This window comes from Mesorhizobium sp. B2-3-7 (assembly GCF_006442695.1).
Classification (GTDB): Bacteria; Pseudomonadota; Alphaproteobacteria; order Rhizobiales; family Rhizobiaceae; genus Mesorhizobium.
Genome location: NZ_VFVV01000010.1, coordinates 113,538 through 221,168, shown reverse-complemented (window position 1 = coordinate 221,168; position 107,631 = coordinate 113,538). Strand labels below are relative to the sequence as shown.

The following is a 107,631-nucleotide window of genomic DNA, read 5'->3' as shown; positions in this document are numbered from 1 at the left end:
GCGATCTCGCGTCCCTTGTGGAACATCTTGCCCGAACTGGCGTCGACCACTCCGGCGATGATCTTGGTCAGCGTCGATTTTCCAGCGCCGTTTTCGCCGAGCAGCGCATGGATCTCGCCCTTGCGCAATTCGAAGCTGACATTCTTGACCGCGGGCACGCCGCGATAATTTTTGGTGATGTTCTCCAGGCGCACGATCGGTTCCATCAAACCCCCCCGGCATCGACAGCCAACACGCAGTCGCCGCCCTTCGAGGCGACGAACAGTTCGCCATCTTTTTCAACCACGCTGCAAATGCCGTGACGTATGCCGTTGGCGCGGCTGTGCAGGCTGAACCGAGGCTGCATGTTCTGGTCGAGCCTGACCACCAGACCGTAGGAGCGGCTCGGCGACCAGGGCTTGTGGATGCCCATCGTGCGGATGCCGCCGCATTGCAGCGGTTCGAGGAAGCTGCGGCTTGAGGCCAGAGCCGGTGCGATCCAATAGGCCGGCGGCACCTGCTCGATCATGTCCTGACGGTAATGCGTCTCCTGCAGCACGAATTCGATCAGCCGGTTGCGCGGCGCAAACAGGGTCAGCCAGGCGCCGCCATCGGCTGCCGGCGACAGCCGCGCGGGATAGCCGGGCAGATGGGTCAACACCGTCGAGCGGCTGCCGCTTGCCGCCTCGAAGCGGATGAACTGATGGCGCCAGCTCTCGCTCACCAGCACATCCCTGCCGATGGGATGGAGCCCATAGGGAAAGGCGATGGCGCCGGCCACCTTGCGGAAGGTCCTGCCTGCCGCATCCTGCTTCCAAAGCGATCCGGACGCGCCTTTCTTCATCAGGTCGGCCGCCCATTGTGATGGTGCGAATTCGGCCGAACCATTGGCCAGCCACAGAGCGCCGCCATCGGCATAGGCGAGCGCGTTGATGCAGCTGACACCGGCCGGTAGCGAAACATCCCTGCCGCCGACCAGCAGCTTGCCGCTTTCCAATCCGACCGTCAGCTCGCCCGATGGCGAGAGCGCCAGCGCGGAAATGGTGGACGAAAAGGTCTCGACCAGCTTGGGCGCGGTTCCGGCGGCAATCGAATAGACTGCGTTGCCGCTGGAAACGAGCAGCTTGTCGCCAGCACTCAGCAGGTTGTCCGGTTCGGCCAGTTCGGCAAAAGCCGGCGCATCGTCGAGCTGCGTGTTGGGTCGGAAAGCGCCATCCAGCGGCGGGATGGTGACGGCCTTGCCGCGAAAGATATCCAGGACCGGATCGAGGATCATGGCTTTGCTCCCCAATAGGAAGCCGGGCTGGTCCAATTCGGGTCGGCGCCAGCAATCTTGTAGCGGCCGATGCGGTTGTTGAGGATGCCGCCGACGAAGAGATATCCCTTGTGCTCACGCATCGAGGTGACCATCGGATGCGCGCCGCCCGAGAGGTCGCCCATCGCTTCGACGATGTCGCCCTCCTCCGTGAATTTCACCACGCCCCCGGTGTTGATGTTGGGGAACAGCCATTCGTCCTGCGGCAGCCGCCGTGTCATGCGCTTGCGCATGTCGGGATGGCGCAGCGACAGGTCGAAGCTCGGGGTGCGCATGCCGAGCCACGCCATCCAGTAATTGCCGTCGGAAGCGCGGTTGATGTTGTCGGGGTAGCCCGGCATGTCCCGGATGACGCATTCGGCGGTGCCGGCCTTCGGCCCTTCCAGCCAGTAGCGATGCACACGGCAGGCCCAGCTCTCGGCGAAGAACAGCGACTTGCCATCATGCGCCATGCACACGCCGTTGGTGTAGCGGTAGCCGTCGAGCAGCGTCCTGGTCGATCCGTCCTTCGGATCATAGACCAGCAGGCGGCCGGTGGCGCGGTTCTCGATCGAATCCAGCGCCCAGTCATGCGCGTCGTAGCGCTTGGTCGAGTCGGTGAAATAGATGCGGCCGTCCGGTGCAATGTCGCAGTCGTTGGGATCGCGCAGCCGTGCGTCGTCGACGACCGATGTCCAGGAGCGCGACGTTTCGGCCGACAGGCGTTTGACCTCACGATCGGGCGAGACGGAATAGAGCCCCATGGCGCCGACACAACTGATCAGATTGCCTGATTTGTCGAAGGCAAGGCCGAGCGGAAAGCCGCCGATATGAGCGAACACTTCCGACTTCACATAGTCCGGTGCGAAGAAGCGTACGATCTCGCCATGGCGCGTGCCGCAATAGAGGTGGTCGTCACGGTCGAGGATGACATCTTCCGGTCCCTCCAGTTCGCCGAGCCCGATATGGTCGGCGCCCGACAGCCTGTCGTCGAGTTCGTATGATGTGCCGGAGCCGGGCGCCGCCGACTGCGTCTCGCCCATCCTGAGATAGACCGGCGCGACATAGACCTCGTTCAGCACCTTGTGGCGGTTCTTCAGCCAGCGGATGTCGATCGTCACCGCCACCGCCAGCATGATGCCCAGCACCATCTGGTTGGTGCCGGTACCGTAGCCCAGCCTGATCAGGCCGTTGGTCATGGTCAAAACGATGATGGCGCCCATCAGCCCCTTGATCACCGAGCCGCGCCCGCCTCCGAGGCTGACGCCGCCGACCACCGCCGCGGTCAGCGCCATGATCTCGAGGTTGAGGCCGGTGCCCGGCCCTGCTCCGCTCAGCCGGCAAGCTATGAGGAAGCCGCCGATCGAGGCGCAGAAGCCTGAGAAGACATAAGTCATGAACACGGTGCTGCGCACACGGATGCCGGCATTGTGGGCAGAGCGCCGGGAGCCGCCAACCGCCAGCACATGCCAGCCGGGCCGCGAGCGCGTCAGCGTGATATGAGTGACGATGGCGAGGATAATGGCCAGCCACACCGAGACCGACAGGCCCCAGAAGGTGCCGTCGCCGATGAAGTCGAGCACATCGGAGGTGGCTTGGGACAGCTGCACATCGGCGGCATAGGTGGTGACCAGGATGTCGAACAGCGCCCGCCCGAAAATGAAGGTCACCAGCGTGGTGAGGAAGGCGCGCAGCCTGAGGTATCCGACGAGATAGCCGTTGACGGCGCCGAAGACGAGGCCGGCGGCAAGCGAAGCGGCCAGCGCCAGCCAGATCGACTGTTCGAGGATGAAGAAGACATAGACGGCCGAAAAGCAGGACAGCGCAAAGATCGAGCCGACCGACAGGTCGATGCCGCCGCCAAGCATCACCACCGTCATGCCGGTGACGACCATCGAGAATTCACCGAGCTGGCGGGTCGATTCCTGCAGCGAGGTCAGTTTGAAGAAGCCCGGAATGATCGAACCGAACACGCCGAGTGTTGCCACCAGTGCCAGGAAGGGAATGGCATTGTCGGTCCAGCGCTTGGTCAGTATCTCGCCGACCAGATGGTCGGGCACGAGATTGTAGCGCCAGGCCTGGAGGCGTTCGCGAAAGGACATCAGGTCACTGCTATTGCGAGAGAAGAGAAAAAGGTGGCCGGGTAATCGCTCCGGAGCAATTCTCAACTTCGCCGCTGCCCCTCATCCGCCTGCCGGCACCTTCTCCCCGTGAAGACGCCCCCTCTCCCCGTTTTCACGAAGAGAGGGTAAGGTGAGGGGCAGCGCTGAGGTTGGCGATTGTCCACGTACAACCCGGCCGCCATGTTGATATCAGGCGTAAACTCGCGACCTACTTCGCCGCGGCTTCCGCTTGCAACGCCTTCAGGTCCCAGCAGCTGTCGGGCTTGAGGTCGGCCTTGGTCGTCGCCTTCTCCAGCGTGTAGATGTAGGTGTGCGACGTGCCGGCCGGCTGGCCGCTCTGCAGCAGGAACTTTATGATGGCATTCATGTCGCCCGACTGCCGGGCAAGGTCGGTCATGACAACCGCGCCATAAGTGCCGTCCTGCAGCTTGTCGCAGTCGGCCGCCTTTTCGCCGCCGCCGGTGGTGACCAGGAAAACCTTGCCGTCGAGCTTGGCGTCACGGATCGCGGCCGACGCGCCGGTAGCATCACCATCCCAGAAGTCGATGATCGAGCAGATGTCGGGGTTCTGCTGCAGCATCGTCGTCGTGACATTGCGCGAGGTGGTCGCATCCCAGTTGGAGTCGGGCTTGGCCACGACCTGAAACTCGGGATGCTTTTCCAGTACCTTCATGATGCCGGCGTACTGATAAAGGCTGGAGGAGTTCGCTTGATCGCCCTGCACAAGGCCGATCTTTTTGGACGAGTTCTCGCCGCAGCCCTTGATCGCGGCTTCCGCCTCGAGTTGGCCGAGCCGGTCCCAATCGCTGCCGACAAAGGCATCGGCCGGGAAATTGGCGGGATTGTCGACCAGGATCACGTAGGTGCCGGCTGCCTGCGCCTTCTTCATCAGCTTGGAGTAGGAATTGAGGTCGGGCGCGTGGATGATCAGCACGTCAGGCCTGGTGTCGGAGGAGATGGCATCGGTGATCGCCTGCGCGCCGGCATCGACGACCCAGTTCGGATCGCGCGTCTCGAACGTGCCGCCCCAGGCCTCGACTTCGGTCTTCAAATAGTGCGCCCAGCCCTGCGCCAGGTCGAAGCCCATCGCCAGCGGCACCAGCATGACGCGTTTGCCCTTGAGTGCCTGCGCATAGGCAGCGGGGCCCGGATCGTCGGCAGCGAAGCTCGGCGCCACGAACGCGGTGACCGCAAGCGCCGTCGCGGCGGCCATCAATGTTTTGATCAGTTTCATGTCACATCCTCTGGTTGGTCGTTGTTATTTACGGCCGGCCCCAACCGTCCGCTTTGGTCTAGTCTTCCTGTTTGAGCATGATCTTTTCCGAAAAGTTCCCACTTTTCGGGATCATGCTCTAGATGTCGCCCTGCTGCGCCGTCTGTTCGTCACGCGGATTGATGATGCCGTCGACGATGATGGCACCGAGCAGGATCGCCGCCTTGATCAGGTTTTGGTAGAGCAGCGGAATGTCGATGATGGTCATCGCATTGAGCAGGATGCCGATCAGCGCCGCTCCGACCAGCACGTTTCGCACCCCGCCTCGTCCGCCCGAAAGCCCGATGCCGCCGATCACCGCCACCAGCACGATGTCGTAGAGCAGCGTCGAGTTGACGACGCGGGTGTTGATCGAATGCAGGCTGGCCGCTGTCAGCAGGCCGGCGATCAGCGCGACGAAGGCGGAAAGCACATAGCGCAGCACCAGCATCGGCCGCACTGGAATACCGATGTTGCGCGCGGCGACCGGATTATCGCCGGCGAAATAGATGTAGCGGCCCCATTTGGTGTAGCGCAGGAACAGGAAGAACAGGAAAGCCAGTGCAGCGAAGACGAACACCTCGATGGGAATGTCGAGGAAGCGCAGGCCGCCAAGCAGTTCCACCCAATGGCCCTGCGGCACCGGAACCGCATCCTGCGTGATCAGTTGCGAGCGCACATAGCCGAAGACGAAGGAGCCGGTGGCAAGCGTCACGAAGATCGCCGGCACGTCGGCGTAAGCGACGAGAAAGCCGTTGAGCAGGCCGATGGCGAGCACGCTGGCCAGCACATAGGCGAAGGCGAGCCCGTCAGGCGTTCCTGAATTCATCAACTGCAGATACCAGGCGACCGACATCGCCATGATCGCCACCGCCGAGAGGTCGATGCCACGGCCAATGATGACGACCGCCATGCCCAATGCCAATATGCCCAGTACCGAAACCGAACGAACGATGGCAACGAGATTGTTCGGAGCGATGAAGCCCGGCAGGCCTATGGCCGCGGCAATGAACAGCATCACCGCTATGGCAAAGACAATACCTTCCTGGTTCAGGCTCTTGAAACTCGGCCGACCGATCGCGTTCATTGTCTGTCTTCACCCCGGCGGCAGCGCTGCCGCCCCTGGGAAGAAAGCTAATCGGCTCAACGTCGGTTCGTCAAATGAATCCGCGTTCAAAACACGGACTGCCGACGAGACTCGCGATGTGGACGCATTGATTGCTGATGCTGGCGCAATGCCTGGAAACTTCAGCACTTTTGGCAATTGTTTGCGCCATCCCTGCGTCTTGCGCAAGCACGACACCAAGGCGCAAGGCGAAGATGGAATTTAACCCTGCGGTGGATGGGAAAATTCGATTTCAGTTCCCGGCCATGTGGCCGGAAACCTCGGCGCCGGCGGTCCTCGGCAACACCAGGAAACGGAACGACGCCACCAGCCCGATAACGCCGATCACCAGAAAGGTGACTCGAAAATCGACGAGGTCCAGCGCCGGCTGGGCCCTGGTGATCTGCGACAGGTTGAGGATCGCCGCAGCTATCGCCACACCGAACAGCATTGCCACCTGCTGCAGCATCGAGGACAGCGTCGCCGCCGAGCTGCGCTGCGCCGCGGCGACATCGGCGAAGGCCAGCGTGTTCAGCGCCGTGAACTGCATGGAACGCGACAGGCCGGCGATCAGCATCAGCCCCACCACGAGCGCCTGCGGCGTCTGCGGCGAGATCGCCGCGCAGGCCATGATCGATGCGGACGCAATGACGCCGTTGACGACCATCACCGAACGAAAGCCGAAGTGGCGCAGCATCGGCGTCGTCACCGTCTTCATCCCGAGATTGCCGAGGAAATAGGCCAGGATCATCATGCCGGCATCGACCGGGCTCATGCCAAAGCCGACCTGGAACAAAAGCGGCAGCAGGAACGGCGTGGCGTTGATCGCGACGCGGAATATGGTGCCGGCCGCAAGCGTCGAGATGGCGAAGGTCAGCACCTTGAACGAGGACAGGTCGAGCAGCGCATGGGGCGCGCGCCGGAGATGCCGCACCGCCAACCAGCCGATGACGATCCCTGCCGCGACCAGCAGCACCGTCGGCAGCACGCCGTCGTCGGGATGCGCGATACGCTCGAGGCCGCAGAGAAGGCAAGCAAGTCCCGCCGATGTCAGGAAGAAACCCGGCCAGTCGAGTGGCTTGGGATCGGCTTCACGGTCACCGGGGATGAAGCGGGCGACCAGCGCCAGCCCGATCAGCCCAAGCGGGATGTTGATGAAGAAATTCCAGTGCCAGGAGAGATAGGTGGTGATGAAACCGCCAAGCACCGGACCAACGACAGGCGCGAACAGCGCCGGCCAGGTGATGAGCGCGGTTGCGTTGAGCAGTTCCGATTTTGACGCGTTGCGCAGCACCAGGATGCGGCCGACCGGCGTCATCAATGCGCTGCCCAGCCCTTGCGCGGCGCGCGCCGCGACGAACTCGGTGAGATTCTCGGAGAAGCCGCAGGCGAGCGAAGCCAGCGTGAACAGTGCGATCGCCATCAGGAAGATGTTGCGCGCGCCGAACCGGTCGGCGAGCCAGCCCGACAGCGGCACGAACACCGCCATGGTCAGCATATAGATGGTGATGCCGATGCTCATCGCCACCGCCGGCACGCCGAAGGAGGCGCCCATCTGCGGCAGCGACGTCGAGATGATCGTCGAATCCAAGAGCTGCATGAAGAAGGCAATGGCGACGATCAGCGCCACACGCCGCGAACTGCTGGCTGGGTCGGCTAAAACGTCAGTCTCGGGGATGGCAGTCATGACGGACCGCTTTGAACAGCATTTGGCCGGCGGCGTCCAGATCCGTGACCATTCGCGCCGGCCGGAAAAGCCGCGACGGCTTTGCCGCCAGGCTCTCCACCGATCTCGGCAAGCCGGTCAAGGCTGTGGCCGACTGGCAAAGTTGCGTCGAGGCGCCGACATCGTCGTCGAGGCCTCGCGGCTGCCGGAACCGCAGCCGCTGCTGAAGACCGAGTGGATCAAGCGTGGCACGCTGGTCGTGCCCTATGGCACGATGAGCGCGGTCCGAAATACCTGTCGCCGGTCGGCGGCGCATCGGCCGGCTTCGTGCCGCTGCAGAAGACGGTAACATCGATCCTGGCCGCCATCCGCCACAAGGCCAATCCGGTGATGCTCGATTTCCTGCCCGTCTCCGAGGGCGTCGAGGACCATGCCACGCAGACGCCGCTGGCCGTTTCGAAATGCGCCGCCATGATCGCACTGTGGCGCCGGTTGATCGCCTTCGAACTGATGGCGGCCGCCCAGGCCGTCGACCTGCGCGACGGGCAGACGCTGGCGCCGCGCATGGCCGCTATCCATAAGGCGATACGCGCGCTGGTGCCGGCGCTGAAGGAGGATCGGCCGCTCGGCATCGAAGCCGAAGCGCTTCATGCCGCGCTTGTCGATGGGAATTGGCAGCCGATCTTAGCCCAGGCCGACCTTGTCGAGGAACAGACGTAGCTCGGCCGGGTCCATGTGCACCACATGCCTGTCCTCGGGATAGACGCCGCTGTTGACGTCGGCGACATATTCGGAGAATGCGGCCACCCGCTCCGCCTGCAACCGATCATATTCAGCGGCGAAGTTGCGATAGACCTTGGAGTGTCGTGGCATGTGGCCCCGATTCTGCCCGAGGATATCTTCGGCGAACAGATATTGCGCGTCGCAACCGGTGCCCGCGCCCATCGACAGCATGATCAGCGAGGTACGCTCGGAGATCGCCTTGGCGACCTCGACCGGCACCACTTCGATTTCGGCGCCGATCGCGCCGGCGGCCTCGAGCTGTTTCACCGCTTCGAACACCTGCATGGCGGTGTCGGCGGTCTTGCCGACCGCCTTGAAGCCGCCGGTCCATGTCGCGCGGGATGGAATGAGGCCGACATGGCCGATGACGGGGATGGCATCGTCCGCCATCCGCTTTATGGTGGCGTAGCCCGCGCTGCAATAGACCGCGTCGGCGCCGGCCTTGTAGAGCCGGAAAGCCCAACGCAGGAAATCATCCGATGTGCCGATTTCGTAGAAATTGTCTCCCGGCATGGTGAACAGGCTCGGTGCCGCATCGCGGTATTGCGGGTTGAGCACGAGTTCCGGCGGCACGGAGACGATATCGACCCCTGCCCGCTCGGCAGCTTCCGCCTCGTCCAGGGTCAGCACGCGCAGCATGGTCAGCTGACGCTTGCCTTTCATGGCGCGCAGGTCGGCAACGGTCGGTCTCTTTCGGCTCATAAACGTCCCTCTTTTGCTTGCCGCGGTGCCGGATCGGTTTGCCGCGCTTTAGATCTCGATCATCACCTTGCCAGCTTCGATCTTCACCGGATAGGTCGCAAGATTGACGCAGACCGGCGCGCCCTTGGCCTGGCCGGTCTTATAGTTGAAGCGGCCATTGTGCTTTGGACATTCGATGATGTCGTCCATCACCAGCCCGTCGGCGAGATGTGCCTTCTCATGCGTGCAGAAACCGTCGGTGGCGAAGAATTCATTGTCCGGGGAGCGATAGATCGCGAAGGTTCGGCCACCGTGGTCGAAGCGGATGACATCCTCTTCCTCGACATCGTCCACCGCACACGCTTCAATCCAATCGACCATCTCTGTCTCCCGCAACCATTCGCGATCCTTATTCAGCCGCCGCCGACATGTCGAACTCATGGAATTCGCCGCGATAGGGCCTGGCCGTCGGCGGCAGCTCGCGCTTGAGGTAGTAGTCCTCGTATTTCAGCTGCCTGAGCAAGACCGGCCAGACCTCGCGATAGGCATGCCACATCGACGGGTTCGGCACGGGCAGGTCGTGCTTGATCAGCTCATGCAGCCTGGGCAGCGCATGATAGGGCACCATCGGGAACATGTGGTGCTCCACATGATAGTTCATGTTCCAGTAGATGAACCGGCTGATCGGGTTCATGTAAACGGTGCGCGTGTTGAGCCGGTGGTCGACGACATTGTCGGCCAGCCCGATATGCTGCAGCAGGCCGGTGGTCACCATGTGCCAGGTGCCGTAGAGGCGCGGCAAACCAATCAGCACCACCGGTATCCATGACCTGAGGACGACCGCGACAGCGATCGTCGCAATGTACACGGCAACATGCCACCGCGCGGCCGTCACGGCCTTTGCCCATTCCATTTCCGGAACATAGCTCTTCTCCTCGTCGGACAGCTTGCCGAACGCCTGACGCACGAGCGTCGGCAGCGAATAGCGGAAATCGAGGATGCCGGTGAAGGCCAGCGCCGCCTTCAACAGGTCCGGCGGCCGCATGACGGCGATCTCGGCGTCGCGGCCGACGATGATGGTGTCGGTGTGGTGGCGGGCATGGCTCCAGCGCCATTGCACTGGATTGCGCATCAGCATGAAGGAGGCGATGTGGTACACGACATCATTCATCCAGCGCGTGCGGAAGGCCGTGCCATGGCCGCATTCGTGCCAGCGCGAGTCACTCGACGAGCCGTATAGCACGCCGTAGACGAACAGGAACGGCACCACCCACCATGAGCCCCAGAACCAGATAATGCCGGCGGCCGAGCCCAGGATCGCAACAATCCAGATGATGGTGTCGCGGATCGCCGGCCCGTCGGAACGCTGCATCAGCTCCTTCATCACCTTGCGGGGGACATCGGTGTGGTACCATTCGGCGGAGGCCAGGCCGGTCTCGATCGCGGCCCTGGTGCTTTCACCGACCAGGCTGTAATCCCGCTTTTTTGCCATCGTCTTCACACGGGCCTCCAAACTTCTCGCACCGCTCGCAATCCGGCCCGCCGGCCGGAGGGCTTGCTTTGAATACATGTCGCGCTCATGCCGGGCCCGCCAGTCTCCGGAAATTGCCGGAGGGCCGAGGATAATCCTGTTCGGGCTGGCGGGCGATTGCCGCAATCCTGTCTTCGGCGCCGGCGATAGCTTCCCTGCCGTCCAGGACCCGGAACACGGCATCGTAGGCGCGGCCTTCGTCATGCTCCAGCCAGATCATCTCGCCGCGTTCGCGCGCGGCGAGATCGCCGAGCACATGATGCGTCGATGGCTCGATACCCAGCGCATACTGTCCGGCCTGGAAATTCTGCCATTGATAGGCGCAAGGCAGCTGGTCTTTCCGCGTCACCATTTCGAAGCCGAGGCCGAGCCGGTCGTTGACCACCGCCACTGGTACCTCGCCCTTTCCATCGGCGTCCATTTCATGCTGCCAGACCTGTTCGCTGAACCCCATTCGCGGTTCCGGCACGGTGCGGTAGCCGACCTTCTGCGCCTCATAGCGCTCGCCGGCATGGCCGGCCCAAACCACGTCGCGGATTGGCGCGAGGTAGCGCGAGCCCTCGTCAAGCAGGGGATGACTGACATTCACATGGTAGAAATACATATGCGGCGTGCGATTGAAGCCATGGTTCACGACGCGGTCGGACAGCCGGATCTCGTTGCCGCCGACATCCGCCTCGATCCGCCGGATCAGATGCAGATCCTCGCCGAACACCGCCGATTGCTGCACGATGCCTTCCGCCCACAGCACGCAGCGGTCGCCGTCCCACGCCTCACCGTAGCCGGTCAGCCGTGCCGGGATGGTGCCGACACGGCCATGCAGCGAATGGATCACGGTCTTCTTGCCGGGATAGTTGTAGTTCTCGGCCGGCACCTCTTCCCGACCCAGTATATGGTCGAGGCCGCAGGTGACCAGCAAACCGGAAAAGGAGCGTGCCCAGGCCAGCCCCCCTTCCCCCTCATAGTCGTGAAGACCGGGGTTACGAAAACCGCCCGGCGAGTGCCAGCCGATCGCCTGGCCCTTGAAGTCGCAATCGGCGATGTCGAGCGCGCGGTCGACGAGTGCGGTGAAGCGCAGGCCGGAGCCGGTGCGGAACTCCAGCATGCGGATACCGCGCTCCACCCCGTCGCCGAGCGTCATCAGCCGCACGCCGGCGAACTGCGACAGCATGCCGGAGCGTTCCGAGACCTGCCGGCGCGAGAGCGTCTTGCCGTAAAGCTCTACCATGCCGTCACTGCGCCCTCTTCATCAGAGCCGACAGGTCGGCGCCGGTGATGATGCTTTCCACGGTCAGCAGATCGGTATCGGCGACCGTCTGCTCGGCAACGATCTCGCCGCGGCGCATGACGATGATGCGGTCGGCAACCTCGAACACGTGATGGATGTTGTGGGTGATGAGCAGCACCGAATGGCCGGCCTGACGCATCTCCTTGACGAAGCGCAGCACGCCATGGGTTTCCTCGACGCCGAGATTGTTGGTCGGCTCGTCGAGGATAATCACCTTGGCGGCGAACTGCATGGCCCGCGAAATGGCGATCGACTGGCGCTCGCCGCCCGACAGCGTTGAGACCAGCGCGTCGGCGTCGAGTTTCTTCGAGATGCCGACGCGCTTCAGCAGGGAGGAGGCAGCATCGCGCAGCTTGGCGAGATCGAGCGGCGCAAACACGCCCAACCATTTGAAATTGACCGGTTCGCGGCCGAGGAAGAGGTTGCGCGCGATACTGAGATCCGGCGCCAGCGACGTATCCTGGTGGATGGTCTCGATGCCGAGATCCATCGCGTCGCGCGTCGAGCGGATCGAAACCTTCTGCCCGCGCACATAGATGTCACCGCGATCGACCGGGAAGACGCCGGAGATCGCCTTGATCAGCGTCGATTTGCCGGCGCCATTGTCGCCGAGCAGAGCCACTATCTCGCCTTCTCTCAGCGTCAGCGAGGCATTCTTCAGCGCGCGCACGCTGCCGAAGGATTTTTGCAGGTTCTGCAGCCGAAGCACTTCTTGCATCATAGTCAGCTCCTTGCCGCGTTTTTCTGCAGCAAAGCATGCAGGATGAGCATGGCGAGGATGATCACGCCGACGAAGATGTTGTAGGCGAGGCCGGGCACGCCGACGAGCACGATGCCGTTACGGATGGCGCGCAGCATCAGCGCGCCGACGATGGTGCCCAGGATGGTGCCGCGTCCGCCGGTCAGCGCCGTGCCGCCAACCACCACCATGGCGATCACTTCGAGCTCATAGCCTGTGCCGGCCACCGGCGAAGCGGCCGAAATACGAAAGGCGCTGATCATGCCGGCAAGCCCGGCCAGCACCGAGGTGGCGATGAACAGCCATATCTTGACGGCGTCCGCCGGCACGCCGCGGGCCACTGCCGCGTTGCGGTTGGAACCGATGGCGCTGATCCAGTTGCCGAGCTTGGCATAGCGCAGGACGTAGATTGCCAGCAGCGACAGGCCGACGAACCACCACAGCGAGGTGTAGAAGCGGAACGAGCCGATATTGAAGCTGCCGGCAAGCAGCGTCACGAAGAAGCCAGGCTGGTCCCACGACTTCAGCGGGAAACCCTGCGTGATGTAGAGGGCCGCGCCACGCACGATCAGCAGCATGGACAGGGTCACCAGGAATGACGAGATGCCGATCTTGGTGACGATCACCCCATTGATCGCCCCGATCGCGATGCACAGTAAAAGTCCAGCCAGAAGGGCGACGCCGATATCCACCCCGCCGTTCTGCACCAGAAGCATCACGACCACTGGCGCCAGGCCGAATACGGCACCGACCGACAGGTCGAACTCGCCGGCCGTCAGAAGCAGCGTCATGCCGAGCGCGATGATGCCGAGCTCGGGCAGGAACGCCATCATGTTGGAGATGTTGAGCGGCGACAGGAAATTGCCGTCCGCGATCGCGAATACCACGAGAAGGACGACGAGGATGATGAACGAGGAAAATTGCGGCGAGCGCATCAGCCTCGACCTGCTCCTGGCGCTTGCTGCGCCCTCTTCCGCGGTGACTGCCATGACGTTCTGAACCATGCTGTTTGCAGGCGCCCGCCGCCGGCGCGGCGGGCGTCCATTTTCACTTCTTGTCGTAGAGTTTGAGGATCGGCTCGACGCTCGACGCGTCGTAGAGACCGAAAGTGTGGATGTCGTAGCCGATTGGCTCGCCCGAGGCGGCAAGCCCGAGCAGTGCTACCGGCATGAAGCCCTGCGCCGATGGGTACTGCCAGGCCGCAGCGTTGACGAAACCGTCCTGGACGGCTTGCGCCGTCTCCTTCGAATTGCCCCAGCCGACGACCGGGATTTTGCCTGCCGGCACGCCGGCGCCGTCGAAGACCCGCTTGACGCTGGCCGCCACGGAATCGCCGAGCGCGATGATCGCCGGCGGATTGTTGGCAACCATATAGTCGGTCATCTTGGCGATGATGCCGGCCGGATCGGTGCCGCAATCGACCACGTCATATTTGATGCCGAGCGGATCGAAGACGCTGGCGATGCCTTCGGTCTCGAGCTGCTGGTAGCTTGCGCCGGGGACTTCGACCGGCAGAAAGACCTTGTCACCCTGCTTCACCATTTTGTGGTCGACAAGATACTTTGCCCAGATCGTGCCGGCCTCCTTCAGGTCGGCGCCGACATAGGCCTGCCGCCCCGTCGCCGGATCGTCGGTGTTGAAGAACACGATCGGGATGCCGGCGGCCTTCGCCGCCTTGACCTCCTCGGTCCACAGGCCAGGCTGCGCCGAGGTGGTGGCGATGCCATCGGGCTTGGCGGCAAGCGCGGAATTGAAGGCTTCCTTCTGCGCCGCCATGTCGCCGCCGCTGAAGGAGATCTTGCAGGTCACCTTGAGCTGGTCGCAGGCCTTTGTGGCGCCGGCGTTCCAGTCGATCCAGAACGCATCCGACGGGCCGCCATGCGACAGTAGATAAAAGGTCTTCTGGCCGTCCTGTGCCTGCGCGGCCGACCCGAACGCGATGCCGGCAAGCACAGTCGCGGCGGCCGCCAATTTCAATGCAAATTTCAACATTGCTTTCCTCCTTGTTTGGAGCCGTGCCGCCATGCACAGGCGGCGCGGCCGGCCGTCACAGGCCGTTGGCGCGGAACTTCCCGTCGAGGAATGTCTTGGCGCGCGGCACGTCGTCTTCCGACAGGTGCTCGATGATGACCGGAATGTTCGGGTGCTTCTCGGCAAGCCGCTGAAGATAAAGGTCGTAGTTGAGCGAGCCGAGGCCGGGCGCCGGCAGTTCGATCTCGCCGACGCCGCGGAAGGTGTGGCTTTCCATGGCATCCTCATCGCCGATGTCGGCGTGCTTTTCCGACTTGTCGCTGCCCGAGCGCTTGACGTCCTTGGCATGCGCTATCCTGATCTTGTCCGTCAACGTGTCGAACACCTGGTTCAGGATCTGGTCCATCCGGTCGATGTTGTGCGTCTCGAAATAGTTGGTCGGGTCCATCAGCAGGCCAAGGCCCGGGTGATCGACCTGCGCGAACATCTTGACCGTCTCCTCGACCGAGCCGACGACGTTGTTGACATAGGTTTCGAGCAGGAAGACCGCGCCATGGTCATAGGCCGTCTGGGCAAGATCTGATATCACCTTGCGGCATTCCTCGAACCCCTCCTCGGTCTTGTTCTTGGGGTGGTGCACCCAGTCGGATTCGGTGTTGTAGGTGCCGGTTTCCGAGATCACGTAGGGCGAGCCGAAATGGCGGGCGTTGCGGATGATCTCCTTGAGGTAGCCGACGCGCTTGTCGCGCTCTGCCTTGTCGGGATGGATGATGTTGGTGTAGCCCGACACGCAGCAGACCGGCAGGTTGTGGTCGCGGAAGACATCGCGCACGGTCTTGGCCTTGTCCTTGGTGATCTGCCCGGCGGACAGGTCGATATCCCTGAAATGCAGGTCGAGCTGCACCGTGTTGAAACCGAGCCCGCGGATCTTCTTCGCCGTCTCTTCGAGGCCGTACGGGAAATAGCCCGTGAAAATACCTGCCTGCATCATGGTGTGAATTCCTCCCTGTAAGCGATTCAGTTACCAGTGATTTCAATTGATCGGGTTTGTCGAGATTTCGGAAAGCTTGACCGTGCGGCCCGAAGCGATCGAGCGATAGCCCGCCTCTACCAGCGCCATGGTCTTGACGTTGTCGGCGACGGAAAGCGCCGGTGGCGTGCCTGTCTTCACGGCGTGCTGGAGTTGTTCCATCACGCCGATGAAAGCATGCGGGAACCACATCGTGTCCCAGCTTGGGCTGACCCACTCGCCATCCGTTGTCTCGGCCGAGGCATAGGTGAGCGTCGAGGCCGCACCGGTCGGCCAGCCGATCGTGCCCTTGGCGACGCCCTTGGTGCCGTCGACGCGCCAGTTGATGTGCTGGTCGTCCTTGTAGCCTTCTTGCCGCGGACCGGACCAGACATCCTCCAGCGACACGGCGAGCACGCCGGACGGGAAGCGCAGCGTCGAGACGGTGATGCCGTCGGTGTGTTCGAAAGTCGTGCGCGGATCCTTGCGCGTCAGCGTGGTGATCTCATCGGGATCGCCGAACAGGAAACGCAGCACGTCGAGATGATGCACGCTCATGTTGGCAAGCGTCAGCCGGTCGTACTCCTCGAGGAAGCCTTGCCAGTGCGGGATCGCATGCATGTCGATCTGCGCGAAGACGACGTCGCCGAGCGCGCCGCTGTCGATGATCTGCTTCAGCACGCGCATCGACTGGTCGTAGCGCATGTTCTGGTTGACCGAGAGGATCTTGCCCGCCTTCGCCGCCTCGTCGCGCAGCTTCACCGCTTCCTCGACCGACAGCGCCAGCGGCTTCTGCGCCAGGATCGCCTTGATGTGCTTCTGCTTCAGCGCGTGGCGGATCAGCGCCGGCTGCTGGTCCGGCGGGAAAGCCAGGTCGATGATCTCGACTTGCGGATCCTCGATCAGTCGTTCCGGCGTGTCGTGGACGGTCGGAATGCCCCAGCGCATGGCGACCTTCTGCGCATTCGCCCTTGTACGCGAAGCGATCGCCACGACAGGAAAGCCTGCTTCCTTATAGGCCGCGAGATGGCATTCAGTCATGATCATGCCGGCGCCGACGCAGCCGATCTTGAATTCGCTGGTGCGAACCTTCACGTCCGGCTCGAAGCCTTTGCCTGCCATGTCTTCCTCCCAGAATTCTGTCTTCGCGGCCGTCGTCATCTCGCCAACGCGCCTCCAGATGCTGGCAACCGGAGCCGCGGCATGCGGATCGGATCAGGCATTGGAATTCCCTCCCTCGGGGCCAATGTTTCCTCCACGAGCCCATGAGGGATATTGACGGCAGTCACGGAAGGCTGTCAACATCATGAATAATCAAAACACCTCACAATCTAGCAGAAAGGCGAAGGAATGCGTCATACCGGAATCCATACACCGCTCCTGATGCCTCGATTTGATGGGAAATCTATTTTCCCACGGCGATGCGATCCTGCCGGGCGATCTGATTTAGCCCGGCGGCTTGCGCATCGGCCAAGGCCGGATACATCATTTCCCATCAGAATCGCGGATGGCGAAGAGCAGTCGCCACCCGGCCGGCGGTCGGCATTGCGTGATCCTGATGCATTGAGGAGATGAAAGACGGTGCGTTCCACCCTGACTGACATAGCCCGGGAAGCCGGCGTTTCCGCCGCCACCGTCGACCGTGTTCTCAACAACCGTCCGGGGGTGCGGGCGCGCACGCGCGAAATCGTGCTCGAAATGGCGCAGCGTCTTGGCTACATCGCCGAAGGCGCGAACGGGGCACCTCTCAAGCCCTTGTCCGGCGATGTCATCCGGCTCGACTTCGCGCTGCCGGCCGGCACCAATTCCTTCATCAAGATGCTGCATCGCCACATCGAAGCCCAAGCCTTGGCGCGGCCGGATCTCGATGTCCATATCGCCACCATAGAGGGTTTCAATCCCGACCGGCTCGCACGCCTTTTGCAGGATCTGCGCGGCCAGACGCAGGGCGTTGGGGTCATCGCGCTCGACCATCCAACGGTGCGCGAGGCGATCCGCTCGCTGTCGGCCAACGACGTCAAGGTGGCGACAATCGCCTCCGACATCCTGCATGTGCCAAGGGTCGCGTATATCGGCATCGACAACCGCGCCGCCGGGCGCCTGGCCGGCTATCTGCTCAACCGTTTCATGGGGTCGGAACGTCCTGGCAAGGTGGCGCTGTTCGCCGGCTCGCTCTCCTATCGCGGCCATGAGGAACGCGAGATGGGATTCCGGCACATATTGGCCGAGGAATCGCCCAATCTGGAGATCGTCGAAATGCGCGAGATGCTTGACGACCGCGAAAAGGCCTATTCGGAGGCATCAGCCCTTCTGGAGCGGCACCCCGACCTGGCCGCGATCTACAATGTCGGCGCGGGCAACACCGGCATTGCCCGCGCGCTCAAGGAGCGCGGCCGTGCGATATCGATGGTTTTCCTCGGCCATGAGGTAACCGAAGGCACCAAGGAGCTTCTGCTCGACGGCACGCTCGACGCGGTCATCGACCAGAACCCGCGCGTCGAAGCGCGCGAAGCGCTCAACACCTTGACCCATGCGGTCCGGAGACTGCCTTACGAATTGCACCAGCCGAGGCTCCAGGTGATCTTCAAGGAGAACATCCCGGAGATCTGACACTCTCTGAAATGGAGCGGCGCCGGAACCCCTGCCCGTTCAGCACGCCCGCTACTGGACGGCCGCGACTTCCGCGCCGGCCGCGTCGACAAAGCTCTTGTCGATCCATTTGCCGTAGTCGATCGAGCCCTTCAAAAGCCCGGCACCGGCCATGAATTTCTCTTCGCCCTTGAGCGCCTCGATCGCATCGTCGGTCAGCCTCGGATCCTGGTGAAAGACGCCGTCCGCATAGGTCTTGCGTACCGATTTCTCCGACGACTTGGTCGCCTCGACGAATGTCTTGATCGTCTCGTCGGGATGGGCATCGGCCCAGCGCGAAATCTCGATGTCGACCTTCAGCAGCCGCTTGACCAGGTCGGGATATTTCGCCGCGAAGGCGCCGTTGACCGAAATGACGTTCGGCACGTTCCATTCCGGATGGGTGCTGGTGTCGAAGAGCACCCGTGCCTCGCCGGTGTCGACCAGCTTGGCCGCGGTCGAATCCGTTTCGACGAGGGCGTCGATGTCGCCGCGCAGCAGTGCCGGGCCGGATGCCTCGAAAGGCAGGTTCAATCCCTCGACATCACCGGTCGTCAGGCCGACGCTGTTCAGCGCTTTGCTGAAATTCGAGTGCCGCACCGTACCGGTGAGATAGGCGACCTTCTTGCCTTTGAGGTCCTGCAGCGTCTTCAGTGGAGAGTCGGATTTGACCACGATATACGAGCCGCCCGACCGCACATAGCTCGACAGGCCAATCAGCTTGACATCGGCGCCGGAGGCGGCGACGCGCAACGCGGGATTGTTGCCGGTATAGGTTAATTCGATGGCACCTGTCGCAAGCGCCGTCGTCGCCTCGGAGCCGCCATTGAAGGTGACAAGTTCGACCTTGATGCCGTCCTTGGCGAACTCCTTTTCCCACCAGCCGTCCTTCTGTGCGAGGACGAATTTGAGGTGCCCCGGCGCGGTGCTGCCGATGCGGATGAATTCGGGCTTGTCCTGCGCGAAGGCGGGCATGCCGCCAAGGCCGATGACGACGGCAATGGCGCCCTTCAGGAACAGCCGGCGAAATCCGTCGAATGCAATGTTGGACATGAGGAAAATCCTTGCTGATTGGAATGAGTGAACGGCTCAGATGAGCGAGGACTCGGACTGGCCTTTCCAGGCGGTCGCCCAGCGCTCGAACCAGACGAGCAAATAGTTGACGGTGAGCCCGATGACGGTCAGCGTCAGGATGCCGGCATACATGTCCGCCGTTTCCATCATCAACTGCGAGTTCTGAATAAGGAAACCGAGGCCGGATTTGGCCGCCAGCATCTCGGCGCCGATCACCGCGAACAGCGACGACTTCACCGCCAGCCTTGCGCCGGCGACAACAGAGGGGATGCTGGCCGGCAGGATAACCTTCCGGAACAGGTCGAAGTCGGACGTACCCATCGAGCGCGCCGCCTTGATCAGCAGCGGATCGACCGACTTGACGCCGCTGATCGTGTTGACCAGCAGAAAGAAGACCGAGGAGTAGAAGGTGATCGCCACCTTCGATTCCTCGCCGATGCCGAGCAAAAGGATGAACACCGGAAGCAGCGCGAATTGCGAGGTGTTGCGCAGCGTCTGCACAAGCAGGTCAGAGACCTTCTCGAACAGCGAGTAGCGCCCCATCAGCAGGCCGAGCGGAATGGCCACCACCACGCCGAGAGCGAAGCCGATCGCAGCGCGCTGCAGGCTGATGCCGATATGTTTGACCAGAACGCCCGAGGCGAGCAGGTTCCACCAAGCGACCAGCACCTCGCTCAGCGGCGGAAAGAAGATGCGGTTCAGCCAGCCGAGCCGTGGCGCGATTTCCCACACGAGAAAGAACAGGCCGAGCAGCGGCAAGCCGTAAAGGAAAGTCCCGTGGCTCGTCCCTTTGCGCCGGACCTTGGCACTGTGGGCGGTGATGGCCGGGACTCTTGCGGCGGCCGCCGTCTCGCCGGCGCCGGCAAACAGATGAAGAGCGCCGTCAGGCCCGAACTTTTCGGTAAGATAAGCCATGGCTCTACCTCCTCAATGACTGAAGGCTGGCGACAGCGTCCAGTCCTTTTGCGCCTTGTTGACCTCATCGCGCAGCGCGTCCCAGACGCGGCCGCGATATCCGTTGAATCCGGCGCTGGCGCGGATGTCCCCGTCGCGCGGCCGTGGCAGGTCGATGTCTATGATCTCCTTCACCGCGCCCGGCCGCGCCGTCATCACCACCACGCGGTCAGCGAGGAAGATTGCCTCGTCGATCGAATGGGTAACGAAGATCACTGTTGTCTTGATCTTGCCCCAGATCCGCAGCAACTCGCCCTGCAGGAGCTCGCGCGTCTGCTGGTCGAGTGCGGCGAAGGGTTCATCCATCAAAAGCACTTCCGGGTTGCTCGCCAAGGCGCGGGCGATCGCCACGCGCTGCTGCATGCCCCCGGAGAGCTGGTTGGGGAAACGGTCCTCGAAACCGGCAAGACCGAACAACGACAACAAATGGCGCGCCGTCACCGTGCGCTCGGCCTTGGCGACGCCACGCACCTCCAGCGCGTATTCGATGTTGGCCAGCGCCGTGCGCCAGGGAAACAGCGCATATTGTTGGAAGACATAGCCGGTCTTGGGATCCGGCCTGGTGATGCGCCGGCCGTCGAGCTGGACATCGCCGCCGCTCGCCTGCGTCAGCCCGCCGATGATGTCGAGCAGCACAGATTTGCCCGAGCCGCTCGGGCCGACCAAAGTGATGAACTCGCCTTTGCGGATCGAAAGATCGACGCCGTCGAGCACGGTGACGCGGTCGGTCTCCTCGCCGTCGACGGTGACGAACTGCCCCGGCTTGAGCAGAAAGGTCTTCTTGATATCGCTGACGACGATGCGGTCCATGTCCTGTCGCTTCCTATTGCGCCACGCGGATGCGGTGCGTCGGGTCGAATTCAGAGCCGCCGGCCTTGCCGCGCTTCCAGCCGAGCGCGCGGGCGTAGCCGCCGAACAGTTGACGTGCCTCGACCTGCGCTTCCGTGATGCCGGTCGGCCCCTCGGCGAACTCGGCCACGTAAAGCGCGTCGGTCGGGCAGTAGATTTCACAGAGAAAGCAGGTCTGGCAGTCGTCCTGACGGGCGATCACAGGCGCGCCGTCCTTGGTAGCGTCGAACACATTGGTCGGGCACACCTTGACGCAGATGTCGCATTCGACGCAGCGCGCGGCCGAGACGATCTCGATCATGACGCCAGCTCCGCCAGGCGCTCCGGCGCCCCGGCAATGCGGAAGTCGTCGACGCCGGTGATGACCAGCCGATGCGCGAGGGCCGGGTTCTTGCCCTGCAGATCGGTGCGCCGATGCATGCCGCGGCTTTCTGTCCGATGCAGCGCGGCCGCCACCGACCAGCGCCCCGCGGCGGCGATCGACGCCGCCTCGCGCGCGCGGACCCGGTCCACCCCTTCGCCCCGCAGATGGTCGCGCACGTCGCGCCAGACACTCTCCAGCCGCCCCCGGCTTTTCTCCAAGCTCTCGCCGTTGCGGAAGAAATTTTTGTCGAGCGGCGTCACCTCGTTGCGCACCGCCTCGATGACCTCGCCTGCAGCGATGTCGGCACGCGGCGAGGCCGCCGGGCGCAGGCCGGCCTGACCGAGTGGTTCGACGGTGTCGCGGAACGCCCTGCCGCCGCGACGCTTCGAATGGGTCGAGGCGCCCTTGCCCGCCCACCAGCCGCTGGCCAGCGCCCAGGAGGAATTGACGGCGCCGCCGCCCGATACCGCTCCGGTCATGATCTCGCGGCTGGCGGCGTCGCCTGCGACATAGAGGCCGGGCACGCCGGTGGCGCAGTCGTCGGAGACGATGTCGATGCCGCCGGTACCGCGTACCGTGCCTTCGGCGCGCAGGGTGATGCGGAACAGCTCGGTGAATGGATCGACACCGGCGCGGTCATAAGGCACGAAGCAGTTCGGCTGCCCTTGGCGCAACCAGCCTTGCAGCGCCGGCTCCGCCTGATCGAGCCGCGCATAGACCGGTCCCCCGATCAATGCGCGCGCCACCTCGTCCTCGCGGTCGCCGATGCCGTTGCGCAGCGGCTCACCGGCAGGGCCCAGGATCGGCGATCCATCCTCGCGATGGAATGAGGCCCAGCGGAACGGCAGCCCCTTGTTCAGCGAAGACCCAAAGGGCGCCAACGTGTATTTGCCGGTAAACTCCATGCCCGACAGGCTGGCACCGGCCTCCGCCGCCATCAGATAGCCGTCGCCGGTCAGTCCAGTCCCGCCGAGGATGCGCTCACGGAAAGCGCAGCCGCCGGTCGCCAGCACCACTGCGTTGGCGTCGACGCGCCAGTCCTGGCCGGCCTGCCGGCCGATACCGGCCGCGCCTACGACGGCATCGCCATCCGACAGGAGTTCCAGCGCCGGATGATGGTCGAGCACGGTAACGCCAGCCAGAAGCACACGGCGGCGCATGAAGCGCATGTAGTCGGGCCCGCGCAGATTGGCGATGTAGAGCCGGCCGTCATCCTCGCTCGGGAACGGATAGCCCCACTCGGAAAGCCTGAGCAGGTTGCGATAGGCCGTGTCGACGCAGCGCAGCATCCAGCGCTGGTCCGCAAGCTCGCCGGTGCGCTGCCAGCGTCGCTCGACCACCGCATGCCTGTTGTCGCCCGGCGGTACGCACCAGGTACCCGTATTGGACGGCGCGGTGGCGCCGCTGGTGCCGAGATAGCCCTTGTCGGCCAGCACCACCTGCGCGCCGCTTTCGGCAGCGGCGACCGCCGCCCAGGCTGCGGACGGGCCTCCGCCCAGCACGAGCACGTCGGTCTGGAGTTGCAGCCTGTCGGACGCGGATCTTTGAGGCATGGACATGGATGCTCTGCGAAGGAGTGCGAGGCGCTAAGCAGCGCGCGCAGCGCCCGAGAACCACGCCGGCTCATTGCCGGCGCTCCATTTGATGTTGCAGCCGATCGACGGCACCTGGTCGGCGGCGGGCCTGCCGCCCTCCAGCACCGCGTCGACCGCCGCGCGCAGGTCGTTACCCGTCACCGCCTTGCCATTGCCCGGCCGCGCATCGTCGAACTGGCCATGATAGGCAAGCCGCCGGCCGGCGCCGAACAGGAAGAAGTCGGGTGTACAGGCCGCGCCATAGGCTTTCGCCGTCTGCTGCGAGGCATCCTTGAGATAGGGGAAGGAATAGCCGAATTTCTCCACTTCCTCGCCGATGCGGGCCAGCGTCTCTTCGGGATGCGCCTCATGGTCGCTGGCATTGATGGCCACCACTTGCAGCCCCTTGCCCGCATATTCCCTGGCGAAAGCGGCAAGCTGCTCGCGGATCAGCACGACGAAAGGGCAGCGGTTGGAGATAAAGGCGACGAGCAAGGCGGGCTTTGCATCGAAATCGCCGAGCCGGTGCAGCACGCCTTGTGCGTCGGGCAGCAGGAAATCGGCCGCTTTGGTGCCAAGCTCGATCGAGTTGGATTCTGTCTTCGGCATCAATGCGCTCCCTTCTTGCTGCCGCTCAGACGGACCATGCCGTGCAGCGCCGGACGAAGTTAGTCTATGAATTTAGTAGAATTATAGGCTAGACAACCCGCCTCCGGTCAACCGCGCCGCTTGGAATATCGTGCCAATGTTTCGGGCCGGGCGAAAAGTTTGTTCGAACGGAAGGCCGTTTTGAAAGAAATGAGATTTGGCGGGGAGCGAAGCCGCAACTGCCTTCGTCGTCCGCGTCGAGCTTGGTCAGGAAACGGTTTCCTTGCGGACAATTGCCCTGTCATCCCCGCCGACATCGATCGCGATCCGCTCGCCGGAAACAATGCCGTTAATGTCGCAGACCACCAGCGGCATGCTGATCCCGTAGAGAAATTCCGCGACGATGGCGCCCACTGCCAGGATCGGGTCAGGCCGTTCCAGGAGGATGCCGGCCGGAGCCGTGCCCCTGCGGATTGCCTCGGCCAGCACCGAGGATGAGGACGAGGAGCCGCGCCCGCTCGGCATGATCAGGATTTTCCCGGCGACGTTCTGGCCGAGGCCAGGATGCGAGTGATCCGTTATGTCGCCTGTCGTGGCATCAACGCCGCCCCAGAAGCTCAGCGGTTGCGAGAATACCAACGCCCGGCCCTCGGCACTCCCGGCCAGTTGGAAGGTGCCGGATCGCTGGACGACGCCCGGTTCCACCGGCGCGGTCATGACGCGCCCCGCATGACATGCCCCACCGCGGCGGAGCGGATGCAATCCGCCATATCCGCGAACGCAACCGTCACGCCGATATTGCCCGGAGCGTAATGCGCCCATTTGCCGGAATTGGTCATCACCACGCCGTCGAGCCGTTCCAGAATCGCAGTGACATAGGTGCAGGTGTCGGCGACGGGGATCAGGCCGAACGCCTGTGTGCCATCAAGCGCGCCCTCCTCCTGCAATCGCGTCAGCGTCGCGCGACCGGTGTTGACATAGATCGGGATGCCCCTGCCCGGCGCGATGGCACGCAGCAAGGGCAGCAGGCGCATCCATTCCGCATGCGAGAAATGCGGAGTGCCCAGCGACACGGCCGCCAGCGGCGCCCCGTCGGGTACGCGCGACAGCTTGGCCAGTGCATGATCGATATCGGCGCGCGTGATGCGGATCGTCTCTTCCGGCGCTTCACCATGGAACGCCTCGTCAAGCGTTACCGCTTCCGGGGTGATGCCGACCGCATGGAACAGCGCCACGGCGCCGGTAGTCGCTGCTGCCGCGCCCAGCGCCTTCAGCTGGTCCTCGTCGCGCGGCTGCGGCAGGCCTGTAATAACCGGAACGCGATCGCCGCTGGCTTGCCCGATGATCAGCCCGACGCCGACGAACAGGGCGTCGCTCGGCTCTGGCTCAGCAAAGTCCAGCTCGAACAGGATGCGGCCGCGCCGGTTTTCGTCGAGATGCAGGCCCCAGGCCGGCGCGCGGCCCGTCATGGCGCAGCACAGGTCGATGAAATCGCCATAGCGGTTGGTGCGCGCGCCGATCACCGAATTTGCAAACACGATGGCGTTGGATTCGCCCCAGGCGATCTGCTGCCCGAAACCTGGCCGGAACCGCGTCTGGTAGGGCGCGCAGGTGAAGGTCGCCTGGCAGCCGAGCTCGATATGCGCCTTCATCAGCCGCCGGGCCGGCGCTTCCTCCGCCGCCGGCATCTTCACCATGCCGGGATGGATGAGATCGAATGAGCCGACATTGAGCGTCGTCGGCACCTGCACGCGGCCGCCGCCCTCGACCAGCCGTTCGACGAAATCGAGCCCTGCCGTGCCATGGTAGAGGCAGCCATCGATATGGGCGCCGGCAATGTCGAGGAGGCTGTCCGCTCCGACGGCTTTGGAAAAGGCGACGAGGATCTTCATGGCCGCGGCCGCCGACGGCCCTTGCTCGCCGTCGAGCATGGATTGGTCCTCGGCAGTCAATTCCAACGTCATTGCCGCTCTGGCCCCTACTCGATCTTATGGCGCGAAGGAACGCCAGCAGTTCAGTGAACTACCCCGCAGGGATCAACACCGTGCTCTGCGGCGACCAGCGTAGTACGACATGCTGACCTTCCGCCAGCCTGTCAGCGCCGGTGTTCTGGACGATGACCTTCAGCGTCTGGCCGGCACGCTCGACAAAGTAGGTGCTGTTGTTGCCGGCGAAGATGCGTTTGCAAACCTGGCCCTTCAGTATGTTGGCATCGCCGTCCGAAGTGCCGGCATCCAGGGCAATCCGAATACGCTCCGGACGCACGGCGCAGCTTGCCTTTGCGCCGGCGGCAAGCCTGGCGCCGGCCCCGGCGGCGATCGTCGTGCCGTCCGCCAAGCGGATGCCGTTGCCGGTGGTATCGCCGCGAAAGATGTTGGCATCCCCGAGGAAGATGGCGGCGAATTCGCTTTTCGGCCTGTCGTAGATCTCCTCCGGCGGCCCTTCCTGCACCAGCCGGCCATCGCGCAAGATACCGATGCGGTCGCTCATCGTCAGCGCCTCTTCCTGGTCGTGGGTGACGAAAATGGTTGTGATGCCGATCTCGCGCTGGATGCGCTTGAGCTCGATCTGCATGTCGACACGCAGCGCCTTGTCGAGCGCGCCGAGCGGCTCGTCCAGCAAAAGCACGCGTGGCTTGGTGACGATGGCGCGCGCCAGCGCGACCCGCTGGCGCTGGCCGCCGGAGAGCTGATGCGGCTTGCGACCGCCGAGCGAGCCGAGCTGAACGAGGTCGAGCGCGCGTTGCACCTCGGTGGCAATCACCGCCTTGGCCTCGCCGCGCACCGACAGGCCGAAGGCGACATTGTCGGCGACGCTCATATTGGGGAACAGCGCGTAGTTCTGGAACACCATGCCGATGCGCCGCTTCTCGACCGGCACCCTCTCGACGCTTTCGCCGCCGATGGCGATGCGGCCGCTGTCGGGAAAATCGAAGCCGGCGATTTGCCTGAGCAGCGTGGTCTTGCCGCTGCCCGATGGCCCAAGCAGCGCGTAGAAGCCGCCATCGACGAAATCGATCGAGACGTCGTCCAGCGCCTTGTGCGCGCCGAAGCTGCGCGAGACGTTTGATACTTGGACGCCCGCCATTATTTCTCTCCGCCGAATTTGAAGAAGCGCGCCGTAAGCAGCATCAGCGCCATCGACACCGCGATGATGATGGTGGAGACCGCGTTGATCTCGGGCGTGAAACCCTTGCGGATCGCGGCGTAGATCTCGACCGGCAGCGTCGTCTGCCCCGGTGTCGCCAGGAAGTAGGACACCACAAACTGGTCGAACGACACGGCGAACGCAAACAAGCCGCCCGCGATCACACCCGGCATGATCCACGGCAGCGTAACCCGGTTCGTCACCTGCCACTGGTTGGCCCCGAGTGACCGTGCCGCCTCTTCCAGCTCCGGCGCGAAGGTTTGCAGCCGGGCCGAGACGACGACGATGACATAGGGCAGCGCCAGCGCGACATGGCCGAGCAGGATGGCGAACAGGCCGCGTCCAATGCCGATGCCGAAGAAGAAGATCAGCATCGCCGTGCCGGTGATCAGCCAGGGAATGGCGATCGGTGGGAACAACAGCGCCTGCAGGAATTTCTTGCCGCGGAATTCATTGCGGTAGAGCGCCAGGGACGCCGCCGAGCCGAGCACGGTCGAGATGACCGTGGTGATGACGGCGATCTCGATGCTGTTCCAGGTGGCGGCGATGAGCTGGTCGTTCTGCCACAGCGAGGCGTACCATTCCGTCGTCCACTCGAATGGCAGCTGGTAGAATGGCGAGACGTTGAACGACATCAGCGCCATGATAATGATGGGCAAATACAGGAAGGCGAGCAGCACCGCGATATAGAGGCGGCCGAGCCACTCCAGGATACGCGTCGTCGCCATCACGCCACCCTCCGCAGCACCGGTGCGGCCAGCGCCAGAATGATCAGCACGACGGCCAGCAGAATGAAGGAGAGTGCGGCCCCCAGCGGCCAGTTGAACACGGCGACGAACTGGTCCTCGATCACCGTGCCGTAAAAGGTGCCGCTGCGGCCGCCGAGGATCCGCGGCTCCATGAAGGAGCCGACGACGGGCACGAATATGAGGGCCGCGCCCGCCACCAGGCCCGGCATCGATAGCGGGACAATGACCCGCTTCAGCACCTGCAGCCGCGAGGCGCCGAGCGAGCGTCCGGCCTCGAGCAATGAATCGTCGATCGCCTGCAAAGTGAGATAGCAGGTCAGCACCATGTAGGGCACATAGGAGTGCACCAGTCCGATGATGATCGCCGGATAGGAATACATGAGGTCGATGTTGATCTTGAACGGCAGCACAGCGTTGAGCGCGGTGTCGAGAATGCCGCCTTCGCGCAAAACCATCGCCCAGGAGAAGATGCGCACCAGCCCGTTCGACCAGAACGGCAGGATGACGAGCAGGAAGATCGCCTCGCGGCTGCGCCCCTTCAGCACCTTGGCCAGTACATAAGCCGCGGGATAGCCGATGACGATGCACCACAAGGTCACCTCGAGGCCGAGGCGCAGCGAGGCAAGCAGCAGTGTCAGGTACAGGCTTTGCGAGAAGAAGGCGGCGTAGTTGCCAAGCGTGAACGCCCACGGCTTTCCCGTCAGCGGCAGGTCGGTCATGAACGAGAAGAACACCATGGCCGACAACGGCAGGAAGATCGCCACCGTCAGCCAGAGATAGGCGGGCGCCAGCAGCGGCAGTGCCGACCTCAGCCCGCCGCGCACTGCGACCGCACCCTCTGCTGCCATGCTATCCTCCTCCCCGGATTGGAAGGACCAACCGGCGCGAACGCCGGCTGGCCCTGGCGCGGGTTTTACTTCACGTCGACCTTGAGCTGCTGCCAGAGCGCCAGATAGGCCTTGCGCTGCGCATCGGTGATCGGAGCCTGGAACTGGATGCGCTTGGCGACTGTGGGATCACCCATCACCTTGCGGTTGAACGAATCCTCGGGCAACGCTTCCACCGCCTTGGTGTTGGCCGACACCGGTGCACCGACCTTGGTGACCCATTCGACATAGAATTTCGGATCGATCATGTAATTGATGAAGGCTTCGGCGCCCGCGACATTCTTGGAGCCAACCGGGATGGAGAAGGCGTCCAGCCAGGCGACGGCGCCTTCCTGCGGGATCACGAGCGAGACCGGCAGCTTGAAATGCGTCTTGGCGCGGTCGGCCGAACCGCTCCAATAGGTGCCGATGTCGATCTGGTTGGAAGCCACCATCTGGTTCCAGTCGTTCTCCGAGCTCCAGAAGGTCTTGATCTGCGGCATCAGCGAGGTGAGCTTCGTCTTGACCGCGTCCATATCCTTGATGTCGTTGATGTTCTGGCCCGTCGCGATGGCGCCGAACTGCACCGCCTCGACGGCGTCGTCGCGGATGACGACGCGGCCCTTGTGGGCGGGGTTCCACATTTCGGCGATCGACGTCGGCGGCTTGTCGAAGGACTTTTCGTTGATGGCAAGGGCGGTCAGGCCCCACACCCACGGCACGCCATAGACCTTGCCGTCATGGTCGAGCATCGGCGAGCTCGCCTTGTCCTTGCTGATGTCGGCATAGTTGGGCAGCTTGGAGGTGTCGATCGGCTGGATCAGCTTTTCAGCCATTGCCTGGTCGTTGAAGGCGGCGTTGATCATGACGACGTCATAGAGACCAGGATTGGTGCGGATCTTGGTCAGCATTTCCTGTTCGGAATTGAAGAAGTCGTTGACCACCTTATGGCCGGTCGCCTTCTCGAAGGCGGCGATCGCCCATGGCTCGTCGGCGCCGTAGCCCTTCCAGTTGAGCACATGCACTTCATCGGCCTTGGCGGCAAAGGTAAGTGCGGAGGTGAAGACGGCCGTCGCCGTCAAAAGAGCAGTCAGGTCAGGCATGCGCATGTTCGTTCCTCTCTTTGTTTGCCCGCTTCCCGGGCTTTGTCAGGCTGTCTGATGGGCCTTCCGGTCCTGGCCTCGCGCGCCGGTCGAGGGACCGTCGGCACGACTCAGGAAAGTCTGGATTTCCGCGTCGGCGGGCGCGGATGAACCGCCATGGCGGGTGACCGAAATGGCCGCCGCCGCATTGGCGTAGCGCGCCGCCTCGAAAGGCGGCATGCCACGCGCGAGCGCACTTACGAAGGCGCCAATATGAGTGTCGCCGGCGCCGTTGGTGTCGACCGCCACCACCTTGAAACCGGGAATGGTTCGGGCGGAGCCGCCCGCCAGTCGGATATGGCAGCCCTTGGCGCCGCAGCGGATGACGACGCCGTCGGCGTTGGGACAATGATCGGCAAGCAATCGCGCCGCAAGGGCGTCGGCATCGCCCGGGCCGGCAATGTCGGTGGCTTCCGTCGCGTTGCAGCTCAGCCATGTCGTGCGGGCGAGCACCCGCGACAGGGTGGCGCGCGAAATGTCCGAAACGACCGGCGTCGGGTCGAGGACAAGTGGAATGTCCGCCGGCAGCGTCTCGATCCAGTCGGTGAGCGCCTCGCGGCTGCCGGGATAGCTCAGCGTGTAGCCTGACGTGAACACCCAATCCTCGGGTGCCACCAGAACCGGCGCCATCAGATCGAGGCTGAGCACGCTCTCCGCCCCCGGCCACGACACGAAAGTGCGTTCGGCATCGCTGGAGATCATGGCGACGCAATTGCCGCTGTCCATCAGTGGCGATGGCTGGATCAGCGTCTCGATGCCTTCGGCACTGAAGGCGGCGCGCAGGAAGTCGCCATTGGGTCCGCTGCCGAGCTGGCCTGCGAATACCACCTTCATGCCGGTGCGGATTGCCGCGACCATCATGTTGAAACCGCCGCCGGCGACCTGGGCGTAGCTCGAAGCCGTCTTCTCCGTGCCCGGCGCCGGCAAGGCATCGATACGGTAGACATAGTCGACCACCGCGCTGCCGATATGGACGAGACGCGCGCTCATGCCGCCGCGTCCTTGGCGGGGCCGGCCTGCTCCAGGCGACTGTTCGAAGTCCGCGCCGCGACGAGATCGGCGGCGAGCGCACGAACGCCCGCCATGTCAAAGCCTTTGAGGCGGGCGATGCGGTCCTGCGGCAATCGTGAAAGGCCGGTGCAGGCGCCGGCCATGCCTGCGGCGATGGCGCCGATCGTGTCGGTGTCGCCGCCGAGATTGGCGCTGATGACCGCCGCTTGCCAAGCATCGCCGCCGGCGACCTCCAGCACAGCAAAAGCGGCCGGAACGGACTCCTGGCTGGCAACGCCGGTGCCGACCAGATCGGTGATCAGCCGGACCGCATCTTGCGGCGCCTTGCCGCGGATCAGATCCTGCGCCCAGGCGACGCGCGCGGCGATGTCGCCGCCGGTCACCCAGTGGCCGTGTGTCGCCCCCCGCCTCGCCGCCGCGACGGCGCTGTCGGACGCGGCGCGCCAGTCGCCGCCGGCGATGCCGCGGCTGACGGCGGCCGCGACCGCCGCGGCGGAGGCAATGGCGATCGAGGTGTTGTGTGTCGCCCGGCAGGTTTCGGCCACCTTGTCGACGAGCGCATCCAGCGGCTCCGGCTGCATCATGATGCCGAGCGGCGCGATGCGCATGGCCGCGCCGTTGGTGTCGCCGCCGCGCCCAGCCTCCTCGGCTGGCACGCCCTTGTTGATGGCGTCGATGGCGCGCTTGGTCGACGGTCCCAAAAGGTCGTAGCTGCCGCGCGCCTTGACCTCGCGCTCCCAGTCGAGCAGCGCGTTGACCCAGCGCGCATGGTCGAAGCGGTCGCCTGAGGCAACCAGGATGCGGCCGAGCAGCAGCGCCTGCTCGGTATCGTCGGTGATAGTCCCGGCCGGCAGCCCTTTCGACACCGGATGATCGGCAAAGGGCGAGACGAAATCCTCGACATGGCCGTAGAGTTCGGCGATGCGCTGAGGCGACAGAAGCTGCGTCGGCATGCCGAGCGCGTCGCCCAGCGCCCCGCCGACGAGCGCACCCATGGCGCGGTCTATCTCAAGCTCGTTCTCCGGCATCGCTCAGAACCTCATATGCAGCGCGAAATGGGCGGGATTGAGCAGGCTGGTGACATATTCGACCGGCCGCTCATCGGCCGCACGCGTCAGGCGACGGCCGCGCAGGAAGGGTGTGCCTTGCGGGCACCCGAGGATAGCGGCGTCATGGGCGTTCAACATCTCGATGTCGACCCACTCCTCGCCATGGTCGGGTACAAGCCCCGCTTCGCGTAGCGTCTGGTGCAGCGAGCCTTCGCGCAAGCCCCGCAGAGGCACGTCCTCCAGCTCTGGCGACAGCGGCAGGCGGCTGCGTTCGATGGAGATGGCATGGCCGTCGCTGGCATTGGTGCGGACCCGGTCGACGGCGATGAAGAGCGGACTTTCGATGCCTAACAGCACGGCAAGGTCGTGGTCTTCGATCACCTCCAGCCGCAGCGTCCGCGTTTCGGCGTTGGCGCCGGCATTGGCCAGCGCGCGCGACCAGCCGATCGCATCATCGACCGGCTTGCCGTCAAAGGTGACGAAGGAGCCGATACCGACCTTTGTGGTGATCAATCCGCGGCTGGAAAGTTCCTCCAAGCCTTTGCGCACCGTGTTGCGGCTGACGGAGAAACGCTGCACGAGTTCGTTTTCGCTTTGCAGACGGTCGCCGAAACCCAGCACGCCGGAGCGGATCTCGTATTCCAGAACGGTGGCGATCTGCTCGGGCTTGCCCGTGCCGGGAGACAGTTTGATCGCGCTCCGCTTCATATTCGTACCTGTATAGTGAACCTGTCTAGTCCTGTTTAATCTCTCCTCGTATAGCGGACTTGTCAATGGGACGGGTCATGTGCCCCGATGCACTGCTTTCGACGATCCGCCGGCCGCAGGCGGCAACGAAGAAGGAATTTCCCCAGTGCTGGACGCGTCGCACCGTGTCGCGATCCTGCTGCGGTGACCCTCCCGGCAGAAGAACGAAAGCCCGCTCCGGGAACCGGGGCGGGCCTTGGAGGAGGACAAGGGGTGGGACCTCTCCTCTTGCTTTCCACGGGGGGTGTGGACCGAAATCACCTTACGGGAGTTTCGCCAGAGGCCCGATCACAAGCCTGTTTGCCCGCATCACGATCCGGTGCGCACCGGCATCGACATTGGTCACGGGATCGCGATCAGCGACCAATGCATGTCGCCCAAACAATGCATGTCGCCCAAAAGCGGCTCTCGCCTTGTGAGAACGACGTGCACGACGCGCTTTAGATGCGTCCGAGCACGACCAGAATAATGACGATCAGCAACACAAGCCCCAGCCCGCCGCCACCATAATAACCGGTTCCGTAGAACGGACCGCCGCCGAGGCCACTGAAGCCGCCGAGCAGGGCGAGGATAAGGATGATGATAAGGATGGTTCCAAGACTCATGGCTTCCACTCCCGCAGGCACTTGCGCGCCGGTTCGGCACTTCTGGGTTGAGAATGTTGCTCACAGACAACGCTTTGAACGCGTTCGCGTTCCACCTAATGCATGACGTCGAGAAGGCGACGGCGCAATTCGTGCAGCAGTCCTGCCGCAATGGCGGGGCTTTCCGACCGGCCGACGCGCAGGATACGATAAAGCTGAAGGAACGTGACTACGGCGTAAACGGCGAGATTGTAGAAGGATAAAGCCGACAGCAAAAACACGCGGTTGAGCGTCAAGATCGGATCCGCTTCGACTTATCTCGATCTTGCATCGTCAGATCTGTGAGAGCGGATTTGCAATTCATGCTTGCATTTCTGGAACAAATAAGGAACAGTAGGGAACCTAGCTGCCAAGGCGGATTAAAGTTTTGGGGGGACCAGCGATATGATGAGGTGGAAGGATGCGGGGCTCCTCGCCGCCGCGATCGCGCTGACAAGCCTTGCGCCCGACCGGTGGCCCTCAGCCGGGCTTGGCGCCGCGCTCGCCCGGAACACGCCTGCGCTCGCAGCCGAGAAGGATTATGCAACCTGCTTCGGCGAGGACATCGAGTCGGACAAGCGCATTGTTGCCTGCTCCGCGATTGCGGAGGACGCCGCAGAGCCAGCGCGCAGCCGCGCCACAGCCTATTTCCAAAGGGGCGTCGCTCTCGGCGACCAGAAGCAATACGACCGATCGATCGCCGACTACAGCGAGGCGATCGCGCTCGATCCGAACGACGCTTCCGCGTATCTCAACCGCGGCGCCGACTGGTTCAGCAATGGAGACGACGACCGTGCGATCGCGGACTTCAACATCGCCATCAGCCTGGAGCCGTCCTCCAGCGCTGCCTACAGCAACCGTGGCCTCGCCTTCCTGCACAAGGGCAAGACCGACGCGGCCATCATCGATTTCCAACAGGCAATCGAGGCGGACCCTCAGAATGGCAAGGCGCATGCGGGCCTGGGCATCGCCTGGGACAGGATGGGCGACCCGAAACAGGCCCTGGCCGAGTATGACGAGGCGGTCCGTATCGATCCCAACAACATATTGGCCAATGTCAAACGCGGTATCGCCCGCGCCGCCGAGAGTGAGTTCGATCCCACTGTCACCGATGATGATGCTGAACAGGCGCCCGGCGAGAACTTATCCGCCGCCAAGGATACGACCAGCAATCGCGCAGCCGCAAAGACCTTGATCGAGCGTGCGGGGATGCGGCTGTCGAAGTATGGCCTCGAGGGCGCGCTTCTCGATTTCGACAAGGCGATCAGCCTCGATCCCGACAATGCGGACGCCTATCTCGGGCGCAGCCGCGCAAGGACACTCAAGGGAGACAGCGCCGGAGCGGCGGCGGATTGCCTGCGCGCCATCGAGCTTGATCCGATGCGGGCAGGAAGCTGCGGCGCTCAGCTTGCCGCCGACCAAAGCAAGCCGGCACCGTTGCCGGACACCCAACAGCAAAAGCAGCGAGCCGTCGTTCCGGATATCACTGCCACCCAAGACACGCTGGCCGCAAGGGTTCTGGAGGCGACCGATCCGCGCGCCCTCGAAGCGATCCTTGGCGGCGATGCCTTCCTGGACATGGGCAAGTACGATCAGGCGATCGGCGCCTACAACAAAGCGATTGCGCTCGATCCGAACAACCGGTTCGCCTATTACGGCCGCGGCAAGGCCCAGGCCGCCAAACGCGTTTACGAGCAAGCGATCGCCGATTACGACACGGTCATCCAGCTCGCCCCCAATTTTGCTGCGGCTCATTCTCGCCGGGGCCTCGCCAAGATCACGTCAGGCGATGCCGAAAGCGCTCTTGCCGATTGCAGCCGGGCTTCAACACTCGATCCAAAGGCGCGCGACGCCTACTTCTGCATCGGCATGGCCTGGCACGCCAAGGGCGACGCGGGGCGCGCGATTGCCGCCTATTCGATAGCCATCGAGATCGATCCGAAAGACGACGCCAGCTATTATGGGCGCGGCATGGCGCGTGCTGACATGAAGGACTATGACGAGGCAATCGCCGACTTCGGCCAGGCGATCAAGCTCGATCCCGACAATCGCGATTACGCGGTCGCCCGCAAGGCGGCTGTGGCTGCGAAGGGACAGGGCGATATGGCGGCCGCCACGCTCGGCGCCGTCAGCTCGGCGGCGGCCACCGCCAGTTCAGCCGCCGGTTCGGCCGCACCGAGCGATACTGATTCGGCCGCCAAGGCGCTTTTCGCCAAGGGTCGGAGGCTGCATGAGAAAAATGACTATGACGGCGCCATAGCCCTGTATGGCAAGGCGATCGCACTGGTCCCGGCATTTCATGACGCCTATCTGGCCCGGGCCATGGCTTGGGAGGCCAAGAACGATTATGCTCATGCTGTTGCCGATTACACGCAGGCGATCGCGATCAATCCGAATATAGCCGAGACCTACTACAGTCGCGGCCAGAACCTCAGTTTCCAGGAAAACTACGACGGGGCGTTTGCCGACTTCGAAAAGGCCATCAATCTCAACCCCGCGGACGCAAGGGTCTATGCCGATCGAGGCCTCCTATGGATGGGAGGGCACGAGGACGTCGCCGCGCTGCACGATTTCGAAAAGGCCATCAGCCTCGATCACAAGAACCCCTTTGGCTATTTCGGTCGAGGCGTGATCCGAACCAGCAGAGCGGACTATGAAGGGGCCATCGCGGATTTCAGCCAGGCGATAAGGCTTAAGCCGGATTTCGCAACCGCCTACGAGGCGCGGAGCCGGGCGTGGGAAGCCAAGGGCAACCGCAAGCGTGCTCAGGCCGATCGCAAGAAGGCACTGAGCCTTGGGGTAGATTAGACGGGCTTTTCGGGAGGGCGCGGATTTTGCGTTGGAGTGGTTTGGGCGTAATGGCAGTCGCCGCTCTGTGCTTTATTGCGGTAAAGGTTTTGCCTTGGGCGCAGCTCTGACGAGGCTGACGAAAGGCAATCAGCTTGAGCAGCGCTGGCGCCCGATGCGGTTTGATCCCTACCCCAAATAGAAGTTACTGAAATAGTTGCCAAAATCCGGTTGCCGGGCAACGGGCTCGCCGTCCCCGTTCCGGAGGATGCCGGCGGCGAAGAGATAGGAACCGATCGCTTCCATCTTGGCCGGGTCCATGCTGCCTATGGCGCCGTTTTGCCGGCGCAGATAGTGCCCGTCGATCAGCGTCTTCAGCGAGGCGTGGATCAATGCCGGATTGGTCAGGGCGTCCTTGTTGGCGGCGATCAGCAGTGTGGCCGCTTCTTCGGGATGGTCGACGGTGAACTGGTAGCCGCGCCGCGTTGCCCGTATGAAGCCCGACGCCAATTCCGGATTTGCACGCAGATACGCATCGCTAGAGGAGATCAGCGTGGTGTGTTCGTCGGGCACGCCGTAGTCGGCATAGACGAAGCTTCGCTGTTTGACGCCTTTCAGTTCTGCCTCGACGCCTTCCCAGGTCGAGACCTCCAACGTGAAGTCGACCGAACCGTTGGCCAGCGCCTCATAGGCGGACGTGCCGAGCGTCACCGTTTCGAAAGCCCCCTTGCCGCCATCGTGACGGATGATGGTCGAGATCAGCGCGTTTTCCCAGGCACTGCCGAAACCGCCATAGGTCAGGCCGTCAAGATCCCTGGGGGTTTTGATCTCGTCACGCGCTGCATTGAACACCAGCCGTCCGGTTTCGGACTGCACCACGGCATAGACCGCCTTGAGATCGGCGCCGGCGGTTTTCTGGGTGAAGAGGCCGATGGAGCCGTTGATGCCGAAATCGGCAACGCGGTTGGCAACCAGCGTGCCTGCACCGGTATCGCTGTAGGGCAGGATGTCGACCTCGAGGCCGGCCTCGCTGTAAAACCCTTTGTCGCGAGCGACGAACAGGCCGATATGGTTGGTGTTGACCGTCCAGTCCAGCGCCACCGTTACTTTCCGGGCGGCCGCCTGGGCAAGAGATCGGCCTGGCCGGGCTACAAGGGGAAGGCCGGCAGCGGCAGTGAGCAGCCAGGCTTGCCGGCGCGTCAGGTCAGTCATGGTCCGTGTCCTTCTGGTGGCTCGGGTTGAGGAGGATGTCGAGGATCTCGGCTTCGAGGGTGCCGGCCTGCCGTGCAGCGCCGCCGGCCAGTTCGCGTGGACGCGGCAGCGGCACGGTGATCTCAGCGACGACGCGCGCCGGCCGCGCCGAAAGCACATAGATGCGGTCGGACAGGAACACAGCTTCGCGCACGTCGTGGGTGATCAGCAGCGCCGTCCAGCAGTGGCGCCGCCACATCTGTTCCAACCAGCGTTGCATGGCGGCGCGGGTCAGCGCATCGAGTGCGCCGAACGGCTCGTCGAGCAGCAGCATATCGCGTTCCTGCACCACGGTGCGCAGCAAGGCCGCGCGCTGGCGCATGCCGCCGGAAAGCTGCGCCGGAAAATGCCGTTCGAAACCGGCAAGCCCGAATTCCTCGAACAGCGGAGCAACGCGAGCGCGGGCAGCCTTGCGCCTGACACCTTGCACCTCAAGCCCGAGCGTGGCGTTGTCAAGAATGCGCCGCCAAGGCATCAACGCGTCGCGCTGCGGCATGAAAGCGAAATGCCGGCCGTGGTCATCGAGCGGCTTGCCGTCGAAGAATATCTCGCCCTCGCCGTGAAGCGCGCCGGTCAGAAGCTGGAACAGCGTCGACTTGCCGGCGCCGGAGGGGCCCAGAATGGAGACGAATTCGCCGGCGCCGACGCTGAGCGAAATGTCGGCAAGCACGTCGAGTCCTTCGAAGGCCTTGCGCACATGTCGCAGTTCGAGCCGGTTCATCGCCACGGCCCCTTTCCTGCGGCCCGCCCGCCGGCGGTCCGTTCCCATGGCATGGCAAGGCGCTGGACCAGCATCGTCAGCCCGAACAGGACGAGCGTCAGCACGGCGCTGACGGCGACGGCGGCCAGCACCAGGTCCGGGCGGAAGTTGTTCTTGGCGTTGAGCATGTAGATGCCGAGGCCCTTCGCCGCGCCCGCATATTCGGCGAAGATGGCGCCCACGACAGCATAGGTGATCGAGATCCTGACACCGGCGAAGAAGTAGGGCAGCGCCGAGGGCAGCCGCGCCAGGACGAAGACACGCCAGCGCCCTGCCCCCATGGCGCGCAGCATTTGGCCGATCTCAGCCTCCGTCGCCTCATATCCTTCGGCCAAAGCCACCAACATCGGAAAGAAGGTGACCAGCGCCACCAGCATGATCTTGGGCATCAGCCCAAAGCCGAACCACAGCACCACCAGCGGTGCAATCGCCACCAGCGGCAAGGTCTGGCTGACCACGAAGACCGGAAAAAGGGCGCGCCGCAATGGCTGGGAGAAGTCGATCAATATCGACATCGCAAAGGCACCGCCGAGCGAACAGGCAAAGCCTGCGAGCGTGGCACGGAGGGTTGGCACGGCGTTATCGGCCAGCGCGTGCCGGTTGAGCATTGCCTGAGCGAAGACGCGCGATGGCGCCGGGAGGATTGTCGGCTTGATGCCACCAAAGCGCGCATAGAGTTCCCACGCGGCTAGCAGCAGCCCCACCGAAAGCATCGCCGGAGCGGTTCTGGCGATGAGGTCCACGATCGGACGCGAAGGGGCGGACGGGGAGGACACGCAGGTACCCGGAGCGGATGGCGCGGGGCGCGCCGTCAGACGGCGGTGGGGCTGTTGGCCGAGACGGTGACGTCGAGCGTTACGTGACCGGCACCCGGCCCGAAGCGGCAAAAGGCCTCGTTGAGTGCGGTAAAAATGGCGCCTGCGTCGCCGCGCAACTTTGTGCAGAAATGCTTGGAGCGCTCATATACGCCCGACTGCTTCAGGAAGTCGATGCAGCCATAGATCTCGTCCATGTGGTCGTCGGTGCCCATGACGTAAAGCGAGAACTGCGCCGCCGCCGGCTGGCCGGTGACGGCCACGCCGCGCACGGCGGCGATAGCCGCTTCCTTGCGCGGGCCGAGCGGCCCGGCAGGTCCGCCAAACGCGTCGGAGCGGCAGATCGGATCGTCCGGCTCGCCCGGGCAGCCGCGCGAGATGGCGGCCGAAAGCACGCAATGCTTGCCGCTGCGCGCTGCCGCCACGAACAGGTCGCGCATGGCAGGAAACAGCACCTCGGGCGGCCCGACAAGCAAGGTCGAGATATCGTCGGTCTCGATCCGCAGTCGATCACGATAGGGGTCCAGTGCCCCGAGCGCGCCAAGGATGACGCCGACAAAATCGCCGGACATGGGATATAGGGAAATCTGTGCGCCTGAAAACATCGCCCGCCTCGCTCCGCTGGTATTACCCAGATCAGCTTCTAGGGTCTGTGGGCTTGCCGCCCCCCGTCTCAGCCCCGACCGTACGGAGCACCCCTGTGGATGGACGCGTTAAAGCACCAATCGGGCGGCTATGAAAGCTGTTTTTTTCAGGACCATCGCCGGAAATGCATTGCGCCAGGCCTGATTTATGGGCGGTTCCGTCGGGCCCGGTCTTGAGGGAAATTTGTCCGGAACCTTAGCCACGACGAGTGGTTGTCCCTATAGTCGCAAACGCGACGAACTTCGTGGAAACGAGCGAAGACTTCACAGAAATGGAGACAAACCATGTTCATGAAAATCCTCGCAGCTTCGGCTCTTACAATTGGTCTCGCGACTTCGGCGATGTCGCAAAGTGCTGGCGGAAACGGCGCCAATAATAATGGGCCCGGCAGCGGCCAGTCGGTCACGGTCGACCCGAACACGCCGGCACCGCCGAACACTGTGGATCCTGGCACGACCGGCAGCACGACCGCCATGCCCGACGGCATGAATTCGAACGCGGACCGGAACTGTCCGGCCAGCCCACAAGGTGCTCAGCCGGATGCCAGCCACACCGCTCCGGGCACCGCTTCGCCGACCGTCAATGACAAGCATTGCGGCAAGTAGCCATTCGCCGAAACTGCTGGAGAACGCCACGGGGCGTCTGTTCCGTGGCGTTTCCGTCTCTTTATGTTTCACCCTCGCCGAACAGGCAGGCGCCTGAGACGTAAACCGCCATCGGCCTTCGTCTCGGTTCGGGCGCCGTCTACGATACAGCCTTTTCGCGAACCGGCAGCTTCCAGCCCGGCCTGACGAAATGACAGGTGTAGCCGTTCGGGTATTTCTGCAGATAGTCCTGATGCTCGGGTTCGGCTTCCCAGAACGCGCCGGCCGGAGCCACCTCGGTGACCACCTTGCCGGGCCACAGGCCCGAGGCGTCGACGTCGGCGATGGTGTCTTCGGCGACGCGCTTCTGCTCATCGCTGGTGTAGTAGATCGCCGAACGGTAGCTCATCCCCACATCGTTGCCCTGGCGGTTGCGTGTCGTCGGATCATGAATCTGGAAGAAGAACTCCAGCAGCGTACGGTAGCTCACCCTGGCGGGATCGAAATTGATCTCGATGGCTTCGGCATGGGTGCCGTGGTTTCGGTAGGTGGCATCAGGCACGTCGCCGCCGCTGTAGCCGACGCGCGTGGACAGGACGCCCGGGATGCGTCGGATCAGATCCTGCATGCCCCAGAAACAGCCGCCGGCAAGCACCGCGCGTTCGCTTGAAGTCGCCATATCAAATCTCCCCAAAGCAACTCCGGGGAAAGGTTGTAGCCGTTTCCGTCCGGAATTGCGCACGATAAAACTGGAGGCCCGGCGCTATGACAGCCGCTCCAGGATTTCCCATAGATGGGCATTGTCGTCGGCTTCGTCCAGTCGACGGGCGCGTCCTGCTGCCGATCACCACGGACGCGCGGCGTCACTCCCCAGGCCTGAACCTGCGCACCACGACCTCGAATACGATATCCGATATCCACATCGCGCAGACGCCGATGAGGAATGCGGCCGCCAGGGTCGTGGTGTCGTCATTGGCCATCGGCAGGCCCATGGCGCGGGAATACTGGACCACGGGCAGCGTCAGATAGGCGGCGGCTAGCGCGCCGCAGATCGGCGAGGCCACCATCTCGCGCGGTTTGTAGCGGTGGCGCGACAGCGCGCGCAATATGCCGCCGGAAAGGCCGGCGACCACCACCGGCACCTTAATACCGAGCAGGTCGAAAAGATCATGCATCATTTCATTGTCTCGCGATCAGGAAACAGAACGACCGATCCGGCACCGAAGATGAGCGGTCCCCGAGCAGCAGGGCCCGAATCGAGCGGCAACACGATCGTCATGGCTTCCACCCGCACAGTTTCTCGCCCTTGCGGTTGTGCGCCAGCAGCGTCCGGACTTCCGCATCCGACAGTGCTGCGACGGCGGATGCGGACAAGCGCAGCGGGCTCGAGACCGCGCAAAATCCGCCGGTGACGGTGGTGCAGCCGGCTACCGCGACAAGTGCTGCGGCCGCTGCGACAATCAATCCCTTGCCCATGACCTGAGCTCCTTTCGGGCAGTGGCGGCGGGTAGCGCGCCGATGTCGTTGTCAACCTGGTCGGCGACGTCGCGCGCCGCCGCCTCGGCCGCGGCCTGCCGGCTACGTTCGGCGCGCTCGCCGGCAAGCCGCTGGCGAACACCCCAGCCAAACGCAGCGACGATGGCTGCGCCGATGCCGAGAACGGTCGAATTGCTGAGCAGGAAGGAGAGGAGCGCGCTCATTGGTTTGGCGCGTCCTTGACGAGATAGCCGACGGCAAAGACGGCTAGCGGCAGCAGCGTGGCCCATGTCTCGGCATCGTACCAGGATGGCCAGACATTGCGCACGAAGACGCCGGAAATCGAAACGGCGGCGGCGGCGATGGTCGCGGCCGTCAGTTTGTTGGTCGGGCGGATGGTCGGCTGGGTTGTGGTGGCCATGATCAGAACATTCCTTGCAAGGCGGCGGCGATGTGGTGCCAGGCGGCGTAGGCGACGAGCAGGCACGCGACAATGATCCCGCCCGCCTTGGTGGCAGCTGGGATGTTGGCGCCGGCAGGCGCCGCCGCGACCGGTTCGACGGCATCTACGGCAGCAGCGCCGCCCGGCGCCGCCGCAGCAGCGGCCGGTGCAGGATCTGGCCGCGTGGCCGATGCCTCGCCTGCCCCGACAGCCGTCAGCAGCAGCGCCTGTGCGCGGACGGATCCGACCCGCCTCGACCAGCCTTTGCCGAAAGTCGGCCAGGTCGGAAGCCGCTTCAGGAAAGCCAGGCGGGCATCGCAGAGATTGTCGATGACGACGGCGGCCGGTCTGGAACCGACGGCAGCGAGCGTCTCGGGCCCGATGCGGCCGTCCTGGGCGGTGCCGACCACTGCTTGAAGATATTTCGCCGCCCTGCTTGGCCCACTGTTCACGGCATAGTCGAACACCGCGTAATCCACGCCGTCGGGCAACTCGGCGCCAGCCACCGCATCCCAGTAGAAGCGGCGGTACACCGTGGCGAGTTGGGCATCGCTGATCTTCCTGAGATCCGCCTTGGCGGCATCCGCCTTCACGTAGCGGCGGAAATTGGCGAGCGTGACGCCCTTCATGGTGGCGCCGCCCGGATCGGCCGGATTGTCCGACCAGCCGCCTTCGGATTTGAGGACGAGCGCAAGCGCCCGCGTAAAATTGCGGTCCATGATATCCCTTTCGATTTCTTGGTGGATGAGGTGAGTGGGTGATCGCCGGCAGCACAGGGGTGCGGATAGTCGCCGTTGCGCGCGCCTCGGTGCCTACTTGCAGTGCGTCAAAACCGGAGGTCGCCTTGCGCGCCGGCCGGCGCATGGTTAGAAAAAATACAATTTTGGGACGAACAGGTCTGGGATGAGAGACTTTGTTGGCGCCGCGCGGCGCCTGGCCTTCAACAGGCTGTCGGCCGCCATCGATCGCCGCTGGAACGTCGACCCGCTGGGCTCGGCGCCGCGTGCCTCGAAAGAGGAATATCTGAGGCTGTTCGAAGCCACCCGGCGCGTCTCATTCGCTGAGATCGACAGGCTCGAGGCCGAAACCGGCTTTGCCGTCGATCGCGACTGGCTCGACGAACTGGCCCTCCACACCCAGATCACCATCAAGACCAGCGCGCTCGCCTACCCGCACGGGCGGGTGCTCTACAGTCTTCTTCGCCGCCAGCTGGCCGACAGCCCAAGGCCGTTCACCACCGTCGTCGAGACCGGCACCGCGCGTGGTTTCTCCGCGATCTGCATGGCCAAGGCACTCGCCGATGCCGGCGCCTGCGGGCATGTCGTCACGCTCGACGTCCTGCCGCACCATCATCGCTTCTACTGGAATTGCATCGACGACCATGACGGCAGGAAGTCGCGCGCCGAACTGCTTCGGCCTTGGCAGCCGCTGGCCGACCGGATCATTTTCCTGCAAGGCGATTCACTCCTTCAATTGCCCAGGGTCGGCGTGAACCGGATCCACTTCGCCTTCATCGACGCGCAGCACACCAGGAAGAACGTGCTGGCCGAGCATCGCTGCGTTTCGGGCGTTCAGCGCGAGGGCGACATGGTCGTATTCGACGACGTCACGCCAGGGTCCTTCGATGGCGTGGTCGAAGCGGTCGCCGAGATCGAGCGGCAGGGCCGGTACGAGGTGCGCCGTCTGAACGCGTCCAAGCAAAGAACCTATGCCTGGGGCATCAGGCGGTGACGAGACGACAGCCCGGATAAACCATCGGAGGCGAGACCTTGCTCAGAAATATCGCCCGCAGGCTTTATCTCGGCATGCGCCGGAACATCGACACCCCGCCCCATGGCGGCCGATGACTACCTGAAGGTGCAGTACTTCCCGATGGCGACGAAGCATTGCTGATCCTGCGCAAGAAACCGACCTAGCGCGCCACCCAGCGATTGAGCCTGACCGCGCGGCCATGGGTTTCAATCGCCGGCTCGGCTTGGTTTAGGTTGGAAAGCTACCGCTCTGTCCACCAGCGATAATTGTCGATGTGTGTCAAACTTAAGATCGCCTTGCGCGCCTGACCGCACATGGTTAGAAAATTGCAACTCAAGACGAACACTTTGAGAGAAGACTATGCTGGCGCGTCGGGCATGAAATGTGGGTGAACCAATCGTATGCCTCCCAGACTCGTCAGACTATGGGGAAGCTACAAAGACTGACAAAGCCCACGATCGGCGTAGCGGTTGCCCTGTGCATATGGATGGTGAACTGGGTGATGGTCAGAGGAACGCCATTTCCCGATCTGCAGAACTACATCCAGAATTTCGACAAAAGGGCATACTATGTTTCTCCTGATACCGCTTCACTGATCGATTGGTATGCCCAAGAATACCTTTGGCGGAAGGGTATCTACGCTCTCAAAGAGAGCTTCGAACTAGCCAGCATCTTTTCTACCCTGACCTTAATCTCCTTGGTAGTCATCAGCGTCTACGTGGCAGTCAAAGCCTCGTCCCCAGCCTACATCCTTTTGCTAATCCACCCTCAGTTAATCGATCTCGTATTCTCTCAAGTACGGTCGGCTGTCGCCATGGCCGCAATCTATCTGGCCCTCCTATTGCCATGGCGCCTGGTCAAATATGCATTGGTGGGAATTGCACCCTTTATTCATTCTGCGGTTCTGGTCTTTGCCGGCGCGTTCGCAGTGGGCCAAATTATCACGGGCTCCGATATTTGCGGGCGCCGACATGTGCTAATTTCGACATGCTATATAGCGGCCATAGTTGTCGCCGTGACCATCCTCAAAAGCTATCTTCTGGGCTCGATCGGCGACAGGCGAGCGACGATAGAAATTACTACGAGCGGATTCCTGCTGACGATGATGGTAACGGCGTATGCTGTCCCTTTCCTCTTCTTTGATCACCTGTTCAGCAGGAAGTTTGCCGCGTTTGTTGTAGTTCTCGCTTCATCACTCTGCTTCGGGATGTACCTCTACAATCAGAATGGCATCCGGTTCGTCGCTCTTGCGATTCCAGCGCTTGCGGTTGCAATCTCCAGCATTCCCGATCTTCACTGGCGCCGCCTTATACTAATTGCGGCTCTCGCGTCACAGGTTGTTTTCTTCGGCTATTGGGCCAAAGGTATTCTCTAATGAAAACCTTGCGATGGATGGCCCACCAGTATCTTGCCGAAGGAGATCGTTGGCGGATTGCATGTGTCGAGGTGTTCGGCTTAGTCTGGAGGAACGCGTTTTTCCAAGCCTTCTTCTGGTTGATGGTCGCCGGCAACCTCCTGGCTATGTTCTTTGGTGATTCGTTGATCCGTTGATTAGCCTCCGAACTGCCATTTGCGGACCACAACAGTCATCACGCCGCTGCCAGGGTCCTTCGTTACCCCTGTATCGTTTGCAATGATTATGTCGACAATGTCAGCGGTGACGACCCCGGCGTACTTAATCGTGCAGCCCAGCAGGTCGGCGCTAAATCCAATGCCCGTTACCAAGTCACCACGAACGGCACCTGGTACGGCAACCTGCACAGTCAGACTTGTCCCCGTCGGGATGCCTGGCGTCGGATTGAGGAATACCTGTCCAATGGTGCGGAGCTCGCTTTCAGATATGCCGTTGAAGGGCGTGGTGATCGTGCCCAGGCTAAGGTTCATCGCATTGCCCGCGAGCCAGTTCTTGCCGCCATCGGTGACGTTGGCAAAGCGGATGCCGTTGGTGAACGTCACTCCGTTTGTGGCATCGAAGACGTTGTTAGCAATACGACACCCGATAAGCTTGGCATTCTCCACAAGAATGCCGTTGTCGACGGTGAGGCCGGAGCTCGGTGGGAGGAAGCCGCCAAAGACGTTCCCCTCCACAATCAAGCCGCTGAACAGGCGATTGCCTGAAGGTGCCCCGATGCGAATGAAGGACGAGATACCCATGCCTGGGGAGAACGTAAACTGGTTGCCGCGCACCGATCCGCTCACCGGGTCGTTGGCCTGATCGTTGGTGATCTGAATGCCCTGGTTTTTCTGACTAGCCACATAGGTAGACTGAGACATCGCGAACGTATTGTTGTCGCAAGAGAAGCCAGTCGTCCTATGGATGATGATGCCGTTGTGCGGCACATCGTTGAGCATGTAGACTTGGAGCCAGTTTTTATCGACCTTGATGCCAGCCCCGTGGACGACATAAATCTGGCAGTTGCCACCGGCCCCCTTCGTCTTCACCCCTTCGATGATCGTCCCATTGCCAAAGAAAGAGATAATGTTGGCGCAGGGCATCGTCTCTGGAACGGTCAGATTTGTGCCGTCGCCACAGCAGTCCTGCACGTCGCCGTTCTGAATACGAAGTGATGCCGCACGGTAATCGAGAATGCCGAAACGGTCGATCTGGGAGAAGAGCGGGCTGTCGATGAGGCAATTTTGGGTGTAGCCCATGTACATGCCGCCGCCACACCGAAGTATCTCGATGTCACGGAACGTGCAGCCGAGGCCGCCCTTGTTGTTGACACCACAAGCCGCGATGGTGCCCAAGCTGTCGAGCGCCCCCCCCTCTGGCCCAGTGCCACGGAAGCCGTCGATGCAGATGCGCTCCATGACGACGCCCTGCGGCAGTGCAGAGCCGCTTTGAAAACCATCCGTATCCCATAGCGCGAAGGCATGGCCGTTGCCGGCGGTCCCGGTCAATTGATTGCCAAGCGCTTTAAAATCGCGAAATCCGAGCCGCAATGTGTGGCCGACCAGACGGAACAGCGGCGCGCCATTGATCATTGCGCTTGTGATGGTCGAAACGTCGCGGCCGAAGCCTTCAACATCGAATAGTCCGAGAGCGATGTCGATCGTTTGGTTGATCGTGATATTCGTTGGTGGCAGGCGGATTGTGCCGCGATCCTTGCCGTCGACGATCTGGACCGCCGCAATCAGCGCCGCGGTGTCGGCCGCTGCGTTGCCGAACCCACTGCCCAGTTGACGTAAGTCAACGACGCTTTCATTCAACACCCAAAAGCCGCCATTGACCGCATCGGTCGTGCCGTCCGGCATGAAACGGTCGGCGGAGCGGAAATAGGCCAGCGCCGGGTAGCCGCCGGCGGTGATCGCCGCGCGCGACATGCGGGCATAGTTGGCGCCGCCCACCAGGGTTGCCGGGGTCGTGAAGACCGGGGCGTAGAATTGGGTCCTGATGCTCTTGACGCCGGCAGCGATCGTCGAGCCCGATGCCGTCGCCACGGATGCGTAGATCGGCACGTTGACGCCCGAAACCTGCGCGGCGTCGGCGGCATATTGCTGGGCCAGGTCGCGCGCGAGTTCCGCGATGTGGATGACTCCCGCCAGCGCTCCGCCGATATCCCCGAGCGGATCATCCGACAGATAGTAGGAGATCACGATGTCGCTCGTGCCGATCACCGGGTTGAGGGTCTGGAAAGCGTAGACCAGGCCACCCGAAACAACCCCCTCCTGCACGTGAACGGTCGTTCCCTTCTGCATCGTGCGCGCGGTGCGGGCGTCGGCCGCGCGGTACCAGTAGCCCTCGCTCGCCGTATAGATGCCGTTCAGCCGGGCGTCCGACTGGTTCTTGACCAATACCCGGTCGCCGACGGCGGTCAAAACCCCGTCGATCGTCTTCAGGCCGAGGATCCAGGCAACGCCGTCGACGATGACCGTCTCCAGATTTGCCGTCGTCGCCAGGCGCACGGGTTCGCGCTCGCCCGTCAGCAGGCGAACGGCGGCAGTTGCGGGTCGGGCCATGAGGCTTGCTCCATAAAAAAAGCCTCGCGAAAGCAAGGCTTGGAATTCGGGTTGGTTGGCGGCGTGGCGACGGGTTCGGATGGGATAAGCGCTGGCCCGTGCGGCCACGGCGCCACGGTCATTCAGGTTCTTCCTTGAGAAGTTTGGTCACGATCGCTCGGCCAGGCGAGAGACAATTCAGCGGTCGGTTTTCTGTCCTTGGGCACGCACTTCCTGAACAAGCAGCAATGCCGGCTTGCTCCCGGACTGGCTGCCGTGTTAACACCCGCGCACTGCGGTGGCTTGCGCTATGGGAGCGTCAATGTCGCAGCGCTTCCACAAGGTGTGATTTCCGATGAAAAAATCCGCGATTGTCGTCGCTGCAAACGACAACCGCACGGCAGAAGAAAGGCCGTTCGCTTCCCGGTACAAATCCGTTGGAGCGGTGACGGCGCCGGCGGATTCACAGGCAGGAGGCGAAGAGCCGACCGAGGCCCGCGCCCTGACGGCTTTGCAGATGTTCTGTCGCGTAGCGGGCGTCTAGATCGCCTTTGAGGCTTCATCCAGACGGCAAGGACAGGCTCTAAAGTCCCGACCCGCTGTATCTGGTGGCCTCCTTCCACAAGGCGAGCGCAAGGGCGGGTGTCCGCCCCTTCACCGCATAGTCGCGGTCCCGGTAGCTTCCGGCCGCGATCCACACCGTTTTCGAGCGTTGATAGATCGTAATGCCCCGCTCGCTCGCCCGCGCGAACAGTTCTGTGTCATTTCGATACATCGGTTCCAACCCCTGTGGCCCCCTCAAGGGGTAAGGTGCAACGAACATGCCAAAGTTTACGCCTAGCTAATATTATACATCGCAGAGCTGCCAGCTGCGCCATCGAAGTGCACTGGCAGCCCTAATGCCAAGGTGTTCCCTGGGTGTTTCCGCTGTATTGCACCTGAACTGCCGCCAGGTAACAGAATAGACCAATCCGGAAACATTTGCTTAAAATTGTATTCTTCGGCCATCGGGCGCCGACTGGCCAGAAATTCACCCCACCAGGAATTTGGATGACGGAACTAGCTCTCCTTCAGTTCCGGAAATTCGTCGGGCATTTTGCTCCGCCTCCATGGTGAGGTCTTTGTATCGCGCCGAGCATGCCACCCACTGGCAAATCTGCCAATTGTGCAACCGTATTATCAAGCTCTACCACTTCGGCCAAACCCACCAAATTAGGTCGCCTTGATCAACTTCAGCTTCATCTCCGTAGAATTGCCACGACTCATCATCGGCATCATGTGAGGCGTAGGCAACCCAGCCGCCACCACCAAATATTTTTCGGGTCGATATGACGGCCAAATTTTCTGGACCTTCGAACTTCCATTTATCCCTATCTTAGGCTCTTCTGCTTGCCGAGACATCATTCTTGAAGCAGCGGCAGAATCTTTTCGTCGAGGAATTTAAGCCGTCCACTCAACATCTCGGCGTTGGCGGGATTCGCCGGGACATTAACGGGAATGAGCTTCGCCACGGACTTCCCTTGCCGCGCAGCTTCAACCCACTCATCCATTGCACCGATATATCCGTCCAGCGCCTCGTACGGGGTCTCCAAATCGTCACCGGGCATGTACGCTGGGGGTACATCACCGACGAGCACCCATATCCATCGTGGCACATCTGGTTTCCCGGGTGAAATCTCGAAGAGAAAAATGTATATTATCCCTTCGGCACCATATCCGAAATACTCGCCTTCGATTCTCCTTACCCAGTCGTATGATTTGATATATTCACGAGCCTCCAGAAGAGCGTTGTCAAGGTCACCATCTGCATCTGGGTCGTCTGCTGGTAGAGGAAGGCGGCTTACTTTACTCAGATCCGGGGTAATTTTGTTCACAATTTCTCTCCACTACTTATCTTAGCCCGCAGCCATCGTCTCCTAGCCCAACGCTGAAAATCGCCGGCTTCCATGTGGAGCCTTATGTGCTCTTCCCTGGTACGAGGCTTAATATTTGATACGTGATCTAGCCCACCGTCGGCCAGAGCTTTCTCATGGGAAACATCCATATTTCGACCTGTCTTGGGATCTTTGGGCCAGGGTTTGCCGTGCAGTAGTTCCCATTCCTTACGAAGAGCTCTGTTCGTGGTCGTGCGCTTGGTCGCAACAAGCTTTAGATCGTCCCCGTCAGAGATTTTTGCAGCCGGATTCCCTGTGGTAGGAAAGCGTTCCAACGCCTCGACTTCCGTCGCCGTCGGAACGCCTTCATTTCGCAGTGCGTCGGTTGCCTCTTCAGCGGGTCTGCTGTCCACAAATTCAGATGCTGTCGAGCCTTCCAGCGAGCCGGTGAGCCTCGCCGTCACCTGCCTACCGATCTCGCTGAGCCCCTCGGCAAGGACATTGCCGCCGGCCCCCCAAAGGGCCCCAGCGGCTGCACCGCGCAGCATGTCCTCATCCAGGCCGTGCGCATATGTGGCGCCATATATTGCACCCTCGCCGCCGGCGAGGGCGGTTCGTGCGGCCAGGCCGGTCAGGCCCTCCAAGGCTGCGGTGCCCAACCTGCCTGTGAGAGTGATGCCCGAACTCGCCAGACCATGTCCGGCGATGACACCACCAAGGAGTTCCGCCGGCAGGGCTGCCGACCCTGCCCGGTCTTCGGCATCTTCCGTCGCGGCTCGTTCGGCAGCGAGCAACTCCTCGTAGCTTTTGTCGGAAAAAAGCGAACTGAGGCTGGCCGCGGCTTTATCCGCGTGGCCGAGAGTCATCCCTTTGGCCATCAGCCGGGCCACGTCATCGGCGGCTTGGACAGGTTGCAGCCAAAACGACTCAGCATTGTATTGTGATCGAGCCGGATGCAATGCGACGGCCAACAGGGCGGCCGCCAAGGCATCTTCTCGTGCCTGGATATCTGCTGGTGTCAGCTTCGGATCGGTTGCCGCGTTCTGTCGCAGCCGAGGCAAGCCGGAGGCAAACAATTGCTCGGCCATCCCGAAGCGCAGGCGTGGATCGCGGACCGCCAGAAAAATCGTGCTCAGATCGGTCATGCGCTGCCGCCACGGCACGCTTGGATCGATGAATTTCGCAGCAAGGCTTTCCGCGGCAGTCCACGGCAACGGCAATATCTTGTAGAAACCCATCTCCCCCTGGGCTGCAACGACCCAGGTGATGGCGGCTTTATAGCCCTCGGGAGTGGTGATCTTGTCCCAGTCGGGAGCCCGGCCCGGGAGCATTTGGCTGACATAGGCGACAGGGTCGGCCCGCCTGGCGCTCAGAACGAATTCCGCGCCGCCAATCCTTGCTTCGTATCGCGCCCACTCTTCCTGCGAGCCATTGGGACCGGGCTCAAAGTCTCGGAGCTGAGCGTGTATCGCCTGGTTCGGCGCGCGGCGCATATCGAAGACCGCAGCGGCAACATTGGATGTCGTGTCGAAGGCCTGGAAGTGCTCGGCGCCCTCCTTGAGGCCATAGATATTGACGAAATCCTGTGCGGTAGGTCTCTCCTCGGGATATTCGCCGGTACTGGCGATGACAGCCGGAGCGTTCTGCTCCGCCAGCTGCACCTTGGCGCGGGCATCGACCAATTGTGCAGCGGTGGCCGTGTTGGCCTGATCCCTTAGTGCTGCAAGATCGCCGGGCTTCAAGTAGGTAATGGCATCCAGGGGGATGGCCGACTTGTCATCCGGGGTCGACGAGATGCTTCGGTCGAACGCCTGCGCACTACTGTTAACCGGCGTCAGCTTGCCAGCACCATCTGCTATAGCTGCATTAGAGATGCCCGAGGCATTAGAGCCATCAACGGCCTCCGCCGTATCATACTTGAGCCGGCTTCCAGCTTGCGCCCCGCCCAACATCTCGGCGGCCCGCTTCGGATCCTGGGCGATCATCGCCTGAACCAGTGCCTTGGCCGTGTTGCTGCGCCAGGCCACTTCCGCCGCTTGCCTGATAACCGGGTTTCCGATCTTGGCGATCAGATCGGACCCGTTCTGCCGGATCGCCTCGAAAGCTCCGATGTCGTTCGGGTCGCCTTTTGCGATGGAGCTGGTGGACATGGTGTCGACCTTCGCCCACTCCGCCAGCTCATACTCATCGCGTTGTGCCTGCTGCCGCTGCGCCATGCGCGGCGAGCCGGCCGCGCGCATCGGTTCCTTCTGCCTGGCGAAAGCGGCGCGCCGGCTCTCGGGTATTTCAGGCAGGGCCTCGTCGAACAGCCTGTCGAACAGGCCGGGCTTGACCACCTGCCCGCTGCGCGGATCGACCTCGCCATACATCGCATCGTGCAGGCCGCTGCCGTCGGCCGGCGCGTTCGCCGCCACGTCGTCTTCCGCCTGCGCGATGCGGTCGGCGAACCGGCGGCGCGCGAGCTCCGCGTCGAACGCTTCCTGCCGCTCCTTCATCTGCCGGTAGCGCTCGGCGACGGCCGAGAGCTCGTCGCCAAGATCCTGCATCGCCCTGCCGGCCGGCGACCCCTCGGGATAGGAAACGCCATTGCCGGCCTCGAGCCGGCGCTGGGCAAGCTGGAGTGGAATCGTCGCCATCAGTAGAGCCCTCCCGTGAAGGCGCCGCCCGGCGCCGGCGGGAAGGCGCCCTTGCCGAAGGTCACGGCCTTGGTCGGGTCGTAGAGACGGGAGAAACCGGACACGAGGCTGCCGTCGGCCTTGAAGATCGACGCCGCCGCGGCCTGCCTGCCGGAGTAGCGCGCGAGCGCCGCCTGGCTGTCGAGAGTGTTGCGGCGCAGCGCCGAGCCGTACTGGATCGCCTTCAGGTCGAGCTGGCCTTGCCTGGCATTGGCCGCCAGCACCTCGGCCGGCGAGCCCGATAGGCCGACGCCGGAGGCGCCCGCCCGGGCCCGCGCCTGCGAAAGCAGCAGATCCTGCCTGTGGCGCTCCTGGCTCTGTTCGAAGGCGGCACTTTGCGCATCGGCCTGCGCCTGCTGCCCGTAGGCCTTGGCCTGGTAACCGGCCGCCTGGTTTTGCTGCCGGCCTTCGATCAATGCGCCACCCACGGAGATGGCCGTGCCGAGAAGGGCTAATGTGCACATGGTCAGCCTCGCTGGGATGCGGCAATGGGGGTTTTCCTGGCCGGGCGCGAACCGAGCGCCGGTCGCGGGTCGAGCGCGCCGCCGGGGTTGGTGAACGACAGAAGCAGCCTGTCGGCCTGGATCGCCGGGCGGCTGAGGCGCGCCGGCGCCGCCGCGCGCGGCCCGGCCATGGCGGCGCGACGGGCAACGGCCAGGTTCACCTTCAGGTCAGGCATGCCGGCGGCGTCGAAGAGGCCGTTGGCGGTGGCGAGCGCGCGGGCGAGCGCATCGGCCTCGAACAGGTCCTGGCGCAACAGCTCGACCAGGCGGCGCACGGCGCGCCAGCGCTCGGTCAGCACCTCCGCCTTGGCTTTCGCTTGCCCGCCCAGCGCCTCGACGGCGGCGCGCGCCTCTGCCGCGGCGGCCTCGGCACGGCATTTGTCCGCTGCCGCGATGATCTTCTCCAGCAGCGCGACGACGTCGTTGCAGTCGTCCAGCGCGATGCGCGCGGCGGAGAGATCGCCGTCGCCGAAAACGGCGCGGTCCTCGGCCTGTTCGCAGCCGCGCCGGCGGGCGATCGCATCATTGAGGTCGGCATCGAGCAAGGCGATGACGGCAGCATATTCGGCAGCCGTCCGCGCCCTGCCGAGCTGTTCGGCATGGGGGGATGTGGTCACGGGATGGGTTCCTTGTGGTGGGCTGGAGGCGGTGGAGCGCCGATCTCCCCCCTTGTGGAGGAGATTGGCAGGGCAGAGGGAGGCGCGAAGGATCGCGGCGTTGATTCAGCCTGGGTTCTTCGCCCCACCAAGTGGGGCGAGGTGGCTCGGCGAAGCCGAGACGGAGAGGGGATGGCGCCGAGCTGTGCCGGACTCTCCGGCAGAAGCGCCTGCGCCTTACGAAGGCCCCCTCTCCGACCGCTTCGCGGCCACCTCTCCCCCGCCTCGCGGGGGCGAGGAACGCCAGCTCGCCCTACGGCTCGGCGTCGAACACTGGCGTAAATGCCCGTATCGTGCAGGGCGTCGGGTTGACGTGGCGGATCCGCACCCGGCCCTGCCCTTCCCAGCTGTCGTCGATGGGCACCTCGACATTGCCGGTGAACAGGCTCGCCTTGCCGTCGGGCGCGACGATGGAGGGCATGCGCACGCTTTCCCAGCGGCCGCGGATCAGCGACTGCACCTGAAGCCCTGTCGTGTCGGTCTCGAGCAGGGACAGGATGACACCCGCCACCTTCTTGCGCCGCCCGAGGATCGAGCCGTCCCGGCCGGCGACGTCGAGCTCCAGCGTGTCGGCCTGCGACTGGAACGCAAGCCCGGCCTGCCATCTGGCCGCGACGGCGCCGCCGGGCAGCGTCACCTGGCCGGAGGCGACCGGCAGCCCGCGATAGACCTTGCCGCCGGCCAGCACGTCGACCTTTTCGCCGTTGAGATGGCCAAGCCCGGACACGGTGTTGACGGCGGCGCCCGAATAGGTCAGGCCGCAATCGACCTGGAAGGCATCCTCCAACGCCCCATACTCGAACGGCGCCGTCATGATCTCGATATAGCGCCTGGTCACGCCGCCGATGGTCCGCCTGACGATCAGCCAGATGTCGTCGACGCCATCCTGGCCGGGCGTCACCACAGCGCTTTCGACGGCCGCCCAGCCGGAACCGGCGACGGTACCGCCGAGGCGGTGGCGGTGCATGCCGCGCACCTCCTGCGAGGGCTGGTGGGTGTAGCCGCCGAGCTCGCCATTATCGAGCGGAAACCAGAGCATCGGGTCGGGGTCGGTCTGGAACGCCAGCTCGACCACGCCACGCTTTGCGATATGCTCGGAGATCTGGCCGATATCGTCGGAGGTGAAGCGGCCGGTCGAAGCCTGCGTCAGCTCGGCGATCGAGCGGCGCGAGCGCGTGACATAGAGGAACGACTGGCCTGCATCGACGGGGCGGATGCGGGCGCAGCCCGATGTGCGCGAGCGCCGGTTCTTGAACGAGGACGGCGTCAATGCCTCGTCGATGCCGGAGCCGGAGAGCGCGCGGATGCCGCCGAGCGTCCCGATCAGCAGCGCGCCGTCCGATTCCGCGATCCACGTGATGTCGTTCGCCTGGCCGCCGCCGGCCTGGAGGAATTCCAGCGCGTCGTCATCCTTCTCGCCCAATGCGAAATTGTTGAAATCCCCCGTCGCCGAGGCGTAGACCGAAAACTTGCGGCTGAAGGCCAGGCGCTCCTCGTAGAGCGATCCGCTTTCGACATATTTCCCCGGCACGAGCGTGCCCAGGCGCCAGCGGGATATCGGGCTGAGGTCCGGCAGGGCAAATCCATGCAGTTGGACCTTCACCGCCGTGGCGCTGGTGCGGCTGGTGATCTTGGCCCAGCGCCAGCGGCCATCGGACGCTAGCAGGCGAATGGCCCGGCCGACGTCAGAAGCCTGGAAGCCGGCGCCGCCATTGATGCCGGCGGTCGATGACGCCGTGAGGTCGAACGGGGTCTGGCTGGCCGCCGCCCGGTTGAGGTTCAGTTCGGAAAACGCGCTGTCCGAAGCGCCGTTGATCGCCTTCCACGTAAAGCGGTGATACTCGAACGCCAGCTTGTTCAGGAATTCATAGTAGCGGGTTTCGCCGCCCGACCAGCCGGTCTCGCCGGTGCGGCTGTCGAGCGTCACCCATGACGCGCCGTCATTCGATCCTTCAAGCACCCAGATTGTCGGCGTGCGGTCGACCGTTCCGCCGGTGCGTGCGGTCAGATAGTAGTTTTCGACGATGGCCTGCGCGCCACCGGCAAGCTGGTAGGTGACCGAGCCGTTGGTGGCACCGGCGATGCCGCTGTCCGTCTCTGTCGCCTTGTCGAAAAGCTGGAAGGCGTCCCCTGCCCCGCCCATGCCTGAGACCGTGCCGGAAGGCGCGGTGTTCGACGTCATCTTCGGCGTCAGCGCCCCATAGTCCGCAGGCGTCAGCGTGGTCGGCGTATCGTTGATGTCGTCATAGGGCCCGTCGTCGATCGCGTAGTCGTCGAGCGTCCATGCCGTATGGGCGGTGCGCGTCAGCACCTTGAGCGGATAGTCCCTGTGGGAAATCCACATCTGGTCCGCCGACTGCACATAGTCGAGATCGAACAGGTCGGCTTCAAGATAGGGCGAGGCCACTTCGACCGTGCCGACACGCGCGCCATAGGCGTAGACGCGGATGTAAAGATTGCCGAACTCCAGCATGTAGGCCTGGTCGGCCGAGAAGATGAACGGGATCGCCCGCGTCGCCTTGGCGGACGTCTTGACTTCGCCGACGAAACAGGTGCCGCCGCGCTTGCGGATGCCGCCATGCGGCAGGGTGACGAAGTTTTCGCATTTCGACAGCGCCGCGCGGTAGAGATCAAGCGAGGCGCGCGCGTGCAGGCGTGGCGAGATCTCGCCGCGGGTGAAGACGTCCTGGACCGGATAGAGCGTCGCCATCAGCGCATGGCCCCCGCATAAAACCGGCTGTCGCCGCGCTGCCGCGCCCAACTCGATGTCGAAAGCCGTCCGCCGCGCTGGATGGCCTGCGCGGTGAAGGCGGCGTCCAGCGCGCGGTCGTAGGCCGAACGGGCAATGTCGATCATGCCGGCCTTGTGCGTCAGCGGATGCGCGATCTTGATGGCGAGTGCCGCCACCAGCACTTCGGTGAACGGCGCGTCCCAGTCGTTGGGGTCGGTGAGGTTCGCGACATAGCGGATGGTGAGCGGTCCCGCCCGGTCGCTGTAGACCAGCCCCGCCTCCTGCCGCCACGAGATCGCGATGCCGTCCGGCTCGCCATTGTGGGTCAGCGGCAGCGGGCGAAGGCAATCGACGGGGAGTTCATAGACCCAGTTCAGCGTGCAATCGCCGGAACCGGTATCGCTGCCGGCCAGGGATGCCGAAAGGATGGCGAACACCCAGGCGTATTTCGTCAACTCGGCCTCGCGGGTCAGGTCGAAATGCATGTTGAGCAAGCGCGCGGCCTTAATGTCCTCGTCAAGGCTGTCGATCGGCGCCTCGTCAAGGACTGCCAGCGCCATATTGGCGATGTCGGTCGGGGTTATGGCCATGGGTAAGGCCTCCGTGGGTTGTGATTGGGGGAAGTGCGTCTTTCTCCCCGTTCACGGGGAGAAATGCCCGGCAGGGCAATGAGGGGCAGCGCCGGCATCGACGGTTGGCGTCAATGTTCAAGCGCCAGCGCTCGCAGGAAGGAGGTGGGCCTGGCCCACCTCCCGGGAGACGAAACCCTATGCCTCGGTCGTCTTCAGAGCGATGAACGTCATGGTCTTGACGCTCGACGCGGTGCGGTCCCAGTTCGCCGCCAGCGCCAGCTCCGCGTCGGTGGCGAATTCGCCGGCGGTGGAGGCGTCGAGGAAGCGGGTGCCCGGCACATGCGGCACGAAATGCCGGCGGCCGACCATTTCCGTCACCCCGCCGCCATGGCCCTGGCGCGGCTTGCGGTCGAACTCGAGCGGCCCGCCTTCGGTGTTCACGGGCAGCTCGTTCCACAGGATCGCCTTGTCTTTGAACATGAACGCGGTGTAGACGCCCGCCGCCTGCGGGATGTCATCGTCGACCACGCAGCGCAGCCCCATGTAATAGGGGATGAGCGGCCCGCCCTGCTGCGAGGACGGCACATAGTCGATGAGGTCGGCGAGCTTCAGCGCTTTCATCTGCTTGGAATGAATCCAGAGGGTGCGGAACTTGTCGGCGCGGTCGCCCATCAGGTAGGCCGCCTCGATGATGTCGGTGTCGACGATGGAGGTGCCGGTGGCGCGCACCAGGTCGCCGCCGTCATTGGCCAGATTGTCGGCGACGACACCTTTGAGCATGCCGATCAAGGTCAGCTTGTTGGCGCGCTGCCAGTACTCGGTCTGCCGCTTGACGATCAGCTTCTGCGGATCGTCGCCCGCCAGGATGGAGGTCAGGTCGGGAACGCCCCACGCCTGGGCGCGGACATTGCGGGCGGCGACCTCGCGGCGCGAGCCGATCTTCTTCATCTCGATGGAATCGGCCGGATCGTCATTGACCGGCTCGGACGGATCGTTGCCGAGGTCCTTCCAGCCGGGCATGTCGACGGAACGGCCGCCCATCGACAGTTTCGAGGAGATGGCCGGATCGGAAAACAGGATGCCGGCCTGGTAGATTTCGAGCGACTGGACGTGCTCCTCGAAAGCGTATTGGGCATAAACGGACGGAACGATCGCGTCCGCGATACGGGTATAGGCGTCTGCCATTTTGTCTTTCCTTTGAGAGATTGATCGGCGGCTGATGCGTCGGGATCAGAGCGGGTTGTTCGGCATCCAGAGATCCGGGTTTTCGCCCGCTTCCCTGGCCAGCCGCCGGGCGCGTTGAGGGTCGCTTTTGACAAGGGCTGAAATGGCCGAAACGTTGCGCTCGCCGGCGGCGTTGCGCCGGAAGGGGTTTTGCCCCCGCGGCGCCGCGTCGGCGTCGATCGTGTCTTCGCGGAACATCGCCTCGCCGATCGCCTGGAAGGCCCTGGCGATCTGCGGATCGGTCAGGGCGCCGTCGGGCAGAAGGATGCCTTTCTGCTTGTAGGCATCGACCAGGCCGAGCTTCTTCATCGCCCGGTTGGCCACCTCCAACTTCTGGCGAAAGCCATCGCTGTCGGTAGGCCCCCAATCCTTGACGAGGTCGTCATGGGTGGCTTCGACCGAGCGGGCGAGCGCTGCCTGCTGGGCCGCCGCCTGCTCGGCCATGTAGCCGACGAACCTGTCATGATAGGCCTGGGCGATCTTCGGCGTGGCGCCGGCTTCGACCGCCCAGGCCTTGGACGCCTGGGCGAGTTCGTCCGAATAGGCGAAGGTTTCCGGCAGGCCGTCGGGCCGCCGGTATTCGACCTTTTCGGGCGATGTCAGCGGACGCATCGCCTCGGGCAGCCGGGCATGGAATTTGTCCCAGTCTTCCTTAGGCGCGTCCCTGGCTGGAACGCGCAGGCTTTCGCCCTGCCGCCGCTCCAGCTCCGCATAGGATGTGAAAACCCGATCGAGGCTTTCAGGCTTGGTCCAGCCCTTGGCTTCAGCAAGCTTGCGGTTGCCTTCGGAAAGACCGTCAAACCAACTTTTGCCGGCAAGCACGGCGGACCCGTTATCCGCGCCTGCCGGAGGCCGTTCCGGGTTGCCCGCCGGCTGCGACGAGGCAGCCACGGACCCGGCATCTGCCAGATCTGTCATGTGATGTTCCTTTTGAGGGTTAGGTTGGAAGTGAACTGGTGGCGCCGCCAATCGTCCTTGTGTGAGGGAGAGGAGCGGTCTACGCGGCAGGAAGGGCGGCCAGACACGGCCGGGACCGCTCAGGCTGAATCATTTTGACAGGCATCGGCGCTAGCGCCTTGTTCGAAAGAGGTGTTTCGCCTCCCGGTTCATCAACGCCCGAGAAACCATGTCTTATATCGTGACAGCCTGTGCCGCCGTTCCGCCGCAATGCGGCCGCACGGGACGATCGATAGGGATTTCAAATCTTTAAGGGAGACGTCACATGAACCTTCACAAAACAACTGCCGCCGTTTTGATGATCGCCGCGCTGGCGGGCTGCGCGCAGACGGAAGGCCAGCAGCGGGCCGGAACCGGTGCGCTGATCGGCGGCGCCGGCGGCGCCCTCGTCGGCCAGGCCATCGGCGGCAACACCAAGAGCACGGTCATCGGCGCGGCCAGCGGCGCCTTGCTCGGCGCCGTCGTCGGCTCGGCCACCACCCCGCAGCGCCGCGGCGACCAGCTCTGCCGCTACCAGGACCGCTACGGCCGCATCTACACCGCGCCTTGCGACGACCGGTACTACAACGGCAATTATTGAATCACCGGCGGCCAGACCGCCGATCTCCCCCCTCGTGGGGGAGATGTCCGGCAGGACAGAGGGGGGCGCCGTAGAGCGCCGACCTCGGTCGCTGCCGAACTTTGAACATGGCCATATGTTTGTCGTCTAGGGCCCGGCTTGAGCGACCGCTCGTGATTTGATCGCCGTGCGATGAACACGGCAAGGCCGGCGGGACAGCGCCCCCCTGCCCTGCCGGGCATCCCCCCGCAAGGGGGGAGATCGGCGCTTCAGCGCCTCACCTCTCCTCCTCCCGTGCCGCCTTTTCCAGCGCCACGAGCTGCGCCTCGTCCAGCGTCAGGAACCCCATAATGTGCTGCACCACTTCGGCGCGCGCGTTGCTGAGCGCGCTGTGCAGCTCGAAGCCATTGGGGGTTCTGGTCCGCGCCATCCACTCGCCGTATGACGGGCGCCTGAAATAGCCGACCGTCGCCGCGAGATCGGCCAGCACCATTTCGCCGTCCTCGCCGGAAAACACGCGCATATACGCCTTGGCCAGCGCCTCGCGCGCTTTGGCGGGGCCGCCGCTTTGCGACGCGTGAGCGAAGCGTTTGCGGCTCATGCGCGCTGTCCGGCCGGCATCGCGCCCTGGGCGCCGGCATCAGGTGCCGGCCCATCGGCGGTGCCGCCCTGCAGCATGCCTTGCAGGCCTTCGAGCAGGCCGCTGTCGCGCGCCTGCACGGCCGCCGGCACCGCGTCCTTGGCCACCTTGCCGGCGGTGGCGATCGCCGCCATGCCGGCCTGCGCCTGGCTGGCCTTGGCCCTCGCGTCGCGCAGGCCCGCCACCTCATCCTTGCGGCGGAAGATGCGCTGCGGGCTGCGGCCGGCGCTCTGCACGATCTTGAGCGCCTCGTCGCTGTCGATATTGTCCATCACATCAGGGTCGAACTGCGCCATCTGCATGGCCGTGGTCACCAGCTGGATGGTGTCGCGCGCTTCCGCCGAGCGGCGCAAGACATCGAGCGGACCGGTGAAGGTCGGCCGCACCGCCTTGCCCGCCAGGCTCGCCGGCGGCAGGAACCGGCTGTCCTCGTCATAGAGGCCCTTGTCCTCCAATATGCCGAGCTCGCGGTCGAGATTGGTGGCAAAGCCCGCCTGGATGATCGAGCCCGACGGCCCGAGCAGCGCGCCCTTCTCCTCCTGGCGGATCAGCGCCTCGGTGGCGGTCATCTGCGGGTTCTGCACCAGGGTCTGGAACAGGTTGACGAACATCATGTCGCGGATCTCCTCCGCCCGGCTCGCCGCATAGTCGAAGGCGTAGCTCGGGTTCTGCCCGGTGGTGATCGGCGCGATCAGCGGCCTGCCATTGTCGTCGATGAGGCCCGGATAATTCTCGCCCGGATCGAGCACCGGCACATAGTCGAGCCTGGCCTTCGACGCCGTCGGCGGATCGGTGATCTGTTGCAGCGCGCGCAGGCCCGAGCGGCGGACCGCGTTTTCCTCGCGCACGGTCGTCAAGGCTTCGATGGTCGGCGAGATGCCATAGGCGTCGCCCTCGTAGCGGCGCCAGTTGAAGGCCGACACCGGGAAGGTGCGAAAACCGCTCTCGCGCACGATCTCCTCCTCGTCCTCGATGACATGGTAGGAGGCGAAGGCGGCGTCGAGATAGCGGTAGCTTCCGCCCGATCGGTACATGCGGCGCTCGTCACGCGGCTGGATGCACTGGATGAGCGCGATCTTCTCCTCGCATTTGGCGGGGTCGTCGACCAGCGTCCTGATGCGCGCCGGCAGTTTTTCATAGCCGAGCAGCTGCGCCGCCTGGCGCGCGGTGCGTTCGTAGCGGCGGTGGAAGATGTCGACCTGGCCCCAGCGGTTGCGCGAGAGATAGCCTTCCACCACCGGGATCGAGGCGTAGCGGATCAGCGTCGAACCGAACCCTTCCTCGGCATAGAGATAGGCCGGACCGTAGCGCACGACATTGCGCAGGCAGGCTTGCGTCGCCGGCACGAAATTGGAATTGGCGGAGTAGCGCAGCGAAAACAGGAAGTCGCGCAGGTTTTCCGCCCATTCCTTTTCCTCGTCGGTCTCCTCGTCGTCCATCTCGGCGGTGGTCAGCCCGTGCCATTTCTCCGACTGCGGGATGATCAGGCTTTCCAGCCCGGCGGCCAGCCGGTTGGCGGCCGAGTTGATGGTGTTGGCATAGACGCGGGCGCCGCGCCGCTCCTGCCGCTCGGCCTGGCTGTCGCCGCGGCGGGCACCGCGCCCGGAGCGGATATCGGGCGCATCGGGATCGCAGAACTCCGCCACCGCCTCCCAGACGGGCTCGTAGGCGGCGCGCTCACTCTCGAGTTCGGACTGGCGGGAAAGAATATCGCGGGCGCGGGAATCGCTGGTCATGGGGGCCTCGTTAAAACTGGGGGATCTCCCCCCTTGAGGGGGAGATGGCCGCAAAGCGGCCAGAGGGGGTCGGATCGACCGGGTTCGGCCTTCTGCAACAGAAGGAGGTTAGCGCTTCATGCGAGGCGACCCCCTCTGTCGCCTCCGGCGACATCTCCCCCTCAAGGGGGGAGATCGGCAGCTTCAGCCGACGATGTCATTCTTTTGCGCGGTTCTTGGTCTAGGAACGTCTCGCGGCGGGGTTTTGCAGGAGGTCGATGTGACGACGACAAGCCTTGCCGCCCTGAAGAACCAGAGCAAACGTACCGTTAAACGGCTCATCGGCTATGATTCCCGCAACTGGCTGCGCATCCGCCAGATCGAAGCCTTCACCACTTTCCTGACGGCCGCCAACCGCAAATCGCGCGACGTGATCGAGATCTCGCCCGGCTGGAACCGCTACTGGAAGGCGATGTGCCCCAACTATCGCTCGGTCGACTTCCCCGATTTCGACATCTGCAAGGATCGCACCGACGAGCAATATTCCATCGTCATCGCCGACCAGGTGCTGGAACATGTGCAGCGGCCGCAGGCGGCGGCGCGGAACATCCACGCCATGACCCGCGAGGGCGGCTGGGCGATGGTGGCGACGCCCTTCCTGTTTCGCGTACACGCCAGGCCGCACGACTACAACAGGTGGACGCCGGCCGGCCTGAAGCAGCTGATGGTCGATGGCGGCTTCGCCGAGGACAACGTCCAGGCGTTCGGCTGGGGCAACAAGGCCTGCGCCCGCGCCCACATAGGCGGCCCGGTCCGCGCCTACGGCCTGTGGCGGGACCTCAGCAACGACGAGGAATACCCGATGATGGTCTGGGCATTCGCGAAGAAGGGGTGAGCGGTGGAAGCTGCCAATCTCCCCCCTCGTGGGGGAGATTGGCAGCGTTCACCCGCCACGCCGCTTCACCAACCTTGCATGCCGTCTCCAATACCACCAGTCCAGCACGCGCCGGCGAAAACTGCGCTTCATCGCGGTCATGGTTACACCCCCAAAAGCACGCGGCGCTGGCCGGCGAGGCTACCGGGCGCCAGATCGGTCTTTATGGTGCTGGCCGTGCCCTGGCGTTGTTCGAGCTCAGCCCGAAGTGCTGCTTCGCGCGCCTGCACGTCCTTATCCCCGGCCGTCGGCACTGCCGGCAGCGGCTTCAGTTCCGGTGGTTTTTGAAACAGACACATGGTTCCAGCCTTCTCTTGTCCAGTCGTAGAGGAAAAAATCTTCGCCGTTCCGGCCATATCCGGGCAGCAGGCAACGTTGCGTGGCGCCCAGCCGCGCAAGCCAGCGCAGCGCCAGTTCATTGCCGGCCAGCGCCCGCGCCTCGACCCGCCAGGCACCGCGGGCGGAAACTTGCGGACCGAGCACCGCGTGAAAGAACTCCGTAATCCCGGGCACGCAGCGCCTCATGCGGCGCGTGCCCCAGCTCCAGGCGATCCAAAGCCCGCTCCGCTGTTCGGCCGCGCCGAAGCCGACCTCCGGATTGCCGCCGAGCTCGGCCACATAGGCAAACCCTTGCAGCGCGGTGAGCGCCAGCAGCGCCGGCGACCAGTAGTCGAGCTGGCAATCGATCTCGGCGCGATCCTCGGGCCGCAAATTGGCGGCGATATAGGAGAGATCGCGCAGGGTCGCGGGGATGATGCGGAGGGTCATGCGGATGCCAGAGCCCGGGGGATAAGGTTCATCTGTGTGAGTGCCGCGTGAAAAATTCACGCCCTTGACCGGTCTCCTCTCCGGTGACCTACTTCGACCATAGAATGCGGGAGCAAAACATCGGTCATCCAATTGAAGGGAGACGGGCGAATGGACATTCGATCGGCGCTGACGCAGATATCTGAGGCCTTCAACGCGCACGATCTCGATCGCATCATGGCGTTCTTTTCCGACGACTGCATCCTGGAGATGCCGAGGGGAGGCAATCCTTGGGGTTCTCGTTTCGAGGGCAAGGAAAACGTACGGCAAGCACTGGCGACACGCTTTGAAGGCTTGCCCGATGTCCACTACGGCAACGCCGAGCATTTTGTGGATTCGACCGCCAATACCGGCATCTCGAAATGGATCCTCACAGGTACCACCCGCGAGGGGGAGAAAAAGGAGGTCAGGGGTTGCGACTTCTACACGTTTCGCGACGGCAAGGTGATCCGCAAGGATTCATATTGGAAAATCGTGGAGTAGGCCCCGCAGGGACATCGCAGCGCGGGCTATCGGGCCGGCGCCGGAGCGCCCGTTTCCTCCAGCGGGAATTGCGCTGCCGCGACGCTTCGAAGAGCCCTCCGCCCTCACCTGAACGCCCCCAGCGGATCGCTCTGCCCCTTCGCCCGTCTCGCAGTCCTGAACTCCGCCGGATCGACCACCGCTTCCCTGAGCATCATCACGCCATAACGCGTCGCCGCCATCAAATCGTCGCGAAGTTTGACCACCTGGCCGTCCTTGCGATGATAGAGCCGGAACTCCTCGAACCAGGGGACAAGCGTCGAAAACACCTTGAACCGGCCGGACTGCATGCGGTCGAGCATCTCCATCAGCCCGGCCTCGACCGAGACCGAACCGTCGGGGAATTGCGCGTGGCGCGACAGCATGTTCAGCCCGTGCGCGGCATATTGCTTGGCGAGCGCGGTGCCCGCCCCTTCCAGCGTTTCGCGGCGGCCGTCGCGCGGCCACGCCCAGGGCAGCCATTCGCCCCAAGGCTTCAGGGTCAGCGCCTGCATGGCGGGCGTCTGCTGCGAGGCGCGCGCGGCCTTGGCGACATAGACGACGTCGGCCTCCGTATCCCAGGCGAGCTCGACCGCGGCGGAAGGGTGGTCCCAGCCGAAATCGAGCGCCCCGATGCGCGGCCAGTAGCGCGGCAGCCGGAACGGCGCGCAGGCAATCAACTCCTCCGCCACCGGAAAGATGCGGCCGGACCCCAGCACGGGAATGCCCCGGGCGCGCGCCTCGCGCTCATGCGCGGGATAGGCGGCAACGATCGCCGCGCGCTCATCGGGCGAATAATGCTCGGCGTCGTCTATGGTCATGAAGGTGACGTGACGGGACATGGGGGATCCTGAATCACTTTCGAGATAATCGATGTAGCGTCTTGTGAAGGCTACGTTTTTCGGACCAACGTCGCGCCGCCCCTCACCTGCCTGCCGGCATCCTCTCCCCGTATAGTGACGGGGAGAGGGGTGCTGTTGTCGACGGTTTCGCCAATCGCGAACGTTCAAGAATCGGCGCCGAGATTGCGGCCAGCTCCCTTCTCCCCGTCATTACGGGGAGAAGGTGGCGGCAGCCGGATGAGGGGCAGCGCCGACGAAGGCGAGCAAGCGCCAAGTGCGATGCCGCTCGTCCCCAATCAGTTTCTTCTCCATCACCCCTTCCCCATCCCCTCCACCTCCGCCGCCGACAAAAACAGCAGCACCACATCGGACATGCCGAGCAGCGGCGTGAAGGTGACGATGGTGATGCCGCCGGTGGCGTTGGTGCGGGTCAGGCCCTCGGAATAGATGTCGAGCGGCGGTTCCTCGTCGAACCAGACGCCGTGCAGCGTTTCGCCCTGCCATTTCTCGCGGCCTTTCTCGAAACTCTTGAACGACAGCACGCTCTCGCCGGCCTGAACATCGCCGCCGCCGCCATGGCGCACCACGACGCTGTCGAGCGCGCCCGGCGCGCCGCGGCCCATCATGGTGTCGACGATGGCATCGGCCGGGATCATGCCGGTGCCCCATTGCGCCTGCTGCTGCGGCGGGCCGACCAGCACGCGCTGCGGATTGTCGCGCGTGCCCTCGCCGGTCACGCCGGCGGCCCACAGCCGCACCGGCGCATCGAAAATCTTGCCTTGCCACCACGCGGGATAGCGGCCCGTCAGGTGCATGGCCCATTCGGCGCCGCCGGCGCGGGTCTTGCCGAGCTGGTTGCCGGCCATGAACAGCCGCTCGCGGTTGGCGGCGCCTGCCGCGTGAAACGCCGCCTGCCTGGCATAGGGCCGGTAGGCGGCAAGCTGGTTGGTACGACGCCTGCGGTCAAGCTCCGCCAGCAGCGCCAGATATTCCGTCCTCGCCGCCACCGGCGATGTCTTCGAGGAACGGTTTGACCGCGGCTTCGAGCGCGCGGATGCGGCTGCGGATCTCTTCATCGCTCAAGGCATCCAGATGGTTGACGGCGACATCGAAATCCTTGGGCAGCACCGAAAGCACGATCTTCAAATACTGGTCAGGCTTGTCGGCCCGCACTTCGGCGATGACGCCGGGGCCATGAGCGCGGAAATCGGCGCGCACGGCGGCGAGAAAGTCGTCGCCCAGCGTTTTCGGGCGTTTGCGGCGGGTCTTCGGCGCGGCCTCCGGGCTTGCGCTCCGGCCGGCGGCCGGCTTGCGCCCCTTGCCGCGCGCCGGCACTGCGGCGGTTTCGTCAGCCATGGCCCGTCACCGCCTCGGCATCGCCGGCCTTGGCCTTCGACGGCACGGACTTGACCGACCGGACCCGCTTCTTCTTCGAGCGGGTGGATTTCCTCCTGACGTTCCTGGCGCCCTTCGGCCGCCGGGCAGGTTTTGCGACGCCCGGCAGATCCTTCAGGCCCGCCATGGCGAGGCCGATGGCGCCGCTATGAATTGTCGCCTGCGGGAAAGCGAAGCCGCCGGCCGCGTCCCGAACCATGCCGATCAGCACGCCGGGCGCGACCTGCTCGATCCGGCCGAGCCGCGTCTGCGGTGCCGCACCCTCGAATTCGCCAATGGCGCTGACGACCTCAAGGCCGTCATCCCCGGTGATGATGGTGGCATAGCGTGGCATGGGATTTCTCGCGGATAATCGTCAGGTTCGAAACGTCGCATTCCTTCGCGTCCCCCTCTGTCCTGCCGGACATCTCCCCCACGAGGGGGAAGATCGCAGCTTCGGCGCCTCGCTTTTTTCTACAACGTTGGCGATTGGCGAAAGCCGGGACAACAGCCGATCTCCCCACCCGTGGAGGAGATGGCCGGCAGGCCAGAGGGGGGCGCCGTAGAGCGCCATCGTTCGAAGAGGAAAGCAAAACCAGAAACACAAAACCCGCCTCGGCGGCGGGTCATCGGCGCAACTCAGCACCATAGATAAAAACATAGCATAGTTGCCTTCACCCCGTCAACAGGTTTTAGGAAAAAATTCCTTATCGGCTTTAGGCATCCCCGCGCAGCGAATGCACGCCTTCACGGCATGGGCGAACAGGATCAGCCCAACTAATGAACCGGGGCTTCGTCACAATCTCGCTGTGAAGGTCGCCAAGCGCGTTGAATGAAGATCCGCTCGAATATCGCGCCAATACCCAGCACGACCGGCGCTCTTGTTTCGGCGGCGCCAGAATCAAAAACCCGCCTCGGGGGCGGGTCATCGGCGCAACTCAGCACCATAGATAAAAACATAGCATAGTTGCCTTCACCCCGTCAACAGTCTTTAAGAAAAAAATCCTATCTTGCCCGTCCCAGCGTGATCCTCCCCCGGCCTATCGGCTTTGTCAGTTGGGTGCTGGAGCATTGACCGCGAATTGCGCGGCGAACGCCCTGCCATAGGCGGGCCGGGCTTCGCCGCGGGCCACATAGGCAGCCAGGTTTTGATATTCGTCCAGAATGCCCGACATTCTGAGCCGCAGCAGCACAGATACCATCAACAGATCGCCCGCGCTGAACGCGCCGTCGAGCCAGTCGGCGCCGCCCAGATGGGCCGAGAGCCTGTCCAGCCGGGCGCGAACGCGGTCCTTCACCAATGGCAGGCGCTCCTCGCTCCAGGGCTTGTCGGCCTCGAATATTTTTGCCGTCGTCAGTTCGAGGATCGGCAACTCGACGGTGTTGAGCGCGGCAAACATCCAGGTGATGGCGCGGGCGCGGGCATCGCGATCCTCCGGCAGCAGCCCCGGATACCGCTCGGCAAGGTGGAAGACGATCGAGCCGGTCTCGAACAGGCAGAGCGAACCGTCCTCGTAGGTGGGGATCTGGCCGAAGGGCTGAATGGCCAGATGGTCGGGCGCCTTCATCTCGGCATGGGAAACAAGACGAACCTCATAGGGCTGGCCCACTTCCTCGAGCGCCCAGCGAACGCGCGTGTCGCGCGCCAGTCCCTTGCCGCCGTCGGGCGACCGTTTGAATGCCGTAATGGTGATTGTCATTGCATCCGCTTCCTTGCCTGTTTCCTGGGCTTCCTGGCGATGACGAACAAGCCTGCGCTGCAGCCCGACATCGGTCTTGAACTATTTTCCTTGCCGAGCGCGGATCGCGAATGGATGTCCGCGCGTTCTGAACGCCTATGCACGCCGCCTCAAAGTGACCTCGGTTTTGGGCGACATGCGTAGGCCGATACCTGCAAGTGCGTCGCACGGGCCCTGTTCAGCGTGACGCGCCTCACCGATGGGAGCAACCGCCATGAACGTCGCCAACCTGCAACTCGAGGGCCTGCTGATGGCCGTCGCATCGATCAACCACGTCCTGGTCAGGAAGGGCGTGCTGACATCAGAGGAGATCGACATCGCCCTGCGCAAGGCCGAAGCCGGCGAAACCAGCGAGGAGCGGTCCGAGGGCATGTCGGCGTCGAGCCGCGACGCCGTCAATTTCCCGATCCGGCTGCTGGAGCTCGCCAACCAGTGCCAGCCCGAAGCTGACATGCCGTCCTTTTCGAAACTGGCGCGCATGGTCGGCCAGATGAAGGAACCCTACAACGACCAGATGTAGCTACGCCCTGCCCGGCCATCCCGGATTGAACGAAAGCACGCGGCCCGGCCCGTGCACGGCGGCGAACAGCAGCCCGGCCAGGAAGGAAAAATGGTCGACGAAGAAGCCGAATTCCGCCTGGTTGCCGGCCCAGTGGCTCGGTCCGTGGAAGGCGAAGCCGAGGAACAGCACGTAGACCGCCGCGACCAGCGCGGCCGGCGTGAAGAAGGCGCCGGTGAGGAAAGCGATCACCAGCAGCACCTCCAGTATCGCCGCGCACCAGGCCAGGAACAGCGGAAACGGAAAGCCGGCGGCGGCGATATAGCCGGCGGTGGCGCCCATGCCCATGAACTTGAACGTCACCGCCATCAGGAAGACGGCCGCGAAGATCAGGCGGGCGATGAGCAAGGCGGCGGTCTGCCACGGCGATTGGACGGTTGGCGACGGCATGGTTGTTCTCCCGTTTCGTTTGCTTGTCTTACCCAATTCCGGATGGAAACCGAACTTTCCTGGAATTGCTCCTAGGACGCGCCACGCACCGCGCATCCGACATATCCGCCGAAGTTTTTTCCGGATGTCGTGATCGGCGCAACATGATCGGGCCGCTGTCGCAAAAACCGGAGTCCGGTTTGCCGGCTCCTTGATGAAGTGGGCCACATCGGCCCTGATGTATCTCGCCGCCACGCGCCTGGAGCCGGCCTGAGGCAGCGGACCCGATATTCCGGTCCGGGTGATCGCCAAAGCGCGCAAAAGCCGCTATGGAACCAGCGGCGTCAAATGCTGTTATGTATGACCGCAGGGTCGCGCCGCGACGGCGGCGCGCCGGGGGTGGAAAGTGAGGCTCGGCATGGCGGACGACAAATCGAAGATCAAGCAGGATCGCAAGCTGGTTTCGAGCGAGGAAACCTATGAGGTTGCCGCTTTCGCCCGCAAATACGGCATCCCGCAGAGCGAGGCCCAGACCATCATCAAGCGCTACGGGCCCTCGAGGAAGAAGCTCGACAACCACATGGCCGCGCGCGGATAGCTCGGCGCGACCGGCGTTGGAAGCGTTGCCCGGGGCAGGACCCGGGCGCATTGCGGCACCGAATGGTTGGAGGCCACGGCCATGCCCGACACCGCGCGCAGAACCGGCAGTTGCCTTTGCGGCGGCGTGCAGTTCACCGTCAGCGGTCCGCCCCTGCGGGTGGGTCTCTGCCATTGCAAGGATTGCCGCAAGACCAGCGGCTCCGCCTTTGCCGCCTTCGCCATCTGGCCGCGCCAGGCGTTCGAGACATCGGGCATTCTCGGCACCTATGCCGGCCGCGGCTTCTGCCCGACCTGCGGCAGCCGTGTCGCCTCGCTCAGCGACGACGAAGCCGAGGTGATGATCGGCAGCCTGGACGTGACGCCGACCGATCTCATGCCGGAGTACGAATTGTGGATCGGCCGGCGCGAATCCTGGCTGCATGCCTTGCCCGATACGCGGCAGTTCGAGCACGACCGGCCCGCCGCGCAGGCTCCCGGCCCGCCGCCGCCGAGGCCGCTGTCGGACGCAGCTCCCGGCGGCTGAAAATTAGTCGAAAAGTTTAGCGGCCGCGACGGAACCCCGGAACGGCGGCCGGCGTTATCGGGCGCCTCAGTTTCAATGGAGATCGCCGTGAACGACAAGTTCTTTCCCCGTCCGGTCAGGCTGAAGGTCGGACCGGCCCGGGAGCGCGTGGTGCGCAGCGCCTGGGAAGGCCTGGAATGCCTGCGCGACTGGCCCGGCAAGCACGGCCGGCGCTACCGCGCCGCATGGCGCAGCTGCCGCGATGCCCTCGATGGCTGGACCCCGGCCGAGAAGGCGATGCGGGCCATGATCGATGCCGGGCGCGAGGCGGAATTCCTGCCCGGCAACGGCAAACCCTGAAAGCCTGCCGCCTCAAGGGGCGGTCCGGAACCCGATAGCTGCATCGCGGCAAGCCGCCGGCTACTGTTTCGGCGGCTGCGGCGGCACTTCACCCGGTTTGATCACCGGCGTCTTGCCTTCGTTGGGCGCGGGCGCGGCCATGCCCTGGTCACCTGTGGGCGGCGGCTTCAGCACGCCGCCGCAATCGTTCAGCGTCTCGGTCAGCGTGTTGTCGGTCGGCTGCTGGTTGCCGTCGGGCTTGGCCCGGCATTTTTCGCTGGGCGCCTGCTTGTCGGGGTTCTGCTGCTCGGCCTGCGCCAGCGCCGCGGCGGGCGCGGCGAGCATCAGGCTGACGGACATGATGGCGAGAAATCTCATCTCGGCCTCCTTTCCAGGTTGGGCCGCCCTCACCGGCCGCCCAATAGTCGATGGCGTGCCTTCGACAGGCTTGCCTCAATAGCCGCCGACGATCGGCAGGATTTCGCCGGTGATGTAGCTGGAGCATTGCGGCGAGGCCAGGAACACATAGGCGGGCGCGATTTCCTCCGGCTGGGCGGGCCGCTTCATCGGCGTCTTGGCGCCGAACTGCGACACGTCCTGCGCCTCCTTCTCCGACGGATTGAGCGGCGTCCACACCGGTCCCGGCGCCACCGCGTTGACACGGATGCCCTTGCCGACGAGGTTGCCCGACAGCGCCCGGGTGAAGGCATGGATGCCGCCCTTGGTCATGGAGTAGTCGACCAGGTCCTTCGATCCCTCGATGCCGGTGACCGAACCGGTATTGATGATGGCCGAACCCGGCTTCATATGCGCCACCGCCTCCTGCGCCATATGGAAGTAGCCGTAGAGGTTGGTCTTCAGCGTGGTGTCGAAATGCTCTTCGGTCAGGTCGGCGAAATCGGTGGAATGGATCTGGAAGGCGGCGTTGTTGACCAGCACGTCGAGCCGCCCCAGTTCCTTGACGACCCTTGCCACGGCCTTGGCGCAGAAGGCGCGATTGCCGACATCGCCGCGCAAGGCGAGGCAGCGGCGGCCCTCCGCCTCGACCGCTTGCTTGGTCGCCTCCGCGTCACGGTCCTCGCTGAGATAGACGATGGCGATATCGGCGCCCTCGCGCGCGAACAGCACCGCCACCGCCCGGCCGATCCCGGAATCGCCGCCGGTGATCAACGCCGCCTTGCCTTCCAGCTTTCCCGAACCGCGCCAGAACGGCGCGTCATAGAGCGGCGCCGGCTCGATGGCCCATTCCTCGCCGGGTTTGGGATGATGCTGGGCGGGAAAAGGCGGCGCGGGATATTTTCGCGCGCCGGCCTGCATGGCGCCGTCGCCCTTGGGCTTGGCCTTGGCGCGGTCCTTGGCGTCGACCTTGCGCTGGATGCTGCGCTGCTTGCTGGTTGCTTTCGAACTGTCGCTCTGGGTGCTGGTCGGCATGGTCATCTCCTCTGTGTTTGGACCGGAGACATCCCGAACCTCCTCGCGCAACGCGCGGAACTGTTCGCGATGTCTTCGGTCCAAACGCTCTGCTCGCAGGGACAACGCATGTCGGCGGAAAAAGTTGGCGGCTTTCGCAGGCGCGCATTGCAACCGCTCGCATCCTGCCGCCGTTTCGCCTGCGGAGGCAATCATGTTCGAAGGTTTTCAGACCCTCGAGGTCGACTGCGGCGACGCCCGCATCTTCGCCCGGCGCGCCGGCGACGGGCCCGCCGTCCTTCTGCTGCACGGCTTTCCGCAGACGCATCTGATGTGGCGCGACGTGGCGCCACGCCTGGCGGACCGGTTCACCGTCATATGCGCCGACCTGCGCGGCTACGGCGCTAGCTCATGCCCGGCGTCGAGCGCCGATCACGCCCCTTACGCCAAGCGCGCCATGGCCCGCGACATGGTGGCGCTGATGGCCGAGCTCGGCTTTTCCAGCTTCATGGTCGCCGGCCATGATCGCGGCGGACGTGTCGCCTACCGCCTCGCGCTCGACCATCCCGACCGCGTCGAAAGGCTTGCCGTGCTCGACATCGTGCCCACCGCCGACGCCTGGGACCGGGCCGACGCCAGGCTGGCGCTCGGCTATTGGCCGTGGTCGTTGCTGGCGCAGCCGGAGCCGCTGCCGGAAAAGCTCCTGGCCAGTGCGGCCGACGCGATCGTCGACGATGCCCTGGGCGGCTGGGGCTCGTCGCCAGAGACATTTTCCGCCGGCGTGCGCCAGGCCTATGTCGAGGCCCTGCGCGATCCCGCCCATGCCCATGCGATCTGCGAGGAGTACCGGGCGGCCGCGAGGCTCGACCGCGAGCACGACTATGCCGATCGCGCCGCCGGCCGGCGCATAGCCTGCGCGGTGCTGGCGCTGTGGAGCGGGCAAGGCGCGCTCGCTGAATGGTATGCCGGCGAAGGCGGACCACTGGCCTTGTGGCGCGGCTGGGCCGGCGATCTGCGCGGCCATGCGGTCCAGGGCGGGCATTTCTTTCCCGAAGAAGCACCCGCGCAAACGGCCGCCGAATTGAGCGCTTTCTTCGCCGGCCCCGAAACCGCCGCCCGAGAGGGCAATGTCAGGAAAAGTGCCTAGCGGTTTCCCACCTAGCGCTTTCCCTGGGGAATCGCGTCGAACTAACGCCTGGAGCGGCTCAGCGGGAACCTTCTCAGCCGGCCGCGACCAAGGGAATTGGAACCACATCCTTGGCTGCGCAGTTGCAGGGGCATCGGATGAACCCGGGAGCAGAGCCATGCCACGTGGAGAAAAATCGAAATACACCGACAAGCAGGAGCGCAAGGCAGACCACATCGCCGAGGGCTACGAGCATCGCGGCGTGTCCGAGAAGGAAGCCGAGCGCCGCGCCTGGGCCACCGTCAACAAGGATGATGGCGGCGGCAAGAAGGAGGGCGGCTCCGGCCGCGGCAAGCACACCGGCCATCCCGCCGCGCACAAGGGCGGCGAAAAGGGCGGCAAGGCTTCCGCCTCGCGTTCGGCAGGGAGCCGGTCGGCATCGGCCAGGAAGGCAGCCGCGACCCGCAAGCGCAACGAAGCGCACGCCCATTGATGCGCGGGCGACCGGGTCACGAAATTCCTATGCGCCTTGCCTGCCCTCGCCCGGGCCGCTCTTGATCAGATCGTCGCCCGGCGGATCATCGAAGTTGGGCTCGGCCGGATTGTCGGACGGCGGCCTTTGCGGACAGTCCTCGTAGCCGTGGTCGCGGCCGCCGCAGAACGAACAGCACATGGCTTCGCGCTCCCTGTTCCCGGGCGGCCATCGCGGGGTTTGGTAAGGCTTCCTGCCGAGCATGCCCAGCAATGCGCGAGGCGCGATTTGGTTGCGCGCCCGCGCCGTCCCTCGCAAGAGAAGACGCCGGCTGTTGCGCAACCGCCAGACAAAGTGCGAATCTCCCCGGCATGCCGCAACCAAGCTTGATCGCCCGGCGTTGCGGATCATGCCTTGGAAAGACCGCCATGTCCGTTCGAATTCTGTTGCCGACCGTGGCTGCCATGCTTGCCGCCACCGGCCTGGCCGAAGCCCGGCCCGACAGCCGCGCCATGAGCTGCGCGCAGATCCGCGCCATGATCCAGAGCCACCGCGCCGTCGTGCTGACCACCGGCCCCAACACCTATGACCGCTATGTCAGGCAGTTCGGCAATGAATGCGATTGGCCCGAAGTGCCGATGTCGGCCTATATCCCGGCCCGCGACGGGCACTGTCCGGTCTACCGCTGCGAGGAGCCGGTCAACAATTTCCCGAATTGACCGGTCGGCCAGGCGCCGGCATCGACGTTCGGGGATTGCCGCATCCCTGCCTGAAACCATTCCGAGGGGCCGGCGTTGACGCGTGGGGTGGCCGCCACAGGAGATGCCCATGACCGTCAACTGCCGCGTATCCATCGACAACCGGCCTCAATCGATCGAGGCCGTTTTCCAGGCCGTGCCCCGGATCGGCGAGAGCGTTTCGCTGTCCGTCGACGGAAACGCCCAGGACCTGCGCGTTTCGCGTGTCGTGCATGTGCCCGACGGCTCGCTCGAAGGAGCTGCGATCATCGTCGAGGTGACGGCCAACATCCTCTAGCCCCCTGAATCCGCAAATGCGGCGCGCCTTGGCCACGGCGGCGGCTTTCAGATGCCTAAGCCGATCGTCTGGCCGGCGTCTTCCATAGGGTGCTGCGGCACGATGATCGACGCCAGCGGCGCGTTCAGCGTCCATCTGAAATAGCCGGGCGAGCGCTCGATCACGGCGGACCCGCCGAGCGACTGCGGCGCCACCCTTTGCAGGACAACGGTGCCGAACCCCTTGCGCGTGGTGTCGTCGCGCTCGTCGCCGCCGCTATAGGGGGGCGACCGCTCCTCCCAGACAAGTTGGAATTCGCGTTCGGCCAGAGCGTCGTCGCTCATGCTCCAGGTCACCTCGACCCGGCCGGAATCGCTGGCGAGCGCTCCATACTTGGACGAATTGGTGCCGAGCTCGTGGAAAGCCATGCCGAGATTCTGCACCGCATTCGACTGCAAGGTCAGCAGCGGTCCCGAAAGCAGTATCTGCTCCTCGCGGCCGAACGGTTTGAGATGTTCCTGGACCAGGTCGAACAGGCTGGCTCCCGCCCAGTTCGAGGTGACCAGCAGATCGTGCGAGCGTGACAGCGCCATGATGCGGGCGCGGATCATCTCCTCGAACTCGCGCGGGTCCTGCGAGCGCTTGCTGGTTTCCCTGACCATCGACAGGATCACCGCAAACTGGTTCTTGACGCGATGGTTGACCTCGCGCATCAGCATCTTGATCCGGCGCTCGTTCTCCCTGCTGGCGCTGATGTCGCGGGCGATCTTCGAGGCGCCGACGATCTCGCCGCTGGCGTTCCTGATCGGCGACACCGTCAGCGAAACGGCAATGAAGGTGCCGTCCTTGCGCTTTCGCGTCGTCTCGTAGCTCGCGAGGCGTTCGCCGCGGCGGACCTTGGCGATGATCTCGGTTTCCTCGTTCTTGAGGTGGTCGGGGATGAGCATCAGGATCGACTGCCCCAACGCTTCCTCCGCGCTGTAGCCGAACATGCGTTCGGCCGCCTGGTTCCAGCTTTTGATGATGCTGTTCAGGTCCTTGCTGATGATGGCGTCGAAGGAGGAATCGACGATCGCCGCCAGCTGCGCATCGGCCGTTGCGTCCTGTTTTTCACCGCTTGCTATGTCAGCCATTGCCCCGCCAGGTGTCAGCCTATAGCCACTAGATAACGCGTGCGCCGGACAAGGCAATCACCTTGAAGCGGCCTGCTGCTTCAACTTCATCGAAATCGCCTCGCCGGCTGGAGTGATCGAGGGGAAGGTCGTTCCGCAGATCAGGGCGGCCGGCATCGGAGACGCCAGCGACCATACAAAATGGTTTTCGAGCACCAGGACAGAGCGGACATTCAAGTCCACGGGCACCGGAAGCGCGGAACCCGTCCTTGCGGGCCGGCATCACCTGAATGTCACCGCGCCTCAGTCAGAATGGCCGTCGCCCACATTGCCGTTGCCGCCCGGGGTGGACAGCAGTCCGAAGTCCTGGGACTTGACGCCCTGCTCCGCCGCCAGGAATCCGTCCGAGGCGAGGCCACGCCGCAAGAGCTCCCTGACCGCGGCCGAGCGGCTCGGCATGCGCTTGTCGAAGCGCCAGTTCTCCAGTGCCGCCAGTTCGTCGGCGGTCAGCATGACCTGCAAGCGTTCAGGACGTTCCAGTTCAGTCACGGCACTTCCTCGCACAACCGAATACATGAATGAGTATCTGTCTCATTCCACTAATAATTAGGATAGCAATCCTAACACGTCAAGGTCGGCAAATACGCGACCTGCCTATCCTGCTCATGATGACTATAAAGCGTCGGGTGCGCCTTTGCGTAACCATGCTAACTAACTGATATACATCGAGTATTTTCAGATTTCCGCTTGCCACACACCGATGCGAGGCGCATGCTACAAAGGCAAAACCAGTCCAGGAGGTTTCCATGCGGTATGACTACTCGACGCGGTTGCGCGATGACGTTCAATCCGCGGTCATCACGGCTTTCAGGACGTACGGCATCGTCAACATCACCGCGGTGGCCGAACGGATCAGGCTCAGGAACCTCGACGAAAACGTTGCTCTCGAGGACGTCGAGCACCTGGTCCTGGCGGCCGCCCAACTGCTTGGCGCCGCCATCGAATTCGAGGGCCTGACCATGATCGACCGCTTGCCGGACGCTCATGTCAACGGCCGCCCCGGCGGACCGGCCCCTGCCCTGAAGCGCCTCGTCTGAACAGATTTGAGGCGACGCGCTAAGTCATTTCGGGCGACCTGCATCAGGGCTCCGGTGGCCGGGCGAGCCCGCTGGACGCGGCCTACCTGTGGAAATTGAGCGCGCGCGCTATATGGTGTTGAATTCCCCTCCGGAGAACACGCCATGACGCTCGACACACGCAAGCTCGGCAGCCAGGGGCTGCGGGTTTCTGCCATCGGCCTCGGCTGCATGGGCATGAGCCAGTCCTACGGCCCGGCCGACGAAGCCGAATCCATCGCCACGCTGCACCGCGCCATCGAACTCGGCTGCACCTTCCTCGACACCGCCGAGGTGTATGGCCCTTACGCCAATGAGGCGCTGCTCGGCCGCGCCTTGAAGGGCAAGCGCGACCAGGTGACCATCGCCACCAAATTCGGCTTTCGCATCGAAAATGGCCGGCAGGTCGGCACCGAACGCGACAGCAGGCCGCAAACCATCAGGGCGGCGGTTGAAGGGTCGTTGAAGCGGCTCGCCACCGACCATATCGACCTTCTCTACCAGCACCGTGTCGACCCAGCCGTGCCGGCCGAGGATGTCGCCGGCACGGTCGGCGAACTGGTCAAACAGGGCAAGGTCCGCTTCTTCGGCCTGTCGGAGGCGGGAGCCGCGAACATCCAGCGGGCGCACGCCGTGTTTCCGGTCTCGGCGCTGCAGAGCGAGTACTCGCTGTGGGAGCGCAATCTCGAGCCGGAAATCATTCCCCTGCTGCGGCAAACCGGCATCGGCCTGGTGCCGTTCTCACCGCTCGGCCGCGGCTTCCTGACCGGCGGCGCCAAGCGCGCCGAGGACTATCCGGAAGGTGATTACCGCCGCGGCGACCCGCGCTACCAGGGTGCGAACTATGACGCCAATGTCGAGGCCGCCGCAAAGGTCCGCGACATCGCCGCCGCCAAAGGCGTCAAGCCAGGGCAGATCGCGCTGGCCTGGCTCCTGGAGAAGGGCAACGTCTTCGGTGTCGACATCGTGCCGATCCCCGGCACCAAGCGGATCAAATATCTGGAAGAAAATGTCGCCGCTGCGTCGCTGAAACTGGAGGCCGCCGAGATGGCGGCGCTCGACGACGCGCTGGCCCCGGGGAAGGTCTCCGGCCCGCGCTACGGCGACCGCACCATGATGATGATCGACCGATAGGTTCGCACGTCGCCGGTGAATCGGGCCTATTCCACCGGTGCGGGCTTTTGCCGAGGATCGGGCCGCAACCGCTGGTGAAGTTCCCTGCCGGCGTGCAGGGTCCGGTCCGCCAGCGCGGCGAGTGTTCCGCGCAAGGTCCTTGTTCCCAGCACCGAATCCAGCGTCACCGACTGGGTCGCGAAGCGCCGCTTGAAGTCCTCGCCGCCGCACAGGAAGTCGACCATCGTCAGCCCTCTGTCGATCGACCACTGGATGTAGTCCATCATCAGCACCATGCCGGGAGACGCCCGTTCGACATCCGGATCGTAGGTCGTGACGAAGGCCATCATCGTGTTGTGCTGGACGAAATTGATCGAGACCGCCACCACCATCCCGGCGCATTCCAGCACGAAGACATGCAGGAGTCCTTCCCTGGCCAGCACCGCGACCAGCGCGGCCAGGGCCGGCGACCCCTCATCGAACAGGTTGGATTCGTGTCCGCGCGCGGCGAGCCATTTGCGCTTGAACTCGGCGAGCCTGTCGAGGACGGGCTGCATCGGCTCGTCCGGCGACATGAGGCGGAACCGCACTTCGCCGCCTTCCTCGAGGAATTTGCGGCCACGGCGATAATTCTGGCGCATCTTCTTCGTTTGTTCCCCGAACCAGTCCGCGCCCGTACGCCATGGCCCGGCGACCCGGAAGCTGGTTTCGCTGCGGCGGTTCGGGCGCAGCGCCATCTTGGGCGCCGAAGCGGGAGCAAGCAGCGTGCGCATCGCGGCGTCCGGCAGCAGGCGGTTCAGATAGACGAGATCGAAGCCGCCCGCGGCCGAAATTTCCTGCCATAGCGCCGCGACCGCCGCCGGATCGCAGTCCGGCGCGACCAGCACGTCGCCATAGTCGCTGTGGTCCTTGGCAGCCCATTCCAGGACGTTGACGCCCTTGCGCCGCACCGTCGCCAGCGGGATGACGGCGTCGATCCGGTCACCGTTCCAGACGAGGCCGATCCTGAGACCACGCAGCTCCCGGTCCGGGGCCGTCTGCCACCACGCCGTGACCCAGGCGTGGCTTTGAAAGATCAGCCCCTCCGCCCGGCGCCACAGCTCCGTCCAGGCCGGCCCGACCGACGCGAGGCGCTCCTCGGAGGTGACGATCTCCAAAGCGCCGGCCTTCGGGCCCTCGATCGCGGCGTGAGCGTTCATGGCTGCGGGCTCCGTGTCGGCTCGGACGAAGCGCGGCGGCGAAACCGCCGGGCGATGTGCCCCCACATCTTCTTGAGCGGCAGCACGTAAAGCCCCGACAGGGATTGATAGTCGCGCGCGCCGCGTTCCATCAATCCGAACCTGAAATCCTCATCGGGCTTGGGCACGCACAACGTTCCGAATAGCCGGTCCCAGAACGAGAACAGCAAGCCGAAATTCTTGTCGTAGTGCCTTGGATCGACGCTGTGGTGCAGTTGGTGCCAATGCGGGCACAGCACGATGTTGTTGAGCGGCCCGAACGATATCTTGAAATGGGTGTGCCTGACGAAATCCATCATCAGGATATTGCGCATGACGTAGACGTTGACGCCGAAGATCGTCACTTCGACGAGGTTAAGCGACAAAAGGGTCCAGATGCCGAAGCAGATCCCGGGTATGACGCCGTCCCAGGCGCGGTTCATGAGCTCGTCGAGCGGATGAACCCTATCCTTGGTGATCCCGACCATCACCTCCGCCGAGTGATGCACCTTGTGCAGTTCCCACAGGAACGGGAAGCGGTGCTGGGCCACATGGTACAGGTAATAGGATATGTCGTAGGCGATCAGCATCGTCACCGTGAAGATGACGATCGTCACCGCTCCCGGCGGTCCCGGCAGCAGCGGCGGCTCGATCTGGAGGAGTGCCGCCAGCGTCCGATTCGTCGCGTAACCGACGGCGACGACGAAGGTCACGCCCGCGGGCAGCATCAGGAAGGGCATAATCGCCTTGCGGGTGATCCAGAAAAGCAGGTCCGCCCGCGCCGAGGGATGCGTGACGATCTCGTTGGGAAAGACGAAATCGAAGAATTCCCTGAAGCTCTTGCGCTCCGCCGTCCGCCAATAGGCGATCAGGGCGCTGCCCAGCGCGGTCAGCAGCAAGAGGCCGGCCGCAAGCAGGCTGGAGCCGGACAACTTGTCCAGGATCCTTTCGATGATGCCGGCAATCGACATGGGCCCACTCATTTATGCAACCGAAGCTTGACTTGCAGGAGGCGATTGACCTGACTGGCCGGGCAAGCCGCCACGCCGTCAGGGCTCTCGATCATTTCGCCGTCACCCTAGTCGAGAATCCATAGCGAAAGCTTAAGCTAATTAAAAACAATGAATCCGCTAAAAAGCCCGCTATATATTGCCGAATTCTGAATAAAACTCCTAAAATTGACAGCAAAGGACCGGCAGCGCTTGGCGTGGAGATCGCAACTTCGGGGAATCGCCGGGTGATCGTGCCGGTCCCGAGCTCGCCGGCCCGCGGCCGGGCTGCCAAACCCCTCCCAAGCTTATTTCCCGGCGCCCGGCTGCTTGTTGAAAATCGTGAGCAGGTCCATCGGCAGCGGAAACACCACGGTCGACGAGCGCTCGCCGGCGATGTCGTGCAGCGCCTCGAAATAGCGCAGTTGCATGGCCTGTGGCTCCTGCGCCAGCATCTTGCCGGCCTCGACCAGCTTTGCCGCCGCCTGCTGCTCGCCATCGGCGTTGATCACCTTCGCGCGCCGCAGCCTTTCAGCCTCGGCCTGCTTGGCGATGGCGCGGACCATGTTCTCGTTGAGGTCGACATGCTTGATCTCGACATTGGACACCTTGATGCCCCATGCGTCGGTCCGCTGGTCCAGGATCTCCTGGATGTCGCTGTTCAACTTGTCGCGCTCGGCCAGCATCTCGTCGAGTTCGTGCTTGCCGAGAACCGAGCGCAACGTGGTCTGCGCGAGCTGGTTTGTCGCGGCCATGAAGTCCTCGACCTGGATGACGGCCCGCTCGGCGTCGACGATGCGGAAATACAGCACCGCGTTCACCTTCACCGAGACGTTGTCGCGCGAGATCACGTCCTGCGGCGGCACGTCCTGGACCACCACGCGCAGGTCGACCCGCACCATCTGCTGGACGAAGGGGACGAGGAGGATGAGGCCGGGGCCCTTCACCCCGGTGAAGCGGCCGAGCGTGAAGACCACGCCGCGCTCATATTCCCGCAGGATGCGAATGGCGGCGGACAGGAAGATCAGCACGATGAGGGCGAGCACCAGATAGGCGACGTAACCGATGATCATTGCCTTGCTCCATTGTTCCTGCGCCGGACCGTCAGCACGAGATCCCTGACGTCGGCCACCTCGACGCTGTCGCCGGGGGCGAGCGGTTCATCGGCTTTCGCCCGCCAGCGCTCGCCCTGCGCGAGCACATGGCCTTCGCTGCCCGACCAGTCGAGAATCCTGGCCGGCAGCCCGTGCATGGCCTGCGCGCCGACACGCGGCAGGCTCCTGCGCGCCCTCCACAGATAGCTGCCGGCCAGCAGCGCCAGGCCAAGCGTCAGCGCCGCGGCGGTGCCGATGAGCGCCCACGACATCTCGAAGCCCGGGCCCTCGACCTTGAGCAGCATGGCGGCGCCGAGCAGGAAGGCTGCCACGCCTCCAAGCCCGAGCACCACGGTCGGGTTGAAGGCCTCGATGACGAGGAAGGCGATGCCAAGCAGCATCAGGGCGAGGCCGGTATAGCTGATCGGCAGCAGATTGAGGGCATAGAGCCCGAGCAGCAGGCAGATGGTCCCGATCACGCCGGGCGCCACGGCGCCTGGGCTGGTGAACTCGAAGACGAGGCCGTAGACGCCGGCCAGCATCAGGACGACGGCGATGTTGGGATCGGTGATGACGGCGAGAAGCCGGATCAGCCAGCCGGGATCGAGCGTCTCGACCGCCACGCCCTTGGTCGCCAGCACCTGTTGCTTGCCGGCCACCTCGACCGTGCGGCCGTCGGCAAGCTGGAGCAGTTCGGCGGTGTTGCGGGCGACGAGGTCGACTACATGTGCCTGAAGTGCCGCATTGGCGGAAAGGCTGGCTGCCTCGCGCACCGCCTTTTCGCCCCAGTCGGCATTGCGGCCGCGCAGTTCGGCGAGCGAACGGATCAAGGCGACCGCGTCGTTCGTCACCTTTGTCATCATCGCGTCGCCGGCCGGAGGCCCGGTGGCATTCTTCTGGTCGCCCTTGTCCTTCTCGTCGCCACCGGGAAGGGGCGGCAACCCGCCAAGCTCGACCGGCGTGGCGGCGCCCAGATTGGTGCCGGGCGCCATCGCCGCGACATGGGTGGCATAAAGGATATAGGTTCCGGCACTTGCCGCATGCGCGCCGGCGGGCGCGACATAGCCGATGACGGGAACCGGCGAGGCAAGGATATCGGCGATCATTTCGCGCATCGAGGTGACCAGCCCGCCCGGCGTGTCGATCTCGAGGACAACGGCTTCGGCGTGCCGCTCGGCGGCTTTGGCCAGCGCTTCGTTGAGCTGCCTGGCGCTCGCCGGGCCGATGGCGCCGTCGATCACGACGCGCAACGCGACCTTCTCCGTAGCCTCCGCGGTCACGGAAGAGTGACTGGCGGCCGCGGCGGCCATGAAGGCCGCTGCCAGAACCGCCATCCGCGCGAGGGTCACGCTCAAAACTCCCTGAATTACGCAGGATATGCTGTGCAGGATATGGCGTTCGGTCCGTCGAGATCCATGGCCTGGCCTCAGATTGCAAGCCGGCGACCCTGCCCTTCGCAGCCGGCGGCAAACGCAATGGGCAGACGTTCAAAGCCGGAAGGGGCCCCGCTCGCGCGCCGGCCCCGTCCTTGGTCAGCGGTCACGCATGTGCGTGCGGGTGACGGACGTCCCAGACGGCCCAACCCGATACGGCAACCACCAGCACGCCGAGAATGACGTGGGTGGCCATCGCATTCGTGTTCGCCATGAATTTGAGCAGCCAGGGCGACACGATCAGCCAGAGCCCGAGAACGACACCTACCCATTCCTCCCACTCGGCGAAGGCGGCAAGCGCCGCCACGGCCACCGCGCCCAGCACGACGCCGACAATCCAGGCGTTCCATGCGGGAGCGGTTTCAGCAGCGAAGCCGATTATCCAGGGTGAGATGAACAGGCAGACGGCAAGGACCAGATTGAGCCAGTCCTGGCCTTTCTTTCCTTCCATGAGTGTATTTGCCATGACAACCTCCATAGATGAAGCTTGGCCAAAGCGTTGTATTCGCGTGCAAACGCACGCTTAATGGTTGATGTAACTATGCCTCACATGGCCTTCAAGGCCTGCCCCACGGACGGGTCGCCTCCGCGTGGATCGAGCTCCCTCCACCCGATTGGGATCAAGCCGGGACGGGCCACATCAAGGCAAAACCACCCGCCTCTTGTCGGCGCATTCTAGAACGTGATCTTCACCGAGGCGGCACTGCGGTTGGCCGCCCCGTGATGCACCGCTTCGATGTTGTTGCCGTCCGGGTCGAGAAGGAAAGCGGCGTAGTAGCCGGGGTGGTACCGGCGTTCACCCGGCCCGCCATTGTCCCTGCCGCCGCCGTCCAGCCCGGCCTTATAGAACGCATCGACCATGGCGCGGTCTTTCGCCTGGAATGCCAGGTGATGGCGACCGGTCAACTCTCCCCGAGCCGCGCGGCTGTCGGCGGTTGAAATGAAAAGCTCGTCGGCCCAGAAATAATCGGCGGCGCTGCCGCCGATCGGAATATCGAGCACTCGAAATACTGCTTCGTAAAAGCGGCGGCTGGCGGCGATGTCCCTGACCACCAGTTGGATATGATCGATGAGCCGGCCGCGATGCAGTTCTTCCATGCAAGCTCTCCTCTCGCCAAGGGCTCGAATCTAACTAGCTTCGCGTGATCCGCCGTCAATGCCGCGCCGAACGTCAGGACTTTCGCGCGGCATGCCGCGCCAGTGCGTGCTCGATCAGCACGTCGATGACCTGGCTGTAGCCGATGCCGATCGCCGCCAGCGCCTTGGCATACATCGAGATGTCGGTGAAGCCGGGCAGCGTGTTGACCTCGTTGACCAGCAGCGAGCCGTCAGCCCGCAGGAAGAAGTCGACGCGGGCCATCGCCTCGCAGCCGAGCGCCTGGAAAGCCCGCGCGGCCATCTCCCTTGCCTTGTCGGCGACGGCGGCCGGGACATCGGCGGGCACGTTCACCACGGCGCCGTCGGCGTCGAGATATTTGGCTTCATAGGTGTAGAAGCCGTGCTTGCCGGCCGGGATGATTTCGCCGGGCAGCGATACGGTCAGCGTTCCGTCGGCCCGCTCCAGCACCGAGCATTCGATTTCGCGGCCGTCGACGAACTCTTCGATCAGGACCTTGCCGTCGTAGCGGAAAGCCGTCTCGACGGCCCGTTCGAAGCCGTCCCGGTCGTTCACCTTGCTGACGCCGAACGACGAGCCCTGGCGCGCCGGCTTGGCGAAGAAAGGCAGGCCGAGCGCGCCGGCGATCTCCTGGAACGGCCCGACATCGTTTCGATGCACGGTGACGGAACGGGCAACCGGCAGCCCGGCCTCGCGCAGCAGCCGCTTGGCGACATCCTTGTCCATGGCGGCGGCCGAGGCGAGAATGCCGCAGCCGACATAGGCGACGTCGGCGACCTCGGCATAGCCCTGCACCGAGCCGTCCTCGCCGAAAGGACCGTGCAGCACGGGAAAGACGACGTCGACCGGCGGCAGGTCGGGCTGTGCTCCGCCGCCCCGTGCGGCCACCAGCCTGCCTCTACCACCGGGCAACAATGCGACCTCCACGCCGTCCTCAGACACCGGTGCCCCGGCTCTGTCGTCGCCAGCCTCGGAGGATGGTTGCAGCAGCCATCTTCCGTCCCTGGAAATGGCGATCGGGACCACCTCGTAAAGCGTCCGGTCGATGGCCTTCAGCACATTGGCGGCCGAAAGGCGCGATACGTCATGCTCGGCCGAACGTCCGCCATAGAGGACGGCGACCCTAATCTTGTTCTTCATTGAAAAGCCTTGTCCTTCATCGAAATCCCTCGAGATCAAATGCTGACGGCAATGCCGCGATTGGCAAAGAAGCGGTCGAAATCGGCCGGCGCCAACACTGCATTTGCCCGTGTGGCGCCGGTATGGCCGGACGGATTGTGAAAACGAAAACCCTCATCGGATGCCGACATGACCAGCACCAGATGGCCGCCCTTGGACGGGGGCTCGCGCTCGGGCCAGCGGATCGAGCTGCTGACCGAGGCGATGAAGAAGCGCGACCGCCCGAGGATCGCCTCAATGTCGGCTGTCGCGACATTGGTCATCACCTCTGCCTCGAGGCCGAATTCCGCCTTCACGAAGCTGACGAACGGGGCGTAGATCAGGCCCTTGATCGATCCCTCGGTGACGACATAGCCGCCATATCCGGTGCAGCGCCTGGCCAGTTCGATCGTCGGCACGATCTGGCCGCGCGCCGCCAGGATCATCTTGAGGCACGCCATGCCGCAGACATTGGCGGCCCACAGCGCGTATTCGTCGAGTGTGCGCGCGCCCGAGTTCTCCCACAGCGGATCGTGCCGCAGCGCCACCTCGGCGCCATCGGCAAGGACGGCCGAAGTCATATCGGGCGTCTCCCACTGGCTGAAAAACGGCACGGTCCCAGGCGGTGGGCTCATCAATTCCTCAAAACAGATCATTTCAATTTCGTATACAGGATACGAGAGCGGAGAACAGTGCTTCAAACCTGATCAGGCGATGGTCCGCGGTCGGGTTTTGCCCGCCGGGCGAAGCTTGCCAATGCCCGCCGATCGGCGCACTCTCAGCCCTACGAAGCCGGTCGCCGGGCGTCGGTTCCTCTCCTCGCCCGTCGTGTTAGGATTGCGCAATGACCCGCGACCAGATGCTCGCCCACCTCCGTGCTGCCGACGCCGTCGCTCGCGACGCGGCCGTGCACGGCCATCATCCGTTCGGCTGCGTACTGGTCGGGCCGGACGATCGCGTGCTTATGCGCCAGGGAAACCTCGACACGGTGCGCCATGCCGAGACGGAGCTCGCCCGGCGCGCCGCGGCTGCCTACGAGCCGGATTTCCTCTGGTCCTGCACGCTGGTCTCGACCGGCGAACCCTGTGCGATGTGCGCCGGAACGCTCTACTGGGCCAATATCGGCCGCCTGGTCTACGGCTTCGAGGAGACGAAGCTCCTGGCGCTCACCGGCGATCACGCCGAGAATCCGACGATGAGCCTGCCCTCGCGCACAGTGCTCGCCTCGGGCCAGAAGAAGATCGAGGTCTTTGGCCCCTTCCCCGAGATCGAGGACGAGCTGATCGCGCCGCATCGCGATTTCTGGACGCGCTGACGCGCCGGCCGAGGCCGCGCGCAAAGCCGCCAGATGGCCACCGGAACGGAATTCAAACGATCTCTTGGAACGTGTTTGCCAACAGCGTCGTCAATGCGCTGGTGGCCCGGGCGACTGCCTGAACCGGTCATGCCTACCGCCCATAGGTGTACGTCACGCTGGTCTCGCCGAGCGCCTGGCTCTTCGCGGCCACTGCCACCATTTCCGGAGAGGGATTCTCCGGCGCGCGCAGCTTCGGCGCGCCGAGCGCATAGAGCGTGAAGACATAGTGATGCGTGCCGCTGCCGGGCGGCGGGCATGGCCCGAAATAGCCTGCGCGGCCGATGCCACCCTTGCCGAGCACCGTACCCTTGGGCAAGCCTTTGCCGCGCTTCGAGCCAGCCCCTTCGGCCAGGCCCTTCGCGCTTGCCGGGATGTTCCAGGCCAGCCAGTGCCAGAAACCCTTGCCGCCGCCGGCGTCGGGGTCGAACATGGTGAGCGCGTAGCTCTTGGTGCCTGCCGGCGGGTCCTTCCATCTCAAGGCGATCGATACGCTTTGCCCGCTGCAGCCGCCGGCCTTGTCGCCGAGATATTTTTCGGCCCATTTGCCGTTGGAAACCGACGGGCTTGAAATCTCGAAAGCCGCCGCCTGATTGGCGAGGCCGAACAGCACCAGCACGGCGAAACCGAGGCGCAAGCTCATGGCTTCCTCCACTTCCAGCCAAGATGCCGACGAGTTTAGCCGAAAAGCGGCCCGAAATTAGGCAATTTGGCGCGAAACTGCTGGTGGGGGCTGCTGGAACCGTCGATCCTCCCGACATGGGCTGCCGACGGCGCTATTCCGCCGCGCTGCATTCTTCGGTCGGCTCAGCCGCAGGCGGACCGATCGCCGAGATCCAGAGCCGGTCGATGTCGGCTAGCTGCGCGCGGTCGATTTCGTCGAGATGGTTCCAGTACATGCCATCCTCGTAGAAATAGCCGAGCTCGCGCTCGATTTGCTCGGCCACTTCGACCCTATGCTGATGGATGCCCGCACGCGCATCCATCTTCATGCCGGCGAGGCGCTCGGGGGACAGTAACCGCAATTCCTCGAAGGACAGCCTTGGGAAGACCAGGCGGCTTTGCGGCAGGTCCGACAGGTTGATGCAGAGCGTGCCGCGTCGCAGCGCATGAATGAGCAGGCGGGCGGATTTGGCCTCGAGGCTCTGCAGCGTGACATCGTCGCGCAGCGGGTCGGCGCGGCCGATGCCGTAGAAATGGGTGTCGCCGGCCGTGTCGTAGATCATGTCGCAGCCGAGGAAGGCGAGCACGTCCGGCCTCTGGCTGTGGACGGCCCAATAGGCCGCTGTCAGCGACATGGTGGCGCCGGCATAGACGAAGCCGCCGAAAGTATTCTGGGCCGGCACGTAATGCGCGGCGCTGAAGATCTCGGCCTGCCGCAGCGGTTCCAGAGGCGGCATCCGGTCGGACGGGAAATCGCCGGCATGCACCAGCACGTCCCAGTCGGGGCGCACGCGCCAGGCATTGTTGATGGCGACGATGCTGGCGAAGGTCTCCTTCGGCCAGGCGGCGCAGCGCACGACGTCGGGCGCGCTGCCGAGAAGCAGCGTCACTCTGGGCGTTGCGGAGACCATGACATCCTCATTCGACCGGCAAAGGCACGCCCGCATTTACCGCACGCCTTGCCAGGCGCACAAGGGCCGCCGACAAGCCGGCCTGACGCCCCGGGGCCAGGAATCCGGTCGGTTGCTAGTTCCTCAGCAGCTTGGCCAATCTGGGAATGCCCTCGGTCACAGCGCGGCGGTCGGCCAAGGTGAAGGACAGCCGCAGCGTGTTGCGCCCGGTGCCATCGGCGAAGAAGGCGCTGCCGGGCACGAAGGCGACACGCGCTTCCTTCACCGAGCACGCCAGGAGAGGTTCGTGGTTCAAAGCTGGGCTTCGATGGCGGCCTTGTCGATGATGGACCACACGAGCCGGATCTTCGCGCCGCGAAACTCATAGAAGACGTTCTCGGCGAAGGACACTTTCCGGCCGTCTACGGCAAGCCCGAGGAAATTTCCCCTGGGCGTGCAGTCGAACATCAGGCGGCTCGCGACACGAGGCGGATCGCAGACCAGCAGCCGGATGTCGAAACGAAGGTCCGGAATGTCGTCGAAGTCCTTCTCCAGCATCGCGCGGTAGCCGGAGAGCCCGATCCGCCTGCCATTGTGGGACACGTCGTCGTCGACGAACTGCCCGAGGTTCGGCCAGTCCTGCCGGTTGAGGCAGGCAATGTAGTCGCGGTAGATACCGGAAAGGTCGGTCATGGCGCATGAACCCGCGTTCGTGGACACAAGGCTATTTTGCACCAGCAACAAGTCAGGGCAACCCGGGTTTGTTCGCCGCTGGGGCGATGCGCCGTCGTTTGGCCGGCGCCTTAAGCCTTGAGCAGCGCCGCCAGCCGCGGAATGCCCTCGCTCACCGCGCGCCGGTCAGCGAGCGTGAAGGACAGCCGCAGCGTGTTGCGCCCGGTGCCATCGGCGAAGAAGGCGCTGCCGGGCACGAAGGCGACACGCGCCTCCTTCACCGAGCGCGCCAGGAGCGTGGTGGCGTCAGCGCCTTCCGGCAGCGTCACCCAGACGAACATGCCGCCTTCCGGGCGGCTCCAGGTCACGCCTTCCGGCATGTTGGCCGCGAGCGCGCCGAGCAGGCCGTCGCGGCGTTCGCGATAGGCGCCGATCAGCTTTTCGACCTGGGCCTCGAACACCGCTTCGGCCGCCCGGTGCATCACCATCTGGTTGATCGACGGGCTGTGCAGGTCGGAAGCCTGCTTCATCAGCACCAGCTTTTCCACGACATGGCGCGGCGCGCAGACCCAGCCGACGCGCATGCCCGGCGACAGGATCTTCGAGAACGAGCCGCAGTAGAGCGTGCGCGCCTTGTCGATACCGCCGGAGCGCGCGCAGTCGAGCGCCAGGATCGGCGGCACGCTCTCGCCATCATAGCGCAGCGCCCGGTAGGCGGCGTCCTCGACGATCGCGATGTCGAGCTCGCCGGCAAGGTCGAGCACCGCCTCGCGCTGCTGCCTGTCCAGCGTGTTGCCAGTCGGGTTGGCGAAATCCGGCACCAGGTAGGCGAACTTGGCCCGGCCGCCATTCGCCGCCGCCGCCGCGCGATAGGCATCCGGCGTCATGTTGCCGCCTTCCGGCCGCAGCCGGTCATAGCGCGGTTCATAGGCGTTGAAGGCCTGCAGCGCGCCGAGATAGGTCGGCCACGTCACCAGTGCGGTGTCGCCCGGCGACAGCAGCAGCTTGCCGATATAGTCGAGCGCCTGCTGCGAGCCCGAAGTGATGAAGATGTTGGCTTCCTCACAGGCGACGCCGAGCTTGCCCATCTGCCCGGCGATCCATCGCCGCAGCGGCAGATAGCCCTCGCTCACCTGGTACTGAAGCGCGGCCCCCGCCTCGCCGCCGCCGAGCACGTCGGCATAGGCGTCGCGGATCGCCTCGGCCGGAAACAGCGCCGGATCGGGAATGCCGCCGGCGAAGGAGATGATGTCCGGCTGGTCGAGCAGCTTCAGGAGCTCGCGGATTTCCGAGGCCTTCATGCGCGACGAGCGCGAGGCCAACAGGTTCATAAGGGTCAAGCACGCCTCCCCGGACGCATCGAATATAGGTCAACTTAGCTGACCTATATCTGGTCTCGCCGCAAATTGAATAGGGCCTGCTAGCCTTCCCGCATGCGCCAGCCGCCCGCCTTAGCGGAAAGCGACGGCCCCGCCTGCGCTACAAGGTCTTCTTGTAGCCGAGATGGGTGCCGGTGAAGCCGAGGCTTTCATAGAAGCGGTGCGCGTCCGCTCTGGTCTTGTCGGTGGTGAGCTGGACGAGGCCGCAACCGCGCGCCCGGCATTGATCAACAGCCCATTCGATCATCAGCCTGCCTATGCCTTCGGAACGGCGGTGCCCGGCGACCCGCACCGCCTCGATCTGACCGCGCCAGGCGCCCTTCCGCGACAGCCCGGCAAGGAAGCTGATCTGCAAGGTGCCGACCACGTCGGCGCCATCGACCGCCACCGCCAGCAACTGGTTGGGGTCGGCATCGATGGCGTTGAAGGCATCGACATAGCCCTGCGCCAGCGGCAGCGAGGCATCCTCTCTGGCCGCGCCAAGCGGATCGTCCGCCAGCATGGCGACGAGGGCAGGCAGGTCGGAGGCCAGGGCCTTGCGGAAGGTGATCATGAGCACGACTTACGGCGACGCGCCGGCGCCGGCAAGGCCGTTGGTTTGGAAGCCTCACCCTATCTTCGTCATCCTAGGGTCTGCGCCGCGTCGCTTCGCTCCTTGCTCCGCCCTAGGATGACGAACCGAGGGAACTTCTTCAACCCCATACCCATCCTGGTCTTGCCGCACGGCGCCAGCGCCTCCCTCCAACACATTTGCAGCACCCGCCGGCAGCATATAGGAAAAGCCACAAGATGGCATTGGCGTCGGCGCCGGTCCTGGTTTCGCGGAGAGCGGTGTTGAAAGCGTGTGTTCGTCTGTGCCTGTCGCTGGTCGCGGTGCTCGCCTTGCCGCTTGCCGCCCATGCACAATGGAAGCCCGTCGAGACGGTCAAGCCCTACGCCATTTCAGGCCGGACCGGACAGGAGCTCTACCGGTCGATCGGCGAGAACGGACCGCTGATCCGCGGCGCCAAAACGCGCACCATCGCCTACACCAATTTCAAGCTGACCTGGACCAGGGACTACCAGAACAAGGGCGGCGATTGCGTCCTGGCATCGGCCAGGCCGAAGCTGATCATCACCTATGCCTTGCCGAAGCCGTCAGGCTCCCTGCCGCCGGCCGTGCAGAAGAGCTGGGACAGCTTCATCGCCGGCGTCGCCGCCCATGAGAAAGTGCATGGCGCCGATATCATCGCCATGGTGCGCAAGATCGAGGCGGCGACCGTCGGCCTCAGCGTTGCCGACGATCCCAAATGCGCCAAGATCCGGACCGAGATGACCAGGCGCCTCTCCGAACTGTCGCAGGCGCAGCGGCAGGCAAGCCGCGATTTCGACCGCGTCGAATTCGGCAATGGCGGCAATTTGCAAAAACTGGTTTTTGGCCTCGTGACCGGTCCCTGAGAGGAAGGCGCCACCCTCACCGCGTCTGCGCGCTCGCCGCGAGCTCCGCCCGCTTCTCGTCCGACACCACGGCCAGATCCAGCACCTTCTGCAGTTCGGCGGCGTGGCGGAAGGACGGTTCGGCCTGCACGCCGGTCCGCACCGCGTCGGCGAAACGCTGGTAGTTGGTCGCGACCGTGCCGGCGTCGAGCTCTTCCCATATCCCGTCGTCGACATTTTCGCCGAGGCAAGCCTTGAGCGACGAGCCGTCGAGATTGTGCACCACTTCGAGACCGCCTCGATCGCCATAGATGCGCAGGCGCAATTCGTTGAGATGGCCGGTCGCCCAGCGGCTGGCATGCACCACGCCGAAGGCGCCGTTGGAGAAATCCACCGTCATGGCGAAACTGTCATTGGCGTCGAGCCCGTAGTCGCCGATGCGGTTGCCCGGCGCCTTGTCGAAGGAACGCAGCCGGCAGAACACATGATCGATGCCGAGGGCCGCGCCATAGCTGGCGAAATCGAGGATGTGGATGCCGACATCGCCAAGCACGCCGTTGGAGCCGTGGCCGAGCGACAGCCGCCAGAGCCATTTCGGGTCGCTGCGCCAGTCGCCCCAGAATTTCGACACCAGCCAGCTCTGCAGATAGGACGCCTCGACATGCCGGACCGTGCCGATCTCACCGGCCTGCACCATCCGGCGGGCTTTCTGCAGCGCAGCGACATTGCGGTAGGTGAGGTTCACCATGTTGACGATGCCGGCTTTCTCGGCGGCCTCGGCCATCTCGATCGCCTTGCCGAAATTCTCGGCCAGCGGCTTCTCGCACAGCACCGGTTTGCCGGCGGCGATCAGCTGCATGGTGGTCGGGTGGTGGATGCGGTCCGGCGTGACATTGGCCACGGCGTCGAAAGCGCCCCATTTGAGCGCCTCGTCCAGCGCGGTGAAGCGGTTGGGGATGTTGAAGCCGTCGGCGAATTCGCCGACGCGCGCCGGATCGAGGTCGACGGCCCCGACAATGTCGACGCCATCGATGGCGCTGAATTGCCGTGCATGTTCCTGCGCCATCCAGCCGGTGCCAAGTATCAGAAGCCGCATTTTTCCTCCTTGGTGCGAGATGTCGTCGCGCCAGGCGGGATGCCGGCCCCCCCCCCGCGGCGCGCGTCGGACAGGCCTCCCCTCCCGGACCCGCCTCAAATAGCGCGAATGATCCCGCCGTCGACGCGGATGTTCTGGCCGGTGATGTAGCCGGCGCCGTCCGAAGCCAGGAAGGCGATGGTCGCGGCGATCTCTTCCGACGTGCCGTAGCGCTGCATCGGCACGGAGTCGCGGCGTTCTTCCGTCGCCGGCAGGCTGTCGATCCAGCCGGGCAGCACATTGTTCATGCGCACATTGTCCGCTGCATAAGTATTGGCGAAGATCTTGGTGTAGGCGGCAAGGCCGGCGCGGAACACGGCCGAGGTCGGGAACATCGGGCTCGGCTCCACCACCCAGGCGGTCGAGATGTTGATGATGGCGCCGGCCTTCTGCTTGACCATCTGCGGCGCCACGATGCGCACCGGCCGGATGACGTTGAGCAGGTAGACGTCCATGCCGGCGTGCCACTGTTCGTCCGTGATCTCCAGGATCGGCGCGCGCGGCCCGTGGCCGCCGCTGTTGACCAGCACGTCGACGCGGCCATAGCGCTCCAGCGTCAAGTCCGCGAGGCGCTGCAAGTCCTCGTTTGACTGGTTGGAGCCGGTGACGCCGATGCCGCCCAGTTCCTTGGCCAGTGCCTCGCCCTTGCCGGATGAAGACAGGATGGCGACCTTGAACCCGTCCGCCGCCAGCCGCTTCGCCGCCGCAGCCCCCATGCCGCTGCCGCCGGCCACGATGACAGCCACTTTTTCTGAACTCATTGGGTTTTCCTTCTCGGGTTGGCGGGAATTTCGGTCTCAGCGGTCATATAGCCGGTTTCGCCGGCCGGTTCGAACCAGAAAGGCTGAACCGACCTGCAGAAAAACGCGACGCGCCAACCGCCCTATCCTTCCACCGTCTCCAGCACGCTGAGCAGCGTGCCTTCCATGTCGGGCTCGTCGCCGGAGCAGACGCACAGCATTTCGGCGTCGCCGTCGCCCACAGAGAGGTAGGCGTGGCCCATGGTGGAATCGATATAGACGCTCTCGCCCTGTTTCAGCCGCACCGGCGCGTACTGGTCGGTGTGCAGCTCGATCTCGCCCTTGAGCACGATCAAAAATTCCTCGCCGGCATGTTTCGTCAGCGGCCCGAACTCCTCGGGCGTGCGGGCGCGCGCAGAGGCGTGGATCGGCACCATGCGCTTGCGCACCAGGTCGGTGGCCAGGTACCGGTAGTCGTAATTGCGGGTCAGTTGGCGCAGTGTGTTGGACGGTGACGTCACGGAGCGGCGGGTGCGCGCCGCCGGCTGCTTGCGGTCGCCGCTGAGCAGTTCCGTTACATGGATGCCGAGCCCTTCGCAGATCTGCAGCAGCTTGTCGTAACTCAGCGACATCTGGTCGTTCTCGACCTTGGACAGCGTCGACACCGCGACACCGGTGAGCCTGCTCACCTCCTGGAGGGTCCAGCCATGCGTCTTCCTCAAGCCGCGCAGGCAATCACCCAGCTTCGGTTGCTCCGACATATCAGCTCCATGCCGCGGGATCGCGCCGCTCCATCCTAGGTAATTGAACTTCCCGCCGTCATCAACAACGCCAACAATTTTCTTATACGCTAAATATTGACTGGATAAGAAATTATTTTTACGACTGAACGATGCAGTCGAATTCACTCCCGAAAATCGTCGTCATCGGCGGCGGCATTGCCGGCCTCTCGCTTGCCGCCGAGGTGGCGGACTGGGCCGACGTCACCCTCATCGAGCGCGAGAGCCAGCCGGGCTATCATGCCAGCGGCCGCTCGGCCGCCCTGTTCACCGAGACTTATGGCAACCGCCTGGTGCGCGCGCTGACGCTGGCGAGCCGCCGGGCGATCTTCGACGGCGGCTTCGTCGCGCATCAACGTGGCGCGCTGCATGTCGGCCGCGCCGATGACGGCGCGGCCGTCGACCGGCTGGCCGGCGAATTGCAGGCCATGGTGCCGAGCGTACGCCGCCTCTCCGCCGCTGAGCTGCATGCGCTGGTTCCCGTCATCGATCCGCAAACCACATGCGGCGGTGTCCATGAACCGGGTGCGGTGGACGTCGATACCGGCAAGATGCTTGCGGCCTGCGCTTCGGCACTGAAGGCCAGGGGCGGCATCATGCGCACGAGCGAAGAGGTGCGCGAGGTCGCGCCCGCCGGCAATGGCTTGCGCGTCGCCACCAGTGCCGGCGCCTATCCCGCCGACATCGTCGTCAACGCCGCCGGCGCCTGGGTCGATGTCGTGGCCGGCCTGGCGGGGCTCACCGGCCTCGGCTTCCAGCCCAAGCGGCGCACCGCCTTCCTGTTCGACCCGCCTGCGGGCGCCGACATTGCCGGCTGGCCGCTGGTGGTCGATCTGCACGAACAATTCTACTTCAAGCCAGACGCGGGCAGGCTGATCGGCTCGCTGGCCGACGAAACCGATTCCGAGCCTTGCGACGCCTGGCCGGAAGACATCGACGTCGCCATCGCCGTCGACCGGATCGAGCAGGCAACGTCCATGCGCATAGGCCGCCCGTCGACGCCCTGGGCCGGCCTGCGCACCTTCGCGCCCGACCGCACGCCGGTCGCCGGCTTCGACCCGCGCCTGCCCGGCCTCTTCTGGCTCGGCGGCCAGGGCGGCTATGGTTTCCAGGTGTCGCTGACATTGGCGCGGCTCGGCTCGGCGCTGATGCGCGGCCAACCCTTGCCCGACGATGTCACCGCGCTTGGCGTCACCGCCGCGGGGCTGGCGCCCGACCGCTTCCTGGCCCCGGCGGCGAAGCCATGAATTTCATGCCCTTCCCTCAACCAGAAAAAGTGTCATCAGGAGCGTTTGCGATGAAATCCACCGTTCTGCGCACAGTGCTTGGCTCGACCCTTCTGGCCTCGTCCGTCCTTCTCGGCGGGCAGGCTCATGCCAAGACGCTCGTCTATTGCTCGGAGGCCAATCCCGAGACCTTCAACCCGGCGATCGGCATCGCCGACTCCACCATGGATGCCGCCGCCAAGACGATCTTCAACCGGCTGGTGGAGTTCAAGCCGGGCACGACCGAAGTCGGACCGGCGCTGGCCGAGAGCTGGGATGTCTCGCCGGACGGCAAGACCTACACATTCCACCTGCGCCAAGGCGTGAAATTCCAGTCGAACGAGCATTTCACGCCGACGCGCGAGTTCAACGCGGACGACGTCCTTTACACGTTCAACCGCCAGCGCGACGCCAACAATCCCTACCACAAGCTCGGCGGCGGCTCTTACGAATACTTCAACGCGCTGGGCATGGGCACGCTGATCGACAAAATAGACAAGGTCGACAATTACACCGTGCGCTTCACGCTGACGGCCCCCAACGTCACCTTCCTGGCCGGGCTGGCGCTCGACTACCTCTCGATCTTGTCGCTGGAGCAGACCGAAAAGATGGTGGCCGCCGGCACGCCGGAGCTGATCGACAGCCAGCCGGTCGGGACCGGCCCGTTCATGCTCGAGGCCTATGTGCCCGACAGCCAGGTGCGCTACGCCGCCAACAAGGATTACTGGCGCGGCGCGCCGAAGATCGACACGCTGGTCTTCGCCGTCACGCCCGAGCCGACCACCCGCGTCGAGCGCCTCAAGGCCAATGAATGCCAGGTGGCGGCCCCGCCTCCGCCCAGTGCCGTCGCCGAATTGCGCGCCGATCCAGACATTACGGTCCTCGACCTCAAGGGCCAGAATATCGGCATCCTCGGCTTCAACGTCGAACATCAGCCGCTGGGCGATGTCCGCGTGCGCACCGCGCTTGCCAAGGCCGTCGATCGCAAGGCAATCGTCGATGCCGTCTATGCCGGCGCCGGCACCGTTGCCGGCAGCGTCGTGCCGCCGGCGCAGCTCGGCGCCGTTACCGATGCCGGCATCGACTACGATCCCGACGGCGCGAAGAAACTGCTGAAGGAAGCAGGCCACGAAAGCGGTCTCAAGATCAGCCTGTGGGCGATGCCGGTGTCGCGCCCCTACAACCCCAACGCCAAGCGCATGGCCGAGATGATCCAGGCCGACTGGGCGAAGGTCGGCGTGCAGTCCGAGATCGTCAGCTTCGAATGGGGCGAATATCTCAAGCGCACCGCAGCGGGCGAGCAGGACGCTTTCCTGCTCGGCGGCAGCAGCGACAATGGCGATCCCGACAACATGCTGAGCTATCTCCTGTCCTGCGACGGCGTGAAGGGTGGCTCGAACCGCTCGCGCTGGTGCGACAAGGATTTCGAGAAGCTGCTGGATGAAGGCCGCGTCGCCGCCGACCCGAAAGAACGCGCCGCGATCTACGCGAAGGCGCAGGCAATCCTGAAGGCCGAGGTGCCGGTGGCGCCGATCGCCCATTCGCTGGTGGCGATCCCGATCCGCAAGAGCGTGCTCAACTACATCCTCGACCCCTTCGGCCGGCAGAATTTCGCGGCGGTCGATGTGGCTGAGTGAGGGCAGGCGCTCCCTGTCCTTACCCCCTTGTGGGGGAAGGTGGATCGGCGCGCAGCGCCGAGACGGTTGAGGGGTGTTCCAGCGGAATGAGACGTTGGTGTTCCCTGGAGCACCCCTCATCCGACCTCGCTTCGCGAGGCCACCTTCTCCCCACAGGGGGAGAAGGAAAAAAGAAAGCGATATCAATGCCGAAAGACCTGACCTCCCTCCTCAACAGCTACCTCGCCGACGGCGCGGTGGGTGCCTCGCTGGCCTATTCGACAGGCGCCGCGCCAATCGCCCTCACCGCGGGCCTAGCCGATCGCGCACATGGCACATCAGTCACACCGGACCAGTTGTTCAAGATCGGCAGCTGCACCAAGACCTTCGTCGCCGCCGCCCTGGTCAAGCTCGCCGAGACCGGCAAGCTCGAGCTCGGCGCGCCGATCTCCTCCTGGTTCCCGGATCTGCCGGGCGCAGGGAATATTTCGGTGCGCCAGCTGATCAACCATCGCAGCGGCCTGCCGGAATTCGAATATTACATACCGATGGATCCGGGCCGGCAATGGACGCCGCAGCAGCTGGTCGACATCGCCTTCGCCTCCGACAAACAGAAGGCACCGGGCGGACCCGCTGTCTACAACAACACCGGCTATGTGTTGGCCGGCATGGTGATCGAGGCCGTCACCGGCCAGTCGCTCGGCGCCTATGTCAGAAGCGCGGTCCTGCGGCCGCTCGCCCTGGAAAACACCTGGTCGCCAGCCACCGAAGCATTCCCGGAAAGGTCGATGGTGCGCGGCTACTACCACCGGCCGCCGCCGGCGCCGGGCGCACCGACAGACATCGCTTCCGGCGGCGAGATGTGGCGCATGGACGGCGTGCTGCCCTACTCCGACGAATTGCAGGATTCTTCCGATTCCTTCCCATTCGGCGCCGCCTATGGCTGCGGCGACATGGTGTCGACGCCGTCCGACATGGTGAGCTTCATGCGCAGCCTGTTCTCCGGCAAGCTCTTGTCGCCGCCTTTCTTCGCCGAGATGTTCGAACGCCGCGTGCCGGCGAGCTTCCCGGGCACCCGCATGCGCGAGACCGGCGCCGGCATGTTCCAGAGCGCCTATGCCGACCGCGCCTTCTACGGCCATCAGGGCAGCATTCCGGGCTATGTCGCGGTCATGCTGCATGATCCGGCGACCGGTCTTACCATCGCCATGACCAGCAATGTCGGCTCCGGCAACCGCCTGTCCTTCCAGGCCAGCGGCCTGCATCCCGTGGTGGATCAGGCGATCCGGATCATTCTGGAGCAGCCAAGCCGGGCAGCATCTGGCTGAGCACGCGATCTCGCAGAAGAACGTGGTGGAAGACGGCCGCCGCGGCGTGCAGGCCGGCCAGCCACATGAGGATGTCGCCAAGCGTGCCGTGGATTTCCGCCAGCGAAGCGCCGACGTCCCATGGGGCGAAAAGCGGACCGATCGGACCGAAGCCGTACACCGTGACCGGATGGCCGCCAAACCATGCGCCGAGCATGGCGGTCACCGGCACAGCGAACATCAACGCGTAGAGCGCCCAATGTACCGCCTTCGACCCGACATACATCCAGGCGGGCATGGACGGAGCATCGGGAATGCGATCGAACAGCCGCCAGGCCAGGCGGATCACCAGCAGCCAGAAAACCGCGAAGCCGAGCGATTCATGAAGCAGCAGCATCGAGGCCCTGGGCGCTGAATAAACGCGCGTAGGAGGGCCGCCTGCCGAGACCAGGAAGGCGATGAGCACGAGCAGTGCCGTCAACCAGTGGAATGCCTGGGCAAGGCTTCCGTAGCGAGTTGTGGTACCGGACAGTGACATGCAGGAACTCCGCGGCAGTTGCACAAGGCTCCCCGCGCCAGGCCGAATTTGCCTTTATTTAGCTGCGCCTCGAGTGAGAACGATTTATGGCGGAGCAGGTCGGGTCGGCTTGTCGCACCGGCTGCACAGCCAAGGCGCTTGAGACCCTTCAGGTTTTCGACCAAAACACCGCCGCCGCCGCCGCAACGATCTCCGCATTGTCCTGCGCCACCTTTCCATCGGGAAGCGTCCTGCCGTCTTCCAGTCCGACCCGCGTCGACCAGCGCCTTCGACGCCCCAGTTCCACGAACGGCCAGACCGTGGCATCGGCGCCGTGCAGCAGGATCGGCCGCCGCACCCCGGCCCGGTCCAGCACGGCGGCGATGCCGTGCGCCTCGGCGAGTGCGGCGGGCAATTCCTGTATGTCGATCTCGATCAGGATGCGCAGCACCCGGCCGTGATCGGCAAGACTGACGAACCGCTCGGCATCTTCCGTTGTGGCAAGGCCGGCCTCGATGCCGACGCCGCGCTGGCGCAAAAGCTCCATCACGGCGGGCGCGTCGGCCTCCGAAAGATTGACCGAGGCATAATCGGGCAGTTCGCGCCAGCCGGCGATCGCCGCGCGGGTGCGCTCGACGTCATTCTCGATCCAGGCGCCTGTCGACACGCCGATCAGCGTGCCGGGACAGGCCCGGCGCACCGCCAGCACGGTCGTGTCCACGGCGGCCAGGCTCTCGCGCCCGTCCACGCCGCGCGGATGGATGTGCAGCTCGGCTGCGCCCGCGACGACGCAGGCGGCCGCATCGCTCGCCATCGCCTGCGCCGTCAGCGGCAATTTCGGATGAAAATCGCGCGGTCGTGCGCCATTGATGCAGGCCTGGACGATCATGGCTGCCATCCTCGGACAAGGGAGTAGCATTCTAGCCGCGTGGCAAGGCATGGCAAAGGGGTTGGGCGTTGTCTCTCCTGACAGCCACCGCCTCGCCCTTCTTGCCGGAATCCCCCGGCATTTGAATAAAATCCGCCTGTGGATATTTACCCTGTGTTCCGCCAGACCGGCCAAGATATATTAGGGCGAGGTAATGGAGGGATCATTGACCAGCGATTTTTCAGCCGCCCGGGTGCATCTCGAACGCGCCTATCACTATTTGCGCGGCGATGACGAGACAAGCCGCTCGGCATGCGAAGCCCTCGACCTGCTGATCGAAGCGGTCGCGGAGGCGCAGCACAGGCGATCGGAGGCAGAGGTGTTGGAGTTTCCGCGATCGGCACGGTTCGCCGACCGCCAGTGATCGTTCCGCCACGCCCGGCCGACCGCCCGGAGACGTTCCAGGGGCCGTGCTTAACAGCTCTTCGGGATTGCCTAATACAGCTCTTCGGGATTGCCTAATGGAGTGTTGGAGTGGCTCGGCGATTCTGGCGGGCGGCTTGCCCGCTTCAGGCGCGCCGCCTGTCGGGCGTTCCGGCCGTCGCGCGCGAAACGATCGCCTCCAGCGGCTCGGGACGATGCAGCAAGAAGCCCTGGCCATAGGCGACGCCCATGTCCTGGAGCATGGCCAGCGTATCGTGCCGTTCGATCTTCTCGCCCACCACGGCGAAGTCGAGGCTCCTCGCAATGCCGGTCATCGCCAGCACGATCTCGCGATCGAAGCGGCTGTCGGTGATATGTTCGATGAACGAGCCGTCGATCTTGATCGCATCGACGGGAAAGCGCCTGAGATACTCGAACGAGCTCATGCCGGCGCCGAAATCGTCGAGGCTGACCCGGCAGCGTCGCTCGCGGGCCTTGCGCACGAAGTCCTCGGCGGCGTCGAAATTGGTGACGGCCGCGGTTTCGGTGATCTCGAATCCGATGCCGGAATGCGGCGCACCGGTTTCCTCGATGGTGTTGTCGACGAAATCCCACAGCCCCGGATCGCTCAATGTCTGAGCCGACAGGTTGAAGCCCAGCGTCAGCGCCCCGGCACGCAGCGCCGGTCCGTGCCGCAACAGCGCCGTGCGAATGATCCAGCGGTCGAGTTTCGAGGCGATGCCGAAACGCTCGGCCACCGGGATGAATTCGCCCGGCGGCACCAGCCGCCCGTTGCGCGCGGCGAGCCTCGCCAGCACTTCGACGTGCCGGCACTCTTGCCATGGCTTTCCCAGGAGATGGATTTCCTGGCCGAACAGTTTCAGCCGCCCGTCGTCCATGGCATCGACGGTGTCGGCTGCGATGCGCGCCGCATTGAGGCCGGCGGCTCCCGATCGCGCCGCGGCCGAAAACACCGTGAAGCGGTTGCGCCCCGCCGCCTTGGCCGCGTAGCAGGCGTCGTCGGCGCAAGCCAGCGCATCGGCCACGGTGGTCGTGGCATCATCGATGAAGGCGATGCCGATCGAGGCCGCCAGTCGGCGCGATGACGCGGCCGGACCGAGATCGGCCTCGCGCACCGCCCCAAGCACGGCGCCGGCGATCCGCTCGGCCTGCACCGCGTCGCAATGCGGCACCAGCAGCGCGAACTCGTCACCGCCCAGGCGCGCCGCATGCGCCGACGACGGCAGGCAGCCGCGTATGCCCCCCGCGACGCTCTTCAGCGCCAGATCGCCGGCGGCATGCCCGGCGAAGTCGTTGAGCGCCTTGAAGTAATCGAGATCGACATAGAACACCGCCAGCGGCGCCCCCACCGCGATATGCTCGCCAAGCAGCCTGTCGAAGGCGGCGCGGTTCCACAGGCCGGTCAGCGCGTCGTGGCGGGCGGCATAGGCCAGTTCCTGTTCGCGCAGCTTGTCTTCGGTGATGTCGCGCACCGTGCCGAGGATCTGGCCGGCGGCACCGGCGGCGGCGACGAAACGCACCAGCGATTCGACATGACGGATATCGCCGTCGCGCCTGATGATGCGATATTGCGCGGCAATGACGCCGTCGGTTTCCAGCGGCGCCCTGTGGGCGCGTTCGGCCGCCTGCTTGTCGTCGGGATGCAGGTAGCTGTGCCATAGGTCTGCCGTCACCTCGTCGGTAACGGCGACAAGGCCGAATATTTCCCTGGTGCGGGAATCCCAATAGCTTTTGTTGCTGGCGATGTCGTAGTGCCAGATGCCGGTGCCGCTGGCCGCGAGCGCCAGGCGGAAGCGGATGTTGACCTGTTCCAGCGCGGCCTCTGCCGCCTTCTGTTTCGAAATATCGGTCTGCACGCCCATCAGCCGGATCGGTTGGCCGTCGCGGTCGCGTTCGACGATGCCGCCGCGGTCGAGCACCCAGACCCAGTGGCCTTGCTTGTGCCGGAGCCTGAGCTCGGTCTCGATGGTGTCGGTCAGGCCGGCGATGTGACGGTCGCCGCTGGCCAGCGCCTGCTCGCGATCGTCGGGATGGGTAAGCCGCAGCCAGAGGTCGCTGCTGTTGGCAAGCTCGCTTTCGTCATAGCCCAGCATCCGCGCCCAGGTGGCGGAATAGAAACACTCGCCTGTCCGAAGGTCCCAGTCCCAGACGCCAAGTTGGGCGCGCTCCAGGGCCTTCTCCCAGAACGTTCCATTACGGCTTTTCTTGTCCTGACCCGCCATCTTCCGTTTCGTCCAACCCCGCCGGGGGCAATCTGCGGCAAAACCAGAGAAGAAAGCGTTACCACGCCGGTGGCTCCGCCGCGTTCCTCGCTTGCGGTCCCGACTTTCGATTGGCGGGCAAGAAGCGGAGTTTGCCCGCCCGCCGATCCTCCTAGTGTTTGCGCGGGGTCGCCGCCCGCCCTGGCGATCTCGTGCAAACACAAGAGGACTTTTCCCATGACCAAACAGGAAGACAACAAGGCCGTCGTCGCTAGATGGTTCACTGATTTCTGGGGTGAAACCTGCGATCTTTCCGTCGTCGACGCCATCGCCGCGTCCGACATGCTGCTCAAATATTCGCTGCATGAACCGCGCCGCGGCCGCGAGGACATCAAGGCCTTCATGACCGATTTCCGCGCTGCCTTCCCGGACCTCAACTTCTGGGCCACCGCCGACCTCATCGCCGAAGGCGACTATGTCGTCGGCCAGTGGGAAGGCGGCGGCACCCATGCCGGTCCGGCCTTCAGCGATTTCCTCGTCGGTTCGCTGCCCGCCGCCACCGGCCGCACCATGCGCTTCACCGGCACCACGGTGCTGAAGGTGATCGAGGGCAGGATCGTCGAGGAGATCGGCCTCGACGACGGCGTCGCGGCGTTGACCCAGCTCGGCCTGATCAAGGCGGCTTGAATGAGAGGGACCATCGCCGTCCAGGCAGTGGTCCCTCTCGATTGCACGTGCGTGACGAAAGGCCTCTTGGCAGCAACCCAACACAGGGCCAGCACCGCCATGGTCCTCAGCCCGTATTTGAATACAATACTACACTATTGAGTATTACATTGGAAACCAGACACCATTACGGGTGCAACAAGATATTAATACGTTGCCGCCAGAACATTCATAACAAGTTCGAAAGCTGGCGGGACCTCCCTGATGAGTGGGTACACCGGAACACAGGGCGGCGATCTCCGATCGGTTTCCACTGTTGATCTTGGCGTGGCGACAACCAGAAGCAGCTGGCTGCTGACGGGCCTGTGCCTGGTCTGCGTCGCGACGGCGCTTTGCCTGCGGCCTGAGCGATATCTTCTGCTGTCCATAAAGTACTTCGGGACATTCCTCGGCTTGCTGCCGGTGCTGCTGGTGGTTGGCCTCGGGTTAACGGCATTGGTGTATGGCGGGCCCAGGCCGACAAGATTCATGGTGCACATACTCAAGGAACGCGGGCCGGCGGCCGCGCGGGTCGTCTTGCTATTCTTTCTCGGCATCATCGCTTTCACGACATTCAGGATCACCATACCGGAGATCGTGCCTTACTATGCCGATCCCATGCTGGCCGACCTCGATCGTTGGCTGCACGGCGTCGATCCTTGGGTATGGACGCACGGCATCGTTTCAAAGCCCGCCTCCATGCTGGTTTTCAAGGCCTATATGTCCTGGTGGTTCATGCAATGGCTTGGCGTCGTGCTCTTCGTCGCCTTCTGGAACAGTCCCGCCCGGCGCATCCGCTATCTCTGGGCGTTCGCGCTCACCATGATGTTGTGTGGCACCGTTCTTCCAATCATGCTGTCATCCAGCGGGCCGATATTCTACGACCGGTTCTATGGCAGCAGCCGATTTGCCGGGGTGCTCGCAGCGCTGATGGCAGACCCGTATGCCTTGCCGGTGCGGTTCGCCGCCAGCTATCTGCTCGATGCACACGACAGCGGCAGCTCCGCGCTGGGCAGCGGCATCACAGCAATGCCGAGCATGCATGTCGCCATCGTCACGCTCAATGCCTTCTTCCTCACCGGCTTTGGTCGCCGCTGGGCCGTTGCAGGCTGGTCGTTCGCCGCACTCATCCTGTTCGGCTCGGTCTATACCGGCTGGCACTATGCCGTGGACGGCTACCTATCGATCATCGTGGTCTCTCTGCTCTGGTACCTGACCGGACGCTTCGTTCTACCGGCATCGGGGCAGCAGGCTTCCGACGTGGCCCAACAGTCTTCCGATACGGGATCGGCGGCCCCCAATCCCGCGCCGCGATAACGGGCCGGAGCGGACAGCGTCGAGCCAGGCGGCCTTCACCGCCTGGCTTCATTGCTTACTGGCTGGGCGCCACCGCGTGTTCGCACGACACTTTCGGGTTCATGTCGGCGAAGGTGCCGGTCGGGTTGCCCTTCCAGGCCCAGACATGCAGCTCGTAGAATTCGCCCAGGCCGTAACGGTTGGGCGCACTGTTGAAGTTGAACAATTGGCCGTCCAGTGACGCCGGCCCCTTGGCGGTGATGTATTCGACCGCCACCAGCTTCAGTGTGCCGTCGGCCATCGGCTCGTACATCACGGCCTCGGGACGGGCGATGTCGATCTTGTCGTCCTTCAGGTACTGGCCGTTGACATAGTGAATGCCCATCGCGCCGCCGGTGATGCCGCTGGCGCAGGGAATGGGCGCATAGCCTTCGTCCGTGGCGACCTTGACGTCGAGGAACCGGCCGTTCGCCGCCCGCACCTTACCGGCCAGTGGATTCGCGCCGGATGTAAATGCGACCTCGTCCTGATGGGCCTGGGCGAAAGTGGCGCAGACGGCCAGCATGGCCCCCGCCATGAGAAGCCCGTTGTGGAATTTGCGTATCATGTTCATTCCATTCTTCTTGAAAAGGCCCAGCGCGCCGGCCGCCGGAAATACGGAGGCGCGGCAGGCAAGCGCCGTGATTGTCGTTGCTCGGAGAGCCCGAAAGCGATGCGACGGATGGAGGAAAGCTTCATCCCTTCGGCAGATACGGGATCGTCCCCGCCAGGTCGGTGTTGTCGATCATCTGGAAGCGGCTGTCGCTACCGTCCTGACGGGCCGAGACGAAGGGCGCGTAGGCCGGATCGTTGGCGAAGGCGCGCGCCGCCGCTTCCGACGGGAATGCCATCAGCGCGATCAGAGTGGTGTCGAGCGGCTTGCCTTCAAGCGTCTTCACATTGCCGCTGCGCGACAGATACTTGCCGCCATGCTTGTGGACGAGGTCGTGCACCGATGCGGCGTAGGCCGGCATCCACTGCGGGTTCTTCACCTTGATGTCTGCGATTACGTAGGTGGTCATGGTCTTCTCCCTGTTACGGCGCACAGGGGAGATCCCCGCGGCCGGTCAAAGGGCTCGCATGGCAGGGCCGGCGCCGGCCAGTCCGCGATCTGTACCGGGCCGGTACAGTTTCCGTACTGGCCGCTTCCTTCATGAAGGCCTAATGTTCAGCCCAGTTTCGAGGGAGGACGTCGGATCATGGCCCAGCACGGATACAAGCAGTTCTGCCCGCTATCGATGGCCGCCGAGGTGCTGTGCACCCGCTGGACGATGGTGCTGATGCGCGAATTGGTGGCGGGTTCGACCCGTTTCAACGACCTGCGTCGCGGCGTCCCCAAAATGTCGCCCAGCCTTCTGTCGCAACGGCTGAAGGAGCTCGAGCTCGCCGGGATCGTCGAGCGCAAGGAGGTGCCGGGCGAGAAGGGCATCTCCGAATACCGGCTGACGGAGGCCGGCCGGGATTTGCGCCCCGTCGTCGAGGCGATGGGCTTTTGGGGACAGAAATGGGTCGAGTCCCGGCTGTCCCTCAAGAACCTCGATCCGTCGCTGCTGATGTGGGACATGCGGCGCAATCTGAACCCCTCGCCGCTGCCCGACGGGCGCACCGTGATACAATTCCTGTACCAGGAGCTGCCGGCGTCCAAACGGTCGTGGTGGCTGATCGTCGAAAAGCATGGCGAGGTCGATCTGTGCTGGTACGATCCGGGCTTCGATATCGACCTCTACGTCTCGACCGACCTGCACACGATGACGGCGATCTGGATGGGATTGATCACCGTCGAGAAGGCCGGCGCGAAGGTCGCCTTGACCGGAGATCAGCACATCGCAAGGAAGATGCAGACCTGGCTCGGCCTCAGCCCGTTCGCGGTCGAGCCCAAACGGGCGGCGTAGAAACGAGGGCTCGGGGAACAGCGATCGGGCACCGGGAGCGGCGGCTTTCGCCTTTCGCGACAGGTTGAATGTGTGAGTGAATAACCTTCAACGGGATGTGGGTGCTTCGATAGGGTAGTGCTTATCCTCATAAGCGTCGATCAAGGTCGCGAGAACATCAAACCGGTAATCGCCAAGAGAGCCGATTTCCGGCTCGTTCTCGAAATATTGGATGATTTCGGCAATCGCCCGATCGTAATCGGCCTCGGTCTTAAGGGGTCGAATGTTTTCCATCACACCTTCTCCGGATCAATCTTGTCATATCCTTTGTGTGTCCCGACGAATACGCTCGCGTCCACCTCTCAATTGGCAGGAAACGGGTGGCGACGCGGGTCGTCTGCGGCTTCAATGCCGGCCATGTTCATCACCCTTGCCAAGGATCTCAAACCCGCGCCGCTGCCGGTCGCCGACGATCCGCGCTGGACGCAAGTCGTGGCGCGCGACAAATCGGCCGATGGCAGCTTCTGGTATTCGGTGGCGACGACCGGCGTCTATTGCCGGCCCTCCTGCCCGTCGCGGCGCGCCAACCCGAAGAACGTGCAGCTCCACGACACGCTGGACGAGGCCAGGGCAACCGGCTTTCGCGCCTGCCGGCGCTGCAATCCCGACGGACCTTCGCTCGAGGCCGGCAACGCCGCGATGGTGGCCGAGGCCTGCCGCAGGATCGAACAGAGCGAGGAAGAACCGTCGCTCGGTGAACTGGCCGCCGCCGCCGGCCGCAGCGCCGGCTATTTCCACCGCACCTTCAAGGCCGTTACCGGCCTGACGCCGAAGGACTACGCGGCCGCCCGGCGCGCCGAAAGGGTGCGCCGGGGCCTGGAAGACGGCGCCAGCGTGACAGCGGCGATCTACGATGCCGGCTTCAATTCGAGCGGACGCTTCTATGAGAAGTCGGCCGGCATGCTCGGCATGACGCCGACGCGCTACCGCGCCGGCGGCGCCAGCGAGGAGATCCGCTTCGCCGTCGGCGAATGCTCGCTCGGCGCCATCCTTGTCGCATCGAGCAGGAAGGGCGTCGCCGCAATCCTGCTCGGCGACGACCCGGACGCGCTGGTGCGCGACCTGCAGGACCGTTTCCCCAAGGCGCGCCTGATCGGCGCCGACCGCGATTATGAGGCGCTCGTCGCCCGCGTCGTCGGTTTCGTCGAGGCTCCAAGGCTTGGTCTCGACCTGCCGCTCGACCTGCGCGGCACCGCGTTCCGGCAGCGCGTCTGGCAGGCCCTGCGGGACATCCCGGCCGGCCGCACCGTCTCCTATGCCGAGATAGCAGGGCGCATCGGCGCGCCGAAGGCGACCCGCGCCGTTGCCGGCGCCTGCGCCGCCAACGCGCTCGCGGTCGCCATTCCCTGCCACCGCGTGATCCGCAAGGACGGCGCCCTGTCCGGCTACGCCTGGGGCGCGGAGCGCAAGCGCGCGCTGCTCGGCCGCGAGGCCTGAGGAGGAGCGGCAATGGGCGCGATGGCAAGATCTTCCACCACCGATGCGGACATTGGGATCCCCCATCGCGGCGCCGTCAGACGCGCCAAAGATGCGCGGTCGCTGGTGATGGCTGCGCTCGGGGAGCTTGTCGAGAGCGGCAAGGCCGAGTGGAGCCGTGGCGCGACAGGCGAGATCGAACTGCGGCTGTTATCAGGCGAGGTTTTTTTGCTTGGCGAGGTTGCTGTCATTCGTATCGCATAAATCAGCGCTCTACGGCGCCCCCCTCTGTCCTGCCGGACATCTCCCCCACTTGGGGGGAGATTGGCTGTCACAACCGCCTTCGCCAATCTACGACGTTGCAGGAATGAGTGGGGCGCCGAAATTGCCAATCTCCCCCCTCGTGGGGGAGATGTCCGGCAGGACAGAGGGGGGGCGCCGTAGGGTACTTACCTCCGCACCGTTCCGGAAATTGAATTTGAAAGCAACCATCGGAGTGAGGAACGGAAGGCACGCGGCTAGGGTTCAGGCACACAGAAGGAGTGAAGCAATGAACCTCATGCAAACCCACACGCCGGCGACAGCCTCCGGCGCCGACACCATCACCTACGCCATCGCCCAATCCGCGATCGGCAAAATCCTCGCCGCGCGCGGTTCCCTCGGCGTCTGCGCCATCCTGATCGGCGACGACGCAGAGGCGCTGGCGCAGGACCTCGCCA

Annotated in this window: 118 protein-coding genes, 4 pseudogenes and 1 riboswitch (2 of these 123 running past the window's edge); of the genes and pseudogenes, 33 read left to right on the top strand and 89 right to left on the bottom strand. The window is 64.2% G+C overall.

The window, feature by feature from the left end:
* The 6 genes from FJ940_RS20845 to FJ940_RS20820 form a co-directional block, all read right to left on the bottom strand.
* Positions 1 to 206: the 5' end (the start) of a sugar ABC transporter ATP-binding protein gene (locus FJ940_RS20845; protein ID WP_140657766.1), read on the bottom strand. 1,291 nt of this gene lie to the left of the window's left edge; the window shows 206 of its 1,497 coding nt (coding positions 1-206); it begins with the start codon at positions 204 to 206; its stop codon lies off the left edge, out of view.
* Entirely contained in the window at positions 206 to 1,255 is a 1,050-nt protein-coding gene (locus tag FJ940_RS20840) for a hypothetical protein (protein ID WP_140657764.1), read from the bottom strand. The genes FJ940_RS20845 and FJ940_RS20840 overlap by 1 nt, the downstream gene beginning before the upstream one ends.
* Positions 1,252 to 3,375 carry an SMP-30/gluconolactonase/LRE family protein gene (locus tag FJ940_RS20835; protein WP_140657762.1) on the bottom strand — a complete coding sequence of 708 codons (2,124 nt, stop codon included), beginning with the start codon at positions 3,373 to 3,375 and terminating at the stop codon, positions 1,252 to 1,254. Before FJ940_RS20835 ends, FJ940_RS20840 begins: the two co-directional genes overlap by 4 nt.
* Positions 3,376 to 3,604: 229 nt before the next feature.
* Entirely contained in the window at positions 3,605 to 4,630 is a 1,026-nt protein-coding gene (locus FJ940_RS20830; protein ID WP_140562376.1) for a sugar ABC transporter substrate-binding protein, read from the bottom strand.
* Positions 4,631 to 4,748: 118 nt separating this feature from the next.
* The gene (locus tag FJ940_RS20825) at positions 4,749 to 5,735 is read right to left on the bottom strand and encodes an ABC transporter permease (protein WP_140515863.1); all 987 of its coding nucleotides are present in this window, start codon (positions 5,733 to 5,735) and stop codon (positions 4,749 to 4,751) included.
* Between the two features lie 271 nt (positions 5,736 to 6,006).
* A complete protein-coding gene (locus FJ940_RS20820) occupies positions 6,007 to 7,440 on the bottom strand; it encodes a DHA2 family efflux MFS transporter permease subunit (RefSeq protein ID WP_140657760.1) in 1,434 nt (477 codons plus the stop codon).
* A 37-nt stretch (positions 7,441 to 7,477) separates the two neighbouring features.
* Here FJ940_RS20820 and FJ940_RS20815 point away from each other — a divergent pair.
* Both FJ940_RS20815 and FJ940_RS20810 read left to right on the top strand, forming a co-directional pair.
* Positions 7,478 to 7,705, top strand: a pseudogene (locus FJ940_RS20815) (ornithine cyclodeaminase family protein); the annotation flags it as partial.
* Positions 7,705 to 8,139 (top strand): annotated as a pseudogene (locus FJ940_RS20810) (aromatic amino acid lyase); the annotation flags it as partial. The pseudogenes FJ940_RS20815 and FJ940_RS20810, both read left to right, overlap by 1 nt.
* Here FJ940_RS20810 and FJ940_RS20805 read toward each other — a convergent pair.
* The 9 genes from FJ940_RS20805 to FJ940_RS20765 all read right to left on the bottom strand — a co-directional run bounded on the left by FJ940_RS20805 (position 8,104) and on the right by FJ940_RS20765 (position 16,543).
* On the bottom strand, positions 8,104 to 8,904 hold the full coding sequence (locus FJ940_RS20805) for a 3-methyl-2-oxobutanoate hydroxymethyltransferase (RefSeq protein ID WP_140515867.1): 801 nt from the start codon (positions 8,902 to 8,904) through the stop codon (positions 8,104 to 8,106). The pseudogene FJ940_RS20810 and the gene FJ940_RS20805 overlap by 36 nt on opposite strands.
* 48 nt (positions 8,905 to 8,952) lie before the next feature.
* The gene (locus tag FJ940_RS20800) at positions 8,953 to 9,264 is read right to left on the bottom strand and encodes a MocE family 2Fe-2S type ferredoxin (protein WP_140515869.1); all 312 of its coding nucleotides are present in this window, start codon (positions 9,262 to 9,264) and stop codon (positions 8,953 to 8,955) included.
* Positions 9,265 to 9,292: 28 nt separating this feature from the next.
* Positions 9,293 to 10,375 (bottom strand): fatty acid desaturase family protein, encoded by a 1,083-nt coding sequence (locus FJ940_RS20795; protein WP_140516296.1) that lies wholly within the window; start codon positions 10,373 to 10,375, stop codon positions 9,293 to 9,295.
* Positions 10,376 to 10,460: 85 nt separating this feature from the next.
* Positions 10,461 to 11,642, bottom strand: coding sequence for an aldose 1-epimerase family protein (locus FJ940_RS20790; protein ID WP_140515871.1), 1,182 nt, complete (start codon positions 11,640 to 11,642; stop codon positions 10,461 to 10,463).
* A gap of 4 nt (positions 11,643 to 11,646) precedes the next feature.
* The gene (locus tag FJ940_RS20785) at positions 11,647 to 12,423 is read right to left on the bottom strand and encodes an ATP-binding cassette domain-containing protein (protein ID WP_140499887.1); all 777 of its coding nucleotides are present in this window, start codon (positions 12,421 to 12,423) and stop codon (positions 11,647 to 11,649) included.
* 2 nt (positions 12,424 to 12,425) lie between these two features.
* The gene (locus FJ940_RS20780; protein WP_181165269.1) at positions 12,426 to 13,445 is read right to left on the bottom strand and encodes an ABC transporter permease; all 1,020 of its coding nucleotides are present in this window, start codon (positions 13,443 to 13,445) and stop codon (positions 12,426 to 12,428) included.
* A 43-nt stretch (positions 13,446 to 13,488) separates the two neighbouring features.
* On the bottom strand, positions 13,489 to 14,433 hold the full coding sequence (locus tag FJ940_RS20775) for a substrate-binding domain-containing protein (RefSeq protein WP_140499889.1): 945 nt from the start codon (positions 14,431 to 14,433) through the stop codon (positions 13,489 to 13,491).
* 55 nt (positions 14,434 to 14,488) lie between these two features.
* Positions 14,489 to 15,403 (bottom strand): sugar phosphate isomerase/epimerase, encoded by a 915-nt coding sequence (locus tag FJ940_RS20770; protein WP_140499891.1) that lies wholly within the window; start codon positions 15,401 to 15,403, stop codon positions 14,489 to 14,491.
* A 42-nt stretch (positions 15,404 to 15,445) separates the two neighbouring features.
* A complete protein-coding gene (locus tag FJ940_RS20765) occupies positions 15,446 to 16,543 on the bottom strand; it encodes a Gfo/Idh/MocA family oxidoreductase (RefSeq protein WP_140515873.1) in 1,098 nt (365 codons plus the stop codon).
* Between the two features lie 459 nt (positions 16,544 to 17,002).
* Between FJ940_RS20765 and FJ940_RS20760 the strand changes: the two genes are divergently transcribed.
* Positions 17,003 to 18,031: a LacI family DNA-binding transcriptional regulator gene (locus FJ940_RS20760; protein ID WP_140657758.1), complete on the top strand. Its 1,029-nt coding sequence runs from the start codon at positions 17,003 to 17,005 to the stop codon at positions 18,029 to 18,031.
* A gap of 51 nt (positions 18,032 to 18,082) precedes the next feature.
* Here FJ940_RS20760 and FJ940_RS20755 read toward each other — a convergent pair whose 3' ends face one another.
* From FJ940_RS20755 to FJ940_RS28870, 17 genes are all read right to left on the bottom strand, one after another.
* On the bottom strand, positions 18,083 to 19,102 hold the full coding sequence (locus tag FJ940_RS20755; protein ID WP_140657756.1) for an aliphatic sulfonate ABC transporter substrate-binding protein: 1,020 nt from the start codon (positions 19,100 to 19,102) through the stop codon (positions 18,083 to 18,085).
* Positions 19,103 to 19,138: 36 nt separating this feature from the next.
* Positions 19,139 to 20,038: an ABC transporter permease gene (locus tag FJ940_RS20750; protein ID WP_140657754.1), complete on the bottom strand. Its 900-nt coding sequence runs from the start codon at positions 20,036 to 20,038 to the stop codon at positions 19,139 to 19,141.
* A 12-nt stretch (positions 20,039 to 20,050) separates the two neighbouring features.
* Positions 20,051 to 20,887 carry an ABC transporter ATP-binding protein gene (locus FJ940_RS20745; protein ID WP_140499899.1) on the bottom strand — a complete coding sequence of 279 codons (837 nt, stop codon included), beginning with the start codon at positions 20,885 to 20,887 and terminating at the stop codon, positions 20,051 to 20,053.
* A 13-nt stretch (positions 20,888 to 20,900) separates the two neighbouring features.
* Positions 20,901 to 21,227, bottom strand: coding sequence for a ferredoxin family protein (locus FJ940_RS20740; RefSeq protein ID WP_140499901.1), 327 nt, complete (start codon positions 21,225 to 21,227; stop codon positions 20,901 to 20,903).
* Positions 21,224 to 22,849 carry an FAD-binding protein gene (locus tag FJ940_RS20735; RefSeq protein ID WP_140657752.1) on the bottom strand — a complete coding sequence of 542 codons (1,626 nt, stop codon included), beginning with the start codon at positions 22,847 to 22,849 and terminating at the stop codon, positions 21,224 to 21,226. Before FJ940_RS20735 ends, FJ940_RS20740 begins: the two co-directional genes overlap by 4 nt.
* A gap of 27 nt (positions 22,850 to 22,876) precedes the next feature.
* Positions 22,877 to 23,473 (bottom strand): thioredoxin family protein, encoded by a 597-nt coding sequence (locus FJ940_RS20730; protein ID WP_140657750.1) that lies wholly within the window; start codon positions 23,471 to 23,473, stop codon positions 22,877 to 22,879.
* 246 nt (positions 23,474 to 23,719) lie between these two features.
* Entirely contained in the window at positions 23,720 to 24,169 is a 450-nt protein-coding gene (locus tag FJ940_RS20725; RefSeq protein ID WP_140499906.1) for a DUF126 domain-containing protein, read from the bottom strand.
* Positions 24,166 to 25,416, bottom strand: a complete 1,251-nt coding sequence (locus FJ940_RS20720; protein ID WP_140657748.1) for an aconitase X — start codon at positions 25,414 to 25,416, stop codon at positions 24,166 to 24,168. Before FJ940_RS20720 ends, FJ940_RS20725 begins: the two co-directional genes overlap by 4 nt.
* A gap of 58 nt (positions 25,417 to 25,474) precedes the next feature.
* Entirely contained in the window at positions 25,475 to 26,539 is a 1,065-nt protein-coding gene (locus FJ940_RS20715; protein WP_140657746.1) for an ABC transporter ATP-binding protein, read from the bottom strand.
* Complete coding sequence (locus FJ940_RS20710) at positions 26,539 to 27,327, bottom strand: ABC transporter permease (RefSeq protein ID WP_140657744.1); 789 nt, start codon at positions 27,325 to 27,327, stop codon at positions 26,539 to 26,541. The genes FJ940_RS20715 and FJ940_RS20710 overlap by 1 nt, the downstream gene beginning before the upstream one ends.
* Positions 27,327 to 28,196: an ABC transporter permease gene (locus FJ940_RS20705; protein ID WP_140515893.1), complete on the bottom strand. Its 870-nt coding sequence runs from the start codon at positions 28,194 to 28,196 to the stop codon at positions 27,327 to 27,329. Before FJ940_RS20705 ends, FJ940_RS20710 begins: the two co-directional genes overlap by 1 nt.
* 65 nt (positions 28,197 to 28,261) lie before the next feature.
* Positions 28,262 to 29,323 (bottom strand): ABC transporter substrate-binding protein, encoded by a 1,062-nt coding sequence (locus FJ940_RS20700; protein WP_140623050.1) that lies wholly within the window; start codon positions 29,321 to 29,323, stop codon positions 28,262 to 28,264.
* A gap of 39 nt (positions 29,324 to 29,362) precedes the next feature.
* Complete coding sequence (locus FJ940_RS20695) at positions 29,363 to 30,346, bottom strand: PfkB family carbohydrate kinase (RefSeq protein ID WP_140657742.1); 984 nt, start codon at positions 30,344 to 30,346, stop codon at positions 29,363 to 29,365.
* Complete coding sequence (locus tag FJ940_RS20690) at positions 30,343 to 31,395, bottom strand: ADP-ribosylglycohydrolase family protein (protein WP_140657740.1); 1,053 nt, start codon at positions 31,393 to 31,395, stop codon at positions 30,343 to 30,345. The genes FJ940_RS20695 and FJ940_RS20690 overlap by 4 nt, the downstream gene beginning before the upstream one ends.
* A 3-nt stretch (positions 31,396 to 31,398) precedes the next feature.
* Positions 31,399 to 32,124, bottom strand: coding sequence for a GntR family transcriptional regulator (locus FJ940_RS20685; protein ID WP_140515901.1), 726 nt, complete (start codon positions 32,122 to 32,124; stop codon positions 31,399 to 31,401).
* 479 nt (positions 32,125 to 32,603) lie between these two features.
* On the bottom strand, positions 32,604 to 32,768 hold the full coding sequence (locus tag FJ940_RS20680; protein ID WP_023757858.1) for a DUF3309 family protein: 165 nt from the start codon (positions 32,766 to 32,768) through the stop codon (positions 32,604 to 32,606).
* Between the two features lie 95 nt (positions 32,769 to 32,863).
* Positions 32,864 to 33,043: a hypothetical protein gene (locus FJ940_RS28870; RefSeq protein WP_246671058.1), complete on the bottom strand. Its 180-nt coding sequence runs from the start codon at positions 33,041 to 33,043 to the stop codon at positions 32,864 to 32,866.
* A gap of 148 nt (positions 33,044 to 33,191) precedes the next feature.
* Here FJ940_RS28870 and FJ940_RS20670 point away from each other — a divergent pair, with 148 nt between their 5' ends.
* Positions 33,192 to 35,594, top strand: coding sequence for a tetratricopeptide repeat protein (locus FJ940_RS20670; RefSeq protein ID WP_140657738.1), 2,403 nt, complete (start codon positions 33,192 to 33,194; stop codon positions 35,592 to 35,594).
* Positions 35,595 to 35,762: 168 nt separating this feature from the next.
* On the opposite strand, the gene FJ940_RS20665 is transcribed toward FJ940_RS20670, so the two are convergent.
* The 4 genes from FJ940_RS20665 to FJ940_RS20650 all read right to left on the bottom strand — a co-directional run bounded on the left by FJ940_RS20665 (position 35,763) and on the right by FJ940_RS20650 (position 39,004).
* Positions 35,763 to 36,785: an ABC transporter substrate-binding protein gene (locus tag FJ940_RS20665; protein ID WP_140657737.1), complete on the bottom strand. Its 1,023-nt coding sequence runs from the start codon at positions 36,783 to 36,785 to the stop codon at positions 35,763 to 35,765.
* Positions 36,778 to 37,545 (bottom strand): ABC transporter ATP-binding protein, encoded by a 768-nt coding sequence (locus tag FJ940_RS20660; protein ID WP_140500163.1) that lies wholly within the window; start codon positions 37,543 to 37,545, stop codon positions 36,778 to 36,780. The genes FJ940_RS20665 and FJ940_RS20660 overlap by 8 nt, the downstream gene beginning before the upstream one ends.
* Positions 37,542 to 38,297 carry an ABC transporter permease gene (locus FJ940_RS20655; protein WP_140521594.1) on the bottom strand — a complete coding sequence of 252 codons (756 nt, stop codon included), beginning with the start codon at positions 38,295 to 38,297 and terminating at the stop codon, positions 37,542 to 37,544. Before FJ940_RS20655 ends, FJ940_RS20660 begins: the two co-directional genes overlap by 4 nt.
* Positions 38,298 to 38,395: 98 nt before the next feature.
* Positions 38,396 to 39,004, bottom strand: a complete 609-nt coding sequence (locus FJ940_RS20650; protein WP_140499924.1) for a YkoF family thiamine/hydroxymethylpyrimidine-binding protein — start codon at positions 39,002 to 39,004, stop codon at positions 38,396 to 38,398.
* Positions 38,995 to 39,109, bottom strand: a riboswitch (TPP riboswitch). Its footprint overlaps the gene before it by 10 nt.
* 219 nt (positions 39,110 to 39,328) lie before the next feature.
* Between FJ940_RS20650 and FJ940_RS20645 the strand changes: the two genes are divergently transcribed.
* The gene (locus tag FJ940_RS20645; RefSeq protein ID WP_140499926.1) at positions 39,329 to 39,649 is read left to right on the top strand and encodes a hypothetical protein; all 321 of its coding nucleotides are present in this window, start codon (positions 39,329 to 39,331) and stop codon (positions 39,647 to 39,649) included.
* 139 nt (positions 39,650 to 39,788) lie between these two features.
* Here the strand turns inward: FJ940_RS20645 and msrA are convergent, their stop codons facing one another.
* The 6 genes from msrA to FJ940_RS20615 form a co-directional block, all read right to left on the bottom strand.
* On the bottom strand, positions 39,789 to 40,307 hold the full coding sequence (msrA, locus tag FJ940_RS20640; protein WP_140567593.1) for a peptide-methionine (S)-S-oxide reductase MsrA: 519 nt from the start codon (positions 40,305 to 40,307) through the stop codon (positions 39,789 to 39,791).
* Between the two features lie 184 nt (positions 40,308 to 40,491).
* A complete protein-coding gene (locus FJ940_RS20635) occupies positions 40,492 to 40,803 on the bottom strand; it encodes a hypothetical protein (RefSeq protein ID WP_140500166.1) in 312 nt (103 codons plus the stop codon).
* A 100-nt stretch (positions 40,804 to 40,903) separates the two neighbouring features.
* Positions 40,904 to 41,104 carry a hypothetical protein gene (locus tag FJ940_RS20630; RefSeq protein WP_140499930.1) on the bottom strand — a complete coding sequence of 67 codons (201 nt, stop codon included), beginning with the start codon at positions 41,102 to 41,104 and terminating at the stop codon, positions 40,904 to 40,906.
* Complete coding sequence (locus tag FJ940_RS20625) at positions 41,089 to 41,328, bottom strand: ABC transporter permease (protein WP_140499931.1); 240 nt, start codon at positions 41,326 to 41,328, stop codon at positions 41,089 to 41,091. Before FJ940_RS20625 ends, FJ940_RS20630 begins: the two co-directional genes overlap by 16 nt.
* On the bottom strand, positions 41,325 to 41,525 hold the full coding sequence (locus FJ940_RS20620) for a hypothetical protein (protein ID WP_140499933.1): 201 nt from the start codon (positions 41,523 to 41,525) through the stop codon (positions 41,325 to 41,327). Before FJ940_RS20620 ends, FJ940_RS20625 begins: the two co-directional genes overlap by 4 nt.
* 2 nt (positions 41,526 to 41,527) lie before the next feature.
* Positions 41,528 to 42,265, bottom strand: coding sequence for a glycosyl hydrolase 108 family protein (locus FJ940_RS20615; protein WP_140499935.1), 738 nt, complete (start codon positions 42,263 to 42,265; stop codon positions 41,528 to 41,530).
* Between the two features lie 184 nt (positions 42,266 to 42,449).
* Here FJ940_RS20615 and FJ940_RS20610 point away from each other — a divergent pair, with 184 nt between their 5' ends.
* Positions 42,450 to 43,277, top strand: a complete 828-nt coding sequence (locus FJ940_RS20610; RefSeq protein ID WP_140567596.1) for a class I SAM-dependent methyltransferase — start codon at positions 42,450 to 42,452, stop codon at positions 43,275 to 43,277.
* Positions 43,278 to 43,785: 508 nt separating this feature from the next.
* Positions 43,786 to 44,673 (top strand): hypothetical protein, encoded by an 888-nt coding sequence (locus FJ940_RS20605; protein ID WP_140657735.1) that lies wholly within the window; start codon positions 43,786 to 43,788, stop codon positions 44,671 to 44,673.
* 176 nt (positions 44,674 to 44,849) lie between these two features.
* Here FJ940_RS20605 and FJ940_RS20600 read toward each other — a convergent pair whose 3' ends face one another.
* On the bottom strand, positions 44,850 to 47,258 hold the full coding sequence (locus FJ940_RS20600) for a hypothetical protein (protein WP_140567601.1): 2,409 nt from the start codon (positions 47,256 to 47,258) through the stop codon (positions 44,850 to 44,852).
* A gap of 334 nt (positions 47,259 to 47,592) precedes the next feature.
* On the opposite strand from FJ940_RS20600, the gene FJ940_RS20595 reads away from it, so the two are divergent.
* The gene (locus FJ940_RS20595) at positions 47,593 to 47,781 is read left to right on the top strand and encodes a hypothetical protein (protein ID WP_140521537.1); all 189 of its coding nucleotides are present in this window, start codon (positions 47,593 to 47,595) and stop codon (positions 47,779 to 47,781) included.
* A 39-nt stretch (positions 47,782 to 47,820) separates the two neighbouring features.
* Here FJ940_RS20595 and FJ940_RS20590 read toward each other — a convergent pair whose 3' ends face one another.
* The 9 genes from FJ940_RS20590 to FJ940_RS20550 form a co-directional block, all read right to left on the bottom strand.
* On the bottom strand, positions 47,821 to 48,012 hold the full coding sequence (locus FJ940_RS20590; RefSeq protein ID WP_140499940.1) for a hypothetical protein: 192 nt from the start codon (positions 48,010 to 48,012) through the stop codon (positions 47,821 to 47,823).
* 625 nt (positions 48,013 to 48,637) lie between these two features.
* Positions 48,638 to 49,111 (bottom strand): hypothetical protein, encoded by a 474-nt coding sequence (locus FJ940_RS20585; protein ID WP_224619440.1) that lies wholly within the window; start codon positions 49,109 to 49,111, stop codon positions 48,638 to 48,640.
* The gene (locus tag FJ940_RS28525; protein WP_181171792.1) at positions 49,108 to 51,747 is read right to left on the bottom strand and encodes an HNH endonuclease signature motif containing protein; all 2,640 of its coding nucleotides are present in this window, start codon (positions 51,745 to 51,747) and stop codon (positions 49,108 to 49,110) included. The genes FJ940_RS20585 and FJ940_RS28525 overlap by 4 nt, the downstream gene beginning before the upstream one ends.
* Positions 51,747 to 52,250, bottom strand: coding sequence for a hypothetical protein (locus FJ940_RS20575; protein ID WP_140657731.1), 504 nt, complete (start codon positions 52,248 to 52,250; stop codon positions 51,747 to 51,749). The genes FJ940_RS28525 and FJ940_RS20575 overlap by 1 nt, the downstream gene beginning before the upstream one ends.
* Before the next feature lie 2 nt (positions 52,251 to 52,252).
* Positions 52,253 to 52,906 (bottom strand): hypothetical protein, encoded by a 654-nt coding sequence (locus FJ940_RS20570; protein WP_140657729.1) that lies wholly within the window; start codon positions 52,904 to 52,906, stop codon positions 52,253 to 52,255.
* Between the two features lie 292 nt (positions 52,907 to 53,198).
* Positions 53,199 to 55,655: a hypothetical protein gene (locus FJ940_RS20565; RefSeq protein ID WP_140657727.1), complete on the bottom strand. Its 2,457-nt coding sequence runs from the start codon at positions 55,653 to 55,655 to the stop codon at positions 53,199 to 53,201.
* Positions 55,655 to 56,266: a hypothetical protein gene (locus FJ940_RS20560; RefSeq protein ID WP_140499954.1), complete on the bottom strand. Its 612-nt coding sequence runs from the start codon at positions 56,264 to 56,266 to the stop codon at positions 55,655 to 55,657. Before FJ940_RS20560 ends, FJ940_RS20565 begins: the two co-directional genes overlap by 1 nt.
* A 177-nt stretch (positions 56,267 to 56,443) precedes the next feature.
* Positions 56,444 to 57,433 carry a Coat protein gene (locus tag FJ940_RS20555; RefSeq protein WP_140567611.1) on the bottom strand — a complete coding sequence of 330 codons (990 nt, stop codon included), beginning with the start codon at positions 57,431 to 57,433 and terminating at the stop codon, positions 56,444 to 56,446.
* 45 nt (positions 57,434 to 57,478) lie between these two features.
* A complete protein-coding gene (locus FJ940_RS20550) occupies positions 57,479 to 58,390 on the bottom strand; it encodes a hypothetical protein (protein WP_140657725.1) in 912 nt (303 codons plus the stop codon).
* A gap of 304 nt (positions 58,391 to 58,694) precedes the next feature.
* Here FJ940_RS20550 and FJ940_RS20545 point away from each other — a divergent pair, with 304 nt between their 5' ends.
* A complete protein-coding gene (locus FJ940_RS20545) occupies positions 58,695 to 59,009 on the top strand; it encodes a YMGG-like glycine zipper-containing protein (RefSeq protein ID WP_140521524.1) in 315 nt (104 codons plus the stop codon).
* 256 nt (positions 59,010 to 59,265) lie between these two features.
* Here FJ940_RS20545 and FJ940_RS20540 read toward each other — a convergent pair whose 3' ends face one another.
* Together FJ940_RS20540 and FJ940_RS20535 are read right to left on the bottom strand one after the other, a co-directional pair.
* Entirely contained in the window at positions 59,266 to 59,589 is a 324-nt protein-coding gene (locus FJ940_RS20540) for a hypothetical protein (protein WP_140623028.1), read from the bottom strand.
* Positions 59,586 to 61,364 carry a portal protein gene (locus FJ940_RS20535; protein ID WP_140630711.1) on the bottom strand — a complete coding sequence of 593 codons (1,779 nt, stop codon included), beginning with the start codon at positions 61,362 to 61,364 and terminating at the stop codon, positions 59,586 to 59,588. The genes FJ940_RS20540 and FJ940_RS20535 overlap by 4 nt, the downstream gene beginning before the upstream one ends.
* Positions 61,365 to 61,623: 259 nt before the next feature.
* On the opposite strand from FJ940_RS20535, the gene FJ940_RS20530 reads away from it, so the two are divergent.
* Positions 61,624 to 62,238: a methyltransferase domain-containing protein gene (locus FJ940_RS20530; RefSeq protein ID WP_224519113.1), complete on the top strand. Its 615-nt coding sequence runs from the start codon at positions 61,624 to 61,626 to the stop codon at positions 62,236 to 62,238.
* 273 nt (positions 62,239 to 62,511) lie between these two features.
* On the opposite strand, the gene FJ940_RS20525 is transcribed toward FJ940_RS20530, so the two are convergent.
* Positions 62,512 to 63,045: a hypothetical protein gene (locus tag FJ940_RS20525; RefSeq protein ID WP_140521522.1), complete on the bottom strand. Its 534-nt coding sequence runs from the start codon at positions 63,043 to 63,045 to the stop codon at positions 62,512 to 62,514.
* A 150-nt stretch (positions 63,046 to 63,195) separates the two neighbouring features.
* Here FJ940_RS20525 and FJ940_RS20520 point away from each other — a divergent pair, with 150 nt between their 5' ends.
* A complete protein-coding gene (locus FJ940_RS20520) occupies positions 63,196 to 63,567 on the top strand; it encodes a nuclear transport factor 2 family protein (protein ID WP_140521521.1) in 372 nt (123 codons plus the stop codon).
* A 104-nt stretch (positions 63,568 to 63,671) separates the two neighbouring features.
* Here the strand turns inward: FJ940_RS20520 and FJ940_RS20515 are convergent, their stop codons facing one another.
* From FJ940_RS20515 to FJ940_RS20490, 5 genes and pseudogenes are all read right to left on the bottom strand, one after another.
* Positions 63,672 to 64,427: a terminase family protein gene (locus FJ940_RS20515; RefSeq protein WP_140657723.1), complete on the bottom strand. Its 756-nt coding sequence runs from the start codon at positions 64,425 to 64,427 to the stop codon at positions 63,672 to 63,674.
* A gap of 347 nt (positions 64,428 to 64,774) precedes the next feature.
* Positions 64,775 to 65,434, bottom strand: a pseudogene (locus tag FJ940_RS20510) (terminase family protein); the annotation flags it as partial.
* Positions 65,391 to 65,783, bottom strand: a complete 393-nt coding sequence (locus tag FJ940_RS20505) for a hypothetical protein (protein WP_140657721.1) — start codon at positions 65,781 to 65,783, stop codon at positions 65,391 to 65,393. The gene FJ940_RS20505 and the pseudogene FJ940_RS20510, both read right to left, overlap by 44 nt.
* Positions 65,776 to 66,156, bottom strand: a complete 381-nt coding sequence (locus FJ940_RS20500; protein ID WP_140521518.1) for a hypothetical protein — start codon at positions 66,154 to 66,156, stop codon at positions 65,776 to 65,778. The genes FJ940_RS20505 and FJ940_RS20500 overlap by 8 nt, the downstream gene beginning before the upstream one ends.
* Positions 66,157 to 66,853: 697 nt before the next feature.
* Positions 66,854 to 67,501 carry a glutathione S-transferase family protein gene (locus FJ940_RS20490; protein ID WP_140499977.1) on the bottom strand — a complete coding sequence of 216 codons (648 nt, stop codon included), beginning with the start codon at positions 67,499 to 67,501 and terminating at the stop codon, positions 66,854 to 66,856.
* Between the two features lie 253 nt (positions 67,502 to 67,754).
* On the opposite strand from FJ940_RS20490, the gene FJ940_RS20485 reads away from it, so the two are divergent.
* Positions 67,755 to 68,060 (top strand): hypothetical protein, encoded by a 306-nt coding sequence (locus FJ940_RS20485; protein WP_140499979.1) that lies wholly within the window; start codon positions 67,755 to 67,757, stop codon positions 68,058 to 68,060.
* Here the strand turns inward: FJ940_RS20485 and FJ940_RS20480 are convergent, their stop codons facing one another.
* The gene (locus FJ940_RS20480; protein WP_140499981.1) at positions 68,061 to 68,489 is read right to left on the bottom strand and encodes a DoxX family protein; all 429 of its coding nucleotides are present in this window, start codon (positions 68,487 to 68,489) and stop codon (positions 68,061 to 68,063) included.
* Positions 68,490 to 68,886: 397 nt separating this feature from the next.
* Here FJ940_RS20480 and FJ940_RS20475 point away from each other — a divergent pair, with 397 nt between their 5' ends.
* The 3 genes from FJ940_RS20475 (at position 68,887) to FJ940_RS20465 (ending at position 69,930) form a co-directional block, all read left to right on the top strand.
* Positions 68,887 to 69,066, top strand: coding sequence for a DUF3606 domain-containing protein (locus FJ940_RS20475; RefSeq protein WP_115144153.1), 180 nt, complete (start codon positions 68,887 to 68,889; stop codon positions 69,064 to 69,066).
* 81 nt (positions 69,067 to 69,147) lie between these two features.
* Positions 69,148 to 69,591 (top strand): GFA family protein, encoded by a 444-nt coding sequence (locus FJ940_RS20470; protein WP_140657719.1) that lies wholly within the window; start codon positions 69,148 to 69,150, stop codon positions 69,589 to 69,591.
* An 87-nt stretch (positions 69,592 to 69,678) separates the two neighbouring features.
* Positions 69,679 to 69,930, top strand: a complete 252-nt coding sequence (locus tag FJ940_RS20465; RefSeq protein WP_140582358.1) for a DUF982 domain-containing protein — start codon at positions 69,679 to 69,681, stop codon at positions 69,928 to 69,930.
* A gap of 60 nt (positions 69,931 to 69,990) precedes the next feature.
* On the opposite strand, the gene FJ940_RS20460 is transcribed toward FJ940_RS20465, so the two are convergent.
* Entirely contained in the window at positions 69,991 to 70,287 is a 297-nt protein-coding gene (locus FJ940_RS20460; protein ID WP_140582360.1) for a hypothetical protein, read from the bottom strand.
* 75 nt (positions 70,288 to 70,362) lie between these two features.
* Complete coding sequence (locus tag FJ940_RS20455) at positions 70,363 to 71,340, bottom strand: SDR family oxidoreductase (RefSeq protein ID WP_140499988.1); 978 nt, start codon at positions 71,338 to 71,340, stop codon at positions 70,363 to 70,365.
* Between the two features lie 193 nt (positions 71,341 to 71,533).
* Here FJ940_RS20455 and FJ940_RS20450 point away from each other — a divergent pair, with 193 nt between their 5' ends.
* Entirely contained in the window at positions 71,534 to 72,466 is a 933-nt protein-coding gene (locus FJ940_RS20450) for an alpha/beta hydrolase (protein ID WP_140657717.1), read from the top strand.
* Between the two features lie 157 nt (positions 72,467 to 72,623).
* Positions 72,624 to 72,938, top strand: a complete 315-nt coding sequence (locus FJ940_RS20445; protein WP_140499991.1) for a plasmid stabilization protein — start codon at positions 72,624 to 72,626, stop codon at positions 72,936 to 72,938.
* Between the two features lie 27 nt (positions 72,939 to 72,965).
* Here FJ940_RS20445 and FJ940_RS28520 read toward each other — a convergent pair whose 3' ends face one another.
* On the bottom strand, positions 72,966 to 73,118 hold the full coding sequence (locus FJ940_RS28520) for a hypothetical protein (RefSeq protein WP_181167215.1): 153 nt from the start codon (positions 73,116 to 73,118) through the stop codon (positions 72,966 to 72,968).
* A gap of 227 nt (positions 73,119 to 73,345) precedes the next feature.
* Between FJ940_RS28520 and FJ940_RS20440 the strand changes: the two genes are divergently transcribed.
* Together FJ940_RS20440 and FJ940_RS20435 are read left to right on the top strand one after the other, a co-directional pair.
* On the top strand, positions 73,346 to 73,636 hold the full coding sequence (locus FJ940_RS20440) for a hypothetical protein (RefSeq protein WP_140521515.1): 291 nt from the start codon (positions 73,346 to 73,348) through the stop codon (positions 73,634 to 73,636).
* Positions 73,637 to 73,745: 109 nt separating this feature from the next.
* A complete protein-coding gene (locus FJ940_RS20435; protein ID WP_140499995.1) occupies positions 73,746 to 73,952 on the top strand; it encodes a hypothetical protein in 207 nt (68 codons plus the stop codon).
* Between the two features lie 47 nt (positions 73,953 to 73,999).
* Here the strand turns inward: FJ940_RS20435 and FJ940_RS20430 are convergent, their stop codons facing one another.
* Together FJ940_RS20430 and FJ940_RS20425 are read right to left on the bottom strand one after the other, a co-directional pair.
* The gene (locus FJ940_RS20430; protein WP_140499996.1) at positions 74,000 to 75,064 is read right to left on the bottom strand and encodes a PAS domain S-box protein; all 1,065 of its coding nucleotides are present in this window, start codon (positions 75,062 to 75,064) and stop codon (positions 74,000 to 74,002) included.
* A 282-nt stretch (positions 75,065 to 75,346) separates the two neighbouring features.
* Positions 75,347 to 75,592, bottom strand: a complete 246-nt coding sequence (locus tag FJ940_RS20425; protein ID WP_140499998.1) for a hypothetical protein — start codon at positions 75,590 to 75,592, stop codon at positions 75,347 to 75,349.
* Positions 75,593 to 75,849: 257 nt separating this feature from the next.
* Between FJ940_RS20425 and FJ940_RS20420 the strand changes: the two genes are divergently transcribed.
* Positions 75,850 to 76,140 carry a hypothetical protein gene (locus FJ940_RS20420; RefSeq protein WP_246671059.1) on the top strand — a complete coding sequence of 97 codons (291 nt, stop codon included), beginning with the start codon at positions 75,850 to 75,852 and terminating at the stop codon, positions 76,138 to 76,140.
* A gap of 144 nt (positions 76,141 to 76,284) precedes the next feature.
* On the top strand, positions 76,285 to 77,292 hold the full coding sequence (locus FJ940_RS20415; protein WP_140500000.1) for an aldo/keto reductase: 1,008 nt from the start codon (positions 76,285 to 76,287) through the stop codon (positions 77,290 to 77,292).
* Positions 77,293 to 77,318: 26 nt separating this feature from the next.
* On the opposite strand, the gene FJ940_RS20410 is transcribed toward FJ940_RS20415, so the two are convergent.
* The 8 genes from FJ940_RS20410 to FJ940_RS20375 all read right to left on the bottom strand — a co-directional run bounded on the left by FJ940_RS20410 (position 77,319) and on the right by FJ940_RS20375 (position 84,914).
* On the bottom strand, positions 77,319 to 78,470 hold the full coding sequence (locus FJ940_RS20410; RefSeq protein WP_140500002.1) for a GNAT family N-acetyltransferase: 1,152 nt from the start codon (positions 78,468 to 78,470) through the stop codon (positions 77,319 to 77,321).
* On the bottom strand, positions 78,467 to 79,459 hold the full coding sequence (locus FJ940_RS20405) for a sterol desaturase family protein (RefSeq protein ID WP_140500004.1): 993 nt from the start codon (positions 79,457 to 79,459) through the stop codon (positions 78,467 to 78,469). The genes FJ940_RS20410 and FJ940_RS20405 overlap by 4 nt, the downstream gene beginning before the upstream one ends.
* Positions 79,460 to 79,785: 326 nt before the next feature.
* Complete coding sequence (locus FJ940_RS20400; protein ID WP_140623014.1) at positions 79,786 to 80,550, bottom strand: slipin family protein; 765 nt, start codon at positions 80,548 to 80,550, stop codon at positions 79,786 to 79,788.
* Positions 80,547 to 81,920, bottom strand: coding sequence for a nodulation protein NfeD (locus FJ940_RS20395; RefSeq protein ID WP_140657715.1), 1,374 nt, complete (start codon positions 81,918 to 81,920; stop codon positions 80,547 to 80,549). The genes FJ940_RS20400 and FJ940_RS20395 overlap by 4 nt, the downstream gene beginning before the upstream one ends.
* Positions 81,921 to 82,110: 190 nt before the next feature.
* Complete coding sequence (locus tag FJ940_RS20390) at positions 82,111 to 82,470, bottom strand: SPW repeat protein (RefSeq protein WP_140500009.1); 360 nt, start codon at positions 82,468 to 82,470, stop codon at positions 82,111 to 82,113.
* Between the two features lie 209 nt (positions 82,471 to 82,679).
* Positions 82,680 to 83,102 (bottom strand): VOC family protein, encoded by a 423-nt coding sequence (locus FJ940_RS20385; protein ID WP_140500011.1) that lies wholly within the window; start codon positions 83,100 to 83,102, stop codon positions 82,680 to 82,682.
* A 73-nt stretch (positions 83,103 to 83,175) separates the two neighbouring features.
* A complete protein-coding gene (locus FJ940_RS20380) occupies positions 83,176 to 84,261 on the bottom strand; it encodes a D-alanine--D-alanine ligase family protein (protein ID WP_140515992.1) in 1,086 nt (361 codons plus the stop codon).
* Between the two features lie 35 nt (positions 84,262 to 84,296).
* Positions 84,297 to 84,914 carry a C39 family peptidase gene (locus FJ940_RS20375; protein WP_140657787.1) on the bottom strand — a complete coding sequence of 206 codons (618 nt, stop codon included), beginning with the start codon at positions 84,912 to 84,914 and terminating at the stop codon, positions 84,297 to 84,299.
* Between the two features lie 209 nt (positions 84,915 to 85,123).
* Between FJ940_RS20375 and FJ940_RS20370 the strand changes: the two genes are divergently transcribed.
* The gene (locus tag FJ940_RS20370) at positions 85,124 to 85,594 is read left to right on the top strand and encodes a nucleoside deaminase (protein ID WP_140657713.1); all 471 of its coding nucleotides are present in this window, start codon (positions 85,124 to 85,126) and stop codon (positions 85,592 to 85,594) included.
* 133 nt (positions 85,595 to 85,727) lie between these two features.
* On the opposite strand, the gene FJ940_RS20365 is transcribed toward FJ940_RS20370, so the two are convergent.
* From FJ940_RS20365 to FJ940_RS20340, 6 genes and pseudogenes are all read right to left on the bottom strand, one after another.
* Complete coding sequence (locus FJ940_RS20365) at positions 85,728 to 86,276, bottom strand: YbhB/YbcL family Raf kinase inhibitor-like protein (RefSeq protein WP_140500017.1); 549 nt, start codon at positions 86,274 to 86,276, stop codon at positions 85,728 to 85,730.
* A 133-nt stretch (positions 86,277 to 86,409) separates the two neighbouring features.
* Positions 86,410 to 87,207 (bottom strand): hypothetical protein, encoded by a 798-nt coding sequence (locus tag FJ940_RS20360; protein ID WP_140657711.1) that lies wholly within the window; start codon positions 87,205 to 87,207, stop codon positions 86,410 to 86,412.
* A gap of 115 nt (positions 87,208 to 87,322) precedes the next feature.
* Positions 87,323 to 87,487 (bottom strand): annotated as a pseudogene (locus FJ940_RS20355) (PLP-dependent aminotransferase family protein); the annotation flags it as partial.
* A gap of 11 nt (positions 87,488 to 87,498) precedes the next feature.
* Entirely contained in the window at positions 87,499 to 87,879 is a 381-nt protein-coding gene (locus FJ940_RS20350; RefSeq protein WP_140657709.1) for an ester cyclase, read from the bottom strand.
* 110 nt (positions 87,880 to 87,989) lie between these two features.
* Positions 87,990 to 89,189 (bottom strand): PLP-dependent aminotransferase family protein, encoded by a 1,200-nt coding sequence (locus FJ940_RS20345; protein ID WP_181171794.1) that lies wholly within the window; start codon positions 89,187 to 89,189, stop codon positions 87,990 to 87,992.
* 148 nt (positions 89,190 to 89,337) lie between these two features.
* Positions 89,338 to 89,790 (bottom strand): GNAT family N-acetyltransferase, encoded by a 453-nt coding sequence (locus tag FJ940_RS20340; protein WP_140500024.1) that lies wholly within the window; start codon positions 89,788 to 89,790, stop codon positions 89,338 to 89,340.
* Positions 89,791 to 90,071: 281 nt separating this feature from the next.
* Between FJ940_RS20340 and FJ940_RS20335 the strand changes: the two genes are divergently transcribed.
* Entirely contained in the window at positions 90,072 to 90,674 is a 603-nt protein-coding gene (locus FJ940_RS20335) for a DUF922 domain-containing Zn-dependent protease (RefSeq protein WP_246672559.1), read from the top strand.
* Positions 90,675 to 90,690: 16 nt separating this feature from the next.
* Here FJ940_RS20335 and FJ940_RS20330 read toward each other — a convergent pair whose 3' ends face one another.
* The 3 genes from FJ940_RS20330 to FJ940_RS20320 form a co-directional block, all read right to left on the bottom strand.
* Entirely contained in the window at positions 90,691 to 91,749 is a 1,059-nt protein-coding gene (locus tag FJ940_RS20330; RefSeq protein ID WP_140557858.1) for a Gfo/Idh/MocA family oxidoreductase, read from the bottom strand.
* Between the two features lie 95 nt (positions 91,750 to 91,844).
* The gene (locus tag FJ940_RS20325) at positions 91,845 to 92,549 is read right to left on the bottom strand and encodes an SDR family oxidoreductase (RefSeq protein ID WP_140630682.1); all 705 of its coding nucleotides are present in this window, start codon (positions 92,547 to 92,549) and stop codon (positions 91,845 to 91,847) included.
* Positions 92,550 to 92,671: 122 nt separating this feature from the next.
* Positions 92,672 to 93,289: an XRE family transcriptional regulator gene (locus tag FJ940_RS20320; protein WP_140657703.1), complete on the bottom strand. Its 618-nt coding sequence runs from the start codon at positions 93,287 to 93,289 to the stop codon at positions 92,672 to 92,674.
* Between the two features lie 131 nt (positions 93,290 to 93,420).
* Between FJ940_RS20320 and FJ940_RS20315 the strand changes: the two genes are divergently transcribed.
* The 3 genes from FJ940_RS20315 to FJ940_RS20300 all read left to right on the top strand — a co-directional run bounded on the left by FJ940_RS20315 (position 93,421) and on the right by FJ940_RS20300 (position 97,516).
* A complete protein-coding gene (locus tag FJ940_RS20315; RefSeq protein WP_140557854.1) occupies positions 93,421 to 94,554 on the top strand; it encodes an FAD-binding oxidoreductase in 1,134 nt (377 codons plus the stop codon).
* A gap of 50 nt (positions 94,555 to 94,604) precedes the next feature.
* Positions 94,605 to 96,209, top strand: coding sequence for an ABC transporter substrate-binding protein (locus tag FJ940_RS20310; protein ID WP_140657700.1), 1,605 nt, complete (start codon positions 94,605 to 94,607; stop codon positions 96,207 to 96,209).
* Between the two features lie 185 nt (positions 96,210 to 96,394).
* Positions 96,395 to 97,516 carry a serine hydrolase domain-containing protein gene (locus FJ940_RS20300; protein WP_140568045.1) on the top strand — a complete coding sequence of 374 codons (1,122 nt, stop codon included), beginning with the start codon at positions 96,395 to 96,397 and terminating at the stop codon, positions 97,514 to 97,516.
* On the opposite strand, the gene FJ940_RS20295 is transcribed toward FJ940_RS20300, so the two are convergent.
* Together FJ940_RS20295 and FJ940_RS20290 are read right to left on the bottom strand one after the other, a co-directional pair.
* Positions 97,479 to 98,033, bottom strand: coding sequence for a cytochrome b (locus FJ940_RS20295; RefSeq protein WP_140500038.1), 555 nt, complete (start codon positions 98,031 to 98,033; stop codon positions 97,479 to 97,481). The two genes, FJ940_RS20300 and FJ940_RS20295, sit on opposite strands and share 38 nt — an antisense overlap.
* Before the next feature lie 148 nt (positions 98,034 to 98,181).
* Positions 98,182 to 98,901, bottom strand: a complete 720-nt coding sequence (locus FJ940_RS20290) for a 3-keto-5-aminohexanoate cleavage protein (protein WP_140657696.1) — start codon at positions 98,899 to 98,901, stop codon at positions 98,182 to 98,184.
* 205 nt (positions 98,902 to 99,106) lie between these two features.
* Here FJ940_RS20290 and FJ940_RS20285 point away from each other — a divergent pair, with 205 nt between their 5' ends.
* On the top strand, positions 99,107 to 99,304 hold the full coding sequence (locus FJ940_RS20285; protein ID WP_181165267.1) for a hypothetical protein: 198 nt from the start codon (positions 99,107 to 99,109) through the stop codon (positions 99,302 to 99,304).
* 145 nt (positions 99,305 to 99,449) lie between these two features.
* Here the strand turns inward: FJ940_RS20285 and FJ940_RS20280 are convergent, their stop codons facing one another.
* Positions 99,450 to 101,546 (bottom strand): EAL domain-containing protein, encoded by a 2,097-nt coding sequence (locus tag FJ940_RS20280; protein ID WP_140657694.1) that lies wholly within the window; start codon positions 101,544 to 101,546, stop codon positions 99,450 to 99,452.
* A 216-nt stretch (positions 101,547 to 101,762) separates the two neighbouring features.
* Here FJ940_RS20280 and FJ940_RS20275 point away from each other — a divergent pair, with 216 nt between their 5' ends.
* Positions 101,763 to 102,212 carry an ester cyclase gene (locus FJ940_RS20275; RefSeq protein WP_140521496.1) on the top strand — a complete coding sequence of 150 codons (450 nt, stop codon included), beginning with the start codon at positions 101,763 to 101,765 and terminating at the stop codon, positions 102,210 to 102,212.
* A 243-nt stretch (positions 102,213 to 102,455) separates the two neighbouring features.
* Positions 102,456 to 103,547 (top strand): phosphatase PAP2 family protein, encoded by a 1,092-nt coding sequence (locus tag FJ940_RS20270; RefSeq protein WP_140557844.1) that lies wholly within the window; start codon positions 102,456 to 102,458, stop codon positions 103,545 to 103,547.
* 55 nt (positions 103,548 to 103,602) lie between these two features.
* Here the strand turns inward: FJ940_RS20270 and FJ940_RS20265 are convergent, their stop codons facing one another.
* Both FJ940_RS20265 and FJ940_RS20260 read right to left on the bottom strand, forming a co-directional pair.
* Complete coding sequence (locus tag FJ940_RS20265; RefSeq protein WP_181167216.1) at positions 103,603 to 104,139, bottom strand: hypothetical protein; 537 nt, start codon at positions 104,137 to 104,139, stop codon at positions 103,603 to 103,605.
* Positions 104,140 to 104,260: 121 nt separating this feature from the next.
* Positions 104,261 to 104,587, bottom strand: coding sequence for a DUF1330 domain-containing protein (locus FJ940_RS20260; RefSeq protein ID WP_140500048.1), 327 nt, complete (start codon positions 104,585 to 104,587; stop codon positions 104,261 to 104,263).
* Between the two features lie 177 nt (positions 104,588 to 104,764).
* Between FJ940_RS20260 and FJ940_RS20255 the strand changes: the two genes are divergently transcribed.
* On the top strand, positions 104,765 to 105,457 hold the full coding sequence (locus tag FJ940_RS20255; protein ID WP_140500050.1) for a helix-turn-helix domain-containing protein: 693 nt from the start codon (positions 104,765 to 104,767) through the stop codon (positions 105,455 to 105,457).
* An 87-nt stretch (positions 105,458 to 105,544) separates the two neighbouring features.
* Here the strand turns inward: FJ940_RS20255 and FJ940_RS20250 are convergent, their stop codons facing one another.
* Positions 105,545 to 105,730: a transcriptional regulator gene (locus tag FJ940_RS20250; protein ID WP_140500052.1), complete on the bottom strand. Its 186-nt coding sequence runs from the start codon at positions 105,728 to 105,730 to the stop codon at positions 105,545 to 105,547.
* Positions 105,731 to 105,853: 123 nt separating this feature from the next.
* On the opposite strand from FJ940_RS20250, the gene ada reads away from it, so the two are divergent.
* The 3 genes from ada to FJ940_RS20230 form a co-directional block, all read left to right on the top strand.
* Positions 105,854 to 106,933, top strand: a complete 1,080-nt coding sequence (gene ada, locus FJ940_RS20245) for a bifunctional DNA-binding transcriptional regulator/O6-methylguanine-DNA methyltransferase Ada (RefSeq protein ID WP_181167217.1) — start codon at positions 105,854 to 105,856, stop codon at positions 106,931 to 106,933.
* Positions 106,934 to 106,945: 12 nt separating this feature from the next.
* Entirely contained in the window at positions 106,946 to 107,176 is a 231-nt protein-coding gene (locus FJ940_RS20240) for a hypothetical protein (protein WP_140500055.1), read from the top strand.
* 286 nt (positions 107,177 to 107,462) lie between these two features.
* Positions 107,463 to 107,631, top strand: the start of a protein-coding gene (locus FJ940_RS20230; RefSeq protein ID WP_140557843.1) for a methylated-DNA--[protein]-cysteine S-methyltransferase. It continues 377 nt past the right edge of the window; only the first 169 of its 546 coding nucleotides appear in the window; its start codon is at positions 107,463 to 107,465; its stop codon lies beyond the right edge, outside the window.

What these genes read in the sequence shown, in the direction of transcription:
- FJ940_RS20840 (WP_140657764.1), bottom strand. Translation starts at nt 1,255, where the DNA reads ATGATCCTCGATCCGGTCCTGGATATCTTTCGCGGCAAGGCCGTCACC.
- FJ940_RS20835 (WP_140657762.1), bottom strand. Translation starts at nt 3,375, where the DNA reads ATGTCCTTTCGCGAACGCCTCCAGGCCTGGCGCTACAATCTCGTGCCC.
- FJ940_RS20830 (WP_140562376.1), bottom strand. Translation starts at nt 4,630, where the DNA reads ATGAAACTGATCAAAACATTGATGGCCGCCGCGACGGCGCTTGCGGTC.
- FJ940_RS20825 (WP_140515863.1), bottom strand. Translation starts at nt 5,735, where the DNA reads ATGAACGCGATCGGTCGGCCGAGTTTCAAGAGCCTGAACCAGGAAGGT.
- FJ940_RS20820 (WP_140657760.1), bottom strand. Translation starts at nt 7,440, where the DNA reads ATGACTGCCATCCCCGAGACTGACGTTTTAGCCGACCCAGCCAGCAGT.
- FJ940_RS20805 (WP_140515867.1), bottom strand. Translation starts at nt 8,904, where the DNA reads ATGAGCCGAAAGAGACCGACCGTTGCCGACCTGCGCGCCATGAAAGGC.
- FJ940_RS20800 (WP_140515869.1), bottom strand. Translation starts at nt 9,264, where the DNA reads ATGGTCGATTGGATTGAAGCGTGTGCGGTGGACGATGTCGAGGAAGAG.
- FJ940_RS20795 (WP_140516296.1), bottom strand. Translation starts at nt 10,375, where the DNA reads ATGGCAAAAAAGCGGGATTACAGCCTGGTCGGTGAAAGCACCAGGGCC.
- FJ940_RS20790 (WP_140515871.1), bottom strand. Translation starts at nt 11,642, where the DNA reads ATGGTAGAGCTTTACGGCAAGACGCTCTCGCGCCGGCAGGTCTCGGAA.
- FJ940_RS20785 (WP_140499887.1), bottom strand. Translation starts at nt 12,423, where the DNA reads ATGATGCAAGAAGTGCTTCGGCTGCAGAACCTGCAAAAATCCTTCGGC.
- FJ940_RS20780 (WP_181165269.1), bottom strand. Translation starts at nt 13,445, where the DNA reads ATGGTTCAGAACGTCATGGCAGTCACCGCGGAAGAGGGCGCAGCAAGC.
- FJ940_RS20775 (WP_140499889.1), bottom strand. Translation starts at nt 14,433, where the DNA reads ATGTTGAAATTTGCATTGAAATTGGCGGCCGCCGCGACTGTGCTTGCC.
- FJ940_RS20770 (WP_140499891.1), bottom strand. Translation starts at nt 15,403, where the DNA reads ATGATGCAGGCAGGTATTTTCACGGGCTATTTCCCGTACGGCCTCGAA.
- FJ940_RS20765 (WP_140515873.1), bottom strand. Translation starts at nt 16,543, where the DNA reads ATGGCAGGCAAAGGCTTCGAGCCGGACGTGAAGGTTCGCACCAGCGAA.
- FJ940_RS20755 (WP_140657756.1), bottom strand. Translation starts at nt 19,102, where the DNA reads ATGTCCAACATTGCATTCGACGGATTTCGCCGGCTGTTCCTGAAGGGC.
- FJ940_RS20750 (WP_140657754.1), bottom strand. Translation starts at nt 20,038, where the DNA reads ATGGCTTATCTTACCGAAAAGTTCGGGCCTGACGGCGCTCTTCATCTG.
- FJ940_RS20745 (WP_140499899.1), bottom strand. Translation starts at nt 20,887, where the DNA reads ATGGACCGCATCGTCGTCAGCGATATCAAGAAGACCTTTCTGCTCAAG.
- FJ940_RS20740 (WP_140499901.1), bottom strand. Translation starts at nt 21,227, where the DNA reads ATGATCGAGATCGTCTCGGCCGCGCGCTGCGTCGAATGCGACATCTGC.
- FJ940_RS20735 (WP_140657752.1), bottom strand. Translation starts at nt 22,849, where the DNA reads ATGTCCATGCCTCAAAGATCCGCGTCCGACAGGCTGCAACTCCAGACC.
- FJ940_RS20730 (WP_140657750.1), bottom strand. Translation starts at nt 23,473, where the DNA reads ATGCCGAAGACAGAATCCAACTCGATCGAGCTTGGCACCAAAGCGGCC.
- FJ940_RS20725 (WP_140499906.1), bottom strand. Translation starts at nt 24,169, where the DNA reads ATGACCGCGCCGGTGGAACCGGGCGTCGTCCAGCGATCCGGCACCTTC.
- FJ940_RS20720 (WP_140657748.1), bottom strand. Translation starts at nt 25,416, where the DNA reads ATGACGTTGGAATTGACTGCCGAGGACCAATCCATGCTCGACGGCGAG.
- FJ940_RS20715 (WP_140657746.1), bottom strand. Translation starts at nt 26,539, where the DNA reads ATGGCGGGCGTCCAAGTATCAAACGTCTCGCGCAGCTTCGGCGCGCAC.
- FJ940_RS20710 (WP_140657744.1), bottom strand. Translation starts at nt 27,327, where the DNA reads ATGGCGACGACGCGTATCCTGGAGTGGCTCGGCCGCCTCTATATCGCG.
- FJ940_RS20705 (WP_140515893.1), bottom strand. Translation starts at nt 28,196, where the DNA reads ATGGCAGCAGAGGGTGCGGTCGCAGTGCGCGGCGGGCTGAGGTCGGCA.
- FJ940_RS20700 (WP_140623050.1), bottom strand. Translation starts at nt 29,323, where the DNA reads ATGCGCATGCCTGACCTGACTGCTCTTTTGACGGCGACGGCCGTCTTC.
- FJ940_RS20695 (WP_140657742.1), bottom strand. Translation starts at nt 30,346, where the DNA reads ATGAGCGCGCGTCTCGTCCATATCGGCAGCGCGGTGGTCGACTATGTC.
- FJ940_RS20690 (WP_140657740.1), bottom strand. Translation starts at nt 31,395, where the DNA reads ATGCCGGAGAACGAGCTTGAGATAGACCGCGCCATGGGTGCGCTCGTC.
- FJ940_RS20685 (WP_140515901.1), bottom strand. Translation starts at nt 32,124, where the DNA reads ATGAAGCGGAGCGCGATCAAACTGTCTCCCGGCACGGGCAAGCCCGAG.
- FJ940_RS20680 (WP_023757858.1), bottom strand. Translation starts at nt 32,768, where the DNA reads ATGAGTCTTGGAACCATCCTTATCATCATCCTTATCCTCGCCCTGCTC.
- FJ940_RS20670 (WP_140657738.1), top strand. Translation starts at nt 33,192, where the DNA reads ATGATGAGGTGGAAGGATGCGGGGCTCCTCGCCGCCGCGATCGCGCTG.
- FJ940_RS20665 (WP_140657737.1), bottom strand. Translation starts at nt 36,785, where the DNA reads ATGACTGACCTGACGCGCCGGCAAGCCTGGCTGCTCACTGCCGCTGCC.
- FJ940_RS20660 (WP_140500163.1), bottom strand. Translation starts at nt 37,545, where the DNA reads ATGAACCGGCTCGAACTGCGACATGTGCGCAAGGCCTTCGAAGGACTC.
- FJ940_RS20655 (WP_140521594.1), bottom strand. Translation starts at nt 38,297, where the DNA reads ATGCTTTCGGTGGGGCTGCTGCTAGCCGCGTGGGAACTCTATGCGCGC.
- FJ940_RS20650 (WP_140499924.1), bottom strand. Translation starts at nt 39,004, where the DNA reads ATGTTTTCAGGCGCACAGATTTCCCTATATCCCATGTCCGGCGATTTT.
- FJ940_RS20645 (WP_140499926.1), top strand. Translation starts at nt 39,329, where the DNA reads ATGTTCATGAAAATCCTCGCAGCTTCGGCTCTTACAATTGGTCTCGCG.
- msrA (WP_140567593.1), bottom strand. Translation starts at nt 40,307, where the DNA reads ATGGCGACTTCAAGCGAACGCGCGGTGCTTGCCGGCGGCTGTTTCTGG.
- FJ940_RS20635 (WP_140500166.1), bottom strand. Translation starts at nt 40,803, where the DNA reads ATGCATGATCTTTTCGACCTGCTCGGTATTAAGGTGCCGGTGGTGGTC.
- FJ940_RS20630 (WP_140499930.1), bottom strand. Translation starts at nt 41,104, where the DNA reads ATGGGCAAGGGATTGATTGTCGCAGCGGCCGCAGCACTTGTCGCGGTA.
- FJ940_RS20625 (WP_140499931.1), bottom strand. Translation starts at nt 41,328, where the DNA reads ATGAGCGCGCTCCTCTCCTTCCTGCTCAGCAATTCGACCGTTCTCGGC.
- FJ940_RS20620 (WP_140499933.1), bottom strand. Translation starts at nt 41,525, where the DNA reads ATGGCCACCACAACCCAGCCGACCATCCGCCCGACCAACAAACTGACG.
- FJ940_RS20615 (WP_140499935.1), bottom strand. Translation starts at nt 42,265, where the DNA reads ATGGACCGCAATTTTACGCGGGCGCTTGCGCTCGTCCTCAAATCCGAA.
- FJ940_RS20610 (WP_140567596.1), top strand. Translation starts at nt 42,450, where the DNA reads ATGAGAGACTTTGTTGGCGCCGCGCGGCGCCTGGCCTTCAACAGGCTG.
- FJ940_RS20605 (WP_140657735.1), top strand. Translation starts at nt 43,786, where the DNA reads ATGGTGAACTGGGTGATGGTCAGAGGAACGCCATTTCCCGATCTGCAG.
- FJ940_RS20600 (WP_140567601.1), bottom strand. Translation starts at nt 47,258, where the DNA reads ATGGCCCGACCCGCAACTGCCGCCGTTCGCCTGCTGACGGGCGAGCGC.
- FJ940_RS20595 (WP_140521537.1), top strand. Translation starts at nt 47,593, where the DNA reads ATGAAAAAATCCGCGATTGTCGTCGCTGCAAACGACAACCGCACGGCA.
- FJ940_RS20590 (WP_140499940.1), bottom strand. Translation starts at nt 48,012, where the DNA reads ATGTATCGAAATGACACAGAACTGTTCGCGCGGGCGAGCGAGCGGGGC.
- FJ940_RS28525 (WP_181171792.1), bottom strand. Translation starts at nt 51,747, where the DNA reads ATGGCGACGATTCCACTCCAGCTTGCCCAGCGCCGGCTCGAGGCCGGC.
- FJ940_RS20575 (WP_140657731.1), bottom strand. Translation starts at nt 52,250, where the DNA reads ATGTGCACATTAGCCCTTCTCGGCACGGCCATCTCCGTGGGTGGCGCA.
- FJ940_RS20565 (WP_140657727.1), bottom strand. Translation starts at nt 55,655, where the DNA reads ATGGCGACGCTCTATCCGGTCCAGGACGTCTTCACCCGCGGCGAGATC.
- FJ940_RS20560 (WP_140499954.1), bottom strand. Translation starts at nt 56,266, where the DNA reads ATGGCCATAACCCCGACCGACATCGCCAATATGGCGCTGGCAGTCCTT.
- FJ940_RS20555 (WP_140567611.1), bottom strand. Translation starts at nt 57,433, where the DNA reads ATGGCAGACGCCTATACCCGTATCGCGGACGCGATCGTTCCGTCCGTT.
- FJ940_RS20550 (WP_140657725.1), bottom strand. Translation starts at nt 58,390, where the DNA reads ATGACAGATCTGGCAGATGCCGGGTCCGTGGCTGCCTCGTCGCAGCCG.
- FJ940_RS20545 (WP_140521524.1), top strand. Translation starts at nt 58,695, where the DNA reads ATGAACCTTCACAAAACAACTGCCGCCGTTTTGATGATCGCCGCGCTG.
- FJ940_RS20540 (WP_140623028.1), bottom strand. Translation starts at nt 59,589, where the DNA reads ATGAGCCGCAAACGCTTCGCTCACGCGTCGCAAAGCGGCGGCCCCGCC.
- FJ940_RS20535 (WP_140630711.1), bottom strand. Translation starts at nt 61,364, where the DNA reads ATGACCAGCGATTCCCGCGCCCGCGATATTCTTTCCCGCCAGTCCGAA.
- FJ940_RS20525 (WP_140521522.1), bottom strand. Translation starts at nt 63,045, where the DNA reads ATGACCCTCCGCATCATCCCCGCGACCCTGCGCGATCTCTCCTATATC.
- FJ940_RS20520 (WP_140521521.1), top strand. Translation starts at nt 63,196, where the DNA reads ATGGACATTCGATCGGCGCTGACGCAGATATCTGAGGCCTTCAACGCG.
- FJ940_RS20515 (WP_140657723.1), bottom strand. Translation starts at nt 64,427, where the DNA reads ATGTCCCGTCACGTCACCTTCATGACCATAGACGACGCCGAGCATTAT.
- FJ940_RS20505 (WP_140657721.1), bottom strand. Translation starts at nt 65,783, where the DNA reads ATGGCTGACGAAACCGCCGCAGTGCCGGCGCGCGGCAAGGGGCGCAAG.
- FJ940_RS20500 (WP_140521518.1), bottom strand. Translation starts at nt 66,156, where the DNA reads ATGCCACGCTATGCCACCATCATCACCGGGGATGACGGCCTTGAGGTC.
- FJ940_RS20490 (WP_140499977.1), bottom strand. Translation starts at nt 67,501, where the DNA reads ATGACAATCACCATTACGGCATTCAAACGGTCGCCCGACGGCGGCAAG.
- FJ940_RS20485 (WP_140499979.1), top strand. Translation starts at nt 67,755, where the DNA reads ATGAACGTCGCCAACCTGCAACTCGAGGGCCTGCTGATGGCCGTCGCA.
- FJ940_RS20480 (WP_140499981.1), bottom strand. Translation starts at nt 68,489, where the DNA reads ATGCCGTCGCCAACCGTCCAATCGCCGTGGCAGACCGCCGCCTTGCTC.
- FJ940_RS20475 (WP_115144153.1), top strand. Translation starts at nt 68,887, where the DNA reads ATGGCGGACGACAAATCGAAGATCAAGCAGGATCGCAAGCTGGTTTCG.
- FJ940_RS20470 (WP_140657719.1), top strand. Translation starts at nt 69,148, where the DNA reads ATGCCCGACACCGCGCGCAGAACCGGCAGTTGCCTTTGCGGCGGCGTG.
- FJ940_RS20460 (WP_140582360.1), bottom strand. Translation starts at nt 70,287, where the DNA reads ATGAGATTTCTCGCCATCATGTCCGTCAGCCTGATGCTCGCCGCGCCC.
- FJ940_RS20455 (WP_140499988.1), bottom strand. Translation starts at nt 71,340, where the DNA reads ATGCCGACCAGCACCCAGAGCGACAGTTCGAAAGCAACCAGCAAGCAG.
- FJ940_RS20450 (WP_140657717.1), top strand. Translation starts at nt 71,534, where the DNA reads ATGTTCGAAGGTTTTCAGACCCTCGAGGTCGACTGCGGCGACGCCCGC.
- FJ940_RS20445 (WP_140499991.1), top strand. Translation starts at nt 72,624, where the DNA reads ATGCCACGTGGAGAAAAATCGAAATACACCGACAAGCAGGAGCGCAAG.
- FJ940_RS28520 (WP_181167215.1), bottom strand. Translation starts at nt 73,118, where the DNA reads ATGTGCTGTTCGTTCTGCGGCGGCCGCGACCACGGCTACGAGGACTGT.
- FJ940_RS20440 (WP_140521515.1), top strand. Translation starts at nt 73,346, where the DNA reads ATGTCCGTTCGAATTCTGTTGCCGACCGTGGCTGCCATGCTTGCCGCC.
- FJ940_RS20435 (WP_140499995.1), top strand. Translation starts at nt 73,746, where the DNA reads ATGACCGTCAACTGCCGCGTATCCATCGACAACCGGCCTCAATCGATC.
- FJ940_RS20430 (WP_140499996.1), bottom strand. Translation starts at nt 75,064, where the DNA reads ATGGCTGACATAGCAAGCGGTGAAAAACAGGACGCAACGGCCGATGCG.
- FJ940_RS20420 (WP_246671059.1), top strand. Translation starts at nt 75,850, where the DNA reads ATGCGGTATGACTACTCGACGCGGTTGCGCGATGACGTTCAATCCGCG.
- FJ940_RS20415 (WP_140500000.1), top strand. Translation starts at nt 76,285, where the DNA reads ATGACGCTCGACACACGCAAGCTCGGCAGCCAGGGGCTGCGGGTTTCT.
- FJ940_RS20410 (WP_140500002.1), bottom strand. Translation starts at nt 78,470, where the DNA reads ATGAACGCTCACGCCGCGATCGAGGGCCCGAAGGCCGGCGCTTTGGAG.
- FJ940_RS20405 (WP_140500004.1), bottom strand. Translation starts at nt 79,459, where the DNA reads ATGTCGATTGCCGGCATCATCGAAAGGATCCTGGACAAGTTGTCCGGC.
- FJ940_RS20400 (WP_140623014.1), bottom strand. Translation starts at nt 80,550, where the DNA reads ATGATCATCGGTTACGTCGCCTATCTGGTGCTCGCCCTCATCGTGCTG.
- FJ940_RS20390 (WP_140500009.1), bottom strand. Translation starts at nt 82,470, where the DNA reads ATGGCAAATACACTCATGGAAGGAAAGAAAGGCCAGGACTGGCTCAAT.
- FJ940_RS20385 (WP_140500011.1), bottom strand. Translation starts at nt 83,102, where the DNA reads ATGGAAGAACTGCATCGCGGCCGGCTCATCGATCATATCCAACTGGTG.
- FJ940_RS20380 (WP_140515992.1), bottom strand. Translation starts at nt 84,261, where the DNA reads ATGAAGAACAAGATTAGGGTCGCCGTCCTCTATGGCGGACGTTCGGCC.
- FJ940_RS20375 (WP_140657787.1), bottom strand. Translation starts at nt 84,914, where the DNA reads ATGAGCCCACCGCCTGGGACCGTGCCGTTTTTCAGCCAGTGGGAGACG.
- FJ940_RS20370 (WP_140657713.1), top strand. Translation starts at nt 85,124, where the DNA reads ATGACCCGCGACCAGATGCTCGCCCACCTCCGTGCTGCCGACGCCGTC.
- FJ940_RS20365 (WP_140500017.1), bottom strand. Translation starts at nt 86,276, where the DNA reads ATGAGCTTGCGCCTCGGTTTCGCCGTGCTGGTGCTGTTCGGCCTCGCC.
- FJ940_RS20360 (WP_140657711.1), bottom strand. Translation starts at nt 87,207, where the DNA reads ATGGTCTCCGCAACGCCCAGAGTGACGCTGCTTCTCGGCAGCGCGCCC.
- FJ940_RS20350 (WP_140657709.1), bottom strand. Translation starts at nt 87,879, where the DNA reads ATGACCGACCTTTCCGGTATCTACCGCGACTACATTGCCTGCCTCAAC.
- FJ940_RS20345 (WP_181171794.1), bottom strand. Translation starts at nt 89,189, where the DNA reads ATGAACCTGTTGGCCTCGCGCTCGTCGCGCATGAAGGCCTCGGAAATC.
- FJ940_RS20340 (WP_140500024.1), bottom strand. Translation starts at nt 89,790, where the DNA reads ATGATCACCTTCCGCAAGGCCCTGGCCTCCGACCTGCCTGCCCTCGTC.
- FJ940_RS20330 (WP_140557858.1), bottom strand. Translation starts at nt 91,749, where the DNA reads ATGCGGCTTCTGATACTTGGCACCGGCTGGATGGCGCAGGAACATGCA.
- FJ940_RS20325 (WP_140630682.1), bottom strand. Translation starts at nt 92,549, where the DNA reads ATGAGTTCAGAAAAAGTGGCTGTCATCGTGGCCGGCGGCAGCGGCATG.
- FJ940_RS20320 (WP_140657703.1), bottom strand. Translation starts at nt 93,289, where the DNA reads ATGTCGGAGCAACCGAAGCTGGGTGATTGCCTGCGCGGCTTGAGGAAG.
- FJ940_RS20315 (WP_140557854.1), top strand. Translation starts at nt 93,421, where the DNA reads ATGCAGTCGAATTCACTCCCGAAAATCGTCGTCATCGGCGGCGGCATT.
- FJ940_RS20310 (WP_140657700.1), top strand. Translation starts at nt 94,605, where the DNA reads ATGAAATCCACCGTTCTGCGCACAGTGCTTGGCTCGACCCTTCTGGCC.
- FJ940_RS20300 (WP_140568045.1), top strand. Translation starts at nt 96,395, where the DNA reads ATGCCGAAAGACCTGACCTCCCTCCTCAACAGCTACCTCGCCGACGGC.
- FJ940_RS20295 (WP_140500038.1), bottom strand. Translation starts at nt 98,033, where the DNA reads ATGTCACTGTCCGGTACCACAACTCGCTACGGAAGCCTTGCCCAGGCA.
- FJ940_RS20290 (WP_140657696.1), bottom strand. Translation starts at nt 98,901, where the DNA reads ATGATCGTCCAGGCCTGCATCAATGGCGCACGACCGCGCGATTTTCAT.
- FJ940_RS20280 (WP_140657694.1), bottom strand. Translation starts at nt 101,546, where the DNA reads ATGGCGGGTCAGGACAAGAAAAGCCGTAATGGAACGTTCTGGGAGAAG.
- FJ940_RS20275 (WP_140521496.1), top strand. Translation starts at nt 101,763, where the DNA reads ATGACCAAACAGGAAGACAACAAGGCCGTCGTCGCTAGATGGTTCACT.
- FJ940_RS20270 (WP_140557844.1), top strand. Translation starts at nt 102,456, where the DNA reads ATGAGTGGGTACACCGGAACACAGGGCGGCGATCTCCGATCGGTTTCC.
- FJ940_RS20265 (WP_181167216.1), bottom strand. Translation starts at nt 104,139, where the DNA reads ATGAACATGATACGCAAATTCCACAACGGGCTTCTCATGGCGGGGGCC.
- FJ940_RS20260 (WP_140500048.1), bottom strand. Translation starts at nt 104,587, where the DNA reads ATGACCACCTACGTAATCGCAGACATCAAGGTGAAGAACCCGCAGTGG.
- FJ940_RS20255 (WP_140500050.1), top strand. Translation starts at nt 104,765, where the DNA reads ATGGCCCAGCACGGATACAAGCAGTTCTGCCCGCTATCGATGGCCGCC.
- FJ940_RS20250 (WP_140500052.1), bottom strand. Translation starts at nt 105,730, where the DNA reads ATGGAAAACATTCGACCCCTTAAGACCGAGGCCGATTACGATCGGGCG.
- ada (WP_181167217.1), top strand. Translation starts at nt 105,854, where the DNA reads ATGTTCATCACCCTTGCCAAGGATCTCAAACCCGCGCCGCTGCCGGTC.
- FJ940_RS20240 (WP_140500055.1), top strand. Translation starts at nt 106,946, where the DNA reads ATGGGCGCGATGGCAAGATCTTCCACCACCGATGCGGACATTGGGATC.